Source organism: Pseudochelatococcus sp. G4_1912 (genome assembly GCF_047501465.1).
Classification (GTDB): Bacteria; Pseudomonadota; Alphaproteobacteria; order Rhizobiales; family Beijerinckiaceae; genus Pseudochelatococcus.
In genome coordinates, this window is record NZ_JAZDRL010000001.1 from 482,501 (window position 1) to 597,843 (window position 115,343).

The 115,343-nt window shown below is 53.8% G+C and carries 100 protein-coding genes, 2 tRNA genes, 6 pseudogenes and 1 riboswitch (1 of these 109 cut by a window edge); of the genes and pseudogenes, 62 read left to right on the forward strand and 46 right to left on the reverse strand.

Going from position 1 to position 115,343, the window contains the following annotated elements; genetic code table 11:
- Positions 1–881, forward strand: a pseudogene (locus tag VRZ32_RS02280) (DUF1612 domain-containing protein) (it extends 155 nt beyond the left edge of the window).
- Between the two features lie 79 nt (positions 882–960).
- On the opposite strand, the gene VRZ32_RS02285 reads toward VRZ32_RS02280, so the two are convergent.
- Both VRZ32_RS02285 and VRZ32_RS02290 read right to left on the reverse strand, forming a co-directional pair.
- Positions 961–2,103, reverse strand: a complete 1,143-nt coding sequence (locus VRZ32_RS02285; RefSeq protein WP_414523823.1) for a hypothetical protein — start codon at positions 2,101–2,103, stop codon at positions 961–963.
- Between the two features lie 39 nt (positions 2,104–2,142).
- A complete protein-coding gene (locus tag VRZ32_RS02290; RefSeq protein WP_414523824.1) occupies positions 2,143–3,198 on the reverse strand; it encodes an N-acetyltransferase in 1,056 nt (351 codons plus the stop codon).
- Between the two features lie 356 nt (positions 3,199–3,554).
- On the opposite strand from VRZ32_RS02290, the gene VRZ32_RS02295 reads away from it, so the two are divergent.
- From VRZ32_RS02295 to VRZ32_RS02305, 3 genes are read left to right on the forward strand one after another with little or no spacing between them, the layout of a single operon-like run.
- Entirely contained in the window at positions 3,555–4,346 is a 792-nt protein-coding gene (locus VRZ32_RS02295) for a helix-turn-helix domain-containing protein (RefSeq protein ID WP_412066631.1), read from the forward strand.
- The gene (locus tag VRZ32_RS02300) at positions 4,321–5,859 is read left to right on the forward strand and encodes a GNAT family N-acetyltransferase (protein WP_414523825.1); all 1,539 of its coding nucleotides are present in this window, start codon (positions 4,321–4,323) and stop codon (positions 5,857–5,859) included. Before VRZ32_RS02295 ends, VRZ32_RS02300 begins: the two co-directional genes overlap by 26 nt.
- Complete coding sequence (locus VRZ32_RS02305; RefSeq protein WP_412066633.1) at positions 5,856–6,392, forward strand: ATP-binding protein; 537 nt, start codon at positions 5,856–5,858, stop codon at positions 6,390–6,392. Before VRZ32_RS02300 ends, VRZ32_RS02305 begins: the two co-directional genes overlap by 4 nt.
- Positions 6,393–6,527: 135 nt before the next feature.
- On the opposite strand, the gene VRZ32_RS02310 is transcribed toward VRZ32_RS02305, so the two are convergent.
- Complete coding sequence (locus tag VRZ32_RS02310) at positions 6,528–8,009, reverse strand: LuxR C-terminal-related transcriptional regulator (RefSeq protein ID WP_414523827.1); 1,482 nt, start codon at positions 8,007–8,009, stop codon at positions 6,528–6,530.
- 341 nt (positions 8,010–8,350) lie between these two features.
- On the opposite strand from VRZ32_RS02310, the gene VRZ32_RS02315 reads away from it, so the two are divergent.
- Positions 8,351–10,156: an ATP-dependent nuclease gene (locus VRZ32_RS02315; RefSeq protein WP_412066930.1), complete on the forward strand. Its 1,806-nt coding sequence runs from the start codon at positions 8,351–8,353 to the stop codon at positions 10,154–10,156.
- Positions 10,153–11,916: a UvrD-helicase domain-containing protein gene (locus tag VRZ32_RS02320; protein ID WP_414523829.1), complete on the forward strand. Its 1,764-nt coding sequence runs from the start codon at positions 10,153–10,155 to the stop codon at positions 11,914–11,916. The genes VRZ32_RS02315 and VRZ32_RS02320 overlap by 4 nt, the downstream gene beginning before the upstream one ends.
- Positions 11,917–12,092: 176 nt before the next feature.
- Here the strand turns inward: VRZ32_RS02320 and VRZ32_RS02325 are convergent, their stop codons facing one another.
- Positions 12,093–12,680: a hypothetical protein gene (locus VRZ32_RS02325; RefSeq protein WP_414523831.1), complete on the reverse strand. Its 588-nt coding sequence runs from the start codon at positions 12,678–12,680 to the stop codon at positions 12,093–12,095.
- 294 nt (positions 12,681–12,974) lie between these two features.
- Between VRZ32_RS02325 and VRZ32_RS02330 the strand changes: the two genes are divergently transcribed.
- The 3 genes from VRZ32_RS02330 to VRZ32_RS02340 all read left to right on the forward strand — a co-directional run bounded on the left by VRZ32_RS02330 (position 12,975) and on the right by VRZ32_RS02340 (position 16,209).
- On the forward strand, positions 12,975–14,525 hold the full coding sequence (locus VRZ32_RS02330; RefSeq protein ID WP_414523833.1) for a recombinase family protein: 1,551 nt from the start codon (positions 12,975–12,977) through the stop codon (positions 14,523–14,525).
- Positions 14,526–14,638: 113 nt separating this feature from the next.
- Positions 14,639–15,769 carry a DUF6551 family protein gene (locus VRZ32_RS02335; protein ID WP_414523835.1) on the forward strand — a complete coding sequence of 377 codons (1,131 nt, stop codon included), beginning with the start codon at positions 14,639–14,641 and terminating at the stop codon, positions 15,767–15,769.
- Between the two features lie 155 nt (positions 15,770–15,924).
- Entirely contained in the window at positions 15,925–16,209 is a 285-nt protein-coding gene (locus tag VRZ32_RS02340; RefSeq protein WP_414523836.1) for a DUF1778 domain-containing protein, read from the forward strand.
- Between the two features lie 45 nt (positions 16,210–16,254).
- On the opposite strand, the gene VRZ32_RS02345 is transcribed toward VRZ32_RS02340, so the two are convergent.
- The 5 genes and pseudogenes from VRZ32_RS02345 to VRZ32_RS02365 form a co-directional block, all read right to left on the reverse strand.
- On the reverse strand, positions 16,255–16,446 hold the full coding sequence (locus tag VRZ32_RS02345; RefSeq protein ID WP_414523837.1) for a hypothetical protein: 192 nt from the start codon (positions 16,444–16,446) through the stop codon (positions 16,255–16,257).
- A 13-nt stretch (positions 16,447–16,459) separates the two neighbouring features.
- Positions 16,460–16,915: a hypothetical protein gene (locus VRZ32_RS02350; RefSeq protein ID WP_414525073.1), complete on the reverse strand. Its 456-nt coding sequence runs from the start codon at positions 16,913–16,915 to the stop codon at positions 16,460–16,462.
- Positions 16,916–16,960: 45 nt separating this feature from the next.
- A pseudogene (locus VRZ32_RS02355) lies at positions 16,961–17,029 on the reverse strand (hypothetical protein); the annotation flags it as partial.
- Between the two features lie 166 nt (positions 17,030–17,195).
- On the reverse strand, positions 17,196–17,990 hold the full coding sequence (locus tag VRZ32_RS02360; RefSeq protein WP_414523839.1) for a recombinase family protein: 795 nt from the start codon (positions 17,988–17,990) through the stop codon (positions 17,196–17,198).
- A gap of 11 nt (positions 17,991–18,001) precedes the next feature.
- On the reverse strand, positions 18,002–18,145 hold the full coding sequence (locus VRZ32_RS02365) for a hypothetical protein (RefSeq protein ID WP_414523841.1): 144 nt from the start codon (positions 18,143–18,145) through the stop codon (positions 18,002–18,004).
- 262 nt (positions 18,146–18,407) lie between these two features.
- On the opposite strand from VRZ32_RS02365, the gene VRZ32_RS02370 reads away from it, so the two are divergent.
- Entirely contained in the window at positions 18,408–18,671 is a 264-nt protein-coding gene (locus VRZ32_RS02370) for a DUF6429 family protein (protein WP_414523842.1), read from the forward strand.
- 239 nt (positions 18,672–18,910) lie between these two features.
- Here VRZ32_RS02370 and VRZ32_RS02375 read toward each other — a convergent pair.
- Positions 18,911–19,784 (reverse strand): annotated as a pseudogene (locus VRZ32_RS02375) (IS3 family transposase); the annotation flags it as partial.
- 89 nt (positions 19,785–19,873) lie between these two features.
- Positions 19,874–21,157: an MFS transporter gene (locus VRZ32_RS02380; protein WP_414523844.1), complete on the reverse strand. Its 1,284-nt coding sequence runs from the start codon at positions 21,155–21,157 to the stop codon at positions 19,874–19,876.
- A 160-nt stretch (positions 21,158–21,317) separates the two neighbouring features.
- On the opposite strand from VRZ32_RS02380, the gene VRZ32_RS02385 reads away from it, so the two are divergent.
- Together VRZ32_RS02385 and VRZ32_RS02390 are read left to right on the forward strand one after the other, a co-directional pair.
- Positions 21,318–21,572, forward strand: a complete 255-nt coding sequence (locus VRZ32_RS02385) for a hypothetical protein (RefSeq protein ID WP_414523846.1) — start codon at positions 21,318–21,320, stop codon at positions 21,570–21,572.
- Between the two features lie 80 nt (positions 21,573–21,652).
- Positions 21,653–22,516 (forward strand): annotated as a pseudogene (locus tag VRZ32_RS02390) (IS3 family transposase); the annotation flags it as partial.
- 43 nt (positions 22,517–22,559) lie between these two features.
- Here VRZ32_RS02390 and VRZ32_RS02395 read toward each other — a convergent pair.
- Genes VRZ32_RS02395 through VRZ32_RS02405 form a run of 3 tightly spaced genes read right to left on the reverse strand, consistent with a single transcriptional unit; the run spans position 22,560 to position 23,363 of the window.
- Positions 22,560–22,760 carry a hypothetical protein gene (locus tag VRZ32_RS02395; RefSeq protein WP_414525074.1) on the reverse strand — a complete coding sequence of 67 codons (201 nt, stop codon included), beginning with the start codon at positions 22,758–22,760 and terminating at the stop codon, positions 22,560–22,562.
- Positions 22,742–23,173 (reverse strand): aldo/keto reductase, encoded by a 432-nt coding sequence (locus VRZ32_RS02400; protein ID WP_414523847.1) that lies wholly within the window; start codon positions 23,171–23,173, stop codon positions 22,742–22,744. Before VRZ32_RS02400 ends, VRZ32_RS02395 begins: the two co-directional genes overlap by 19 nt.
- Positions 23,094–23,363, reverse strand: coding sequence for a hypothetical protein (locus tag VRZ32_RS02405; RefSeq protein ID WP_414523848.1), 270 nt, complete (start codon positions 23,361–23,363; stop codon positions 23,094–23,096). Before VRZ32_RS02405 ends, VRZ32_RS02400 begins: the two co-directional genes overlap by 80 nt.
- A 108-nt stretch (positions 23,364–23,471) precedes the next feature.
- Here VRZ32_RS02405 and VRZ32_RS02410 point away from each other — a divergent pair, with 108 nt between their 5' ends.
- Positions 23,472–23,633, forward strand: coding sequence for a hypothetical protein (locus tag VRZ32_RS02410; RefSeq protein ID WP_414523850.1), 162 nt, complete (start codon positions 23,472–23,474; stop codon positions 23,631–23,633).
- A gap of 130 nt (positions 23,634–23,763) precedes the next feature.
- Positions 23,764–24,721: pseudogene (locus VRZ32_RS02415) on the forward strand (IS481 family transposase).
- On the opposite strand, the gene VRZ32_RS02420 reads toward VRZ32_RS02415, so the two are convergent.
- The 3 genes from VRZ32_RS02420 to VRZ32_RS02430 form a co-directional block, all read right to left on the reverse strand.
- Complete coding sequence (locus tag VRZ32_RS02420; protein WP_414523851.1) at positions 24,678–25,916, reverse strand: MFS transporter; 1,239 nt, start codon at positions 25,914–25,916, stop codon at positions 24,678–24,680. The pseudogene VRZ32_RS02415 and the gene VRZ32_RS02420 sit on opposite strands and share 44 nt — an antisense overlap.
- A 123-nt stretch (positions 25,917–26,039) precedes the next feature.
- On the reverse strand, positions 26,040–26,951 hold the full coding sequence (locus VRZ32_RS02425; RefSeq protein WP_414523852.1) for a LysR family transcriptional regulator: 912 nt from the start codon (positions 26,949–26,951) through the stop codon (positions 26,040–26,042).
- Between the two features lie 119 nt (positions 26,952–27,070).
- A complete protein-coding gene (locus VRZ32_RS02430; RefSeq protein WP_414523854.1) occupies positions 27,071–27,208 on the reverse strand; it encodes a hypothetical protein in 138 nt (45 codons plus the stop codon).
- A 41-nt stretch (positions 27,209–27,249) separates the two neighbouring features.
- Here VRZ32_RS02430 and VRZ32_RS02435 point away from each other — a divergent pair, with 41 nt between their 5' ends.
- The 6 genes from VRZ32_RS02435 to VRZ32_RS02460 all read left to right on the forward strand — a co-directional run bounded on the left by VRZ32_RS02435 (position 27,250) and on the right by VRZ32_RS02460 (position 33,441).
- Positions 27,250–28,305: an FUSC family protein gene (locus VRZ32_RS02435; protein WP_414523856.1), complete on the forward strand. Its 1,056-nt coding sequence runs from the start codon at positions 27,250–27,252 to the stop codon at positions 28,303–28,305.
- A 48-nt stretch (positions 28,306–28,353) separates the two neighbouring features.
- A complete protein-coding gene (locus tag VRZ32_RS02440; RefSeq protein ID WP_414523858.1) occupies positions 28,354–29,745 on the forward strand; it encodes an NAD-dependent succinate-semialdehyde dehydrogenase in 1,392 nt (463 codons plus the stop codon).
- 91 nt (positions 29,746–29,836) lie between these two features.
- Complete coding sequence (locus VRZ32_RS02445) at positions 29,837–30,616, forward strand: acetoin reductase (RefSeq protein WP_414523859.1); 780 nt, start codon at positions 29,837–29,839, stop codon at positions 30,614–30,616.
- A 117-nt stretch (positions 30,617–30,733) separates the two neighbouring features.
- Entirely contained in the window at positions 30,734–30,961 is a 228-nt protein-coding gene (locus VRZ32_RS02450; protein ID WP_414523860.1) for a DUF1413 domain-containing protein, read from the forward strand.
- A gap of 50 nt (positions 30,962–31,011) precedes the next feature.
- On the forward strand, positions 31,012–32,739 hold the full coding sequence (gene poxB, locus VRZ32_RS02455; protein WP_414523862.1) for a ubiquinone-dependent pyruvate dehydrogenase: 1,728 nt from the start codon (positions 31,012–31,014) through the stop codon (positions 32,737–32,739).
- Positions 32,740–32,754: 15 nt separating this feature from the next.
- Positions 32,755–33,441 (forward strand): HAD family hydrolase, encoded by a 687-nt coding sequence (locus tag VRZ32_RS02460; RefSeq protein WP_414523864.1) that lies wholly within the window; start codon positions 32,755–32,757, stop codon positions 33,439–33,441.
- A 130-nt stretch (positions 33,442–33,571) separates the two neighbouring features.
- On the opposite strand, the gene VRZ32_RS02465 is transcribed toward VRZ32_RS02460, so the two are convergent.
- The gene (locus tag VRZ32_RS02465) at positions 33,572–34,480 is read right to left on the reverse strand and encodes a LysR substrate-binding domain-containing protein (RefSeq protein ID WP_414523866.1); all 909 of its coding nucleotides are present in this window, start codon (positions 34,478–34,480) and stop codon (positions 33,572–33,574) included.
- A gap of 193 nt (positions 34,481–34,673) precedes the next feature.
- On the opposite strand from VRZ32_RS02465, the gene VRZ32_RS02470 reads away from it, so the two are divergent.
- The 5 genes from VRZ32_RS02470 (at position 34,674) to VRZ32_RS02490 (ending at position 38,751) form a co-directional block, all read left to right on the forward strand.
- On the forward strand, positions 34,674–35,393 hold the full coding sequence (locus VRZ32_RS02470) for an SDR family oxidoreductase (RefSeq protein ID WP_414523867.1): 720 nt from the start codon (positions 34,674–34,676) through the stop codon (positions 35,391–35,393).
- A gap of 38 nt (positions 35,394–35,431) precedes the next feature.
- On the forward strand, positions 35,432–36,673 hold the full coding sequence (locus VRZ32_RS02475; protein ID WP_414523868.1) for an MFS transporter: 1,242 nt from the start codon (positions 35,432–35,434) through the stop codon (positions 36,671–36,673).
- 7 nt (positions 36,674–36,680) lie between these two features.
- The gene (locus tag VRZ32_RS02480; RefSeq protein WP_414523870.1) at positions 36,681–37,256 is read left to right on the forward strand and encodes a hypothetical protein; all 576 of its coding nucleotides are present in this window, start codon (positions 36,681–36,683) and stop codon (positions 37,254–37,256) included.
- A 59-nt stretch (positions 37,257–37,315) separates the two neighbouring features.
- A complete protein-coding gene (locus VRZ32_RS02485; protein WP_414523872.1) occupies positions 37,316–38,116 on the forward strand; it encodes an SDR family NAD(P)-dependent oxidoreductase in 801 nt (266 codons plus the stop codon).
- 80 nt (positions 38,117–38,196) lie between these two features.
- Positions 38,197–38,751, forward strand: a complete 555-nt coding sequence (locus VRZ32_RS02490) for an NADPH-dependent FMN reductase (RefSeq protein ID WP_414523874.1) — start codon at positions 38,197–38,199, stop codon at positions 38,749–38,751.
- On the opposite strand, the gene VRZ32_RS02495 is transcribed toward VRZ32_RS02490, so the two are convergent.
- From VRZ32_RS02495 to VRZ32_RS02505, 3 genes are all read right to left on the reverse strand, one after another.
- Positions 38,717–39,103: a hypothetical protein gene (locus VRZ32_RS02495; protein WP_414523876.1), complete on the reverse strand. Its 387-nt coding sequence runs from the start codon at positions 39,101–39,103 to the stop codon at positions 38,717–38,719. The two genes, VRZ32_RS02490 and VRZ32_RS02495, sit on opposite strands and share 35 nt — an antisense overlap.
- A gap of 288 nt (positions 39,104–39,391) precedes the next feature.
- Complete coding sequence (locus tag VRZ32_RS02500) at positions 39,392–39,655, reverse strand: hypothetical protein (RefSeq protein ID WP_414523877.1); 264 nt, start codon at positions 39,653–39,655, stop codon at positions 39,392–39,394.
- A 627-nt stretch (positions 39,656–40,282) separates the two neighbouring features.
- Positions 40,283–41,935 (reverse strand): hypothetical protein, encoded by a 1,653-nt coding sequence (locus VRZ32_RS02505; protein WP_414523879.1) that lies wholly within the window; start codon positions 41,933–41,935, stop codon positions 40,283–40,285.
- Positions 41,936–42,078: 143 nt separating this feature from the next.
- Here VRZ32_RS02505 and VRZ32_RS02510 point away from each other — a divergent pair, with 143 nt between their 5' ends.
- From VRZ32_RS02510 to VRZ32_RS02540, 7 genes and pseudogenes are all read left to right on the forward strand, one after another.
- Entirely contained in the window at positions 42,079–42,237 is a 159-nt protein-coding gene (locus VRZ32_RS02510; RefSeq protein WP_414523880.1) for a hypothetical protein, read from the forward strand.
- A gap of 985 nt (positions 42,238–43,222) precedes the next feature.
- Positions 43,223–45,175 (forward strand): peptidoglycan-binding protein, encoded by a 1,953-nt coding sequence (locus VRZ32_RS02515; protein ID WP_414523882.1) that lies wholly within the window; start codon positions 43,223–43,225, stop codon positions 45,173–45,175.
- An 8-nt stretch (positions 45,176–45,183) separates the two neighbouring features.
- Complete coding sequence (locus tag VRZ32_RS02520) at positions 45,184–46,308, forward strand: hypothetical protein (RefSeq protein WP_414523884.1); 1,125 nt, start codon at positions 45,184–45,186, stop codon at positions 46,306–46,308.
- A gap of 2 nt (positions 46,309–46,310) precedes the next feature.
- Positions 46,311–47,540 carry a PIN domain-containing protein gene (locus VRZ32_RS02525; protein WP_414523885.1) on the forward strand — a complete coding sequence of 410 codons (1,230 nt, stop codon included), beginning with the start codon at positions 46,311–46,313 and terminating at the stop codon, positions 47,538–47,540.
- Between the two features lie 323 nt (positions 47,541–47,863).
- Positions 47,864–48,512: pseudogene (locus VRZ32_RS02530) on the forward strand (transposase); the annotation flags it as partial.
- A 252-nt stretch (positions 48,513–48,764) separates the two neighbouring features.
- Positions 48,765–48,839 (forward strand) — tRNA-Gly (locus tag VRZ32_RS02535).
- Between the two features lie 469 nt (positions 48,840–49,308).
- Entirely contained in the window at positions 49,309–50,574 is a 1,266-nt protein-coding gene (locus VRZ32_RS02540; protein WP_414523887.1) for a Glu/Leu/Phe/Val family dehydrogenase, read from the forward strand.
- 645 nt (positions 50,575–51,219) lie between these two features.
- Here VRZ32_RS02540 and VRZ32_RS02545 read toward each other — a convergent pair.
- Entirely contained in the window at positions 51,220–51,471 is a 252-nt protein-coding gene (locus VRZ32_RS02545) for a hypothetical protein (protein WP_414523889.1), read from the reverse strand.
- Between the two features lie 232 nt (positions 51,472–51,703).
- Here VRZ32_RS02545 and VRZ32_RS02550 point away from each other — a divergent pair, with 232 nt between their 5' ends.
- Positions 51,704–58,930, forward strand: a complete 7,227-nt coding sequence (locus tag VRZ32_RS02550) for an autotransporter-associated beta strand repeat-containing protein (protein ID WP_414523891.1) — start codon at positions 51,704–51,706, stop codon at positions 58,928–58,930.
- A gap of 425 nt (positions 58,931–59,355) precedes the next feature.
- On the opposite strand, the gene VRZ32_RS02555 is transcribed toward VRZ32_RS02550, so the two are convergent.
- Both VRZ32_RS02555 and VRZ32_RS02560 read right to left on the reverse strand, forming a co-directional pair.
- Complete coding sequence (locus tag VRZ32_RS02555; protein WP_414523892.1) at positions 59,356–59,865, reverse strand: disulfide bond formation protein B; 510 nt, start codon at positions 59,863–59,865, stop codon at positions 59,356–59,358.
- Between the two features lie 40 nt (positions 59,866–59,905).
- Positions 59,906–60,487 carry a YqaA family protein gene (locus VRZ32_RS02560; RefSeq protein ID WP_414523893.1) on the reverse strand — a complete coding sequence of 194 codons (582 nt, stop codon included), beginning with the start codon at positions 60,485–60,487 and terminating at the stop codon, positions 59,906–59,908.
- 283 nt (positions 60,488–60,770) lie between these two features.
- Between VRZ32_RS02560 and VRZ32_RS02565 the strand changes: the two genes are divergently transcribed.
- Positions 60,771–61,439 (forward strand): TetR/AcrR family transcriptional regulator, encoded by a 669-nt coding sequence (locus tag VRZ32_RS02565; RefSeq protein ID WP_414523895.1) that lies wholly within the window; start codon positions 60,771–60,773, stop codon positions 61,437–61,439.
- A gap of 216 nt (positions 61,440–61,655) precedes the next feature.
- On the forward strand, positions 61,656–63,338 hold the full coding sequence (locus tag VRZ32_RS02570) for an electron transfer flavoprotein-ubiquinone oxidoreductase (protein ID WP_414523897.1): 1,683 nt from the start codon (positions 61,656–61,658) through the stop codon (positions 63,336–63,338).
- 79 nt (positions 63,339–63,417) lie between these two features.
- Here the strand turns inward: VRZ32_RS02570 and irrA are convergent, their stop codons facing one another.
- Entirely contained in the window at positions 63,418–63,924 is a 507-nt protein-coding gene (irrA, locus tag VRZ32_RS02575) for an iron response transcriptional regulator IrrA (protein WP_414523898.1), read from the reverse strand.
- Positions 63,925–64,210: 286 nt separating this feature from the next.
- On the opposite strand from irrA, the gene pncA reads away from it, so the two are divergent.
- The 4 genes from pncA (at position 64,211) to VRZ32_RS02595 (ending at position 68,312) form a co-directional block, all read left to right on the forward strand.
- Complete coding sequence (pncA, locus tag VRZ32_RS02580; protein WP_414523900.1) at positions 64,211–64,846, forward strand: bifunctional nicotinamidase/pyrazinamidase; 636 nt, start codon at positions 64,211–64,213, stop codon at positions 64,844–64,846.
- A 338-nt stretch (positions 64,847–65,184) separates the two neighbouring features.
- On the forward strand, positions 65,185–65,712 hold the full coding sequence (locus VRZ32_RS02585; protein ID WP_414523901.1) for a SixA phosphatase family protein: 528 nt from the start codon (positions 65,185–65,187) through the stop codon (positions 65,710–65,712).
- A gap of 111 nt (positions 65,713–65,823) precedes the next feature.
- Positions 65,824–67,233, forward strand: a complete 1,410-nt coding sequence (locus tag VRZ32_RS02590) for a YcjX family protein (RefSeq protein WP_414525012.1) — start codon at positions 65,824–65,826, stop codon at positions 67,231–67,233.
- Positions 67,234–67,259: 26 nt separating this feature from the next.
- Positions 67,260–68,312 carry a YcjF family protein gene (locus VRZ32_RS02595; protein WP_414523903.1) on the forward strand — a complete coding sequence of 351 codons (1,053 nt, stop codon included), beginning with the start codon at positions 67,260–67,262 and terminating at the stop codon, positions 68,310–68,312.
- A gap of 4 nt (positions 68,313–68,316) precedes the next feature.
- Here VRZ32_RS02595 and VRZ32_RS02600 read toward each other — a convergent pair whose 3' ends face one another.
- The 9 genes from VRZ32_RS02600 to rpsA all read right to left on the reverse strand — a co-directional run bounded on the left by VRZ32_RS02600 (position 68,317) and on the right by rpsA (position 77,271).
- Entirely contained in the window at positions 68,317–69,636 is a 1,320-nt protein-coding gene (locus VRZ32_RS02600; protein ID WP_414523904.1) for a bifunctional folylpolyglutamate synthase/dihydrofolate synthase, read from the reverse strand.
- Positions 69,637–69,705: 69 nt separating this feature from the next.
- The gene (gene accD / locus VRZ32_RS02605) at positions 69,706–70,617 is read right to left on the reverse strand and encodes an acetyl-CoA carboxylase, carboxyltransferase subunit beta (protein ID WP_414523905.1); all 912 of its coding nucleotides are present in this window, start codon (positions 70,615–70,617) and stop codon (positions 69,706–69,708) included.
- Between the two features lie 50 nt (positions 70,618–70,667).
- The gene (gene trpA / locus VRZ32_RS02610) at positions 70,668–71,501 is read right to left on the reverse strand and encodes a tryptophan synthase subunit alpha (protein ID WP_414523907.1); all 834 of its coding nucleotides are present in this window, start codon (positions 71,499–71,501) and stop codon (positions 70,668–70,670) included.
- Positions 71,498–72,751 (reverse strand): tryptophan synthase subunit beta, encoded by a 1,254-nt coding sequence (gene trpB, locus VRZ32_RS02615; RefSeq protein ID WP_414523909.1) that lies wholly within the window; start codon positions 72,749–72,751, stop codon positions 71,498–71,500. The genes trpA and trpB overlap by 4 nt, the downstream gene beginning before the upstream one ends.
- Before the next feature lie 51 nt (positions 72,752–72,802).
- On the reverse strand, positions 72,803–73,534 hold the full coding sequence (locus VRZ32_RS02620; RefSeq protein WP_414523911.1) for a phosphoribosylanthranilate isomerase: 732 nt from the start codon (positions 73,532–73,534) through the stop codon (positions 72,803–72,805).
- A complete protein-coding gene (locus VRZ32_RS02625; protein WP_414523913.1) occupies positions 73,524–73,886 on the reverse strand; it encodes a lipopolysaccharide assembly protein LapA domain-containing protein in 363 nt (120 codons plus the stop codon). The genes VRZ32_RS02620 and VRZ32_RS02625 overlap by 11 nt, the downstream gene beginning before the upstream one ends.
- 13 nt (positions 73,887–73,899) lie before the next feature.
- Positions 73,900–74,247, reverse strand: coding sequence for an integration host factor subunit beta (ihfB, locus tag VRZ32_RS02630; protein ID WP_414523915.1), 348 nt, complete (start codon positions 74,245–74,247; stop codon positions 73,900–73,902).
- 56 nt (positions 74,248–74,303) lie between these two features.
- Positions 74,304–75,272, reverse strand: a complete 969-nt coding sequence (gene sppA / locus VRZ32_RS02635; protein WP_414523917.1) for a signal peptide peptidase SppA — start codon at positions 75,270–75,272, stop codon at positions 74,304–74,306.
- 295 nt (positions 75,273–75,567) lie between these two features.
- Positions 75,568–77,271, reverse strand: a complete 1,704-nt coding sequence (gene rpsA / locus VRZ32_RS02640; RefSeq protein WP_414523919.1) for a 30S ribosomal protein S1 — start codon at positions 77,269–77,271, stop codon at positions 75,568–75,570.
- Between rpsA and VRZ32_RS02645 the strand changes: the two genes are divergently transcribed.
- Positions 77,270–77,515 (forward strand): hypothetical protein, encoded by a 246-nt coding sequence (locus VRZ32_RS02645; RefSeq protein WP_414523920.1) that lies wholly within the window; start codon positions 77,270–77,272, stop codon positions 77,513–77,515. The genes rpsA and VRZ32_RS02645 overlap by 2 nt on opposite strands.
- 207 nt (positions 77,516–77,722) lie before the next feature.
- On the opposite strand, the gene VRZ32_RS02650 is transcribed toward VRZ32_RS02645, so the two are convergent.
- The 3 genes from VRZ32_RS02650 to VRZ32_RS02660 form a co-directional block, all read right to left on the reverse strand.
- Positions 77,723–77,799: transfer RNA gene (locus VRZ32_RS02650), tRNA-Met, on the reverse strand.
- Positions 77,800–77,977: 178 nt separating this feature from the next.
- Complete coding sequence (locus VRZ32_RS02655; RefSeq protein WP_414523921.1) at positions 77,978–79,153, reverse strand: PQQ-dependent sugar dehydrogenase; 1,176 nt, start codon at positions 79,151–79,153, stop codon at positions 77,978–77,980.
- 24 nt (positions 79,154–79,177) lie between these two features.
- The gene (locus VRZ32_RS02660; protein ID WP_414523923.1) at positions 79,178–79,393 is read right to left on the reverse strand and encodes a hypothetical protein; all 216 of its coding nucleotides are present in this window, start codon (positions 79,391–79,393) and stop codon (positions 79,178–79,180) included.
- A gap of 310 nt (positions 79,394–79,703) precedes the next feature.
- On the opposite strand from VRZ32_RS02660, the gene VRZ32_RS02665 reads away from it, so the two are divergent.
- Positions 79,704–80,906, forward strand: a complete 1,203-nt coding sequence (locus tag VRZ32_RS02665; protein ID WP_414523925.1) for a pyridoxal phosphate-dependent aminotransferase — start codon at positions 79,704–79,706, stop codon at positions 80,904–80,906.
- A 6-nt stretch (positions 80,907–80,912) separates the two neighbouring features.
- Here VRZ32_RS02665 and VRZ32_RS02670 read toward each other — a convergent pair whose 3' ends face one another.
- Positions 80,913–81,746 (reverse strand): MBL fold metallo-hydrolase, encoded by an 834-nt coding sequence (locus tag VRZ32_RS02670; protein WP_414523926.1) that lies wholly within the window; start codon positions 81,744–81,746, stop codon positions 80,913–80,915.
- A 452-nt stretch (positions 81,747–82,198) separates the two neighbouring features.
- A complete protein-coding gene (locus VRZ32_RS02675) occupies positions 82,199–82,921 on the reverse strand; it encodes a pyrimidine 5'-nucleotidase (protein WP_414523928.1) in 723 nt (240 codons plus the stop codon).
- Between the two features lie 391 nt (positions 82,922–83,312).
- On the opposite strand from VRZ32_RS02675, the gene fabA reads away from it, so the two are divergent.
- From fabA to VRZ32_RS02700, 5 genes are all read left to right on the forward strand, one after another.
- Entirely contained in the window at positions 83,313–83,837 is a 525-nt protein-coding gene (gene fabA, locus VRZ32_RS02680) for a 3-hydroxyacyl-[acyl-carrier-protein] dehydratase FabA (protein WP_414523930.1), read from the forward strand.
- Positions 83,838–84,004: 167 nt separating this feature from the next.
- Positions 84,005–85,228: a beta-ketoacyl-ACP synthase I gene (gene fabB, locus VRZ32_RS02685; protein ID WP_414523932.1), complete on the forward strand. Its 1,224-nt coding sequence runs from the start codon at positions 84,005–84,007 to the stop codon at positions 85,226–85,228.
- 13 nt (positions 85,229–85,241) lie between these two features.
- Positions 85,242–86,075, forward strand: a complete 834-nt coding sequence (fabI, locus tag VRZ32_RS02690; protein WP_414525013.1) for an enoyl-ACP reductase FabI — start codon at positions 85,242–85,244, stop codon at positions 86,073–86,075.
- 291 nt (positions 86,076–86,366) lie between these two features.
- Positions 86,367–87,266, forward strand: coding sequence for a YihY/virulence factor BrkB family protein (locus VRZ32_RS02695; RefSeq protein WP_414523934.1), 900 nt, complete (start codon positions 86,367–86,369; stop codon positions 87,264–87,266).
- Between the two features lie 11 nt (positions 87,267–87,277).
- On the forward strand, positions 87,278–87,736 hold the full coding sequence (locus VRZ32_RS02700; RefSeq protein ID WP_414523936.1) for a GNAT family N-acetyltransferase: 459 nt from the start codon (positions 87,278–87,280) through the stop codon (positions 87,734–87,736).
- A gap of 50 nt (positions 87,737–87,786) precedes the next feature.
- Here VRZ32_RS02700 and ubiG read toward each other — a convergent pair whose 3' ends face one another.
- Positions 87,787–88,560: a bifunctional 2-polyprenyl-6-hydroxyphenol methylase/3-demethylubiquinol 3-O-methyltransferase UbiG gene (gene ubiG, locus VRZ32_RS02705; protein WP_414523938.1), complete on the reverse strand. Its 774-nt coding sequence runs from the start codon at positions 88,558–88,560 to the stop codon at positions 87,787–87,789.
- Positions 88,561–88,760: 200 nt separating this feature from the next.
- Here ubiG and VRZ32_RS02710 point away from each other — a divergent pair, with 200 nt between their 5' ends.
- The 7 genes from VRZ32_RS02710 to VRZ32_RS02740 all read left to right on the forward strand — a co-directional run bounded on the left by VRZ32_RS02710 (position 88,761) and on the right by VRZ32_RS02740 (position 99,381).
- Entirely contained in the window at positions 88,761–90,029 is a 1,269-nt protein-coding gene (locus VRZ32_RS02710; RefSeq protein ID WP_414525014.1) for an aspartate kinase, read from the forward strand.
- Between the two features lie 399 nt (positions 90,030–90,428).
- A complete protein-coding gene (gene ptsP / locus VRZ32_RS02715; RefSeq protein ID WP_414523939.1) occupies positions 90,429–92,696 on the forward strand; it encodes a phosphoenolpyruvate--protein phosphotransferase in 2,268 nt (755 codons plus the stop codon).
- Positions 92,697–92,768: 72 nt separating this feature from the next.
- Complete coding sequence (gene prfA, locus VRZ32_RS02720) at positions 92,769–93,854, forward strand: peptide chain release factor 1 (RefSeq protein WP_414523941.1); 1,086 nt, start codon at positions 92,769–92,771, stop codon at positions 93,852–93,854.
- A 7-nt stretch (positions 93,855–93,861) separates the two neighbouring features.
- Positions 93,862–94,752: a peptide chain release factor N(5)-glutamine methyltransferase gene (gene prmC / locus VRZ32_RS02725; RefSeq protein WP_414523943.1), complete on the forward strand. Its 891-nt coding sequence runs from the start codon at positions 93,862–93,864 to the stop codon at positions 94,750–94,752.
- Between the two features lie 619 nt (positions 94,753–95,371).
- Complete coding sequence (locus tag VRZ32_RS02730; protein WP_414523944.1) at positions 95,372–96,403, forward strand: DUF4167 domain-containing protein; 1,032 nt, start codon at positions 95,372–95,374, stop codon at positions 96,401–96,403.
- 164 nt (positions 96,404–96,567) lie between these two features.
- Positions 96,568–96,760: riboswitch (TPP riboswitch) on the forward strand.
- Positions 96,761–96,835: 75 nt separating this feature from the next.
- Positions 96,836–98,695, forward strand: a complete 1,860-nt coding sequence (thiC, locus tag VRZ32_RS02735; protein WP_414523946.1) for a phosphomethylpyrimidine synthase ThiC — start codon at positions 96,836–96,838, stop codon at positions 98,693–98,695.
- 215 nt (positions 98,696–98,910) lie between these two features.
- Positions 98,911–99,381 carry a type III secretion system chaperone gene (locus VRZ32_RS02740; protein WP_414523947.1) on the forward strand — a complete coding sequence of 157 codons (471 nt, stop codon included), beginning with the start codon at positions 98,911–98,913 and terminating at the stop codon, positions 99,379–99,381.
- Here the strand turns inward: VRZ32_RS02740 and VRZ32_RS02745 are convergent.
- Together VRZ32_RS02745 and VRZ32_RS02750 are read right to left on the reverse strand one after the other, a co-directional pair.
- Positions 99,378–100,124 carry a M48 family metallopeptidase gene (locus VRZ32_RS02745; RefSeq protein ID WP_414525015.1) on the reverse strand — a complete coding sequence of 249 codons (747 nt, stop codon included), beginning with the start codon at positions 100,122–100,124 and terminating at the stop codon, positions 99,378–99,380. The two genes, VRZ32_RS02740 and VRZ32_RS02745, sit on opposite strands and share 4 nt — an antisense overlap.
- Before the next feature lie 94 nt (positions 100,125–100,218).
- Positions 100,219–101,514: a polyhydroxyalkanoate depolymerase gene (locus VRZ32_RS02750; RefSeq protein WP_414523948.1), complete on the reverse strand. Its 1,296-nt coding sequence runs from the start codon at positions 101,512–101,514 to the stop codon at positions 100,219–100,221.
- A gap of 552 nt (positions 101,515–102,066) precedes the next feature.
- Here VRZ32_RS02750 and VRZ32_RS02755 point away from each other — a divergent pair.
- The 3 genes from VRZ32_RS02755 (at position 102,067) to VRZ32_RS02765 (ending at position 106,145) form a co-directional block, all read left to right on the forward strand.
- A complete protein-coding gene (locus VRZ32_RS02755) occupies positions 102,067–103,449 on the forward strand; it encodes an ActS/PrrB/RegB family redox-sensitive histidine kinase (protein ID WP_414523950.1) in 1,383 nt (460 codons plus the stop codon).
- A gap of 39 nt (positions 103,450–103,488) precedes the next feature.
- Complete coding sequence (locus tag VRZ32_RS02760) at positions 103,489–104,067, forward strand: ActR/PrrA/RegA family redox response regulator transcription factor (RefSeq protein WP_414523952.1); 579 nt, start codon at positions 103,489–103,491, stop codon at positions 104,065–104,067.
- 89 nt (positions 104,068–104,156) lie between these two features.
- A complete protein-coding gene (locus tag VRZ32_RS02765; RefSeq protein WP_414523954.1) occupies positions 104,157–106,145 on the forward strand; it encodes an SDR family NAD(P)-dependent oxidoreductase in 1,989 nt (662 codons plus the stop codon).
- Here the strand turns inward: VRZ32_RS02765 and VRZ32_RS02770 are convergent.
- The 3 genes from VRZ32_RS02770 to VRZ32_RS02780 are packed head-to-tail and all read right to left on the reverse strand — an operon-like array spanning position 106,066 to position 109,078.
- Positions 106,066–107,013: an NAD-dependent epimerase/dehydratase family protein gene (locus VRZ32_RS02770; protein ID WP_414523956.1), complete on the reverse strand. Its 948-nt coding sequence runs from the start codon at positions 107,011–107,013 to the stop codon at positions 106,066–106,068. The genes VRZ32_RS02765 and VRZ32_RS02770 overlap by 80 nt on opposite strands.
- An 11-nt stretch (positions 107,014–107,024) precedes the next feature.
- Positions 107,025–108,053 (reverse strand): MraY family glycosyltransferase, encoded by a 1,029-nt coding sequence (locus tag VRZ32_RS02775; RefSeq protein WP_414523958.1) that lies wholly within the window; start codon positions 108,051–108,053, stop codon positions 107,025–107,027.
- Positions 108,026–109,078 carry an NAD-dependent epimerase gene (locus VRZ32_RS02780; RefSeq protein ID WP_414523959.1) on the reverse strand — a complete coding sequence of 351 codons (1,053 nt, stop codon included), beginning with the start codon at positions 109,076–109,078 and terminating at the stop codon, positions 108,026–108,028. Before VRZ32_RS02780 ends, VRZ32_RS02775 begins: the two co-directional genes overlap by 28 nt.
- A gap of 172 nt (positions 109,079–109,250) precedes the next feature.
- On the opposite strand from VRZ32_RS02780, the gene VRZ32_RS02785 reads away from it, so the two are divergent.
- The 3 genes from VRZ32_RS02785 to VRZ32_RS02795 all read left to right on the forward strand — a co-directional run bounded on the left by VRZ32_RS02785 (position 109,251) and on the right by VRZ32_RS02795 (position 110,442).
- Positions 109,251–109,463, forward strand: coding sequence for a CsbD family protein (locus tag VRZ32_RS02785; protein WP_414523961.1), 213 nt, complete (start codon positions 109,251–109,253; stop codon positions 109,461–109,463).
- Positions 109,464–109,612: 149 nt separating this feature from the next.
- Positions 109,613–109,948 (forward strand): DUF883 family protein, encoded by a 336-nt coding sequence (locus tag VRZ32_RS02790; protein WP_414523962.1) that lies wholly within the window; start codon positions 109,613–109,615, stop codon positions 109,946–109,948.
- A complete protein-coding gene (locus VRZ32_RS02795; RefSeq protein ID WP_414523964.1) occupies positions 109,945–110,442 on the forward strand; it encodes a hypothetical protein in 498 nt (165 codons plus the stop codon). Before VRZ32_RS02790 ends, VRZ32_RS02795 begins: the two co-directional genes overlap by 4 nt.
- A 75-nt stretch (positions 110,443–110,517) precedes the next feature.
- Here the strand turns inward: VRZ32_RS02795 and VRZ32_RS02800 are convergent, their stop codons facing one another.
- Positions 110,518–111,345 (reverse strand): response regulator, encoded by an 828-nt coding sequence (locus VRZ32_RS02800; protein ID WP_414523965.1) that lies wholly within the window; start codon positions 111,343–111,345, stop codon positions 110,518–110,520.
- A gap of 481 nt (positions 111,346–111,826) precedes the next feature.
- Here VRZ32_RS02800 and VRZ32_RS02805 point away from each other — a divergent pair, with 481 nt between their 5' ends.
- The 3 genes from VRZ32_RS02805 to VRZ32_RS02815 all read left to right on the forward strand — a co-directional run bounded on the left by VRZ32_RS02805 (position 111,827) and on the right by VRZ32_RS02815 (position 115,284).
- On the forward strand, positions 111,827–112,285 hold the full coding sequence (locus VRZ32_RS02805) for a NepR family anti-sigma factor (RefSeq protein ID WP_414523967.1): 459 nt from the start codon (positions 111,827–111,829) through the stop codon (positions 112,283–112,285).
- 34 nt (positions 112,286–112,319) lie between these two features.
- Positions 112,320–114,209: a histidine kinase dimerization/phosphoacceptor domain -containing protein gene (locus VRZ32_RS02810; RefSeq protein WP_414523969.1), complete on the forward strand. Its 1,890-nt coding sequence runs from the start codon at positions 112,320–112,322 to the stop codon at positions 114,207–114,209.
- 454 nt (positions 114,210–114,663) lie between these two features.
- Positions 114,664–115,284: a sigma-70 family RNA polymerase sigma factor gene (locus tag VRZ32_RS02815; protein ID WP_414523971.1), complete on the forward strand. Its 621-nt coding sequence runs from the start codon at positions 114,664–114,666 to the stop codon at positions 115,282–115,284.
- Positions 115,285–115,343 lie beyond the last annotated feature (59 nt).

Here is a 115,343-nt window from a genome sequence, read left to right on the forward strand (position 1 = left end):
CTGCGCCTCGCTGTGGATCGACGGTGAACTCGTCCACCTCGAAGACCTCGTCCTTCACGACGCGACCCGCCACATCCGCACCCCCACCCACGAACTCACCATCGCCCGCGACGTGTTGCGCACTCGTCGGCGGATCGCCGCGCAGTTACCGGATTGGCCTTTGTCCCCAGAGGGTATCCGAAATCTACGACAGATGGCGGAAATCAATTCCGTCGATGTGGCAGGGACGCTCGGCGGCACCATAAGTCCAGCGTTGAACAGCGCGGACGGGGACGGAGGAGATGATGCGGACAATCTGCCCGGTGTCGACTATGCCGCCATCGATGCGCTGCTGATTCGAGGCGGCGATTGAAGAGGCAAAGCGTCCCGGCCGAGCCGACAGCAACAGGGCGGCCGATAAGAATCCGCTCGTCTACGATCTCGACTGGGACGAGCTTTCCGTGCTTCAGCATGCGCCTTGGCTCGGCCGGCTGTTTGCCGCTTCGATCCTTCGGGAAACCGGCATTTCCACCGGTGCCCATCTCGCGGCCATCAGTCTAGGCCTGAAAACCATTCCTGTCGATCGGCGTCGGCATCGCGATCGCGAAATCCGGCTGCTTGCCATCGCCCACGGCCTGATTGCGGCTGCCGAGATCGGCATGAAGGAGCATGACCGGCTGGCCCTGGCAAAAACGATGTTCGAGCGAAAACTGGAGGGGCGGCGGGCGTCATCAAAGCTGCCGGAACTGGTCGAGCTCGTCATGGCAAAGCCCCTAGTGTGGGCCGGGATGGTGGCAAAGACACTCTAGGTCACGCCACAGGCGGCGCGGCGGATCGTGTTGGAGCTCGGCCTCAGGGAGATGACGGGGAGGGGGATGTTTCGGGCGTGGGCAATAGTCTGAAACTTCGTGTGGCTCATGCCTTTCGATGCATACGGAACCCATTTGATATTTGGTCTGCGAACAGCGCAGGTCGACCCACCTACTTCCTCCCGTGTTTTAATGCCCTAAAAAACGCTCGACGAAGCTGACCAGCTCTAGTTTCAAGCCAGGCCCAAACTCCAGTCCGAGCTACCGCCCACAAAATGGCAAGTCCGCCCAACCAGTACGGCAGTGTTGTATGGGTAGTCCCCCAATAGTTCTTGCCTAGATCATACATTGCGCTCCCGATAGCACCGAGCAAAATGACACCGATCATATAAAAAAGCAGGCCGGGAGTGCTCGCCTGGAAACTTGCGAAGGCCGTGAAATCCTGAATTGGTTCTTCTTTAGAGCCTTCTCGCCAGTGATAAATTATCAGGCGAGAAAGGAGCCGCTCCTCTTCCGCAGCATCTTGGGCAGGAATCTCGCGACCACGAAGGTAAGATGCCCAAAGTTTTGCTTCGAGCCTTCGTACCTTGCGTATGGGAGCATGCTGGGTAACGAGCGCATGACCGAGCTCGCGTATTAGGAAATAATGCACTCGAACGATATTGAACGCGTTGGCGGAAGCCCGCTTCGCGATAGAATATGGGAAGCTGCGCTGTTCGTTGAGCCTTAGCTCGGTCAACTCTAGCCGCTGCGACGAGCTGACGAAAATTTTCTCCTGCCCGATTATTTCCTGGGTGAAAAGCGATTGAGAGTTACCCGTCAGATGGAGGCGTAGGCGAAGATACTGTGGTCCAGACCCGCCCGCCCGGAGGCGCGTGCACATGGCCTCGGTAAATGTTATGGTTGAACCCGTCCCCTTAAGAGCATCTTCAACTGGCTCCAGCGTTAGATCATCGCCGATGTTGACTTTGTGTACCGTGACGAAAGGCTCGCCGTTTTTTGTCGTCTCGTATCGCAGATCGGTTTTGCTACCGACCTCGACCACCATGTTAAAAACCGCGTCCAGCGTTTGGCCATAGGCCATAACGGTACTCAAATCCTGAAACTGGTCGAGCCGCAAGAGCACTGGGAAGTAAATATAGATGCGGTTGACTGACTTGATGTCGGTCAGCCGAAGGCCGATGTCTAGAAAATTCGTCTTTGAGGGATTGTCCCGCCAGAGGTTGAAGTGGATCTCAACGCTAGGCTGCTCAAGGTTTACATTGACCGCCTGACTGGAATTGCCACCACCCTCCGGCTCGTACCATATCGCCAAAGTCCCATTCATTTTGCATCAGACCTTTCAGCGCAGCTATTAGTTCACGATCAGATTCTCATCGACTTCGCCGAGATCCAGAATGCTAGTGAATTGAGCGTCGCTCAGCGCACGCAGATCCCATTTGGGCTGTGCACTTATGCCTACAACATCAAGCAAGGCGGCTCGATTTGGGCGCTTCGAGAACGCGGCGTTGTAAGTGAGTTTGGCGACATAGAGAGGCCTGCCGTCGTTGTAGCGGTCCCTCAGTTGCTGCTCACTGAATACGCTGTGATCCTTCGCAAAGGACACAAATGTATCAGCGTCCTTGAAGTGCTTTCGTGAATAGGTTTCTTCGACCACACATACCGATGTCGCCACCGAACGGAAGTATGCCTTTCCTTGGATGTCAGTCGTGCGGTAGATGACGACCAAATCGCCTCGCTTCATACGATTGAGCGACAGACCGGCGATGTACACTTTGTGGATCGTGTTGGTGTGTGGAACATCGTCTTCGGAAGCCGGGTCCTCTGTCTTGAGGATTGAGTCCGGTAGAAGGTCAGTATGAAATTCAGGTTTGATAGCCAAAAGCCATTTCGATTTGCCAGCGGTTTGCATCAGCGGGTAGTCTTTTACTATGTCATGCGCGAGACTTTCAAATGAGCGAAGTAGGACAAGCTCTTCTCCATTTGGGGTGGATTTCACGCCTTTCTGTTCAAAACCATAGCGTTTGAATAAATTTACAAGGGATACGTGGGTGTCGAAAACTGTGACATATACTTCCGACGCCTTTTCAAAGATTGCATGATCAAAAATTCGCTTGATGATCCTTTCGCCAAGCTTGGTTCCTCTCGCATTGACTTTAAGTGTGCCGACTTTGAGCCGGCGCTTGGCTGGAAGGGGAGGGTGAACGTCCGAAATCTTTCCCGTTTCCACCTTCATATAAAGGAAGCCGCGAATACCTTGCCCTGGATTTCCATCAATAACATAGACAGGTTCAGTTGCTTTCCTAGCGAACCAGTCCGAAAACTCCTTATACTGGGCTTTCAGACTATCGAAGAACTTGTCGTTCAAATCCACGTCCTTGAATTTTGTCGGGCGTAACGTCTGCCCCATGCGCCTTCCCCCGAATCGTATGTAAATATAGGCTAACAATAACTCGAATAGACCACCATCACTGCACAATTTGAAGTGGGGATGAGCGCCTATCGTAAGTCGCTATGCTAAATAATATTCGCGTCAATGCCATAGCTGACTATTACCCAGTGATTCGGAGATGGCATGCCTGGCGGCGCGAAAGTTGGTACTGTCGGCACGACAAAAAACGCATTGGGTGAGGCACGGGCCGCTGAAAATTGCGTCAATCTCGCGTAATTGTAGAATAAATGTCCGGAGCATTGTGAGCAGCCACAATATTCCTTGCGAGGAATGTTTCTTCACGGTAGCAACTCCACAACACGGAGTAGCATGGCATGGGCAGACTAGCAGGAAAAGTTATCGAGGCTTCAGCGGCGACTGAGCCTCGCGATGAGCACGCAGCAGGTGTCGACCTGCGGCGACTTCGACTGCTCTCCGGCCTGACCCAAGCTGAAATGGCGACCCGAATGAATGTTCAACAGGCTGCTATCTCAAAGCTTGAAAAAGGGGGCGAGGTTCACCTATCGACTGTGAAACGCTACGTGGAAGCTCTTGGAGCCTCGCTGCGCGTGGATGCTGTCTTTCCTGCCGACGCTCGCCTAGTTCTTCGGGTACAGGAAGCATTCGATCTTGAGTATGGGAGCGATGATCAGCTCGTTTTCCCACTCATGGCAGATGAGCCGTTTCGCCCGCAACGAGATGTCGTGCTTTCCATTCGCCCGCAATATTCAGCGAAGATCATGGAAGGCCGGAAGACCGTCGAGCTTCGTCGGCGGTTTCCTGTTTCGGCTCCCAGTGGAACTATGGCCTATATTTACTCAACCTCGCCCGTCAGGGCGATGGTGGGAATTGCTGAGATCAAAGATGTGCTGAAACTGCCAGTGCAGCAAATATGGTCCGAGTTTGAGGACACGGCATTTATCCAACGACACGATTTCGATAGCTATTTTCACGGTCTTGAGTTTGGGTTCGCTCTTCTATTTGAAGAAGTAAAGCCATTCTCCAGACCCGTCCCGCTTACCGAACTTCGCGAAAAGTTTGGTTTTGAACCACCACAGTCGTTCCTTTATGCAAGCCGCGATCTGCGAAAGGCCCTGAGAGATGAGGCAACAGTCGTATCTCATTGATACGAACATTCTTATCGGTCTAGAGGACTACCGCGCTGTAGAAGCAGCCTACGCCAAATTCTCGAGCCTCGCCGCAGCCCATAAGATCACGATCTTCGTACACGAGGCTGCTCGCGACGACATAGCCCGCGACAAAAACGCGGAACGCCGTCGGATATCTCTTAGCAAGATCTCAAAGTACCAAGTCCTCGGCAAGCAGCGAGGCCTTGGCCAAGCTGATCTCGAGGCCGAATTCGGCGCTCTGAAACGTCCAAATGACGTAGTGGATGCCACGCTTCTCCATGCCCTGAAGAGCGACGTAGTCGACTTTCTCGTGACGCAGGATAAGGGGCTTCACGAGCGTGCATTCAAACATTCAGCTGAGCTCGGCCGACGTATCCTATTCGTTGGCGACGCAGTCGATCTGCTAACACAGACATACGAGCCTAAACAGGTCCCTATCCGGCATGTTGCCGAGGTTGAAGCCCACACCATCAATCACAAAGACAGCTTCTTCGACAGCCTCCGCGAAGGATATCCGGAATTCGATGATTGGTGGCGTGAGAATTGTGTTCGCGAGCGCCGCCCATGCTGGGTCGTATATGATGACGATGAACTGGCGGGGTTAATCGTTCGGAAAGGTGAGACGGCCACCGACACGGATGCGGTGACGAAAGCCAGCAAAATTCTGAAGGTTTGTACCTTCAAGGTTGCTCCGGACAAACGTGGCGTAAAGCTTGGTGAACTGCTCTTGAAGCAAGTCCTTTGGTATGCACAGCGCAACCGCTACGACCTCGCGTATCTGACCACTTATGAAGATCAAGCGGCACTAATGAACCTCTTGGAATTCTATGGTTTCATCCGCGCTGGCACAAAAGATAATGGCGAGTTCATCTACGAACGCACATTCTCCTCTGCGAAACTACTCGATGATCCCGCTGTCAACGCTTTCGATGCGGCGAGGAAGCACTACCCCCGCTTCCTCGTTACCGAGAAGGTTCGAGGTTTCGGGATCCCGATCCAAGAAGACTATCACGACACCTTATATCCAGATCTTTGGAAACCGAAACAGCCGGATTTCTTTGTCGGCGCCTCTCGGGCGGACCGCCCGACGCGGCCAGGGAACACTATCCGCAAGGTCTATCTATGCCGGGCGCCGTCTAAGCTTGGAGAGGCGGGCTCCCTACTGTTTTTTTATAAAGGGGTATCCAAGGAGAGCCCCTCACAGGCGATGACGACACTAGGAATTTTGGAAAGCGTTACATACGCAAGCTCCACCAGAGAGTTGATGCAGTTAACCGGCGGGCGATCCGTCTACAGTGAGCAACAACTTGATCGGTGGAAGGCGACGGCAGCTAAACCGGTCAAGGTTATCAACTATCTCCTGGCAGCCTATATAGATCCCGCAGTCGGGTTGAATGAATTGCGAGATCTGGGCGTTGTGAACGGAAGCCCACAACAAACGATTTACGAAATTCGGTCAGATGTTCTTGCACGGCTTCTCAATCGGGCTAACTTGGAGTTCGATATATGAACCAGCGCACGATTGCATTCGTTGGCATCTCTGGAGTCGGAAAATCCACCTTTCTTAGATCAGCCGCCAAGAAAATAGCATTTCAGCACCTGACTGCCGGATCGCTCATCTGTAGAGCGCGCAAGTCAGTGCGTGTCCGCGATCTACTTCGCTTGCAAAACTTGGACGAGAACCAGCGGGTCTTGGTTGCAGGCTTTCAGATGGCAAAAGCTTCCACAAGCCAACTGGTCGTGATGGATGGCCATGTAATCGTTGACGGTGCTGATGGTTTGCAGGCAATCAGCAGTAACGTTTTTGCAGCTCTAGGTGCCGATGCTATCGTCCATCTTAAGGCCGAGCCAGTGCAGATCCTGACAAACCGCGAAGGGGAAAAATCTCGTGATCGCCCGAGATTGACACTCAGTCAGCTTGCCGACCATCAGTCCCGTTCTATAGATGCAGCTTCCACCATCGCATTATCTCTGTCTATTCCATTCAAATTGCTCACTTATGAGCAGATTGATGAGTTTTGCTCATTTGCTACCAGTTTATAGATCGCCTAGTTGATATTTCCTTGTCACAGGTTCGTGCCTATGCATCGAAGCGGTCGAGGAAAGTGCTTGACGTGGCAAAGCGGGTCAGCCCCTCACTTCCATTTGTTTAGATTGCCACGCCCGCTAATGCTGAGTTCAGCTAGATGGCTTGCTCTTTCTGCTGATGTTTGAACGTCGGCCATCGGGTGGAGTCGATGGTAGTGTGAAAGGTTCTTGGTTCATTTGATTGATAAGCATGCTGATCGCTAGTTGAATATCAGAAGGTAGATCCTTGAAAAGCTGGATAATCGGCGCCTCTGCGGACGAAAGAAACTCGGCTGCCCGTTGCGCAACAACAGATCGTGGTGCCAGTTCGGATCCTACGGCACCTAACCACACCGTGGTCGCAGCGGTCGCTGCGGCGATGACCATATTGCGGACGGACAGCACACCGCGAGTGGATGCCTTGTAACTCACGGGCCCTTTCCGGCTGCTAGATTCTAACAACCCCCTAACAGCTTCGGCGATGTCTTGCGCGATCAGCTCATTGCGCACTGCAAAATCGGTGGCGTCCTGTGCATGAGTTACAAGGGTGATCTGTGATAGAAATTCGCCGGTTTCGTTATCAATTTCACGAGCGCTGGGAAATCTCCTTACCCAGGGCGCGACTGTTTTAACCAAATCCTCTAGGGGTCGGCGAACCTCAGGCCTCAAACTTTCAGCGAAGCTGAGTTCACCTGAACGTATCTGATTGTCCAATTCCAAAAAGGAGCCAAGCTCAAGGGCCGCGCTGTAGACTTGCCCAATAACCGATGGAATACCCTCGGTGGGGCGATCCAGAAGAGCAATGAACCGTCTATTTGCAGCGGTAATAGCCGACCAACCGTATTGATTATCAAGTGATCTTGCCGATTCGGCAAATGCTTCTAACTTGCGCCGAGATTCTTGATGCAGCTGCTGCGTTATTGGATGTGATGCGGCTGTCTCGTCGCTTTCGTCGCCCTCGAAGTCGATCTCTAGCGTCTCTCGGCCTGGCCTGAAGGTGGTCCCCAGCTTAACTTGAGGAATGCCGCGTACCTTTTCGGCAATCGATACCTTTTCCGCCAATTGCTCTATGTTGGAGGGAGGCCAGTCGGGTAAATCCATTCCCAAGCGAAGCGCGAAATGGGCCAACACTTCCTTAAGCTCAACGAGCGACTTACGACCGAAATTCGGCAAGCGTAACACCTGGTACTCGGTCATCTGCACCAGATCGCCTACAAAGACCCGATCTGTCGAAAGGATAGCAGTTGCCGTGCTCACTGATAACTCAAGCTCATCGATTCGTAGGAACAGGTATTTATTCAGCGGCTCGGCACGACCCTCGGATGCCCGCTCTTGGCTCTCCTCGAAGTCAAACAATAGCTTGGCTGCCACACGACTTGATTTCACGTCCAGTTTTTTGCGAGCCTGGCTGAGATGGTAGTTAACGGTGATGGTGTTGATCTGCAGTTTCTGGCCAATCTCTCGCGCCTTTAGGCCCTGATGGGCCAACCTCAAGACCTCGGTCTGCCTTTTGCTCAGTCCCTTGAAGCTGCTACTCCGCAATGAATGTCCCACCTCTGTCCGTTCTGCGAAAACGAGTCCCCTAATCGGCATGTATAGTGAAACAGGGCAAAACCGTCGAGAATATTTGCAGTTAGGGTTTGGTCACGATGCGATTGCTTTGATTGCCTCCGATTTATTCGACGGTTGTTGGACAGTGCGAGAACGGCGGGGCTCTAAAGGTCGGAGTAAGCACTTGGTTTTACCTCCGTTTATCGACCCTGCGTCTATGGCTTCGCTCTTCGAACTGTGGTCGAAAGACGCTTTTGAGTGGTTAGTCGGAAGATTTCTGCACCATTCTGTGGCAGCACGAGATTGGTCACACACTTGTTTTGGCCATCCACTTAATGCAACCATGAATCGCAGTCTTTGGTCGCGCGACAGCCGGGGGGATGATGCGAGTAGCTCGAATAGTGATCCAGAATTTTCGCACATTCGCGTCACTCGACGTGAATGTCGCGGATGATCTGTGCTGTATCATCGGAGAAAACAATACTGGAAAGACCGCGATCCTCCGTGCAATCCAAATTTGTCTAGACAACATGCTGCCGTCGAGTTTCCGGGCACTTATGCGCGAGGACATCCACTCCGCGATCGATATCGCCCAGCCCAGCCAGGTTCTGATAGGAATTGAACTGGCTGGGTTCGAGGGACGTGTGAATGAAGAAGCGCTAGTTAGTACCTGGAAGACGGCTGCGGACCGCGCGCGTATATTCTACCGCTTCCGTCCGGGGCCAGCTGTCCGGGAGCAGCTTGCAAGTGGCGACATCCTACCCGGGGCGCTGACCCTCGAAGATTATCAGTGGGAAATCCGGGGTGGCGGTGACCCTGCCATCGACCTCACGGAGATTGCCTGGGATGACGACGGGATCGGCGAGTCGGTGCGCTTTGCAGATCTGCAATCTTACCTTCTTGTTCATCTGCCTGCGCTCCGCGATGTCGAGAGCGACCTGCGTAATCCCCGCCAGTCGCCACTCATCCGTCTGATCGAGGCGTTCGAGATTGATGCGGCCGAGCAGGATGCCCTAATCGCCATCCTCGACGAGGCCAACCAGGCGATCGCGAACTCGGCGACTATTGCCGAAATAGCAGGGGCAATTGACGCACGGTTCAAGGATGTCTCTGGCCCCGCGTTTGAGATGGACGCCACTCTCGGCCTCTCCGCTGCGACCTTCCGCGCGATCATACGCAACCTGAAAATCATTCTATCAGACCTTTCACTTACCTCGTTCGAACCTGGCCGCAACGGTCTTGGGATGAACAACATTCTCTACATTGCGATCCTGATGGAATACCTGCAGCGGCGGATCGCGCTTAACCGCTCGGCCGGCCAATTGATACTGATCGAGGAGCCTGAAGCACATCTTCATCCTCAATTGCAGTTCTCGTTGATCGCGGCACTGCGGGCGATCAACGTGCAGACCATCCTGACCAGTCACAGCACCCAGGTGACCTCTCAGGTTCCATTGAGCAGCATTGTATCTCTCACCAAGCGCGAGGACGCGACCATCGCTGCCGGCAATCTCGCGCTCAATGCCGCGCTGACCGCGCCAGAAATTGCCGATCTCGAACGCTATCTTGACGCAACCAAGAGTGCATTGCTTTACGCCCGTAAAGTCATGCTGGTCGAAGGGCCTGCCGAGATGTTCCTGATCCCGGCACTGATTGAGCAGGTGTATGGCGTGAAGCTCGAGCGGCTCGGTATCTCAGTTATTGCGATCCATGGCGTCCATTTTGACGTCTATGCCAAGCTGTTCCGCGCCGGATCACTTGAGAAAAAATGTGCCATCGTGGCCGATGCTGACATGAAGCCCTCCGACGCCGAGGACTTCGATCCAGACATTGGCACTCCAGATCTTGTGGCCCTGGAAAATGAGTTTGTGTCCACGTTCGAGGGCGCCACCACTTTCGAACGAGAACTAGTATCGCTTGGGCGCCTGCCTATGCTTGTCGAGACCGTCCGTGCACTTGGCGCGCCGCAGATCCTCGCACAGATGGAGCAGGGGTTTGCAACGCTTGCGCTCGGAGGACTGAGCCCCGCCGATGAGACCGCACTCCGTATCGAACTTGGCCGTATCACACTCAATACCGCCAAGCGCTTTGGCAAGGCGCGCTTCGCGCAGATAGCCGCGCGCTATGCCCACTTCGCGACTGATTTGCCGGCCTATATCGAGGAGGCGTATGAGTGGCTCACGGAATGATCCGGCTTACATCGGAACAGCGCGAGGCGGTTGAGTATGATGGCAACCTGCTGCTGACAGCGTGCCCAGGAAGCGGCAAGACGCGGGTTATTCTCGCAAAGCTGCTGACGCTGGCCGATAAGGTTGTCGGCACGCCGCAGTTCATCGGCTGCATTACCTACACCAATGCTGCAGTCGATGAGATCGAGACCAGATTACGCACCTACGGCACTCAGGCGATAGCAGAACGCTGTGAAATCTCCACGATCCACGCCTTCTGCCTGCAATTCATTCTTCGCCCCTACAGCTGGCTGTTACCCGAGGTGCCGGCGTCGTTTCAGGTGCTCTCCCGAGAAAACAGTCAGTTTGAGCAGATCGTGACGGCGGTCGAAGACGCATTCGGTCGCATGCCCGCCGGCCAGGTGTTCGAGGACTATGAATCGCTTCGCATCGACGTAAACGGCGACCCCTGCGGACAAGGGATCGAGACAGGTATTGTCACTGCGGAATCCGCCGCGCTCTATTGGGAGCGCGTCCGCGCCCACGGATACCTCGATTTCGCGATGATCCTCTATTATTCATGGAAGGTTCTTGAGCAACATCCGTTCGTCGGACGCGGCATCGCGAGCCGCTTTGCTTGGCTGCTAATCGACGAATTCCAGGACACAACGGACATCCAGATCGCCATCTTCGGAGCACTCCGGGAGTTCCTCCACACGCGCTTCTTTCTCGTCGGTGACCAGAACCAGTCGATTATGAGCTTCGCAGGTGCGCGTCCCGAACTCGCCGAACAGTTTGGAAATCAGATCGGCGCGCACCGAGATACGACTTTGACCGGCAACTTCCGATGCGGACCGGAGATTGTCGGCACTGCATCAACACTGATCCCGACCGTGCCGCGGATGCAGGCGGCGGGCGATGCCGCGCAAATCGCGGCACAAGTGAACTACGTTAATGTCGAAAGGCCGATTGACGCCATCACCGACTATTTTCTGCCCGCCTTACAGAATGCCGGCATCCCGCTCGGCAAGGCCGCAATTCTTGCACCGTGGTGGACACATCTCATTCCCGTTGCCCGTGCCCTCAGAGAATTGGACGTGCCAGTCTTTGGCCCGGGTGCACGGCCCTATCGACGTCGGCGACTGCTTGCCGGGCTTGCCGAGCAACTCGGAGCTTGCGCCGAGGCAGGCAATTACCTCGGACTCCCGGGGGTGGAGCGGGCGCTGTTTCGGCTCATCGGCGACCTCACCGGTAATTCGCGATATGACATGTTCAGTTATGAAGGGCGTCGGTTGGCGCTTGGCCTGATTTATCTCGCTCGTTCGCTTGCTGAAAAGTATCCGGGCGGCGTCGCTTGGCTGCGCGCCATCGCCCGCGAAGCTGGTGACTATCTAAAACAAGAGGAATGGTTGCCTGGCAGCGCCAAACAGCCGCTGATCGATTCCGCCGAGGAAATGCTATCCGACATGAAAGCCAGTAAGGTTGACCTGGCAAATCTGCTAATCTCCGATATGGGCCTGTTTGCCAATCCTGAGCAGGCGCTCAAGCTGATTACGCTGCACAATTCCAAGGGACGCGAATTTGAGGGCGTTGCTCTGATCTGTATGAATCAGGGCAGTATCCCGCATTTTTCGACATCGACGCAGGAGGCGTACGACGAATCTCGGCGATTGTTCTACGTCGGCCTGACCCGTGCTAAGCGCATCTTGCTCGTCGCGTCAGATCAGTCCCACTGGAGAAACAAGCCGACCCCCTTCATCGCGGAGGCTGGTCTTGGGTGATGCTATCCGTCACGCATCTTTCGATTGCCGTTTGCGGTCGGCGATTTCTTAGAAATCGGCAAGCTTTTTCCCGTTGCGGATCTGGGCGGTGAAGAATTCCAGAAACTTCATCTAAACATTGGCGGGAACATTGGCCAGAGCTGTCGGCAGTCTTGCCGAAAACAGGACAAGGTCGCTCATCGAATATCCCGGAAATTCATGATCGTTGCACGCACGTAGTTCGGAACATTCAAGACTCCCTGCCAAGGCCGGCCGTAGGCACGGCCGATCAATATGACGTTTTGCGGGAGAAATGGGAATGCCGCATTTTCAACAGTCTCAGCATCGACCCTGATCTCATCAGCATGAATGATCTTATTGCAGGCCTCCCGCAGCAACAGGTCTTCGGTGACCGTCTCTGTCCGACCTTCCGTGGTCAGCGTCCCACAAATCAACGTAACCGGTACAAAGCTCAGCTCATCTTCATCGCGGCGCGGACCACTCATGTGATCGTCATGCGACCGGTTCATTACCGCTGTTCCAATTAAGAGATGGACAAGCTCATCTTCAACGAACTGATCACGCAAGCCGACGAGAAGATGATAACCATCATCCGGCAACAAAGCGAGGGCGCGGTCACCTATGACGAGGCTGAGCAACCGATAGACATCTTTCAGGACGGTATCGGCGTTAATGACGTAATTGTGTCGACCGATCCAAGCTCGTTGGACGGTAGCATTGCGCTCCACCGGAGCGCCTTCATTTCGAGTCGGTCGGCGGGCCATAGAGTACATTCCTATATGTTAATAAATGACATTATGACATGTAATCAGAGCCTTGGTGTCAATTGATTTGGCGGGTCGAGGGTTCAAATACCATCAATAGCAGTATTTATTTCATAGGCTGCGGATGGTCGATTGGCGGTGTCAGAGCGTGGACGTTGAGGCATCGGCGCCTTTCGCGTGGTGCAGGTAGTACATCTTCCTCCTGCTTTCCTCTGGATAATGTGACGTACAACTTCTCTCTGGCCCTGGTTGCTGGCAAAGGGCGTTCCCCCTTTTGAAATGCCAGGAATGCCAATGCCGGACGTTGCCCTATATGCCCGATACTCCTCCGATCTCCAGAGCTCGCAGTCGATTGACGATCAATTCAACCTTTGCCGTCAGTTCGCAGAACGTCAGGGGTGGAAGGTCGCCGGATACTATCGCGACGATGCCATCTCGGGCGCCAGTATCCGCGGTCGGGAGGGAATTATCCGATTGCTGGATGATGCGCGGGCAGGGCGGTTCGACACCTTGTGTGCCGAGGCACTCGACCGAATTTCTCGTGATCAGGAGGACATGACTCATATTTACAAGGCGCTTCGATTTCGGGGAGTTGTCCTGCATACGGTGGCCGAAGGACTAATCGACGAGATGCATATCGGCCTTAAGGGCACGATGAATGCACTGTTCCTCAGGGATCTGGCCGAGAAGACCAGACGAGGCCAACGCGGACGGATCGAGAAAGGCCGTTCAGGCGGAGGTCTCGCCTACGGCTATGACGTATCCAGTGATGGTGAAGGCGGTGCCGGAGGCCGCTGCATTAACGAGCAGCAGGCGATTGTCATTCGCCAAATCTTTGTAGCCTTTGCTAAGGGAGAGACTCCCAATGCTATTGCTGCTGCGCTGAATCGGGAAACCGTTCAGGGGCCGGGCGGGCATTCTTGGGGTGCCACCACCATTCGTGGGCATCGGGCGAGGGGGACCGGTATTCTCAACAACGCCCTTTATCGCGGAGAGCTTGTCTGGAACCGCCAGCGCTTCATCAAGGATCCAATCACCGGAAAGCGTCAGGTACGCCTAAATCCGGAGACGGAATGGGTCATAAAGGATGTTCCCCATCTGCGGATTATCGACGAAGTCTTATGGCAGGCAGTCAAGGACCGGCAACAGGGGGCAGAACGGCGTCATGGAGGTGTTCGTGACGGTGTCCGGAAATCCAGAGAAGCTCGGGATCTTGGCCTCAAGATGGCTCCCTCGAACCTCTATCGTCTCCTGACCTGTGCGCAATGCGGTGGCGAGTTCTGTAACGTCGGGAGGGATCGTTACGGCTGTGCGGAGCATTACCGGCGAAAGACCTGTGGCAGTGGCAAGACGGTCCAGCGAAGAGTGATGGAAGCAGCGGTCAGAGATATTCTTGCCGAGGCTGCCATGTTGATCACCCACCACGCGGACGCGTTGACCAACGACGAGCAGGTGAACGCCGATGAACAGAGCCGCCAGATACAAAAGGATCGATTGCAGCTTGAGAAGATTGACCGACGACTTCAGGGACTGATGTCCGCCATCGAGGATGGGCTATATACGCCAGCCTTGAAGACGCGCTTCCAGCAGCTCGAGGATCAAGCTGAAAGCCTGCGAGTGAGATTGCAGGTCAGTGGGCGGATACTGGCGCCTGCAAAACGGGAAGCAGGACACAAGTGGAGCGAATTGCGAACTCTGATTGCCAGATTGCAAGCGAGTGACACCGAGTATGATGTCCTGCAGTTCAAGCAAATGGTCGGAACGATCAACGTCATTCCCGGAACAGCTCGCAGCACTTCCAGGTTCTCGCCGGCGTGGCAGCTATTGAATAAAACCATGAAATAATAATAGCTGCCTGCCAATTTTCCCAGCTGCTCGTTCGTTCTCGTTAGTGAAACATACCGCCCATAGCCTGTGGCGTCGTGCGCATAGGGCCGCGACGTTTCAGGAGAACGATAATGACGCAACAGCAATCACTACCGCTGGCCGGAGGCATTCGTACATGGCTCAACGACGGTTCTTCGATGCCGCCCTGGGTTTGCGATCGAATAACGGAAGACAAGTCACCCAACGGATCTTTCCTGATCCCGACACCTCTCGGCACAACTCGCGTTCACGCTGGCCATGTTGTCATCGAACATGATGGCAAGTTGTGGTGCCGCAAACCGGAGGAGGTTCCTGAACTTCTGGCAGGTTTCACTGCCGAAATCGTTCCGGAAATCACGGCTATCGGCCCAGGGAAATCCGCTCAGTTTGGCACGAAAAGTAAAACCGGTTCTAGGGGAAAGCGGGGAAGCGAGCGGAAGATAGCTTTTGGCGCGCCGCGTGGCACCATGCCGAGTATCGAGTGGGTGCATGTAGCCGCACTGACGGTCGACAGTTCTTATCAGCGATCTATCGACAACGACGGATCGCGCCGCCTTATCGCTAGCATCGCCGCAAACTTCGATTGGCGGCTTTGTGCGCCTCTGGTGGTATCGCGGCGGCCTGACGGTTCAAAGGTAATCATCGACGGACAGCATCGCTGGGCTGCAGCGATGCGCCGGGGAGATTTGCCGCAGTTGCCTTGCTGTCTCTTCACCTACGGCAGTCCAGAGGACGAGGCACGTATGTTCATTGTTGCGAACAGGGCGCGTAAGGCGATGAACCGTATGGATGACTTCCACGCGGCTCTTGCTGCCGGCGATGAGGATGCCCTGGATATTCGACGGCTTGTGTCTGAGGCAGGATTGGCTATTGCCCGGAGCACTTCGTCAACCGCATGGAAGCCGGGAGATGTCACTTTTACGTCTTCGATTGCCACGGCGCTTCGCAGATATGGTGATGCAATCGTTTCCGCTGCTCTGACCTGCATGGGTGAAGCATACAAGGATGAACCACTTACATACGGCGCTTCGATTTTCGGTGCGCTTGTGCGTATTTTTGCCAATCCGCCAGAGGGTTTTGATTCTGACGAACTCGTACCAATACTGAGGCGATTCCCTATGGCGGAATTGGGCGAGATGGTCCGGAATCAAAAAGGAGGTGATGCCCGTGCGTTCGCATTGTCCAAAGCTGTCATTAAAGCGTTAAACAGGGCAGATGAGTGACTGTTTGACAATCATCTGCCGCGCTCAATGGGGAGCGCGGCAGACTGCATTTCAGGTGTTCAGGTGATTGTGCTTTCTCGAAATCAAAATGGTAGTCAAGACTTTCTGTCGTGCTGTAAAAAGGTGAACGTCATAATCGCAATCGGGTACATGGCTTGGAAGAGAAAACAGACATTATAACGACACGGCTTTCTGAAGCGGACGCTGCAGTGGTTAAGCGTGCAGCCGACCAATGCGGTCAGTCGCTGACCGAGTTTGTGCATACCTCCATTCTACGATTCGCAGACGACGTGATAAGTGGGCGTTTGATTATGATGACCACGGAGGAGTTTTCGGATTTTTGCTTGGGCTTATCTGAAGCAGCTGCTCCGGTTCCGGAAATGGTCGAACTGATAAATCGGTCAGCGCCTTGGGAACGAGACCGTGCTGCCGATAAGTGATTGGACTTCACTGGTTGCTCGCCCCTTGGTTTGAAGGCGAGATAGCTATGCTCGTGTTGCAAAAAGTTCGCCTTGCGGGATGACGATATCCTTGGAAGCCATTGTTAAATAATCTGAAATTGCGCGATTTAAACCTGCAACCATCTTTACTTGCTTGGAGCGCAAGTAAAGATGAAAGCTCGCCCCCGCAACCACCGATAACGACAAACCCGTAGCAGCCGCTACGGGTTTTGTCATTTTACCAGCCTTTCTAATAGCTTGCCGCTCGGTCCATTCGAGGATCGTCGCCAGATCGCCATGCAGCGCGGCGTAGAGTTCCCCCCGTTCCGGGCCGGGAGGCAGCACAATCTTCTCGATCAGGGCGCGCAAATCCTGCGACACTTCCTTCCGGTTCAGGGCCTTCGTCAGAGCGGCGACCTTCTTCGCTTAGCAGAATGTCCGGCGCGTCGGCAAGCAGGGTCGTCAACTCTCCTTTGCGCGCTTCCAGCCCGGTCATCTTGTCCTTCATCGACGGATGATACATGCCGTCCGCAATGGCCTCGACGATCTGCGCGATCTGCTTCTCGATCTTCACCAGTTCGGCCTTCCAGGAATCGCCGTTCGAGCGACGTTCCCGGTTCAGCCGGTTCGTCTCTTCCGCATAGGCGCGCATGGCGTCCTCGACGATCTCCGGCGCCATCATCAGGTCCTTCAGCCCGGCAAGCACACGCCGCTCCAAATCTTCGCGCGCAATGCCGCGGCTGTTACTGATATGATTCGAGCAGGCGAAGCGGTCAGCGCCGCGGAGCGAGTAGGGACCACCGCAGCAGCCGCAGAACACCAGCCCTGTTCGGATGCCGCGCGCCGTTCAGCTGGTTCTTCTTGTGATGCGCGCGTATGGCTTCGGTGACATTGGCGAACTTCTCGGCAATCTCGCCTTGCCGCTCACGGACGGCCTGCCAGAGTTCGTCGTCGACGATGCGCAGGTCGGGAACGTCCTTGACGATCTATTCCGATTCCGGGTTCAGCCGAGAGACGCACTTTCCCGTCGACGGGTCTTTGAGATAGCGCAGCCGGTTCCAGATCAGGTGGCCGACATAGAGTTCGTTGTTCACGAGGCCCGTGCCGCGCTTCACATGGCCGCGAATGGTAGTGTCGCTCCAGAGCCGACCTTCGGGGCCGGGGACGCCTTCCTCATTCAGCGTGCGGGCAATGGTGCGCGGGCCGATGCCTGCGGCAAACTCGCGGAAGATGCGCCGCACGACATTGGCCTCGGCTGCGTCGATCTCGCGCTCGCCTCGGATCGGATCGCCGCGCGCATCAAGCTGCTTCACGACCTTGTAGCCATAGCAAAGACCGCCGCCGTTCTTGCCTTCCTCGACACGGCCACGGATGCCGCGATGGGTCTTGGCCGCGAGGTCTTTGAGGAACAGCGCGTTCATCGTCTCCTTCAGGCCGACATGAAGCTCGCTGATCTCGCCCTCGGCCAGCGTGACGATGGGAACGCCGACGAACTTGAGGTGCTTGAACAGCGTCGCCACATCGGCCTGGTCGCGCGAGATGCGGTCCAGCGCCTCGGCCAGCACCATGTCGAACTGTCCGGCCTGCGCGTCCTGCAACAGCATCTGGATGCCGGGCTGCAGGATCATGCTCGCGCCGGAGATGCTGGCGTCCTTATAGGTGCCGACTACCTTCCACTTCTCACACTTCGCCTGTTCGCGGCAGATGCGGAACTGATCCTCAATGGACGCTTCGCTCTGGTTGTCGGAGGAATAGCGGGCATAGAGGGCAACGCGGGTCATGGCGGACTCCTTCATGCAACCTTGTCTAAGCGGCTTGACCGGATCAGCACATCGGCCGAAATGCCGAGATTGTCGTGCAGCTGCCGGATCATCTCGATGGACAGGCCGCGCTTGCGGTTCAGCACGTCCGCCACCCGGTTGCGCGGGCCGATCAACCGGGCGAGGGACCGGATGACTGCATCGGCGTGGGCAGGGTCGTTGCAGCCCGTTTCAGACGCGGCCTAAGGTCCAAAGACCTCGATGCTGATCCTGTCGTGTTTGAGTGCCATCGTCTCCAAAAGTCCTTGCCCGGAAGGGGTAGGGACCATCGAGGAACCGTTTGGCAGCAGAAGATAAAGACTCGCATTGTAGCCGTGCGGCACATAGGATACTGTAGAATAAAACAGGGACGGTCCGCAATCGGGAGACTATCACGCCATGGAGGTTGACAGGGAGAAGATCGACGATGTGATTCCCGCGCTGCTTTACCTGACACTCGACCGTGACGGCCGCGCATGGAAGGGTTTCGACTGGAGCGCTATGAACCGGCTGCATGAGAAGGGCTTCATCGGCGATCCGGTCAACAAAGCGAAATCCGTCCGGCTGATCGACGAAGGGATCGTGCGGTCGGAGAGGCTCTTCCGCGAAATGTTCGCGGTTAAACGTGGAGGCGGAGCGCGTCGGCGTGATGTCGGCGAATGATCTTTTGGCAGATGGCCGGGGGTGGCGGCTATTCGGGACGAAGCTGACGGTTGCCATCGGCAAGCTTCCAGCCGAGAAAGGCTAGGCAGGCACACTGGCGAGAGGCAGAAAATGGCAGAGATCCAGATCAGGGCATTCATTGCATCGCTAATCGGATTTGGTCTTCCCCCATGGGGTGATCCGGTTGGAATGTTAGTGCATGCTTGGCCTGCTGGCCACCGCTGGTGTTGAAGCCGGTCCGTCCTGGCTCCCACCGCCGCGATCCACTCCCGTAATGCCTTGGCGATGAACTCCGGGCCGTTGTCAGAACGAATATGCGCCGGGACGCCGCGCAGGATGAACAGGTCGGAAAGCACGTCGATGACATCGACGGCCTTCAGCTTTCTCTCGACCCTGATGGCAATGCATTCGCGGGTGAACTCGTCGATAACGTTGAGCATGCGGATTTTCCTGCCATTGTGTGTGCGATCCTCGACGAAGTCGTAGGACCAGACATGATTGGGGCATTCCGGCCGAAGCCGGACACACGAGCTGTCGTTCAACCACAGCCGACCGCGTTTGGGTTGCCTGTGCGGCACCTTCAGCCCCTCCCGCCGCCAGATGCGTGACCCGCTTGACGTTCACGATCCAGCCAGCCTGGTGCAGCATCGGCAGTGATGCGGCGATAGCCATAGCGGCCATACTGGAAAGCGAGCGCCGTGATGTCGGCGGTCAATTCCGCTTCATCATCCGGGGGCTTGGCGATCTTGCGCTGCATCGAACGATGCTGCCCGAAAACCCGGCAGGCCCGTCTCTCGGGCACGCCCAGTTCCTCGATGACATGATCCACGCAGGCGCGGCGGCGGGCAGGGCTTAGAAGTTTCCCTTGGCGGCCTCCGCCAAAATCATCTTGTCCAGCATGAGATCGGAAACCGCACGCCGGAGCCGGGTATTCTCTGCTTCCAGTTCTTTCAGCCGCTTGACCTGGTCGCCCTTCAAACCGCCGTATTCAGACCGCCACCGGTAGTATGTAACTTCCGTCACGCCTATCGACCGGATCGCCTCCGCCATCGATTTTCCCTGCCATTTCAATATACTTCCTCGGCTCAATAGCCATACTTCAAGAAGGATCACTTTTCAGGGGGAAGACCACGCTTCATGTTCCAGTCCTTAGGGGCCATAGCGAGATTCAATATGGATAATACCTGGAGGCAAGGTCATTTTTACTGAACGCTTGTCTTTGTCTCGGTACCGGTTCCTACTTTTAAGGCGCCTGATTTTGCGCCTTTGATAGGTTTTCCTTTTGGCACCAAGGCTATCATTACACCTAGCGCAACAAGGCCAACAATCAGGCTGCTAAAGAAAATGGCCTGGATCCCGAATTGATGGGAGACAAATCCACCACCTGCGCCGGCAATAAAAGAGCCTACAGCCGCAATCAAATAATAAGTGCCAATAGCTGTTCCGCGCACATCTTCATGTACATAATCTGTCACCAAAGAGACAAACATATTATGCACAATACCCAGTTGAATACCCCAGATGAGCACTCCAACAAAGAAGATGGGCAGTCCGGATGCTGAATACATGCACAAGTCGGAGACCACTAATGCAACCGTTCCAAAAACCATAACAGTCTTGCGGCCATATTTATCAGCCAGAACACCACATGGATAGGATGAGAAGCTATAAGTTAAATTGTAAAGCGTCATGATCAAGGGCGCATAAGTCTTTTCGAGCCCAAAATTATCATAAGAATATAAAACCATAAGGCTTTCGCCGAATCTAGCGGACATGAATATTAAAACAATAACCATTAATGTCCAGTAATTCCTCCCCAACGACATGAAGTCAGCCATACGTATTGGGCGGCGGGATTTTTTTAGCCTGACAATTTTTCCGTCATTGTCGATATGGGTTTTAGGTTCTTTGACATATAAAGCCAATAGGATAAAAGCAATAAAGGCTGGAATTGAGGCGATCCAAAACACCTGTTTGAAATTATCAGCCGTATACCACATAGCCAAAAAGCCAAGGATACTGCCCATAAAAGACCCTGCAGTGCCCAAGGATCTCATCAGACCGAAGCTTGCCGCACGCTGCGTGGCCGGTGCAACGTCACCAACCAAGGCATCTCTCGGTGACGCTTGAATACCATTACCAATTCGCTCAAGAAAGCGAGCCGTAAACACATTGAAGAAATTAGTCGATGTGGCCATTATTGGTTTACTAACAATAGCCATGAAGTATCCGATCAGCATAATTGGCCTACGACGTCGAAAATAGTCGCTAATTACGCCTGAAAATAGCTTCATAATAAAAGATAAAGCTTCCGCACTTCCTTCTAAAAGTCCAATGAGTCTTATATCCACTCCTAAGGAAGTGTTTAGATATAAAGCTGACAAGCTATAAATAACAACAGTTGAGGCGTTAATCAGACACATAACGAGTCCGATTACCCAAACGGTTGTGGGAATGGCTTTTTTAGTTGTTGGTGCGTTTTTCATAGAACTAATTAAAAAAATTCTGGTGCTGACAGGAATTTAAGGGAGAATAACCTAAGTAACAATTGAGAGACATGCTAAACGTATCCGACTTCTGATAAGGCTACGGCAGGGAGTCGCCTTTGCGAAGGCTCATATAACCCAAAGACAAGAGCCGATGCAAATGCAAGGTAATTTTGGCATTGCCTCCCAGTATTTTTCTGCTGACGCCTTTTCTGCGAAGCAATTTAACTTTCTTTTGCATGTATTCAGCATCCAGACCCCCATCTTCTTTGTTGGAGTGCTCACCTGGGGTATTCAACTGGGTATTGCTTATAATATGCTTGTCTCTTTGGTGGCAGATTATGCACATGAAGATGTGTGCGGAACAGCTATTGGCACTTATTATTTGATTGCGGCTGTATGGTTTTCCCCCTGAAAAGTGATCCTTCTTGAAGTATGGCTATTGAGCCGAGGAAGTATATTGAAATGGCAGGGAAAAGAGACAAGGCATAAGAGATCGTCACGAAGCTGCGTCAGGTTGACGTGCTGAATGCGCAGGGAAAATCGATGGCGGAGGTGATCCGGTCGATAGGCGTGACGGAAGTTACATACTACCGGTGGCGGTCTGAATACGGCGGTTTGAAGGGCGACCAGGTCAAGCGGCTGAAAGAACTGGAAGCAGAGAATACCCGGCTCCGGCGTGCGGTTTCCGATCTCATGCTGGACAAGATGATTTTGGCGGAGGCCGCCAAGGGAAACTTCTAAGCCCCGCCCGCCGCCGCGCCTGCGTGGATCATGTCATCGAGGAACTGGGCGTGCCCGAGAGACGGGCCTGCCGGGTTTTCGGGCAGCATCGTTCGATGCAGCGCAAGATCGCCAAGACCCCGGATGATGAAGCGGAATTGACCGCCGACATCACGGCGCTCGCTTTCCAGTATGGCCGCTATGGCTATCGCCGCATCACTGCCGATGCTGCACCAGGCTGGCTGGATCGTGAACGTCAAGCGGGTCGAACGCATCTGGCGGCGGGAGGGGCTGAAGGTGCCGCACAGGCAACCCAAACGCGGTCGGCTGTGGTTGAACGACAGCTCGTGTGTCCGGCTTCGACCGGAATGCCCCAATCATGTCTGGTCCTACGACTTCGTCGAGGATCGCACACACAATGGCAGGAAAATCCGCATGCTCAATGTTATCGACGAGTTCACCCGCGAATGCATTGCCATCAGGGTTGAGAGAAAGCTGAAGGCCGTCGATGTCATCGACGTGCTTTCCGACCTGTTCATCCTGCGCGGCGTCCCGGCGCATATTCGTTCTGACAACGGCCCGGAGTTCATCGCCAAGGCATTACGGGAGTGGATCGCGGCGGTGGGAGCCAGGACGGACCGGCTTCAACACCAGCGGTGGCCAGCAGGCCAAGCATGCACTAATATTCCAACCGGATCACCCCATGGGGGCAGACCATAAGAGAAAAATCGAAGATGGAGGGGTTTTCGATCTGGCGAGCTTCAGAAGCAGCTTTGGGCAGTGGGATGGTGCCAAGCTCGATAAGCCAGTGTATGATCACTTGGCCGATCGTCCGGCCGATCCTGTCAGCAATGGCTTTGATCACTGGATCCTGGAGCATGTGGTTTGCGCGTCCGAGCGGGCTCCAGGATCGGTGACGATGCCATGGGCTTTGTTGAAGGCGCGTTGTTCAGCCTGCGGAAAATAGGGGTGCAGTTCGACCTGGTTGACGCAGAGGGCGACACCCGTCTCGCTCATGAGTTTTTCCAGATGCGCCGGCAGGAAGTTGCAGACACCGATGGAGCGTACGAACCCGCGTCTGCACGCCTCGATCAGTGCGCGCAACGCTTCGACATAAAGGCCTTTGCTGGGATTGGGCCAGTGGACGAGGTAGAGGTCGTAATAGTCAAGCTGCGCCCGATATAGCGATTCTTCGATCGTAGCGAGGGCCTCGTCATGGTGCTGGTGCCGGCCGGGCAGTTTGGAGGTTTGCTCGCGGGGCTCCTGCCTGCCGGATGGCTTCGCCGAGGGCACCTTCGTTCTTGTAGTTGAAGGCGGAATCGAGCAGGCGGTATCCGTTGCAGATCGCGCTCGCCATAGCCGCAACGCCGTCGGAACCGTTGAGCCTGTAGGTGACGAAAACGATCTGTGGCAAGGTGGCGTTGTCATTCAGGACGACGTTGAGAATCTGGATCTTGGACATGATATCGCTTACCTCGATCATCGGGTTTGCTGGATTGCACGGCGATGGTTGATTATGGCTGCCCTTCTGTGCGGGTGCTTACCAGTCATACTCGCGGTCTGGGTCCGCTTTCACTTCTGCTAACGCTTAATGCGCACCGATACGGCCAAGCCAGACGCCGATGCCGAACACGATGGCACCACCAATGGGAACCTGGACGATGGTGTTGAGAAGCTTGCCGCCCATGAAGCGGTAACGGATGAAAGCGATGGCGACGAGCTAGCAGACGACGACCGTATAGGCGGTATTTAGTGCCAGACGGAGATCTGGAATCAGAAACGGAAACGTGTGAAGCATGCCGCCGATTCCGGTCGCGATGCCAGTGATCGCGCCGCACCGCAATGGCCCGCCGCGGCCCGTTACGCTGCAGGAAGGATGCTCTATGGGACAAATTCTACACGGCGGCGCCACAACGATAGAGGCAACCCGTCGAGCGATACAAAATAGTCAAGAGAGCCTGATGGTTTTGGCGAAGCGTTTTGGGATCAATCCGAAGACGGTTGCCAAGTGGAAGAAACGCACCCCGGTTGCCGATCTGCCCACGGACCCGAAAGCGCCAAGATCAACGGTTCTCACGATCGAGGAAGAGGCAATGATTGTCGCCTTCCGCCAGCATACTCTCTTGCTGCTGGATGATTGTCTCTATGCTCTGCAGCCAACGATCCCGCATCTGACGCGGTCATCCTTACACCGCTGTCTGCAGCGCCACGGGATCAGTCAGCTGCCGGAAGTGGCCAGTGACAAGGAGCCGAAGCGGAAATTCAAAACTTACCCCATCGGCTACTTCCACATCGATATTGCTGAAGTCAGAACGGCTGAAGGCAAGCTATACCTTTACGTGGCGAGTGACCGCACATCGAAATTTGCGTTCGTTCAACTTGTTACCAAGACCGGCAGCCTCGGCTTTTCTGGACGCACTGATCAAGGCCGTGCCTTACAAAATCCACACGGTGCTGACCGACAACGGTATCCAGTTTACCTTCCCGCCGCGCTACGCTGATGGCGCGACGGCCCGGTATATGACCCACATGTTCGACATGCGCTGCCAGGAAAACGGCATCGAGCACCGTCTCACAAAGATCAAGCATCCCTGGACCAACGAGCAGGTCGAGCGGATGAATTGTACGATCAAGGAGGCGACCGTCAAACGTTACCATTATGACAGCCACGCCCAACTGACGGCCCATCTCCACGACTTCATCGATGCCTATAATTACGGCTGTCGCCTCAAGACACTTAAGGGCCTTACGCCCTATGAATACATCTGTAAAATCTGGATATCCGAGCCAGAAAAATTCATAATTGATCCAATCCAGAAAATGCCGGAGCTAAACACCTAGATCGCATCTCAAGCCGATAGGCGGCAAGGGCAAGGAGGAGCGCCACGACGGCGAGAGAGGCGCCGATCCAGGGAAGCTGGGCATAGGCTACGCCCGCCGTCAGGCCGAGGCCGCCGATCCATGCGCCCACCGCGTTGCCGAGGTTGAAGGCGCCCTGATTGAGCGTCGAGGCGAGGTTTGGCGCCTGCGCGGCTTCATTGATGACACGCGTCTGCAACGGCGAGATAAGCGCGAAGGAGACGACGCCCCAGGCGAGCAGTGTCGCAGCAGCCGGCGTCGCATTCGCGCTTGTCACAGCGAAGATACACAATACCGGCACCAGCAGGGCGAGGAGACCGATCACCGAGGGTATTAGCTTCCAGTCGGCCAGCCTGCCGCCGAGGAAATTGCCCGCCGTTAGACCAAGGCCAAAAAGGAGCAGCATCAACGTCACGCCGCGCGGCGAGATGTGCGTCACATGCTCCAGGATCGGTGTGATATAGGTGAAGACGCTGAACAGGCTTGCCGAGGACACCACGCTGATCGCCATGGCGAGGATCACCTGCACATGTCCGAGGGAGCGGGCTTCTCGTGCGAGGTCCATCGGTGCGATCGGCAGGCGACGCGGCAGCCAGGCATAGAGTGCGGCAGCAGCAAGGACGCCAATCCCCGCGACGATGAAGAAGGTCTTGCGCCAGCCGAACACCTCGCCGATGGCCGTGCCGAAAGGCACACCGAGAACATTCGCGAGCGTCAGCCCCGCAAACATCATGGCGATCGCCTGAGCCTTGCGCTGCGGAGCGACGATAGCAGCGGCGACAACCGCGCCGAGCCCGAAGAAGGCGCCGTGACAGAGCGCGGTCAATATTCGCGCGCCCATCAGCAGCGCGTAGCTTGGCGCCAAGGCACAGGCGAGATTGCCCAGGATGAAGATTGCCATCAGCGACAGCAAGGCGCGCCGACGGTCGAAGCGCGCTGTCGCGATCGCAAGAAACGGCGATCCGAAGGCAACACTCAGTGCGTAGCCGGTGACCAGAAGCCCGGCTCGTGGTATCGATATGCCGAGATCGGCGGCGACGGAAGGCAACAGACCCATAACCACATATTCGGTGGTCCCGATGCCGAAGGACGCGGTCGCAAGGGATAGTAACGCAAGGCGCCAAGACGATGCATCCGCGGTCCTTTTATGGTGTCTGATTGGTTCGATCGTTGTCATGAGCTTGAACGGAGTCTTTCTTAAAACACCGGACCGCATCCGATCGAATGCTGGACGTCTCGGTGACGTCATTAAGCCTAAGTCTTTCTGGATTATGAGGGAAATGAATTGATTGACTGAAATTCATTCGTTTTTAGAATAGTCGGATAAGCTCTCTTCACCGTGGATCTCACGAACGAGGTCCAACCACGCCTTCGCGGCGCCCGAAAGATATGCGTCGCGACGCCAGGTCATCGCCATCACCCATTCAGCGCCCGGCTCGTCCAGAGAGACGTGGCGGATCGTGGTGTTGCGTCGCTGGGTGGCGATCATACGCGGCAGAAATGTGACGCCAAGGCCTGCGCTGACCAGTTCGATCATGAAATCGATCTGGCTGCTGCGCGCGACGACATTGGCCTCGAAGCCGGCGCAGCGGCTGGCGTCGATGATAACGCGATGCAGGGCAAAACCGCTCTCGAACAGGATGAAAGGCACGTCCTTAAGGTCAATGAGCGAAACCGATCGCCGCGTCGCCAGCGGATGGTTCGAGGGCAGCAGCGCCACCAACGGCTCGCGCCGGACTGTCTGCCAGTCGAATTCTTCCGAGGTCGGCAACAGGGCGCCGGCGAAGTCGATCTCGCCGGCGCGAAGGCTTTCCGCGAGTTGGGTGCTTCCGTACTCGATCAACCTGACCTCGATGCCCGGATAGCGCTGGCGGTAGACCGCGAATAGCGGTGCAAACAGCGTGCTGCTGCCGACGGGCGGCAGGCCAAGTCGCAAAGTGCCGCGTTTGAGCCCCCGGATTTCGTCGAGTTCTGCCAGCAGGTCATCACGATCGGCGAGCAGCTTGACGCCGCGGCGATAGACCGCCTCGCCGGCGGCGGTGAGCACGCTGCGATGACCGATTCGGTCGAGCAGAGGCACGCCAACTTCATCTTCAAGCTGTTTGACTGCCTTGCTGACTGTCGACTGCGTGACGAAGACCGTCTTGGCCGCCTGGGAAAAACCGCCCTGGCGAACCACCTCGACGAAGGCGCATAGCGGTCGGAACTCCATGACCAGTCCTTTTCCGAAGTGAAATTAGTCCATCAATTCATTTCCATCATAATCTGCGACAGTATAACTTGTCGAGAAAGAGGTTTTTGATGTGCGCATCTAAGAATTGCAGGGATCATTTATCGCAAGGAGTTGCTTTGGCCCACGTTCTGGTCGCCTCCGCCCTTGCGCGCGGCGCTTTTTTGGGTGCCCGCGCCCATCTGATCGGCGAAACGGAGGATGCGGTCGCCGGCCTCGCGACTGTGCTCATCGAACACGAAAGGCCTGCCTGATGTTGGCAAGATCGGAATTCCCCAGATTGCTCGGACGATTGCACAAGGCTTGGCGCGACGCTGCCGCTTCTGCGGTTGCCGCCGCGATTGCCTGGATCCTTGCAGTCTGGCTTTTCGGGCATCCTCATCCACTTTTCGCCGCCGTCAGCGCCATCGTCTGTCTCTCGCCGGGCCTGCCGAGCCATGGCAGGCAGGCGGTAGGGCTGATGCTTGGTGTGGCGACCGGTATCGTTGTCGGCGAACTGGCCCTGCTGCCGCCGCAAATCATGCTGGTTCCCGAAGAGCTCTCGCTGCTGCGGCTGACGCTCGCGACTTTCTTCTCTATGCTCGTCGCGGCCTCGTTCGGCCAACCAGCGGTGGTGCCTATCCAGGCCGGTGTTTCCGCGGTTCTCGTGCTCGCGCTTGGTCCTGAAAATGCCGGCTTGACCCGGATGGAGGATGTTGCCATCGGGGTGACTGTCGGTCTCTTTTTCAGCCAGGTGCTGCTGACTCCAGACCCGGTTGGTGAGATCGATACGGCTGCGGACGACTTGCTGCGGCAGCTCGCCAAAGCCTTTAATGAAGCAGCCGATGGCCTGCGGACGAGTGACGTTCGGAAGGCCGAGGTAGCGCTAAGATCGTTCTTGACGGCGCATGATGCGCTGATTGCTCTTGGCGCTGGTATCGACGCAGCGCGCTATGCTGCCCGCTGGTCGCTCAGGGGACGGTTGGCGGCGCGCAGTGTCGCCGACACCGCCGCCCGGTATGACCGGCGCGCCATTCGCCTTTACGCGTCCTCGCTGCTGTTCGCCGAAGCGCTCGCCAATGCTCTTCGCAAGGGCGCAGCACCTGTGCCGGAGGGATTGGCGGAGACTATTTTCGATGCTGCGGCACGATGTGCCGTGCTCGCCGGCACTCAGTCTGCGTCCGCGTCAGCCACGGCGGCGGTCAAGGCTAATCCGCCGACAAATGTCGAATGGCACGACACGCTGCTGCATCTGCGCGCGATTTTCGACGTTATTACCAGCTTGGAAGAGATCGTCCGCTTACGGCCTTCCGAGCCGCAAACGCCCGCCTACGATGAAGGCCGGACACAAAACTGAGCGATAGAACCGGTCGTCAACGTGCGGCCGCTAAAAAGGAGAAAGACGATGGCCTACCAGACGATCAATCCTTACACCGGTGAAACCCTGGCGACGTTCGAGGATGCGACAGACGACGAGGTCAAGGCCGCGATCGCGGCCGCTCACGATGCCTTCCTACGCTGGCGGGAGATGCCGTTCGCCGAGCGCGCCAAAATTCTGCAGAATGCCGCCAATATCCTGCGTCGCGACGTCGATAGCTACGCCAGGCTTCTGACGCTGGAAATGGGTAAGCTCGTCAGTGAGGCGAAGGCTGAGGTCGAGCTCTCGGCCAGGATCTTCGAATATTACGTCCGCAACGCAGAGAGCCTGCTCAAGCCGGAGAAGCTGCCGGTTCTCGATCCGGCGGAAGGCGAGGCGATCCTCGTTCACGAGCCGCTCGGCGTGCTGCTGGCGATCGAGCCGTGGAACTTCCCTTACTACCAGATCGCCCGCATCCTCGCGCCGCAGCTATCTGCCGGTAACACGCTGCTGTTGAAGCATGCATCCAACGTGCCGCAGAGCGCCGCCGCCTTCGAAAAGCTGATGCGGGATGCGGGCCTGCCGGAAGGTGCGTTCCGGAACCTCTATGCTACTCGCTCGCAGATCGAGCTAATCATCAACGACGATCGCGTTCACGGCGTTGCGCTGACCGGTTCCGAGGGCGCCGGCTCGGTTGTCGCGTCACAGGCGGGCAAGGCGCTCAAGAAGTCGACCATGGAACTCGGCGGCGCCGACGCCTTCGTGGTCCTCGCCGACGCTGATCTGGAGAAGACGGCCAAATGGGCTGTGTTCGGCCGCCACTGGAATGGCGGCCAGGTGTGCTGCTCCTCCAAGCGCCTGATCGTCGTCGATCCGGTCTATGACGCCTTCCTCGACCGTTACCGCAAAGGCGTGGCCGGTCTCGTCGCCGGCGACCCCTTCGACCCGAAGACGACGCTCGCCCCCCTGTCGTCGGAAAAGGCAGCGTCCGACATCAAGGAGCAGATCCGTACGGCGGTGGCGCATGGCGCCAAGGCCGAAGAGGTCGGGCCGGCCGTGCCCAATCGGGGCGCCTTCGTCCAGCCGACCATCCTGACGGATATCGGCGAGGACAATCCGGCGCGCTACTGGGAGTTCTTCGGACCTGTCTCGCTATTGTTCCGGGCGAAGGACGAGAACGATGCCGTGCGCATCGCCAATGATTCCCCCTTTGGCCTTGGCGGCTCGGTCTTCACCTCGGATACCGCCCATGGCGCAGAGGTCGCCCGGCGGATCTCGACCGGCATGGTGTTCGTGAACCATCCGACCAAGGTGGAGGCCGACCTGCCGTTCGGCGGCATCCGCCGCTCCGGTTATGGCCGAGAACTGATCGGCCTTGGCCTCAAGGAATTCGTCAATCACAAGCTGATCGACGTCGTCGACATCGATTCACACTTCTGAGCTTCCGACCGGCAGTAGAGGCTTCGCACCGCCGGCAAGATAAGACCACGGCTTGGGATCATGCTATAAAACTCTAAAGGAGACATCTGCCATGTCAGTAAAGGACAAATCCATTCTGATCACCGGCGCCAGCCAGGGCATCGGACGGGGCATCGCTCTGCGGCTGGCTAAGGACGGCGCTAATCTCGCCCTCGTCGATATCAAGGCTGACAATCTCGAAAACGTCCGCAAGGAAATCGAGGTGCTGGGGGTGAAGGCCACGACCTTCATTGCCGATGTCAGCAAGCGCGACGAGGTTTACGCTGCGATCGACCATGCCGAGAAGGAGCTCGGCGGCTTCGACGTGATCGTCAACAATGCCGGTATTGCCCAGGTCAAACCGCTGTCGGAGGTCGAGCCTGAGGATCTCGAGCGCATTTTCCGGGTCAATGTCGACAGCGTGGTCTGGGGCATCCAGGCGGCGGCGAAGAAGTTCCAGACGCGCAAGCAGAAGGGCAAGATCATTAACGCCTCCTCGATCGCAGGGCATGACGGCTTCGCCATGCTCGGGGTCTACTCCGCCACCAAGTTCGCGGTCCGCGCCCTGACCCAGGCAGCCGCCAAGGAATACGCCAGCCATGGCATCACCGTGAATGCCTACTGCCCGGGCATCGTCGGCACCGACATGTGGGTCGAGATCGACGAGCGCTTCTCGGAGATCACCGGCGCACCCAAGGGCGAGACCTACAAGAAATACGTCGATGGCATCGCGCTCGGCCGCGCCCAGACGCCTGCGGATGTTGCGGCGCTTGTCGCCTTCCTCGCCAGCGACGACTCCGACTACATCACCGGTCAGGCGATCCTGACCGATGGCGGCATCGTCTATCGCTGAGGCCGACGGCTGAGCTCTGATGCATGGCATGACGCAGGACGACGTCGGGGTTGCGTTCGCCAGAACGGGCGACTTCGACATCGTGCTGCTGCCGTGCCGGATGAAGGGAGACAGCCTGTGCAAGCAGAACGATTGAAGATCCTGGAAAAGGCAATCGCAGGCCTTGAACCAGGTGAGTTCCATTTTCCTGAGATCTATGGGCCCGGATGGAGCGAGCTCTATGTCGGTGACAAGGTGAAGTTGGGCCGTGACTTCATGAATCTCGTCCGCAAAGGTCGGTTTGCGGGCGTGAGCGATACGGGGACGAAGAAAGTGGGCGGACGCGTCTACCTCAAGCGCGCGTAAGGGGCGAAACGGCCATCGCTCGAAGCACAGCGTAAGAAAGGACAAGGACCATGACTACGAAGACGATCGCGGACTTCCTCGCCGAGACCCTCGCCGGCATTGGCGTCGAGCGCATCTGGGGCGTGACCGGCGACAGCCTGAATGGCCTCAACGACAGCCTCCGCCGTCTCGGCGGCATCCGCTGGATGCACACGCGCCATGAGGAGGTCGCCGCTTTCGCCGCAGGTGGGGAGGCGGCTGTCACCGGAAAGCTCGCCGTCTGTGCCGGCAGTTGTGGCCCCGGCAATCTCCATCTCATCAACGGGCTCTACGACTGCCATCGCAATCACGTCCCCGTACTCGCCATCGCGGCTCATATCCCGTCCTCGGAGGTCGGTCTCAACTATTTCCAGGAGACGCATCCGCAGGAACTCTTCCGCGAGTGCAGCCATTATGTCGAACTGGTCTCCAGCGCCGAGCAGTTTCCCCGCGTGCTTGATACCGCCATCCGCACCGCGATCGGCAAGCGCGGCGTCTCCGTCCTCGTGATTCCCGGCGATGTCGCGCTGAAGCCGATGCCGGCCGGCGCGCGGATCGACCTAAGCGCGGTGAAGCCGCCCGTCATCCGCCCGGCCGATGAGGATATCGACCGGCTGGTCGCTCTGCTCGATTCCTCCGCCGCCGTGACGCTTCTCTGCGGCAGCGGCTGCGCCGGCGCCCATGACGAGGTCGTCGCGCTCGCCGATGCGCTCGGCGCGCCCGTCGTCCATGCGCTGCGCGGCAAGGAACATGTCGAGTGGGACAATCCGTTCGATGTCGGCATGACCGGCCTGATCGGCTTCTCGTCCGGCTACCACGCGATGCTGAACTGCGACACGCTGATCATGCTCGGCACCGACTTTCCCTATCGCAACTTCTATCCCGACAAGGCCAAGGTCGTGCAGGTCGACACGCGCGCCGAGGCGATCGGCCGCCGCGCGCCGGTTGATCTAGGCCTCATCGGGGATGTCCGCGCCACGATTTCCGCGATCCTGCCGCGCCTTGCCAAGCGCACTGACCGGACCTTCCTCGAACGCGCCAGGGCCCATTATGCCGAGGCCCGCGCCGGGCTCGACGACCTGGCGCGGCCGAAAGCCGGCGATCCGCGCATTCACGCGCAGCATCTGAACCGCCTGCTCAGCGAGTTCGCCGATGACGACGCGATCTTCACCGCCGATGTCGGCACGCCGACGGTATGGGCGGCGCGCTATCTGGCGATGAACGGCAAACGCCGCCTCGTCGGCTCGTTCAACCACGGCTCGATGGCCAACGCGATGCCGCAGGCGCTCGGCGCGCAGGCCGCGTTCCCGGGCCGGCAGGTGATCTCGCTTTCCGGCGATGGCGGCTTCTCGATGCTGATGGGCGACGTGCTGTCGCTGCGGCAGCTCAAGCTGCCGGTTAAGCTGGTCGTGCTCAACAACGGGTCGCTCGGCTTCGTCGCCATGGAGATGAAGGCGGCGGGCTATCTCGACACCGGCACGGATCTCGACAATCCGAACTTCGCGGCCATGGCAGAGGCGATCGGCATTCGCGGCATCCGCGTCGAGGATCCGGCGGCGCTCGAAGACAGCGTCAAGGCGGCGCTCGCCCACGACGGACCGGTGCTACTCGACGTCGTCGCCGCCAGGCAGGAACTGGCGATGCCGCCCAAGATCCAGCTCGAACAGGCCAAGGGATTCAGCCTGTTCCTGCTGAAGGCGATCATCAACGGCAGGGGTGACGAGGTCATCGAACTGGCCAGAACCAACCTGAGGCGCTGAGAAGGGGACTGCACCATGAGCCAGACAACGCGTATCGAGCCGGCCTTCCTCTTCGATCTCGACGGCACCCTTGTCGACAGCGTCTATCAGCATGTGCTGGCGTGGAAGGAGGCGCTCGACGCCGAAGGCATCGCGCTTTCAGTCTGGCGCATCCATCGCCGGATCGGGATGAGCGGAGGCCTGTTCACCAACCAATTGCTACGCGAGACGGGCCTGGACATAGACGCCGACCGCGTTGAGAGGTTGCGCCGGCACCACGTCGCTGCCTATCGGCGCCTCGGCGATCGTATCCATCCGCTGCCCGGCGCACGCGAACTGCTCGACTGGCTGACCAATGCCGGTGTTCCCTGGGCGATCGCCACCAGCGGACGAATGGAAACGGCCGCCGTCAACCTCGCCGCGCTAGGCGTCGATCCGGAGCGGACGCCCGTCGTGACCCGCGACCAGGTCAAATATGCCAAGCCCGATCCAGACCTGTTCGTCGCTGCGGCCAACCGCCTCCAAACGCCGATCGAAACAGCGATGGTTATCGGCGACAGCATCTGGGACATGCTGGCGGCGACACGCTGCCGTGCACTCGGCGTAGGCCTTCTCAGCGGTGGGTACGGGCCGGAAGAGCTGCGCGATGCCGGCGCCATTCGTGTCTATGAGGATCCCGCCGATCTTTTGCGGCACATCGATGAGGTTGGCGGTCGGCGGTGAATTCGCAAGCGCAGTCACGTCTATCATGGTCGTGCTTCCGTGTGCGATCCAACGGTCGTGTCAGGATTGTGTGACCGCGATCTCGGTAGAGATAGGATCCTCAGCCAGATTCTGAACAATGCTTGTGATGTCAATCTGCCCCGACGTCACTTCCAAAACGATCCTCCAGATAGTCAACAAGCATCCGGACACGCCTGCTTTGCCAACGGCCGGGGGAAATGACAGCATAAAGGTTGTAGAGATTGTGCTCCGCCAGTTCATATTCCTCAAGTACAGGGATCAGTCGCCCGGTTGCGACGTCTGCGGCGATATCGATGCTGGACTTGAGCACGACACCCGCTCCAGCGATCGCCCAATTGCGCAGCGTCGCACCTTCGTTCGCGGTCCGATCTCCCGAGACACGCACGCCGAATTCCTTGTTTCCCTCCTGGAAATGCCAGATCGACTGGGGTGCATCCGGTCGTGCCAGCACCATGCAGTTGTGTTTGTGCAGGTCATGCGGATGAGATGGTTTTCCCCTCCTTGTCCAATAGTCGGGGGAAGCACAAACCTGGCGGGTCCCACGCATCAGCAGCCTGCTATCGGGTCGCGACTCGCCGAAGGGGCCCATGCGCAAGGCCACATCGAATCCCCCGTCGGTGAGATCGATGACGGAATCGGTCAGGAAAAGCGCGATGCGAATTTCCGGATGATATTTGATGAAGCTGTCAATCACGGGCGCCAGGCTGTTGCGGCCAAAGTCGTTTGTGGCGGTCACGCGGATGTCGCCACGCAATGGTCCCCGATCGGAAAGCGAGTCCATCGCCTCCTGGATCTCCACCAGAATGCGCCGGCAGTCGGCGAGAAAGCGCTCCCCCTCCGGGGTCAGCGAAAGACGGCGTGTGGTTCGTGTCGCCAGCACTACCCCCACCATCTCTTCCAGCCGCTGCAAGCCAAGCGTCGCCACCGAAGGCGCAATGGCCAGGGCGCGCGCGGCAGCGGCCAGACTGCCATGGTCGGCAATCGAGACAAACAGGCGGAAGAGGCTGATCTGGTCCATTATTGTCTCAGAGCGAATGATGCCTTGTCAATTTTTTGAATTATTCATAGTATAACAAATGATAAGTGTCCACCCGCGCGTGATATTCGGGCGTTTAATTGAACTACGCCCCTGGTCGCGAGCGGTTTGGTTCGGAAGAACGCCGATCGTCAACTTGCAGAACCTCTGAAGAACTTGTGTCAGGAGTCTCCTCATGTCTTATTCCTTTTCCCAACGGCGTGTGCTGATCGTGGGTGGCAGTTCCGGTATCGGTGAAGCCGCCGCAAAAGCTTTTGCCGAGGCTGGCGCTCAGGTGGTCATCGCTTCCCGCAGCCAGGATCGACTCGATGCGGCATCCCGCCGGATAGGTGCTGATGTGGAGACTGCTGTGCTCGACACCACGGACGATGCGGCGGTCGAGGCTTATTTTGCCCGCTCCGGCAGCTTCGATCACGTCGTGGTCAGCGCCGCCAAAACTCCCGGAGGATTGGTCAGGAGCCTTCCTCTACCGGACGCCTATAGCGCAATGGATAGCAAGTTCTGGGGAGCGTACCGGGTTGCGCGAGCTGTATCAATCCGCGAGCGCGGCAGCCTGACCTTCATTTCCGGATTTCTCAGCGTCCGGCCCGGCGAATGGGTATTGCAGGGATCGATCAATGCAGCGCTCGAGGCTCTTGCCCGTGGCCTGGCATTGGAGTTGGCGCCGCAAAAGGTGCGTGTCAACGCGGTTTCACCCGGTATGATCGCGACGCCGCTGTGGGGTGGCCTGCCTGATGCGGATCGCGAGGCGATGTACGAACACGCCGCGGCGACGCTGCCAGCTCGTACCATGGGCCGGCCCGAGGACATCGCGAATGCCATTCTGTACCTGGCGTCCACGCCTTACGCGACGGGTTCGACGGTGCTTGTGGATGGTGGTGCCGCGATCGCATGAGTATGTGCGCCATCAAACGCCCTGAGTTCGGGCAAAGAGTGATCGACGTCACGACCAATAGCGGCACGCCTCTGGCGATCTGGGCCCTGGCGTTGGGCACCTTCGGGATCGGCGTCACCGAGTTCGTCATCGCGGGACTGTTGCCGTTGGCGGCAGAGGAGTTTGGCGTTTCCGTCTCAGCCGCCGGGAATCTGGCCACGAGCTATGCGCTGGGCGTGTTCATCGGTGCGCCTGCCGTGGTCATGCTCGGCAACCGCCTTCCGCGCAAGACCCTGATGCTGTTGCTGATGGCGGTGTTCGTGCTCGGCAATCTCCTGACGGCCGCGGCGCCAAGCTTCGGCTGGGCAATCGCGGGCCGCGTGGTAACCTCCCTGACGCATGGCGCGTTCATCGGTGTCGGTGCGATCATTGCGAGCGCCCTGGTAGCGCCGCCGCGCCGCGCCAGCGCCATTGCCTTGATGTTCACGGGGATGACCCTGGCCAACCTTGCCGGCATTCCCGCCGGCACGTGGCTGGGTCACGCGGTTTCATGGCGCGCGACCTTCTGCGCGGTCGCCGCAGTGGGCATACTGACCTTGATCGCTCTCCTGGCGTGGCTGCCGAATGACGGGGCGCGCCGCAACCCGCCTCGGCAGGCGCCCGAGTTGGCGGCGTTCGTGGATAGGGGCGTGCTGCTGGCGATGGCGATCACCGTGCTCGGGCCGGCGGCGTTCTTCACATCGCTGACCTATATCGCGCCGATGATGCGTGAGGTCGCGGGCTTTGATGAAAGCGGTGTGACGTTCACCCTGTTTCTGTTCGGTCTGGGCCTGTTCATCGGGAACCTCGTCGGAGGCCGGCTGGCTGACCGCGCGCTCATGCCGGTGTTGTATGTCACTCTAGCCGGTCAGGCACTGGTGCTGTTTGCCTTCTATTTCCTGGCCGATAGCCGCGCCGCCTCGTCGATCTGCGTATTCCTCATGGCAGCCTTTGGCTTTGCCAGCGTTTCACCGATCCAGAAGCTCGTGATGGACAAGGCCAGCACCGCCGGAGCGCCCAACCTGGCCTCCGCGGTCAATATCGGTATGTTTAATCTCGGGAACGCAATCGGCGCCGCTTTAGGCGGATTGGTGATCGCAAACGGGTTTGGGCTAGCTTCGCCAAATGGCGTCGCAGCACTTCTGTCGACGGCTGCACTGGCAGTTGCGCTCTGGCTCGGTCGAGTGGCCCGTTTACAATCCCGTTCGAGGGGACACAGCGCCGTTTCTATCGGGGCAGACATGCTTTCGGACAAGTATTGAGGTTCGCATGACTATGGCTTCCACACGCTCTCCATTGCTGATGCGGATCGCAGATACGCTCCTAGCTGTCCTTGGCCTGATCCTTGCTGCCGGAGGCGGCTATCTGATCGCGTTGAGAGGGGCATGGTTTTATCTGTTTGCCGGCGTGGCGATAGCAGGCGTCGGAGCGGGATTGTGGCGCGCCCGCGCATGGGCCTTATGGCTGGCGCTAGCGCTGCTGGCTACCAGCGCGGTTTGGGCCTACAGCGAGGTCGGCGGAGAAAGCCGGGCGGCAATAGGGCTCAAATCGTCCGGCGTGTTGGCCCTTGTGATGCTGGTCGCTCTGGTGGGCATCTTTGCCGGTATGTTCCATCCGCGTCCGCTGGTGGTCGCCCTTGATGCCGCAAGCGGCAAGGAGAAGTGGCGTTATGATCTCCAGCCGAGGATTACAGAGAGTACCAGGGGCTGGAAATGCTGCCGTGGCGTCGGTTACGCTGATCTTAACAAACTAGATGTCGCATCGGCTGATCTGTCCGCGCCTGCGGGCGGGGCTGGAGCCGTCCCGGCGGCAGAGTTTCTGACGGCCTGCCGCCGGGCTTGGTAAGTGCGTTCCTGAGGTTCGGAGGCCTCGGGCCCACGCCAACATTGATTGAAGGAGTAACCATGCATATCGATCTTTCCGGAAAGACCGCTCTCATCACGGCTTCCACCGCAGGCATCGGCCTGGCGATTGCGAAAGGCCTGGCGGCAAGTGGCGCGCATGTGATTATCAATGGCCGCAACGACGCGAGCCTTCGACGAGGCATGCAAGCGCTGCGGGATGCCGTTCCCGAGGCTGAGGCCGACGGGGTCACCGCTGACCTAAGTGATGCCGAGGGCGTTGAAGCGCTGATTGACGGGCTAGGTGGCCGCACCGTCGACATCCTCATCAACAATGCAGGCATCTACAACCCGCAGGACTTCTTCGAGACTGACGATGCGACCTGGGAACGGTATTGGCAGGTCAATGTGATGTCAGGCGTGCGGTTGTCGCGCGCCCTGATGCCCGGAATGGTCCAGCGGGGTTGGGGGCGAGTGGTATTCATCTCGTCGGAATCGGCCCGCAATATCCCCGCCGACATGATCCATTACGGCGTCACCAAGACCGCGCAATTGGCGGTGTCGCGCGGTCTTGCCAAGCGCGTCGCTGGCAGCGGGGTCACCGTCAATGCCGTATTACCCGGCCCCACGCTCTCCGACGGCTTCATCGCGATGCTGCAGGATGAGATCACGCGCACCGGCAAGTCATTGGACGAAGCCGGACGCGATTTCGTCATGAGCCATCGGCCGAGCTCTGTCATCCAGCGCCCGGCTACACCCGAGGAAGTCGCCAACCTCGTCGTCTACGTCGCCTCGCCGCAAGCTTCGGCCACCTCGGGGGCTGCTCTGCGCGTTGATGGCGGGGTGATCGACGATATCGTCTGAGCCCGCTCCATACACTCGCATAACCTCACAAAAGCCCCGCATCGGCGTGGTCGATTTGTTCTTTCCAAGGAGTATTTTTCATGCGCAAACTTCGTATCGGCGTGATTGTCGGAAGCGCCAGCCAATCATCCATCAATCGCAAACTGGCCGAGGCACTGGTGAAGCTCGCGTCAGAGCAAGCGGATTTCGACTTCATCGAACTGAGCCCTCTGCCCATCTACAATCGCGACGATGACGCTGCCTACCCGGCCGTGTTCCAGGGGTTCAAGGACCGGGTTCGCGCCCATGACGGCATCCTGTTCGTCACGCCGGAGCACAACCGGTCGGTCCCTGCCTTGTTGAAGAATGCGTTGGATGCCGCCAGCCGTCCCTACGGCAGCAGCGCCTGGTCGGGCATCCCGGCTGCAATCATCGGCACCGCAGCCGGCGGGCCCGCCACTTCCATGGCGCAGCAGCACCTTCACAATATCCTGTCCTATCTGAACATGCCAACCATGGGGCAGCCTGAGGGTTTCATCCGCTGGCATGACGGCCTGATCGATGCCGAGGGGAATGTGGGCCCTGCAAGCCACGATTTCTTGAAAAGCTATATGAACACCTTCATGGCTTGGGTTGAGCGCCTGCGCAAAGCCTGAGCGTCGCGACCGAGCCCGAAAGCACCTCCAAGCACAGAGGTGCGGGCCATGTTTCATCTCTGGTAGGCGACGATCTGCGCTTCCGAAAAGCGGCGTAGATCGTCACCCGGCCGTCGGGATCGCTATGACTGATAGAGGCGGTTTTCAACGTCTTGCCGGTCGCCTTGATCCGTTCAATGGGCGCTTCGGCGTTAGCCTTGAAGAACTGGGCGTCCACAAGCAGGACTTCGCTCGGTCCGGAGACGATCTTCGAGGAGATGGCAAAGACTGCTTTCTCGCCGGGATTGTAGACTGAAATATCGAGCTCTTCCTTGCCAGCCAGCAAGGCGACCGTGGCAGCCAGTATCGTCACCGTCAGGGCGGGTTGAGAGCAGGTGATGGAGATAGCACCTTCTCGTCGGCGGTGACAAGAGCATCCTGCCAGATTAGGCGCCGCCAGCCGCCAGCATCCAGGTCGTTCGCTCGCTGCCGCGCTATCGTCCGACGAACGGGGGGGGCTTTTGAGACTTTCAGGTTGAACTCTGATCCCAGACAACGGGGAATATCAAACGCGGGCACAAACTCGCGGCTAAATATAGCTTAGGGTCAGATCATGCGGTTAAGGGATGCAGGCAACGTCTCACCACTTTCAGCCTTCTTGTCAGTTGCTTGATCGCTCCCGGTTTATTCGACGTTTGCAATTGTACCAATAAGTCAAAGCGCCACGTTCAGTTAGGGTAGCCCCATCTATGAAGGCTTGCACTACAGTTTCTTGGGACTGGTCTTGAAGCTGACGATAGATACACATTGCAGCGTCAATCTTTGTGCTGCCTTGTGCGGTCATTTTGCGCGCCTCAGCAACGGCTTTCTGCACACGCGCAATGTCGGCCTCTTTTTGCTCTCCGGATTGCGAATTTATGGCCATGCATCATTTCCCTTTATTAGCATTGGATGAAAGCATCGATGCTAATTGGTAAGAACTCAACGCAGTGTCTGGCTTGTTATTGCTCTGAGTTGAACCTGAGGTGGTATGAGTAAGTGCAATTTGAGTAGCAATCTAATCCACGGATGATGCAATCTGTCCCATCGGATTTCCGCAAATGTATGCAGGCTTGAATATATATCGATAACAATCATGGAACATTGAACGCTAAACAGCGAGAAAGAAAAAATGTTCTTCTAAGTCCGCTCGCTTCAACGACTTGTATAAATATAAAATAGCAAGCATCAGTTTTTGGGAAGCTGTCGTTCTACCACTGAACTACGCCCGCATTTTAAGCATCATGACGCCCACCATCAGATGAGTAAGCACCTATAGCTGTTGGACGCCTAAATCAGGTAACCCTTTTTTGTCTCTGTGACAATCACCTGCATTCATTAATACCAATTATTTTAGCAACGCATCGAGCAGATATAATGCGCCATCTTTCGGGGTAGCGGCTGCAGATGCGCATATAGACAGCACCATGATTGTGGGCCTGTGCAACACAGACCCGCAATCATGGATGTTTATCAGAATGTCATCTCGCAACTGGATCAAAGAGTATTATTGTCAAGGAAAGAGCTTTTCAGCAATCTTGGCCATTCTTAAAACCGACGCACCCCAATAATCAACATTATCATCAAATATACTGATATTGCCTGTGCGCTCAAAGAGTTCTACCAATGGAGTAAGTTCGCTCCCTGGTAAATAAACTTGTTCTTTGTTTGCATCAGTTAGTTTTTTCTTAAAGCTCATCCTATTTCGTATTCCGTTGAAAATGCTATCATCGAGCTTTTCAAACTCGGTATCGGATAATTTTGTCAAAAGCCGGATATCAAGGCGTTCCTTGTTCTCATCTGTCAAGCTATTCAGTGTTTCTGCCTTGAGGTTCTCTAGTATATTGTCTGGCAAGACAGAGAATACCAAAGCATCGAAGCCCTCAATTCCGGCAGGCAGATGGGTGTTAAGGTAATCATCCTTCAGGTATTTTTCCAGGTGTTCTTTCAGTTGTTCTTCTTTAACAAATGGCAGCTGAAGGAAAAGATCTTTATTGAATTCATTGTTAGCGAATATGAAACCCTGAAGTAATCTGATCTTTACCGCATGAGATTGAACACGCGGGTCATGCAGAAGAAGAACCTTCAAGAGCTTGAGCTGCTGATCCGTGTCCGCGCCCTTCCAGTAATCGTCGATGCGTTTCTCCGTCACGTGCTGTCGCATATCTTCATGCGGGAGAAGAGCCCTGAAGAGCTCGAGCTGCTGATCCGTGTCCGCGCCCTTCCACCATTGGTCGATGCGGTCCTTCGTCACGTGCTTTCGCATATCTTCATGCGGGAGAAGAGCCTCGAGGAGCTCGAGCTGCTTATACGTGTCCACGCCCTTCCAGCATTGGTCGATGCGGTCCTTCGTCACGTGCTTTCGCATATCTTCATGCGGGAGAAGAGCCTCGAGGAGCTCGAGCTGCTTATACGTGTCCACGCCCTTCCAGCATTGGTCGATGCGGTCCTTCGTCACGTGCTTTCGCATATCTTCATGCGGGAGAAGAGCCTCGAGGAGCCAGAACTGCTTATACGTGTACACCCCCTGCCAGAAATTGTCGATGCGGTCCTTTGTCACGTGCTTTCGCATATCTTCATGCGGGAGAAGAGCCTCGAGGAGCTCGAGCTGCTGATCCGTGTCCGCGCCCTTCCAGTAATCGTCGATGAGTTCCTTCATCACGGGCTGTGGCATATCAGCATGCGGGAGAAGAGTCTCGAGGAGCCAGAACTGCTTATACGGGGCCGCCCCCTGCCAGAAATCGTCGATGCGGTCCTTTGTCACGTGCTGTCGCATATCTTCATGCGGGAGAAGAGCCCTGAAGAGCTCGAGCTGCTGATCCGTGTCCGCGCCCTTCCAGTATTGGTCGATGCGGTCCTTCGTCACGTGCTTTCGCGTCTCAGTATGCGAGAGCTGATCCTTAAGGTACACTAACTGTTCTTTCTTGGTTTTGCCTTGCTGGTTTTGCACCTCACGCTTCTCTGACCCGTCATCTCGGACACTGCTGAGCGCGTGAACCTCACGCCCCTCAAGCGGAGTATTCTGAGAATTGTTTGCAGAATCTATGATAGACGTTCCTTGAGAAGAGGAGATGACAAGGGAATCGCCTTGATTAGCCTGATTAGGATTAACCTGACGATCTTGCGTCACATCAGTCAAAGCTCGAGAGCCAAACGCGTCTACCATTCCTGTTTCCTTATAATAAGTAATAAAACATTAATTGAATCGATTATATCCAAATCTAAAAAGATGTCCATAGCGCACCACAATTTGGTCGCAATTAAAGCGCTTTTGGAGCAGATAGAACTTACTTCTGATGCAGCAATATAATGCCACTCGACACGGGCTTTATCGGCCCAGTTCAGGATGGCATTGCTGGTGAACTCACTACCGTTATCGCTCACAATCATCCGGGGTTTGCCGCGCTCGGCCATGAGATGGTCCAGCTCTCGAGCAACACGCGCCCAATAGCAACGTATCGGCAATAAGCGCAAGGTTCTCACACGTGCAATCATAAACGATTGTCAGGATGCGAAAGCGGCGATCATCCATGAACAGGTCGTATATGAAACCCAGTGATCAGCGCTCGTTTATTTGTGCATCCAATGTATCCAAAAAAGCGGTCTCCACTTTTTGGTTTGATGCAATAGGCTTCAGCGGAATTGGTATGAGTGTCCGCGTCCCCATTGCCCTCTTCCTGCCACCTCTTTTGCGCATAGTGAACCATTCCTCGCGGTTCACAGTATGGCTTGAGCAGAACATGCAATCGACGATAGCCAAACCAGCGTTATTCACGCGCAAGTACTATTAGACGTTTGCGTAGATTGCGGTCATGGGGGAGCGTGGACATGCAGCATCAGTCAATGGTTCTACACGCCCGCCGTTCGCTCATTCCATGACTTTCAATGAGATGAGCGGCAGTATTACTGCTCGACTGCGGACGTTACTATTTCCTTTCCAGAAGATCCTTCAAGGCGATACTGTCCAACATTGCACGCACTTCAGCTCGGCGTTTTTATCTTCCAATGCATGCGGTCGATTGGTCTCGCTGGCATCGCTGATGCCATGCTTGAGGCAAAGCTCCGCAACAGTAATGCCTGCTTCGTGCTCCTTCAAAATGCTGATGATCTGTTGTTATGAAAAACGGTTGCGCTTCATGTTCCAGTCCTTAAAGGCCAGAACAAACTTAAATATGGATTAAGACAAATTGGAATAGAGTATAAGATTTGGATATAAAAGTATTGCAAACGCATTACAAAACATTATGATTGATTCAATCACATTTTTCTCTTCAATAAGCATCGCTGCAACAATCGTCTTTTAATTCAATTAATGTTCCCATAGTATTAATTGCTATCTACTTCATATGAAAAAATAAATTATGATTGCAAAATAAAACATAACTTAAGCGATAAAAACAACTTGCCTCATTGCCCGCATTGCGATCACATTATGTAAAAATGGGGTAATATCATGCTAAAAAAACCGATTCTACTGGGATCGCTATTTTGTGTTTCTGCCACCAATACAATGGCTCAGGGACCCGATATATTTGGCGGTATTATCGGCGGAATAATGGCTGCCGCACAAGCTCAAGCAGCGCAAGACGCGTGGGCACGAGAATCCCCAACCCATAGATATTGTCTACAAAAACTCCTCTCACGCGACGGCGTGGATTTTCGGCGGCTGATCCAGGCTGGCGTAGAACCTTCAGCCCGGCAGCTTTCACACTTACATCAGGAATGTGCGAAGCTTAACCCTTCAAACCTCAAATCGGGTATTCGTTGCACAGTCCCAGATTCTTCTGGCAGAGAGGTTCCATCTGTTTGCAATCAACGCTTTGCACGTGCAACAGGTGAATCTACTCCCACTCCTATGGATACTGAAGAGGCGGTCAATTATTACGCACGCGGTGGAAAGGTTATTATTGCTGAAATCGAAAATGATGCTGGCAAGCGCGCCCGGCGAGAAAAAGCCGAAACAGCAAGCTATCTAGCAGGACTGACAGTTTTAAAAACTGAAATTGAGCCTTACCGAAGCTCCCAATCCGAGCATGTGCGAAATTTTACCCAGTCCCTTGTAAAACGCATCTCAGCCGCATCATCAGCCCCTACTATCTCAAGAGATACTTATGAACGTATCCGGCAGGATATTACGCAGCTCAAATATTTTGAAAGCGCAGAGCTTATGCGTCTTGCAGCTCTTGAAAAGCTTGCATCATTCAAGGCAGAAATAGAAAAGCGGCCAATAGATAACAACTTCACTGATGAACTGGATATTTTAAAGAAAGAATATCTTTCTCTAACCAATCAACCCGCTATGAAACCTGATGCAAATACTGCTGTTAAAACTGGCACTATCTTGCAAGGCCCTACTTTTGATTGCAAAAAAGCATCAACAGCATTTGAAAAAACGGTTTGTTCCAGCCCCGAGTTGCGCCAGCTCGATATTGAAATATTCCAGCCATATTATATCCTCCGCTACGCTTACCCTGCCGAGCGTGAATCATTGCGGCAGGAAGCGATTGATCATGCAAAGAACCTTGTTCAATCATGCAATCTAGGCAGTTCAAAGCAACTTGCTGAAAAACAACAAAAAGCAGCAATAAACTGCTTGTCTTCCCTATATCGCACACAACGCGATACCTGGCGCGAACGCATAATGCGTGAGTTGCCGCAGGACGTCTATGATGAAGTCTCCCGCTCTCCCGCTGAGCATATCCGCCTACAGGAGATGCTGCAAAGAGCAGGCTATATAGACACAAATGAAACCATTGACGGTATATATGGAATTAATACAAGAAACGCGATTCTTTCTCTCCAAGCATCAGCTGATTTACCACAATCTGGCTATATGACACGGGAAACAGAGAAAGCATTATTGCAAAAACATGCCGGAAAAGAACAGCCTGTAAAATTCACGGAGAAAGACAGCACGATCATTAGAAAAATTGCTGATCCTCATAGTCGCTATACTGCCCTTGAAGCACGGATAGATGAATTTAATCAAGGCAAAAATCGCAAAGAATTAGCGCTGGCTCGCATCGATGATGCGAGGAGGTTCTTGCATGATATTGAGGGAATGACATTGTCTCCTGACATGCAGGCCAAGGTTGCAAAGCTTTCCGAGATCGTAGACGCAGTGCAACCCGATGATGATGGATCAAATCTTGTTCAGGCGACTGAAGCCATATCAGCCCTCAGGACAGATATTGAAAATGTAACAATAGTCACCAAGGCGACCACAGATAAAAACAAATTCCTCATCGATGGCGAACTTGATGACATTATTTTATTATACAACTCATCGGCTTCTGCACCTTCTGTTGTTAAGAACCTGCGGGGGATATTGTTTTTGAAGGCTCCAAGGCCAAAGCATGCAAAATCGGCAAGGATCAATTTAAACGTGAGCAACTTAAAGCTCTAAATGTGCACATGGAAAAGTGGAAACAGGAATTCCAAGAATCAACTCCAGGCTGCAACATTGCATCCTCTAATAGCTATGATCTGCTTATATTCAAGCGCGGGGAGCTGTTAAAAGAAAAGCCATCCAATGTGGCGAGTTTACTTTCTGCTGTAGAAAATGACCACTTCAGTCAGATGCTGCTCTTGCTCGCCTCTGAAGTGCGCAACCTGACACAGCAAGAAGCCATCAGATCTGCCGAAATTGAAGGCTATATCCAGAAGGAAATAAAAGGGTTTGGCGCTGTTTCAATCAACGCTGAATCCGCAATGGTCTGTATGACTGTCCCTGAGCCGTCAATTCACAAAGCCCTTTTGAAAAAACATTCGGGTTTACTTGAAGAGGCTCTTTCATCCCCTCCCTCATTCATTCCAACAACGGCTGAGGGCGCATTTATTTCGGCGCAACGTGGCCAATGCTGTGCAATTTATGGTTCTTCGGCGGATTTGAAGCTCATTATTGATGGCATGAAACGTGAAAAGATAAACAATAAATTCTTGCCAATCTGGTTTTCACCCGAAGATGTGCTTTTGTCAGGAAAAAGCATTGAACAGCAAAACACCTTATTGGCCCAGCAAGAAACCGATCAACGCAGACGCTTAGAAGACGAACAAAAGTTAGCGCTTGAAAAAGAGAAGTCAGACGGAACTGCCCGCCGGTCAAAGGAGGGCAGTTTACGTAAACAATATGGTGTTATGGCGAGGGCCTTTGAAGGAAAATTATCCGAAGAAATAAATAATTTTCTCAATCTGAAAGAAGATCGCGCAGGCCGGAAATACCCTAGTTTAGCCAGTTGGTATGGTTGGCATCTCAGCAATAAATGGGAATTAGTCAGCGTAAATACAGTTTTGCTCGATTATGGAACATCAGAATATAAAGGGCGAACCCTGGAAACAGCTTTCGCAACATCTGAAATCAGGCTGAGAAACCGCATCTTGGGTGAATATAAAGATAGCTGCTATATTACTGGGTTTGTTGCAGATCCAGAATTTCAGATGGAGCGTGAGCCGTTTGAAGTTACATGTAAGGACTCGGAAAGCGCTCTCCTTGCATATAAACGGGGAGCGCGCTTCATAAGCCGCTGGAACGTGGAATAAAGGTGAACCTGCTCGGATCATTAGTTTACCAATTTAAAATAGGTTTGGATTTGATTGTGAAATACGATGCCCTTACCATTGATACTCAGGTGATCTACTCCAATGACCTAGAGTTGGACACAGGGTTAGTGGGTCAGCTGAGTCAATTCAAGGACGGTTTGGTCAAGTTCCTACTGTCAGAAATCACAGTGCGCGAGCTACACAAGCCTCTAAATGATAAAGCAAAGTCTACGCTTGATGCGCTGAATAAAGCGATTAAATCTGGCCAATCAAACCGCCAATTTACCGAGCAACAGATCCTTGACTTGGAGGGCACCAGAGATGCGATGGTAAAGCCTTATAAACATGCGGCGAGTCAACTATCTGAATTTGCCGCTAGGACCGGCGCGGAAATGATTGCGGCAGACACCGTCGATGTGAAATCCCTGTTAGATCGATATTTCAAAAACGAAGCACCATTTGCCAGCAAGAGTAAGAAAAATGAGTTTCCGGATGCCATCGCGCTACTTACCTTGGAATGTTGGGCCATCCAAAAACAAAAAAGGATTCTAGCAATCAGCAATGATGGAGACTGGAAATCCTTTGCTGATCAAAGCGAGTACATCGATGTTGTTGAAGATCTTGGAAAAGCTCTCTCGATACTGAACGAATTGGCGGAGGAAACTATTCCTTTAGCCCAGAATGTGTTGGCTTTGCTCAGCGCCCCTGATCCTGACCCTGACCTAACGGGACGCATACAGTCACTATTGGAAAGTGCAGTGGAGGCGGAGTCCCCTTATATCGAGTTTGATGGGCCGATGCCAGGAGAAGACGAAGGTGCATGTTTATCTTTGGTTGACTTCGAAATTACTGGATTAGATGACCATAGCACGAAAATTGATATTGTTCGTGTTGGCACGCAAGGTTTTGCCTTTCGTGTCCCCGTCCACATCACTGCAAACGTCCATGTGGAAATCAGCTTTTCAATTAGAGATTCGATCGACAAGGATTACGTCCCTATGGGTTCGACATCGGTCGAGCAGGAGACCGAGTTCGACGCCTTCTTGCTGCTTGAGATTAGCCACTTCTTAAATGACGAAGAGGATGATACGTCAATTATCTATAATATCGACAACGTTGAACTCTTGAATTCCCCGAGTTCTATTGATTTGGGCTACATCGATTATTCCCTAGCAGAGCCTGATTATGATTTTGAAATAGAGCACATGCTTGAGGATCATGAGAGGCGTTAAAGGGCGACGAGGTTCAGGCAGGCTGTGCGCCCTGGCATTGACGAATGACTGCTCTTACAGGATTGCCTTGACCTCGACGTCGTACTGCCGTCAATCTGCTTTCCGCCCAATATGTCAGTCGCTTTGTCATAGCGTTCGCTTCTGACGCGCACCACAAAGCAGTCTTCCCCCTTTAATGTTAGGGCAGAGCCACCGCCGGTTTCCTGTATTTGCACGCTACACTCCTACTACTACGATAAAAACGTTTTGAGCCATTGATGATGACCTTTCCCCTTTGGCTTAACTCCTATTGAAGTTCGTTCTGGTTATTGAAGGACCAGAATATGAAGCGCAACCGTTTTTCAGAAGAGCAGATCATCAGTATTTTGAAAGAGCACGAAGCAGGCATTTCTGTTGCCAAGCTTTGCCGCAAGCATGGCGTCAGTGATGCTAAGCGACTGCGGACATTAGAAGATAAGAACGCCGAGCTGAAGCAAATGCTTGCCGATGTGATATTGGACAATGTCACCGTGTAGGATCTGCTGGAAAAGAAATGATAATGACCATAGCCAAGGTAAAGCTGCCACTCGTCTCATTGAATGTCAGGGAATAAGCGAACGGCGGGCGTGTAAAGCCATTGACTGCTGCCGCATGACCATTCGCTACAAGTCCACACGCCCCATGACCGCAATCTGCGCAACGTCTAATCGCACTTGCCCATGAGTGCTTCTGATTTTACTAGCGGCGATTGAACGTTCTGCGCAAACGCGAAGGTCATAACGTGAACCATAAGAAGCTCTTTCGCCTGTATCGCGAGGAACGGCTCATCGTGCACAAAAGGGGCGGCAGGAAGAGAGCAATCGGAACGCGAGCGCCCGTCCTGGTTCCACTGAAGCCTAACACAAGCGCAGGTCACTGGATTTGCCTCGGATCAGTTCACGCCTGGTCACCGTTTTCCGCATTCTGACCACCGTCGATGATTGTCCTGATGAATTGGAGGCAGGGCTACAAGGATAATCGGCAACACTCGCACCGACAAACATCCAACGAAATCGCTTCACCCAAGACGGTCGTTAACGCTGGGTAAAATGGAAAGCCCCTACCAATGACCGCAATCCCGGAGACATTCAACGCATTATAAACGCCAAAAACGGGATCAGTGTTGGATAATACCTGGGCACAAGGTTAGCGGGGCGTTTTTTATTATTGCTGTTTTGGTTTGGTTTGATAAATAAATAGGGTATTGCGGGCGTAGTTCAGTGGTAGAACGACAGCTTCCCAAGCTGTATGTCGTGGGTTCGATTCCCATCGCCCGCTCCAGTTTTATCCAATACGTCAATGTACCAAATGGGGTGCAGCAAGCGGTGAAATTGGAACGAATGGGCTGAAAAAGGGTATTCAGTAGCTTTGGGCGCAAGCAGCCTTCGCATAGATATTATGGCTCGCTCCTCACTATCAGGAAACGTATTCAACGCCCCCTTTGCCACAGTGAATCTTCGGGTCCGAAAACTACCCCGCTATAATAGGTTCGAGGTGTGATTTATCACATTCCCTCTCTGAAATTCTGTCTCATTTCATATTACTGCCATGCAAAACGTTCATAACAGCAGCCTAGTTGGCGCAATTATCTGTCTCTGATTTATAAGAATAAGCATTAATTATAATAATTTCGATATAATAAAGATTTTTTATGCCCTTCGTTTTTATGCAAAATTGATCAGCTCTTGCCTACGCAATAATCTGATGTTTATGGTTCAAGCATCACACTATGCATAGTTTAGGAGTCATGATGCCTCATCACAGCCTTCTCGATCTCGCCTTAGTTCGTCTTGATGAAGCCGCCGGTTACTTGGAAGTTGATCCGGATGTGATTGAGAAACTGCAATATCCGCGTGAGACAACCAAGGTTCGGTTGATGATCCGCATGGATGATGGCTCACGGAAATCTTTTCTCGCATGGCGTTGCCGTTATGATGATACGCGCGGCCCTACAAAGGGTGGTATCCGGTTCCACCCTGACTCCAACGAGGATGAGGTGGAAACGCTTGCATTCTGGATGATGTTCAAATGTGCGGTTATGAACTTACCTTATGGCGGGGGTAAGGGAGCTGTATGTGTTGATCCGCGTAAGCTTTCCAAGGCTGAGCTTGAACGTCTATCTCGAGCTTATATTCAAGCTTTCGCTCGCATTGTGGGGCCAGACCGCGATATTCCAGCGCCTGATGTTTATACAAATGCAATGATCATGGGCTGGATGGCCGATGAATATTCACAAATAGTTGGACAAGCCTCTCCGGCCGTTATTACAGGTAAGCCTATTGCTCTTGGCGGTTCGGTTGGTCGTAATGATGCAACAGCGCGTGGTGGCTATTATCTAGTGAAGGATCTGGCCAGCGTGCTTGGTCTTGAAGGAAAAATGCGCGTTGCCATACAGGGTTTTGGTAATGCTGGTCAATTTATTGCATCATTACTTGCGGCTGATAGCCACCAGATTGTCGCAGTTTCAGATTCAACAGGTGCGGTATATGCACCGGAGGGGCTTGATATAAACCTGCTGTTGCAAACAAAAGCTGATGGGTTGCCTGTTAGTAGTACCGCTGGTCGACATGGCCACCAGTTGATCAATGCTGATGACCTTGTCACTATCGACGCAGACCTCCTTGTTCCAGCAGCATTGGAAAGCATGATCCATGAGGGGAATGCATCCCATATTAAAGCAAAGGTTATTCTTGAATTAGCAAACGGCCCAATTACACCTGAGGCAGATAAAATACTTGCAGAAAAAAACATCACAGTATTGCCAGATATTCTGGCTAATGCAGGAGGTGTGACTGTATCGTATTTTGAATGGGTGCAAAATAAACAGGGCTATGCTTGGACGCTAGATGAGGTGCATGAACGGCTACGTACAATCATGGTTCGTGAAGGTCGTGCGATATTTAATATTACTCAGGAGAAGCATGTAACCTGGCGAACAGCGGCCTACATACACGCTCTCGCCCGCCTTGCATCTGCTATTGAAGCACATGGAACACAATCGTTCTTTACAAGCTAAATTATAAGCATTTCACAATGCAAAAAGAACGCTTTTAACGCATTGAAGCAGGGTCATCAAAGATGGCCCTCCGCGTTGCGAATAGATATCTTTGGCGCTCATCATGCACTAACTCCATTCCCCATCGGTAGCCAACTCGTGATGGAAACGCAAACCCAGCAGATTGCCACTCTGCTCGCGCTGTTGAAGATATCCAGATTTGCATCGATAGCTCCTCCTGACAGTGCGAAACCATCAGCTATAAAGCCTGCGCACTGAATGATCTTCCTTCTATTTCCGATAACATCGCCAGACCTCAAAGTTCTTGCACTACCCCCCGGCTGGTTCATTGCAATCAGCACGCCATAGCACGCGAAGCTGTCGGTAGGGGATCGCAGTAGCCGGCGATTGCCTCGTTTATATTTGGCGCGCTGATCGAAACAGGAGGCTTCGGTGTTGATAGCTTCTGGAGAGAGGGCTGTTGTAGTGCTTGACCTCCTTGCGCGGAGCCTCGGAGATTATATGCATGGAATATTTCGTCGCCGAATAAATCGCGTCGATGGCGATGCGCAAATGTCCCGCGACCAATAACACATTGATGGATTGGACGTTTTTCTGCTTCTTGAAATACGACAGTGCCGCCGCAACTCCAAAGAACGTCCTTGTTTACGTCGATGTATTGGCTTTACTCATCGAACCGGACACTTCGAGAGCGAGCATCATAAAACGCACGTTGGTTATTACGTCGATACGATCCCGTCTGGCATGGGCATCCTTGACGAAGGATTCATGCTCGCGGTGGGGGGTGTCAACCTGGAAAGCCGAGGTGTTATCGGCGCCCGATTCAATGACCACGGCATAAAGATGAGCCTTATGCCGCAAGTTAATGAGGATGCCCCGTAATTTATTCAACAGCATAAATACGATGCTGCCAGTATGAAAAATATACCCGTTTATCTCTAAGTGCTTCATTTCTTCTATGGATTTGAGATGGTTCGTTTGAATATTATATGAATTTGTTGTGCAAAGCTGCTACAACGGCTTGAAGATGGTTAATGTTTTGATAAATGTTGTTGGTTAAAGAGTTTGCACTGATCGTCCCCGTTTTCCAAAGCGGGCTTTATATACTTTGCGAGACTGGAAGAGCGATATGACCGTTTCAAAACCATCACGGATTGCGCGCTATGTGTTGCTGACGGGCGTGTCGCTGTTGTCGCTGTCTTGTATCGTGAGGCCATCTGCTGTTCTGGCGCAGGTTGTCATTGATGGAGCCGATGAAACGGTTATCGGTACCGGTGGGGGCACCAAGGCGTCTCCGTGGGCGGTTGGCGGCGCTCTGACTGTTGGCAATACGAGTACAGGCAGTCTGTCGATCACGGATGGCGGCAAGGTCACAAATACAGATGGCCGGATTGGCTCCGCTGCCGGCTCAGATGGTACAGTGACGGTTTCTGGTTCTGGCTCCAGCTGGGTCAATTCCGGCGTGCTGTATGTTGGCAATTCTGGGAAGGGCATTCTGTCGATCACGAATGGCGGTAAGGTTACCAATGCAGGGGGCGCCATTGGCACCGTTGCCGGCTCCGAGGGTACAGTGACGGTTTCTGGTTCTGGCTCCAGCTGGGAGGGTTCCGGCGCTCTGACTGTTGGCAGTTCTGGCACTGGTAGTCTGTCGATCACGGATGGTGGTAAGGTTACAAATACATGGGGCTATATTGGCTCCGCTGCCGGCTCCGAGGGTACAGTGACGGTTGCTGGTTCTGGTTCCAGCTGGGAGAATTCTAGCGACCTGTATGTTGGCTATTCGGGTAAGGGCAGCCTGTCGATCACGGATGGCGGCAAGGTCACAAATACACAGGGCTACATTGGCTCCGGTTCTGGCTCCGAGGGTACAGTGACGGTTGATGGGTCTGGTTCCAGCTGGGAGAATTCTGGCCAGCTGTATGTTGGCTATTCTGGGAAGGGCAGTCTGTCGATCACAGATGGCGGTAAGGTCACAAATACAGCGGGCATTATTGGCTCTCAGACTGGCTCCGACGGTACAGCGACTGTTGCCGGGTCTGGCTCCGTCTGGGTCAATTCCAGCTATCTGCGTATTGGCAATTCTGGGAAGGGCAGTCTGTCGATCACGGATGGCGGTACGGTTACAAATACAATCGGCACCATTGGCTCCGCTACTGGGTCCGACGGTACAGTGACGGTTTCTGGTTCTGGCTCCAGCTGGGTGAGTTCTGGCCAGCTGACTGTTGGCCTTTCTGGCAAGGGCAGTCTGTCGATCACAGATGGCGGTAAGGTCACAAATACAGTGGGTGTCATTGGCTCCGGTTCTGGCTCCGAGGGTACAGTGACGGTTGCTGGTTTTGGCTCCAGCTGGGTCAATTCCGGCAACCTGTATGTTGGCAATTCTGGTAAAGGCAGTCTGTCGATCACAGATGGCGGTAAGGTTACAAATATAACAGGCTACATTGGCTACGCTGCCGGCTCCGACGGTACAGTGACGGTTGATGGTTCTGGCTCCAGCTGGGAGAATTCTGGCCAGCTGTATGTTGGCTTTTCTGGCAAGGGCAGTCTGTCGATCACAGATGGCGGTAAGGTCACAAATACAGTGGGTGTCATTGGCTTCGGTTCTGGCTCCGAGGGTACAGTGACAGTTGATGGGGTTGGCTCCAGCTGGGAGAGTTCTGGCCAGCTGATTGTTGGCAATTCTGGTAAAGGCAGTCTGTCGATTGCTGGTGGCGGTAAGGTTACAAATACAGGGGGTATCATTGGCACTGCTCCTGGCTCCGACGGTATAGTGACGGTTTCTGGGGCTGGTTCCAGTTGGGAGAATTCTGGCACGCTGTATGTCGGCAATTCCGGCACTGGCCTTGGCCTTCTGTCGATCATGGATGGTGGTCTTGTGCGGGCTTCTTCGGTGACGATTGCCTTGGGTGCCAGCTCAACCGGTACGCTCAATATTGGTGGTGCTGTGTTTGGTCCTGCCGGTGTTGCGGGTGTGCTTGATACGGCCAGTGTTGCGTTTGGTGCTGGCACAGGTGCGCTTGTTTTCAACCATTCCGGTGCGACCACGTTCGGTGCTGCGATTTCGGGGGCTTCTCCTGGGTCCGTTATTCGCCATCTGTCCGGCACGACCAATCTGACAGGAAAGGGCGCGGGCTTTACGGGCGAGGTTCTTGTTTCTGGCGGTGAGCTGCGTGTCAACGCTGGCGGAACGCTGGGAAGTGGCAATGGCGTCCTCGGTGATGAGGATGGCTCGAATGGTACGGTTGTTGTTGATGGTGCCGGCTCAAAATGGACCCTTTCAGATGGCCTTTCAGTCGGCAAGAACGGCAGCGGTACGCTCGCGATCACGAATGGCGGTGAGGTTAGCGTCACGAATGATGTCCAGGTTGCTGTCGCAGGCCTTGTTTCCGGGGCCATCAATGTTGAAGGCGCAGGATCGAAGCTGGTTGCTTCCAGCAATATCACGGTGGGTGATAACGGCACTGGCAGTTTGTCGATCACGGATGGCGGTAAGGTCACCAATGCAGGGGGCACCATTGCCTACCTTACTGGCTCAGAAGGTACCGTGACGGTTTCTGGTGCTGGTTCCAGTTGGGAAAATTCCGGCACATTGTCTGTTGGCACTTTTGGCAAGGGCAGCCTATCGATCACGGCTGGCGGTAAGGTCACAAATACAACGGGTACTATTGGCAACATTGCTGGCGCAGACGGTACCGTGACGGTTTCTGGTGCTGGTTCCAGCTGGGTGAGTTCCGGCGGGTTGACGGTTGGCGGGGATGATAGCAAGGGCAGCCTGTCGATCACGAATGGCGGTGAAGTCTCAAATACATGGGGCGCTATTGGCGATTATATTGACGCAGAAGGTACAGTAACGGTTGATGGAGCGGGCTCCAGTTGGGCCAATTCCGACGACCTGACTGTCGGCGGATATGGCAAGGGCAGTCTGTCGATTACGAATGGCGGTAAGGTTACCAATGCAGGGGGCACTCTTGGCTTCCGAGCTGGCTCAGAAGGTATAGTGACGATTGCTGGTTCTGGCTCCAGTTGGGAGAGTTCCAGCAGTGTTACGGTTGGTGATAGTGGGGGTGGTACGCTTCGGCTTACGGCTGGTGGTTTTGCCAGCGTTGTGGGCAATGTTTCTCTTGCGTCTGAAGTTGGTTCGAGCGGCAAGCTCATTATTGGCGATGAGCTTGATGGCAGCAAGGGGGCAGGTACGTTCTCTGCCGGGGTGCTGAACTTTGGTCTTGGTGATGCAGAGCTCATCTTTAACCACTCTGCGCTGGATTCTTCGCCGGCGATTTTTACGGCGTCGATGTCCGGCGGGATGGGGACGGCGACGCTCAAGCAGCTCTCGGGCACCACGCTGCTGAAGGGTGATAGCTCCGGGTTTGAAGGTGATATCGAGATTTCTGGCGGCAAGCTGCTTGTCGGGAATGCCAGCACCGATAAGCTCGCTGGCAATATCTATGTTGATAGCAATGGCACGCTGGGCGGTTCGGGCGAGGTTGTCGGCAATGTCAGAGTTGATGGCACGCTTTCTGCCGGTAACAGCCCGGGCACACTCACCATCGATGGCAATCTCGAACTGATGGGCAGCTCGACCTCTGTGTTTGAGCTGAATGCGCCCGGTATCGTGGGTGGTGCCCAGAACGACCTTGTGAGGGTGACAGGCAACCTGACCCTCGGCGGCGATCTGAATGTAACGGTGGGGTCCGGCGGCTATTATCGGCTGTTTGAATACGGCAATCTCGAAGGCGGCTCCTTCGGCGGCAAAAGCATTACAGGCACAGGCGGGTTTGTCGTCGATGATTCTGAACTGCAGATGGGCATCCCCAACCAGATCAATCTGGTTGTGCTGGGGGCTGGCCAGAACCTGCAGTTCTGGGATGGCGAGGATATCTTCGGGAATGGCATTGTTGATGGCGGCTCGGCCTTATGGCAAACCGGCACCACCAACTGGACCGGCCAGCCGGGCCAGGCCGAGATCAATGGCAGCTGGATGGGTGCTGGTACTGTAGCCGTTTTCGCTGGCATGGCAGGCACCGTTACGGTTGATGGCGAACAATCGTTCGATACGCTGCAGTTCAATGTCGATGGTTATGTTGTGACCGGTGACCAGCTTGCGATTGCGCCCGCATCAGGTTCTGCCGGCAGTATCAATGTTGGCAGCGGCATTACGGCGCTGGTTGAATCCGCGCTCAAAAATGGCTCTGGCACCAATGTACTGCGCAAGGTGGGTGGCGGTACGCTGGAGCTTGCCGGGGTCAACACCTATTCCGGCGGCACGGTTGTGGAGGCGGGTGTTCTGCGTCCGCTTGCCGGCAGCACGCTTGGCGCGCCTTTCAGCGATATCACGGTTGAGGGCGGCGAGCTGCAAATCGGCGCTGGTGTTGCGGTTGCCAATTCTCAGGCTGTTGTGGGGCAGGGTGTTGGTGCCAACGGGCTTGTGAGCGTGTCTGGTGCAGGCGCGGCGTTGCTTCTCAACACGATCACGATCGGCCAGAACGGGGCTGGTGCGGTGACGGTGGCGAATGACGGCGTTGTGTCGGTCCCCAGTGGTGGCGTCCTCATGGCGGTTGGTGCCGGCTCTTCCGGCACGCTCAATATTGGCGCCGATGCAGCCAGCGCGGCTGCAGCTGCGGGCCAGCTTGATGCCGGCACGATTGCTTTTGGTGACGGTGCGGGCAGCCTGGTGTTCAATTATACAGGTGCGAATACGTTTAACACCGCGCTTTCTGGTGGCACGTCTCTTTCGGGCATCAAGCACCTTGCCGGCACCACGACGTTGACGGCGAACAGCGCCAGCTTCGGCGGCACCTCAACGCTTTCCGGCGGTTCGATGATTGTGAATGGCCAGCTTGGCGGGGTGCTGAATGTTGGCACGGGCGGCACGTTGGCGGGGCAGGGCGCTGTTGCCACGGCCCAGGTGGCGGGCAATCTGCTTGGCAGCATCGGCAGCACGTTTGGTATCGATACGCTGACGCTTGCCTCCACGGCCTCTGTCGGTTTGACGGTGCCCACTGGCTCTTCGGCCACGTCAGCGCCTGCTTTCAAGGGCACCACGGCGGTGCTTGGCGGCGCGATCACGGATGTTGCCTTGCCAACCGGCTTCTCTGTGGGCGATCAGGATGCATCTTTCTACGTGTTCTCGTACACCAACCGCTCAGGTGAGATCGTTGTGGCGGATAGCGTGAAGGCGGCCTATGCGGGGTCTGATTTTACGTTTGGTCCGGTTGAATACGGTTATCTGGTGCTCAAGTCCAAATCGCAGCAGCCAGGCGGAACGGAGCATGTGTTCAACTATGACACGAACCCCAATCCGCGCCTGTGGAGCGGTGTCTCGCACACCTTTGTGGATGGCACGCCGTGGATCCACGACAAGGCGACGTTTGAGGGCACGGCCACGGGCCGCCCTGCCATCCCGGTTGAAGGTCGCATTCTGCTGGGCGGCCTGACCGTTACTGGTCCGGGCTATGTCTTCAACGATTACGGCAATCCTGTTGCGCCGGCGGTGTTCTCGCTTGCGCCGCTTGATGGGTCGGACAGCATCACGTTCAGGGTGGCTTCCGCTGCTTCTGCGGATGTGGCCATTCCCCTGGCTGGCAGCAACTTCCGGAAGACGGGTGACGGTAGCCTGACGTTGTCAGCGCAGAGCAACGAATACAAGGGCACGGGCACGCTCACTGAGGGCACGCTGAACATCACGGGCGACTTCTCCCAGGCTACGTTTGTTGCCGATGGCGGTTTGCTGCGCGTCAACGGCCAGGCGGGTGCGGTGACGGTGAATGCCAACGGTGTGCTTGAAGGGCAGGCCAATGCGTTGCCGGCGAATAAGGTGAACATCGCATCGCTGACGGTGAATGGCGGCACGTTCAAGCCGGGGAATGAGAATTCGCCGGGGACGATCCGGCTTGGCTCCTATGTTCAGAACGGTGGTACGATTGCGTTTGAGCCTGGGGATCTGATTGCTGTATCAGCGGGTTTTGGCGGCACGCATGATGGCCGTGCGATCTTTTCGCGCGCCAGTGACGGGGCACCGGTCACGCTGTCTCTGATGGATGGGCGCGGCTACACCTTCGGCAATCGGTATGTTTTTGTGACGGCGGACAACGGCGTGAGTTTTGCAACGCCTGATGCGGTACAGGTGCTTGAAGTTGGCCGCAGCCGGTTGTTCTCGCAGTTCAAGGCCGAGGCGGTTGGCAACGTGGGCCAGTTCTATCTTGAGCGCACCCGCTCGTTTACGGATGTTGCGTGGACGGTTAACCAGTTTGCGGTTGGGCGTGCGCTTGATGCGACGGGGGTTGATGGGCACAGTGCTGTCAGCCGGTTGTATAATGCGATTGCTTCTGCCTCGAACGATCAGGCCTTTGATGTGCGTCTGGCGTTTGATCAGGTCTCGGGTCAGATCCATGCAGCAACGCAGGGTGTGCTGATTGATGAAAGCCGTCATCTGCGGGATGCGCTCAACACGCGCACCCGTGTTTCGCTGGATGGCAAGGGTTCTGTTGCGCAGGCGGATCGCCGTCTGTCCGGCTCTGGTGCGGATATCGGGCTTTGGGGCCAGGGTTATGGCAGCTGGGGCAATGCGGGCCAGTTGGGGCAGGGGTCGCGTCTTGATCTGTCGACTGCCGGTTTTGTGCTTGGTGGTGATGGTGCGGTTGGCGACAACTGGCGGCTTGGTTTTGCGGGCGGCTACGGCACGAGCGAGATCAGGAACAATGCTCTTCTGAGCCAGTCTGATGTCGACAACTACCACGCTGCGATTTACGGCGGCGGACGTTTTGGTGCGCTTGGTGTGCAGTTTGGGGTTGGGCATACGTGGCATAGCATTGATGTATCGCGTCAGTTGAATGTTGCGTCGCTTGGGCTGCGTGATGGTCAATATTCGCAATATGACGCGCGGACATTGCAGGTTTATGGGGAGGCGAGCTACACGTTTGGTGTGCAGTCCGTCACGGCTGAGCCGTTTGTCAACCTTGCGTATGTTGCGTATCGAGGGGACGGGATTGAAGAGCGTGACCTTGGTTTAGGCACGGGGCTTTATGGGCATACGTCGGATGCGAATACGGGTTTTTCGACGGCTGGTGTGCGTTTATCGCATGATTATTCTGTTGGTAGCGTGGAGGGCCGGGTGCACGGCACGGTTGGCTGGCGCTATGCCTTTGGAGACATCAGGCCGCGTGCTGCGTTCGTGTCGGCGCAGACAGGTGCTTTCTCGATTATCGGAACGCCGCTAGCGCAGAATGCGCTGGTTCTTGGGTTGGGTGGCGACATCGGGATCGGCACGACAACGCGCCTTGGGGTTTCCTACAGCGGGCAAATAGCCAAAAACGCCCAGGACCACGGCGTCAAGGGATATATGACCGTCAACTTCTAGGGCGGTCCGGTTTATGCTGGAGCAGCTTGCGTGCAATGTGATGATCAAACAAACGCAAGCTGCCAAAAAAACAAAAAGACAAACCGCACAAAAATACCGGCTGAAGGCGTAAGGATAAAGGGGAGATAATATACGTATAGAGCTGAGGCCGACCAAAGCGATAGCCGCGTTATTAAGAAAAAACCGTACTGGCGCATCATTAGGCTATGGAAGGCACAACATGCTCTCCAATCAGCTGGCTAAACCCATAATTGTTTCGCTAGGGTAGCCGAGGAAATACTCTGGTTGATAACGGCGTTCAGCATGAGTTATATAGGATTCGTGTAAGACGTGTTATGGAACCATTGGATTGAATTCTGTTATGACGTTGGACTGACTACCGCTTCTTTCTCTTTCTTTTCCAAGAAAGAAATCGCAGGCAGCCTTTAACGGTGGCGTAGTGCGCCCACTGCAGCGATGCCAGCGAGAGCTAGAGACACCAGTACATTCCATCCAGCCAGTGATAATCCGCCCAGACGCCATGCAGCTTCATCGCAGCGCGTAACCTGTACTGTCTGGAGACGTTGCAGAAAAGCGTCAGCGTCGTTAACGATGGAGAGCGTGCCGCTGCAACTTTCCAATCCGCTCCAGAACTTCCACTCAACACCAGCATGGAAAGCAGCCACGCCGGCACCAACCAGGAACCCCAGTGCGAGCATACCAAGCAGCACGCGTGCTACTGCGGCTGATGCCGAGGCAGGCCGTGCACAGTAAGCTGCGACTACACTAACCGGAATGGCCGCATAAAACGGCCATCGTTGGATCAAGCACAGCGGACATGGTGGCAGATGCATCACGAACTGGAAGTAAAACGCTCCCGCAATAGCTAAAGTCGAAATGACAAGCACAACAATGGCTGCGTTAAAGGCAGCTGCATTTCCACGCAATGATAGCATATCTGCTCCCGGGATAATCATGGCCAGTAAAGTGCAAGCGTTAGAAAACAAACCGTACCGCAGCAAAGCCCGCCACGACGAAAACGGTCAGCACGCCTAAAACGACTCCGAAATGCTCCTCGACAATCCGGCGGATCGGATTGCCATAACGGTGCAATAAACCAGCCAGGATATAGAACCGCGCTCCGCGTGTGATAAGTGATAAAACCGTGAACCATAGCACGTCATAGCCAGCAAACCCTGAGGTAATGGTCACTAGCTTGTACGGGATTGGGGTGATGCCTTTGATCAGAATGATCCACTCGCCATACTTGGCATATGCTGCGCGGAAGGCTTCTACATTATCGCCATAGCCATAGGCAGCGATTAACCATTGGCCAAGCGAGTCGTATAATAGGGCGCCAATTGCATATCCTAGAAGCCCCCCAACAACAGAAGACACGGTGCACACACCTGCATAGAACAGTGCTTTGTTAGGGCGTGCCAGCGCCATAGGTAGCAGGAGCACATCTGGTGGTATCGGGAAAAATGAGCTCTCCGCAAAAGAGACGGCTGCCAATGCCCACACGGCATAAGGACTGGCAGAAAGGGAGATAACCCAGTCATATAAACGGCGAAACATAGGGATCCAATCGGCTATACGTGTACAACTCAAACAACGAACGCACTCGATGATGGGCAATGGGTATTGTTTGCGGCCTTCGAGATCAAGATGAAACAAGCACGGAAATTGCTTTTTATGTGCCAACATGTTGAGACAGCGCTTATCTGATCCGTTTGCAATAGACTAATTTGACGCATCGTCCCACAAAGCGATATCCATTGAGAGCGCTATCTCCTCACATTCGGAGGTATTGCTCAGATGATTCCAGCTGGCAAATAAACGTTCCGCGGAGAATAAGAGCGTGGCGGGAGAGGAAGGCGAGACAGTGACCGGAGAGAAAGCCAAAACAGAGGCCCTCCCCCACAGCCCAAAACCGGCACGCACAGGGCGTCGCTTGCCAAATGGTACACCGCGGGATCGTTATCACGATATTATTCAGGCTGCCGCGATCTTGTTTGCTGAGCGCGGTTATCTCGCTACATCTATGCGTGATATCGCAGAACGGGTCGGGCTGCTGGGCGGTTCGCTTTATCACCACATCCGCTCAAAGGAAGAGCTGTTTGTAGCGGTACATGATTTTGCGCTCCAGCATGCTGCGGAGCAGATCGCTGATGCTACTCAAGGAATTGAAGAGCCATGGGCGCGGCTTGAGGCAGCATGTGTGCGCCAGCTTGAAATCCAGCTTGATCCTGACATTGTTGAAGTACCATTCCTGACCGATTTTCGGAATATTCCACCAGAAATGCTGGAAAAGCTTATCGCTCGTAGAGATGTCTTTGAGCGCGCTTATATCGAGCTGGTTGAGGCCCTGCCACTACCCCCGCAGATTGATAGGTCTATCTACCGGGTTCTGTTGCTCAGCCTGATAAACTCTGTGAGTTCGTGGTATCGGCCAGGCCGTATGACGCCAACTGAAATCGGTCATCAAATCATCGGTGTTTTCCGTCATGAGGTACAATCCGGTACGTAATATATCCGATATTTTTTAAAGAGCCTTTGAGAAGCTTGTACACAGGCGTTGATTCCAGATTAGAATCCATTCAACTTCAAGCCAACAAGCCTGCAAAGGGCTTGACGGTGCTCAGGGCTTCTGGTTGACCTAATAACTTGCCAAACATTTGTTTGGTTGCGGGAATATCCAGGCCCGCCAATGAGCGCTCGCAAGAGTTTGGGGAGAGATAAAAAGATGACCGATATGGCAGACGGCCGCGAATCCATGGATTTCGACGTTGTGATTGTGGGCGCAGGACCAGCAGGTCTGGCAGCTGCTATTCACATTAAACAGCTGGCTGCCGAAAATGGCTCTGAAGTTTCTGTGGTTGTCGTCGAAAAGGGGTCTGAGGTCGGTGCGCACATTCTATCAGGTGCTGTGATTGATCCTTCTGGTCTTGATGAGTTGCTGCCTGGATGGCGCGAAGCGGAAGATTGTCCGCTGACCACACAAGTGAAAAGTGATCATTTTTACCTGCTTGGCCCCGCTGGCGGCATCCGCTTGCCTAACTTCCTGATGCCGCCGTTAATGCATAATGACGGCAACTTTATTGGTTCTCTTGGCAATGTAACGCGCTTTTTGGCTACACGTGCGGAAGAGCTTGGCGTAGAAATCTATCCCGGCTTTGCTGCTACTGAAGTTCTCTATAATGAAAGCGGCGCTGTGATCGGTATTGCCACTGGCGATATGGGCATTGGTCGGAATGGAGAGCCGCGGGCTGATTTTACGCGTGGTATGGAGCTTCGCGGCAAATACACATTCTTTGCGGAAGGCGCGCGCGGCAGCCTGACCAAGCAGCTTGTTGCCCGCTTTGGGCTCGATAAGGATCGCTCACCACAGAAATACGGAATTGGTCTCAAGGAACTGTGGCAGATTGATCCGGCCAAGTTCAAGCCCGGTCTCGTGCAACACAGCTTTGGATGGCCACTGAATAGTGGCACGGGTGGCGGATCGTTCCTCTACCATTTTGAGGACAACATGGTTGCTGTGGGTTTTGTGGTGCACCTGGACTACAAGAACCCTACCCTGTCGCCCTTTGACGAGTTCCAGCGCTTTAAAACGCATCCGATGATCCGGGATACTTTTGCGGGCGGCAAACGCCTTTCATATGGTGCGCGAGCCATTACGGAAGGTGGTTGGCAGTCGGTTCCTCAGCTTGCTTTCAACGGTGGTGCATTGCTTGGTTGTGCTGCGGGTTTTGTTAATGTTCCGCGCATTAAGGGCAGCCACAATGCCATTGCTTCAGGCATGTTGGCAGCTCGCTCAGTCATCTCTGCTCTTGAAGCGGGGCGTGCACACGATACCTTGCAAGATTATGAGGATGGCTGGCGCACGTCGAGCATTGGGCAGGATCTTAAGCCTGTTCGCAACGTCAAACCGCTATGGTCACGTTTTGGCACCTTTATCGGCGTGGCGCTCGGTGGCGTTGATATGTGGATCAATTCGCTTATTGGCCTGTCGCCTTTTGGCACGCTGCGGCACCGGAAGCGTGATTGCGATTCACTTGCTCGCATCGACCAGGTGAAAATCCTCACTTATCCTAAGCCTGACGGTGTGTTGACGTTTGATAAGCTCTCATCTGTATTCATCTCAAATACGGCTCATGAGGAAGACCAACCTGCGCACCTCAAGTTAACGGATCCATCGATTCCGATTGAGCGCAACTTGCCACTTTATGGTGAGCCTGCACGGCTTTACTGCCCTGCTGGTGTTTATGAAGTGGTCTACAGCAACGAAGAAACCCACGCTGATCCACGCTTTGTCATCAATGCGCAAAACTGCGTGCATTGTAAAACATGCGATATCAAGGACCCATCCCAGAACATTACCTGGGTGCCGCCGGAAGGTGGTGGCGGACCAAATTATCCGAACATGTAATAAAAAAGCGCGCCTTGCTTAAAGGCGCGCTTTTTACTTTATAATTGAATGGGATTTGATAGTTATCCCAAAGCAGATACTAAGCTTTACGGCGTAGTCGCACGATGACTTCGACACGTGCAACTTCCATGCCCTCGGGCACTTCTGGCAGCTGCGCGACGGTTAGGCCCGATGCAGGAATATCCATCAGATCGTCATCACCTTCGATGAAGAAGTGATGGTGGTCTGACATATTCGTGTCGAAATAGGTCTTTGAACCATCAACAGCAAGCTCGCGAAGCAATCCTGCTTCAGTGAACTGATGTAGTGTGTTGTAGACAGTTGCCAGAGATACCGGCACACGGGCGCGAGTGGCTTCCTCATACAACATTTCTGCAGTAACGTGGCGATCACCCTTGGCAAAAAGCAACCAGCCCAGGGAAATGCGTTGACGTGTGGGACGCAGGCCAACACGGCGCAGCTCCTCACGCAACTGGTGCACGGGGCATCCTTTGTGTAAGCCCTGTGGTACGCGGTCAACCGTAATGGCTCCGGGCACTGGCGCATTTTGCTCTGCCGCAAGCGATACGTTCGTCTTCACTTGCATATTCATCACTTCAGTCATTGCTTAACCAATCGACCCCGCAAATTCATGTTAAGTTATAATAAGAATGGATTGCATTTGTCGCAAGCGCGTCGTTGATATCCCGCCATGATCATGGTTGCGAACCGCGCATGGCTGTAGCTTGATTATGACACAGTCACCCTTTACCTGCATCATTCCTTACTCCGGCACATGAAACAATCATAATTGGCATTAAATGCAAAAACGCTCATTATCATGCTTCTCCAGATTTGTATAAACCCATAGCGTTTCCCTAGGAATTCAATGCATGGCTCATAAGCCAGATACCTTGCTACTCGTCATCGATGTCCAGAATGACTTTATAACTGGCGGTAGCCTTGCCGTGGATGACAGCAAAGTCATCATCCCTATTATTAATCGCGTTGCGCGACAATTTACCCATGTTGCGCTGACTCAGGATTGGCATCCTGCGGGCCATGCATCTTTTGCATCATCCCATCCTGGTATGAAAAATTTTGATACAAAGATGATGTCATACGGGCCGCAAACGCTCTGGCCGGATCACTGTGTGCAGGACACTCACGGTGCCGCGTTCCATGCGGATCTTGATATTCCACACGCTCAAATGGTTGTCCGCAAGGGCTATCAACCGTTGATCGATAGTTATTCTGCCTTCTTTGCCGCAGATCGTGTGACAGCGACTGGCCTTGCTGATTATTTACGAGATCGTGGGGTGCACCGCCTTGTCTTTGCCGGCCTTGCTACCGATTTCTGTGTAGCGTGGAGTGCGCTTGATGCTCGTAAGTTGGGATTTGAAGTTCTGGTGCTGGAAGATGCTTGCCGCGGCATTAATCTAAATGGTTCTGTTGATGCTGCCTGGCATGACATGATTGCTGCTGGTGTCACACGTACGACATCATCAGCAATCGGTGTTGCAGAGTGATACTATCGCTCCATTATTGTGGGAGCTGTGTATGACAATCGAAAGATTAACCAAATCGTCATTTCATGCCGAAATATTATTATAGTTCAAGCTATTCAACTAAAGCAGTTTGCATTCAATCTGGTTCACCAAATTGAATGCAGGTTGCGGTGAAATACAGGAATCAGAACGGCCGGCGCTCTATATATACGACAGGCGCTGCAAGAGGATAAAGCGATGATCAGGAGCAACAGGATTGCCCCTGGTTTTGAATGAGCATCAGGTCTGCCCCGAATTTGGTGTATCCTTTTTGGGTTGATGCTATCGCCGATTCATCACTCTGGATGGGTTTTTACATCATGTCTCGACGTCTTATTCTTCTCCGTCACGCTAAATCGGATTGGCCCGATGGTATTGCCGATCACGAGCGCCCTCTGGGGCGACGGGGCCTTGCAGATTCTCCGCGCATAGGTGCTTATATTGAATCCCACGGCCTTATTCCCGATTTTGCTGTGGTTTCGACAGCGCGGCGCACGCGGGAGACGTGGGATCTGGTTGAGCAGGAATTCAGCCGTTCTGTGCCAGCCCGTTTTGATCGGCGTATCTATGAAGCCAAGCCTGGAGCCCTGCTCTACCTGATCCGCGAAACGGAGCCGTCTGTCGGTAGTTTGATGCTGGTGGGCCATAATCCGGGTTTTGAGGATGTTGCGCGTTTTCTGATTGGCAGCGGAAATATAGAGGCGCGTCAGCTATTATCAGAAAAATATCCAACTGGCGGTCTCGCCGTTATCGATTTTGCTATAAACAATTGGCGCGATATCGAGGCGCATTCTGGCAAGCTGGATCGATTTATCACACCGCGTAACCTGTCCGATGATGATGATTGACGGTGACAGATGCATGCTAAGTGCATAATCTGGCACCTGTTCTGCCACCATGTAACAGGCTAGGTTCCGCACGCCGTGATATCATCGTCATTCGACACCACACGCGATCTTCTGCGCAATCTCGGTGCCTATGCCGCCAACGCCATTTCGCCGCGCGTACGGCTTGGGGTGACCGGGTTATCGCGTTCAGGCAAAACCGTGTTTACAACGGCACTGGTGCATCATCTGATTGGGGTGACGCCCCTTCCTGTGTTTCGCGCTTCTGCTGAAGGACGTATTCGTCGCGCAATTCTGGACGACCAGCCAGATGATGCTGTGCCGCGTTTTCCGTTTGAGGAGCATCTTGCTACACTGGGAGAGCCGCATCGGCGATGGCCTGAATCCACAACACGGATCGCTGAATTGCGTGTTGCGATTGATTATGAACGCCGTGCGGGCTGGCGCTCTGGGCCTGCGCATCTTGCGGTCGATATCGTTGATTACCCTGGCGAATGGCTGATTGATCTGGCATTGCTCGATAAGGATTTCGCTTCATGGTCTCGCGACACGCTGGCAGCAAGTAGGGCCAATGGTCGTGCGGTAATCGCTGCACCATGGCACGCAGCACTGGCCGAGCATGATCCGAAAAAGCCCGCTTCCGAGATGGATATCGGCCGGTTGAGCGATTTGTTCAAGGTTTATCTCACGGCTTTACGTGAGGGGCCAGAGCGAGTGGCAACAACGCCACCTGGTCGTTTTCTGATGCCGGGTGATCTGGCGGGCTCGCCCGCCCTCACCTTCTCACCATTGGACCTGCCACCGGGGGCTGAGCCAGCACCCAAAAGTTTGCATGCGCAGATGGAGAGGCGCTTCGATGCCTACCGCACGCATGTTGTACGTCCCTTCTTTCGCGATCATTTTTCCCAGCTGGATCGGCAAATTGTGCTTGTCGATGTGCTGTCAGCTCTGGATTCAGGGCCGCTTGCGCTTGCTGAGTTAGAGGATGCGCTTGATCGTGTGCTGCTAGCCTTTCGCGCCGGCAGCAATACGCTTATTAGCAGTCTGTTTGCGCCCAGAATTGATAAAGTGCTTTTCGCAGCCACAAAGGCAGATCATCTGCACCGCTCTGACCATGCGCGGCTTGAGGCGATTTTGCGCCTTCTGGTTGATCGTTCCTTGCGGCGCACGCGGGGTGCTGGTGCACGGGTAGAAACCATGGCGCTTGCTTCCATACGTGCAACGCGTGAAGCAAGTGTGCGCTCGGGGCGTGAAACCTTGCCGGCTATCGTGGGAACTCCAGAAGCGGGTGAATGCATCGGCGATGAGCTTTTCGATGGTATGACAGAAGCAGCTATCTTCCCCGGTGAATTACCCGAAGATCCGCACGCCGTTTTCTCGGGTGCCATCGCTCCGGGAGCCTTACGTTTTCCACGTTTTCGCCCTCCGCTACGGATGCCCGATGCAGCTGGGAGATTACCGCCATTGCCACACATCCGCCTTGACCGTGCATTGGAATTCCTCATCGGCGATAGACTGATATAACGCTTTTAAGCAAGATCGATTGTACAATGACGAATACCTCCGATCCCAAAACGCCTCGCGCCTTCCGTCTTGATCCCACTGCCGACACTCCGGCGTCTCATGAGGGTGTGGCACGTGAAACGCATTTGCCGCACGGCGTTGTTGTGGTTGAAGAGATTGAGGCCGCACCGGAGGAGCAGCAAGCCGTTATCAAAAAACGCCCATGGCGCGCGCCTTGGCTTGGCATATTAATGTCCACCCTAGGTGGCTTGATAACGCTTTGGATCGTGCTCGGCATTGAGCAAATGGTACGTCATTTATTAACAACGATCCCGGCATTAGGCTGGATTGCCTTGACACTGGCGCTGACTGCGCTGTTAGCCTTCATCGCCATCATTATCCGTGAGTTGCGTGGAGTGTTTCGCGAGCGGCGAATAGAGGCGTTGCAACGTAAAGCAGCCATTGCACGTGAAAACGATGACGAAAAGGCGGCGATTGCAATAGTAGGTGATCTCGTCGCACTTTATTCAACCCGCCCCGAAATGGCACGTGCACGTACAAATCTGGCTGCACTGGGTGAGGATGCTATCATCGATGCCACAGATCGCCTTACCATTGCGGAGCAAGAGCTTCTGGCACCGCTTGACCGCAACGCGCGCCGCATCGTGGCAAATGGGGCCAAGCAGGTATCGATGGTCACAGCCGTTAGCCCGCGTGCGATTGTTGATCTTGCCTTTGTTCTCTATGCATGTGCCCGCATGGTACGCCAGATAGCGGCACTCTATGGCGGAAGACCCGGTTTGTTTGGGTTTCTACGGCTTTCAGGGAATGTGTTGTCACACCTGGCGGTGACAGGCGGTATTGCTGTGGGAGATGGAATTATCCAGCAGGTAATGGGGTTAGGCCTTGCTGCGCGTGTTTCTGCAAAGCTCGGCGAGGGTGTGCTGAATGGCTTACTCACAGCCCGCGTTGGTCTTGCTGCGATTGAGGTTTGTCGACCACTGCCATTTGTTGCCGTAGAGCCACCCCGTTTTTCGGATGTTGCCTCGGGACTCTTCGATCGGGATAAGCCACCCGCAGATACCCCGCCAAACGAATAACGTTTTATTGCGGAGGGGTGCCATTTGCCGACAGCACGTCACCCGCAAGATAGAGCGAGCCGGTGATCAGAACACGCGGTGGGCGCTCCCATACTGTGTTGTTGAGTGAAGCCAATGCAGCTTCCACACTGCTGAAATGTGACGCCTGAAAACCTGTTTGACGCGCAATCTCCGCCACCTCTTCTGAAGGGCGCGCAGCAACCTGCGATGAAACTGGCACCGCCAGAATCTCTTTTGCCAAACCACGGAATGGCTGGAGGAATCCTTCAGAATCTTTCGTACCTAGCGAACCGCATATTATCACAAGCGGTGCAGGATTTTTCTCTTCGATTTCCGCCATTGCGGCGGCCAGTGCGCGGCCACCATCGGGATTGTGCCCACCATCGAGCCATAGGTCTGCGCCCTCGGGCAACAGCGTAATCAGGCGTCCACGTGCCAGCCTTTGCAAGCGTGCGGGCCAATCCACTTTTAGCATGCCCGCCTCAAAAGCAGCTGTTGGCAAATTGCTGAAGCCGGCAGCACGCAACGCCGCAATGGCCGTGCCCGCATTTACATGCTGATGCCGCCCTTGCAATTTAGGCATTGGTAAATCTAAAAGCCCGCGCTCATCCTGATACACAAGCCGGCCGTTTTCCTCATGGATTGAAAAATCCTGACCGCCAATAATTGCCCGCGCGCCACGGCGATCAGCCTCCGCTTCCAGAATAGCGGTGGTTTCCTCAGCTTGCGGTGCGATAACCGCAGGGGCTCCACGCTTGAAAATCCCGGCCTTCTCTTTGGCGATTTGCGCAACTGTATCGCCAAGAAAACCTGCATGATCCATTGAAACAGGCGTTACCACACAGGCAGCAGGATCGTTGACAACATTCGTTGTGTCCAAACGCCCCCCCATGCCCACTTCAAGTAAGAGTATATCGGCAGGATGCTCGCAGAAAAGTAATAGTGCAGCAGCCGTCGTCATTTCGAAAAACGTAATGGGTGCGCCAGCATTCACTTTTTCACAACGCTGAAACGCTTCAACCAGCGCTTTTTCGCTTACAAACTGTCCACCACCTGGCTGGCCAATGCGGATGCGTTCATGAAATTTTACAAGATGCGGCGACGTATAAACGTGCACCACAAGACCTGCAGCCTCCAGAATTGCGCGCATAAACGCAATCGTGGAGCCCTTGCCGTTGGTGCCCGCCACGTGGATCACCGGCGGCAATCGTTGCTCAGGATGTCCAAGCTGCTCTAGCAGGCGTTTGATCCGATCCAGTGATAGATCAATGGCTTTCGGGTGGAGCGCCAAAAAACGCGCCAGCAAGGCCTCGGAGGATTCCATACATACGCCTCCAGCATTGCCTTCATCATGGAGAAAGGCAATGCAAGCAATCAGTTCTAACGATCAGGGTTACGCCGGGTGGCTTTCAGCGACATGCTCTTCATCAGCTTGTACTGGCGGTAGCGTTGCAGGCTTGGGCTGACGTGTCAGGAACCGGCAAATACGCGCAACGGTAGCCTTCATCTCATGACGATGCACGACCATGTCAACCATGCCGTGATCGTAGAGATATTCAGCCCGCTGGAAGCCTTCTGGCAGTTTTTCGCGGATCGTCTGTTCAATAACGCGCGGCCCTGCGAAGCCGATCAGTGCGCCGGGTTCTGCAATCTGCACATCACCAAGCATAGCATAAGAAGCCGTAACGCCGCCCGTCGTTGGGTTTGTAAGAACGACGATGTAAGGCAGCTTTGCTTCACGCAGACGATCAATCAGGATTGTGGTGCGCGGCATTTGCATCAGCGATAGAATGCCTTCCTGCATGCGCGCGCCACCCGATGCCGTGAAAATCACGAAAGGCGTGTTGCGTGCAATTGCCGTCTCAGCACCCTTAATGAATGCCTCGCCTGCTGCCATACCGAGCGAGCCGCCGATAAAGTTGATATCCTGCACGGCAATCGTGATCGGCGTTCCCTCAACAGTGCCAACGCCTACCTTGATCGCATCCTGCAGATTGGTCTTGGAGCGTGCATCGCGCATGCGATCTGTATAACGCTTTTCATCGCGAAATTTCAGTGGATCGACAGATGCCTCAGGCAGTGGCACATCTTCCCACACGCCATCATCGAACGTGATCTTAAGCCGCTGCACTGCACCAAGGCGCATGTGATAGTTCGAGCCCGGAATAACATTCTGGTTGGCCTCGACATCCCTATGGAACACCATTTGCCCTGTTTCGGGGCATTTGATCCATAGGTTCTCAGGCACTTCGCGCCGGAACAGCGTTTTAATTTTTGGCCGAACGACGTCGGAAATCCAGTTCATCGAACACACTCTCTCAAGAACAATCAGGCAGTGCTAACGCATAACCCCGTTCATGTACCTTTTTTAGCGACAGACCTTATGCCGTCTGCCAGTTCCTTAACCAGTGCCGCAATGGCGGGCACCGTTTGTTTGGTAGCCTGCCCATCAGCATCCAGCGATTGACGCAATGTCTCAACAATCGCCGAGCCCACTACTACACCATCGGCGCCCCGCGCAATGGCCGCCGCATGTTCGCCTGTACGAACACCAAATCCAACCACCACTGGTAAATCAGTGTGGCGCTTGATGCGCGCAACAGATCCTGCAACCGCATCAAAATCAGGTACCGCCGTACCCGTCACCCCGGTAATGGAGACGTAATAGACGAAACCGCTCGTGTTGGCGAGTACCGTTGGTAATCGCTTATCATCTGTGGTTGGTGTCGCAAGGCGAATAAATGCCAATCCCGCTTTAAGCGAAGGCAGGCATAGCTCCGAATCTTCTTCGGGTGGCAAATCAACGACAATAAAACCATCAACACCTGCTGCTTTAGCATCAACCAGAAACCGGTCAACGCCATAGATATAGATTGGGTTATAATACCCCATCAAAATAACAGGTGTATCAGCATTATCCTTTCGGAAGGCGCGTACTAGTTCCAGCGTCCGCGCCAGAGTTTGCCCGCTCTTCAGTGCGCGCTGTGCTGCCAGCTGAATCGCGGGGCCATCGGCCATTGGATCTGTAAAAGGCATGCCGATTTCGATAATATCAGCACCTGCCTCAGGCAAAGCCTTAAGGGCTGCAAGTGAGGTATTGAAGTCTGGATCACCCGCGGTAATAAAGGTGACGAGCGCAGCGCGCCCTTCCTGACGAAGCACTGAAAAGCGGTGATCAATACGGCTCATGCGCCTGCCTCTTCATCAACCGATGCGGCAAGCCGCTCGGCGACCATATCGATATCCTTATCACCACGCCCGGAAAGGTTGACCACCATTACATGATCACGCGGCTTTTGCGCAGCTAAATCAACAGCGCGTGCTAATGCGTGCGACGATTCCAGCGCTGGAATAATACCTTCCAGCAACGACAGCTGCTGAAATGCTGCAAGTGCTTCATCATCGGTTGCTGATAAGTATGTCACCCGACCAGTTTCATGCAGCCAAGAGTGCTCTGGCCCAATCCCCGGATAATCAAGGCCAGCCGAAATTGAGTGCGCCTCATCGATCTGACCATCCTCATCCATCAAAAGATAGGTGCGGTTACCATGCAGAACCCCAGATCTACCGCCAGCGATAGATGCTGCATGCGCGCCGGAGTTCAGGCCATGTCCGGCCGCCTCGACACCGTAAATCTCAACCGAAGGATCATCGAGGAAAGGGTGGAACAGACCCATGGCATTAGAGCCACCACCAATACAAGCAACAAGCGAATCGGGTAACCGCCCCTCCTGCACTTGCGATTGCTCACGGACCTCCCGGCCAATCACTGACTGGAAATCGCGCACCATCGCTGGATAGGGATGCGGCCCTGCCACTGTGCCTATGCAATAAAACGTATCAGCGACATTCGTTACCCAGTCGCGCAATGCTTCATTCATAGCATCCTTAAGGGTGCGCGCGCCTGACTGAACGGGGCGCACTTCCGCACCCAGCATTTCCATGCGAAAAACGTTCGGCTTCTGTCGCGCGACATCCACCGCACCCATATAAACCACACATTTTAATCCAAAGCGCGCACATAAAGTTGCGGTCGCAACACCATGCTGGCCAGCGCCGGTTTCCGCGATAATCCGGGTTTTCCCCATGCGCCGCGCCAGCAGAATCTGGCCCAGTACGTTATTGACCTTGTGCGATCCAGTGTGGTTCAGCTCTTCACGCTTGAGATAAATTTTGGCACCCTGCCCCGCAGGTGCATTAGCGCGCACGGCTTCCGTCAGCCGTTCAGCATAATAAAGCGGGCTTGGCCGACCGATGTAATGTGTTTGATGTGCTGAAATCTCGGCAGCAAAGGCCGGGTCTGCCTTGGCTAGCTCATAGGCCTCTTCAAGTGACAGGATCAGCGGCATCAGTGTTTCGGCTACGAAGCGGCCGCCGAAGATACCAAAATGGCCGTGTTCGTCAGGCCCCGATGTATAGGAATTCGGCTTATTGCTCACGCTGTCACATCCTCGGAAGATTTTCGGCGGGTTCAAATACCGGACATACTGTTATTGCCGGTTCATGTCCAATGCTTCCCGCGCTGCGCGCACGAATGCGTGGATGCGTTCAGCGTCCTTGACACCAGGTGCCGATTCAACCCCCGATGAAACATCAACCCCGTCAGGGCGCACCAGCCGGATTGCCTCACCAATGTTCTGCGCATTCAGCCCGCCTGAAAGCATGAAGGGCAATCCAAAACGTTTTTCCGCAATCAGCTGATGATCAAAGGGAATTCCGTTTCCCCCCGGAAGCAGCGCTCCTGCGTGTGGTTTGGCATCAAGGAGAAGGCGATCTGCCACGATTTTGTAACGTATCGCTTCTTCGATATCAGCACTATCGCGAATGCCGATAGCTTTCATAACAGCAACATCATATTGCCCACGCACAAACGCAACGTGCGCTGGCGTTTCATGACCGTGCATCTGCATCCAGTCCGGTGATATGCTGTTAAAGATTGCTTTTAATTCAACCTCGGTAGCATCAACAGATAAAGCAACGATTTCGACTTTTGGAGCGATACGGCGGGCAAATGCAACCAGCTCAGCCGCTTGATGGTAGCCAACATGACGCGGACTTTTGGAAAAGAAAACAAAGCCCAGCATATCAGCGCCAGCAGTAACCGCCGCTTCTACGGCTTGCATCGTATTCAAGCCGCATATCTTTATAGGAAATGATTTAGCGTTTGGCTTTTTAGCACTTAAAGCGTTTACAGCATGAGGCTTGTGGGGATCAATAGGCATTTGTGCGCACGGGCAGAAGAGCGCCGTTACCTGCAGATCCGTGCGTAGCATAGCTCGCAGCCGAACGTTGGCGCGCTTGATCGACTTGAAGTCGTTCAAGCTCATGCGTTTGCCGCCGAAGAGCGCGACGATAACGCCCTTGCGACCACCATACAACAAAGCCACCAAGCAAAACGCCAAGCGCAACCGCCCCCAGGATAATCACGAATAAAGGGGAGGATATCGCAATTAAAGGTGCAGAGCCGGAAAACGGATCAAGCGACATCACCACCGGCGACCGATTGGCAACCGATAGTAAAATGATCACTAATGCCAAAGGCATTATAACCAAGGCCTTGATCAACGTTTTCACCTTGTACGCCCTATCACTTCTTGGCTGTACGCCGCCCAGATTTTGGTGCCTCATCGCCATCATCATCATCGAGTGCATCGCGGCCATCGTTCAGGCGCATGCGCATCTCTTTACCGGTCTTGAAGACCGGAATCATCTTGGCATCGACATCAACCGTTTCACCCGTGCGGGGATTGCGGCCTACACGTGCATCTCGCTTCTTTACTGAAAACGCACCAAAGCCGCGCAACTCCACGCGGTCGCCACGCGTCAGTGCACGCGTTATCTCTTCCAGAATGGCATTGACGATGTTCTCAACGTCACGCTGGTAGAGATGGGGATTTTGCTCCGCAATCCGCAGAACCAGTTCGGATTTGATCATTAATCCCACTCTTCTTGGTTTAAATGGTCAACGCAGGATATATCTTTGAAAAGAGGCTATTTTTCGACGTGAGGTTGCCAGAGAGCGAGCAAGCCGTCAAGATGTTGTGTGCCAAGACCGACATTCAAGCGGCCAAAAAATGTAGCTAGCTCCTCAAAACCTGCCACATCAGCCATCCATGCAGCTCCGCTCAAGAAGTTAAACGCTTGATCTCGCGACCGACGTTTCCACTCACGAACTGGCAAGCCGGTTGCAATGCCACGTTCCGATGTCAGCCAGGTCATTGCTTCGCGCTCGCCGCCCAACTGGTCAACAAGCTTCAGCTCAACGCCTTGCCGCCCTGTGAATACACGCCCATCAGCAACGCGGGCAAGACTTGCATCATCATAGCCGCGGCGTTCACGCACAAGGCGCTTGAACCAGTCAAAGCTGTCTTTCACCAGACTTTCAAGCGCAGCACGTGCTTCCGGCGAGGTTGGCGAAAAACCATTCGGAGCCGCCTTCAAAGGGCTCGATTTAACTTCTTCAACACTCACCCCAACAGTGCCTAGAAGGCCACTGATATTCGGGTACTGAAATAGTACACCGATCGAGCCAACCAGCGATGTCTCGCGCGCTATAATCCGATCTGCGCCGAGTGCCGCAATATACCCGCCTGAGGCCGCTAGCGTATCAACTACAGCCACTACAGGCTTTGCATCGGACAATCGACGGAGTGCATCAAACAGCGCTTCCGATCCAGCCGTTGTGCCGCCAGGGCTATCAATGCGCACCACAACAGCTTGCACCGAATTATTGCGGCGAACGTCATTGATGAGGTCAATAGTGCGCTGATCACCGGTAATCAGGCCATCAAGAACCACTCTCGCCACATGAGGGCGAGATGTTGGCACTTTGCCATTAGTGACCATCAACCCGCCAATGATCAGCAGGGAGAAAGCCGCTATAAAAGCGAGAACGCGCCAGAAGCTCAAGCGCCCACGCAAACGACGTCGATCAGCAATAAGGTCTGCTTCGTAGCTCATCTTTATCCCGGAATAAACAGGCCGATCATTTCGACCCCGCATTCTGATGCAGACTAGAGCATATCGTGCACGAATGGAAACCTTATTTTTGATAAGTGATTGATATGACCAGTCTTCACATCGTCTGTATCTGCTGGGTAAAAACCACTTATCTGATTGCCTAAACAATAACGGCCCACGCAGATCACCGCGTAGGCCGTTATTCAAGCTCATAAAAGGCACATCTGAATGATGTCGCTTGGATTCGGCCTCCATTGATTAAGACAACAGAGGCCAATTTTCCTTAGCGTAAGCCTTACTTTTTCTCAGTTGCCTTCTTGAGGGCAGCGCCGAGAATGTCGCCAAGCGAAGCGCCCGAGTCAGCTGAACCGAACTGAGCAATTGCTTCCTTCTCTTCTGCCTTCTCAAGCGCCTTGATCGACAGCTGGATGCGGCGTGCCTTACGGTCGAACTGAACCACGCGGGCATCAACCTTCTCGCCGGGCGAGAAGCGCTCTGGACGCTGCTCGTTACGGTCACCAGCAAGTTCAGCGCGACGGATGAAGGACGTCATGTCGGTGTCAACAATCTTCACTTCGATACCGGAATCCTTAACTTCCAGCACTTCGGTGGTGACGGTTGAGCCCTTCTTGAGGTCGGAAGCGTCTGCGAAGGGGTCGCCTTCAAGCTGCTTGATACCAAGCGAGATGCGTTCCTTCTCGACATCAACGTCGAGAACAACAGCGCGCACGGTGTCGCCCTTCTTGAACTCTTCGATGACCTGCTCGCCTGGACGGTTCCAGTCGAGGTCGGTGAGGTGCACCATGCCATCGACATCGCCATCAAGGCCGATGAACAGACCGAATTCGGTCTTGTTCTTAACTTCGCCCTCAACCTCGGTGCCGATTGGGTTCTTCTCAGAGAAGCTTTCCCATGGGTTCTGCAGGGTCTGCTTGAGACCGAGCGAGATGCGGCGCTTGACTGGATCAACCTCAAGGATCTGCACTTCCACTTCCTGCGAGGTGGAAACGATCTTGCCAGGGTGCACGTTCTTCTTGGTCCACGACATTTCAGAAACGTGGATCAGACCTTCGATGCCTGGCTCCAGCTCAACAAACGCACCGTAATCGGTGATGTTCGTGACGCGACCGGAGAAGCGGCTTTCGACAGGGTAACGCTCAGCGATGCCTTCCCATGGGTCAGCAAGCAGCTGCTTGATACCAAGCGAGATGCGGTGTGTTTCGTGGTTGATCTTGACGATCTTGACCTTGACCGGCTGACCAATAGTGACCACGTCGGTTGGGTGGTTAACGCGGCGCCATGCCATGTCGGTGACGTGCAGCAAGCCATCGATGCCGCCCAGATCAACGAACGCACCATATTCGGTGATGTTCTTGACCACGCCCTCGATTACCTGACCTTCTTCAAGGTTGGCAACGAGTTCTGAACGAGCCTCTGCGCGGGTCTCTTCAAGAACCGTACGACGCGAAACGACGATGTTGCCACGACGGCGATCCATCTTCAGAATCTGGAACGGCTGTGGGACGTTCAGCAGTGGCGTTACATCACGCACAGGGCGGATATCAACCTGCGAACGCGGAAGGAACGCGACAGCACCGTCGAGATCGACCGTGTAACCGCCCTTGACCTGATTGAAGATCACGCCATTGACCTTCTCGCCGCTTTCAAACGCTCTTTCGAGCTTGACCCAGCTTTCTTCACGACGAGCCTTGTCGCGCGAGATAACAGCTTCACCGAGTGCGTTCTCGACGCGCTCCAGGTAAACCTCAACCTCATCACCCACGTTCAGGGACGCCTCACGGCCAGGACCAACGAATTCCTTCAACGGAATGCGGCCTTCGGTCTTCAGACCGATATCGATGACAGCAACGTCTTTCTCAATCGCAACGACAAGACCTCTGATGACGGACCCTTCCTGGGACTCGTGACCACCAAAGGACTCTTCAAGCATAGCCGCGAAATCGTCGCGTGAAGGTGAATGATTAACGGATAGAGACATGAAAACTCCTGACCAGCGACACCGACGGCTCGAAAAACGGGCCGTCCCCTACCTGTCGGCGTCGTACGGTCTGGCAAACCGTACGATCTTCCACTGCAAGCAGTGGGTCGGCGCCTCTTGGCCGACAGCAAGGAACGATTCCGGTAGCATGCTGGAGAACCGATATTCTGCGATTGGCTATACAGCCTTCGCGGAAACACCAAAAGGGCACGATCAACGCACCCTCGTCATCACCCTCAGGTAATGCTTCCCGGACCGCTCACCCATACACTCCTGTCAGCCCGTATACAAGCCCTCTAACATCCAATCACAGCTAAAAAGCCGAATCGGCTCCCCCGAGGTCGAGAGGCATTTTACATGATATGTTTGTGTTTAAGGGGGGCGCTTATGAGCCATCTGCGTAAAAGGCAGTAATAAGATTCTTTTTAAGATAATGGAGTATAAGGAAAAATGGTAGCAGTGGGCAGATTTGAACTGCCGACCTCCGGGTTATGAATCCGGCGCTCTCACCAACTGAGCTACACTGCCACACCCATTGAAATGGGCTTAACCAGCAATCGGATCCACTCGGCGGAACCTGGATGCGGTTTCGATAATGCGGATATAGAGTCCCGTAAGAGCATCTGTCAAGGCGCTTGTAGGTAGGTAATGGTATGTTTTGCCCAAAGATTTTTCAGCGCTGTGTTTGGCAAAACAATCTTGGCATTCAGGATGCAGGTTTTAGCCTCAGAACCCGTCCCTTGCTGTTGTCCGTCAACAGATAAAGGTAACCATCGGGGCCGGTGCGGACGTCGCGAATGCGTTCTCCCAGTTTGGTAAGCATGCGCTCTTCATGGGTTATGGCTTCATCAGAGACTTCCAGGCGCACCAGGGCGCGCTCTGCCAATCCTCCGACAAAAAGGCTGTTGCGCCATGGAGCGATCTTACCATCATGATGAAATGCTAAACCGGAAGGCGCTATGGACGGCACCCAATAATACACTGGTTGTTCCAAACCTTCACGGGCTGTGCCAATGCCAATCGGCGCGCCTGAATAATCAACACCATAGGTGATGATTGGCCAGCCGTAATTCAGCCCTTTCCTGGCGATGTTGATTTCGTCTCCACCACGTGCACCATGCTCGGATATCCACAGCTCGCCCGTAACCGGATGCAGAGATGCTCCTTGAGCATTGCGATGTCCGAGAGACCAGATCTCTGGAAGTGCATTGTCCTGACCCACAAAGGGGTTATCAATGGGGATTGTGCCATCTGTATTGATCCGCAGCACTTTCCCAAGATGACTATTAAGATCCTGCGCCTTATCACGCGTAGAAAAACGATCGCCCATGGTGATGAATAGAATGTCATCTTCAGCGGGCACGATTCGCACGCCAAAATTGGCAGTGCCGGTCGCTATATCTTTTTGCCGAAATATAGGCTCGACATTCTCCAGCGCGTTCGCTTTTTCATTAAATTTTGCCCGTGCTATGGCAATTCCAGTGCCATCTTCGCGTGGCTCAACATAGGAAAAATAGACTAGCTTGTTACTGGAATAATTGCGGTCGATAGCAACATCTAATAACCCGCCCTGCCCCCGTGCTACGACAGTCGGAATACCTGATACAGGCTTGGAAAGGGTGCCTTTGGCATCTATGTGTCGCAATCTCCCCGGGCGTTCGGTCACGAGGAAGGTGCCATCAGGTAAAAATGCAATTCCCCAGGGGTTTTCCAAACCACTTGAGATTGTCTCGATGAGAATTTCTGCTTTTTCCGTGCGCTCAACAACATCATTAGTCGTTTGCGCATGAGACACACTCACGGCCACTAATGCAGAGCCTGCGAGAAAAACCCCAGTAAACGCTCCTAAGAGCGCCTTTACAGGCACCTTGCTCAATTTCATGGAGGAGCCTTTGTAAAATGATGATCAGGATGCTTGTGCAATGACCGCTGTTGTTGGCACTGTCTGTGCCGTCTGCGAGGTCTCAAAAAATGCTGTTGCTGATACAACTGCAGTTGCAGCAATGAGCATCACCGCTAAAAATGCTGATATCTTGAATTGACGTCCGGCTTCAATAGGAGCAAATACAATCGCACGCTGATGATGAAAATCCGTCATACGAATAGGATCGGTTTTAATCATGTCCGTCTCCTGTCATTCATGCGTGATGATTAAATAACGCACACGCGCCACAATAATTTCCACGCACCTTGCCAGAAACTTTTATCCGGCGCCTGCAAATGTTAACGAAAAGGTTAACGATTGGTTCCCCGTGCAGCAGAAAACGCGTTACGAATATTGATGGGTAAAATGCCCGAATGTAACTCTCCATGCCGTTTCTTGCTTGCCAGCCGATGCATGCCGGACTACCTTGCCGCGCTTTTAAAATTCAGCGATTTGAAAGCGGGCGTCGCTTGCCCTTTCCCATTTGCTTATTAAGGAGCTACCGATCATGGCTTTTCTCGCCGATGCTCTGTCTCGCATCAAGCCGTCCGCTACCATCGTGCTGACGCAGAAAGCCCGCGATCTTAAAGCTCAGGGGCGAGATGTAATTTCGCTTTCTGTTGGCGAGCCGGATTTTGATACGCCTGAGAATATCAAGAACGCTGCGATTGAGGCCATTCGCCGCGGAGAAACAAAATATACGCCAGTTTCAGGCATTCCACAGCTGCGCGAGGCCATCGTCCGTAAATTCAAGCGTGAGAATGAGCTCGATTACAAGCCCTCGCAGATTATTGTCGGCACGGGTGGCAAGCATGTTATCTACAATGCCCTTCTTGCCACGCTTAATCCCGGCGACGAGGTCATTATCCCATCACCTTACTGGGTGAGCTATCCCGAGATTGTTGCACTGTGCGGTGGCACGCCCATCACTGTTGATACGCGCATGGATAAGGGGTTCAAGCTGCAGGCGGAAGATCTTGAGCGTGCTATCACGCCCAAGACCAAGTGGGTGCTATTGAACTCGCCCTCAAATCCTTCCGGTGCTGCATACTCATGGGATGAGATGAAGGCTGTTACGGATGTTCTTATGCGTCATCCCCATGTCTGGCTGTTGACGGATGATATGTATGAGCATCTTGTTTACGGCGACTTCAAGTTCGTCACGCCCGCGCAGGTCGAGCCCTCGCTTTATGATCGTACGCTAACGATGAACGGTGTCTCCAAGGCATATGCAATGACTGGCTGGCGCATTGGTTACGCGGGTGGGCCAGATGTGTTGATCAAGGCCATGGATATGGTGCAGGGCCAACAAACTTCAGGCACCTCCTCGATCTCGCAGTGGGCCGCAGTTGAAGCGCTGGACGGCCCACAAGGGCATCTTGATGTATTTAAAAAGGCTTTTCAGGAACGGCGTGATCTTATTGTCTCAATGCTTAACCAGACATCTGGTCTTTCATGCCCTACGCCTGAAGGGGCATTCTATGTCTATCCATCTCTTGCGCCATTGATCGGTAAAACCGCGCCTTCTGGCAAGGTGCTTGAGACAGATGAGGACTTCGTGCTCGAACTGTTGGCGACGGAAGGCGTTGCGACGGTCCATGGCTCGTCGTTTGGTTCCGGACCCAATTTCCGGGTGAGTTACGCTACTTCTAATGCAAATCTGGAAGAGGCTGGCCTGCGTATTCAGCGCTTCGTTAACAGTCTGCGTTGATGCCGGTTACGAATGTTTCCCGTTAGTGATGGCGGGAAACGACACCGTTAGCCCATCGCGAGCGACGAATGATCCTGGGTGTATGGTGCGTAAATGCGCATCATACGCTTCCAGATGCGCGTCGTCATGTCTGGGATGCAGATGAAATGCTGCCATTGCCTTGGCATGTCCAGCTTTGCATAAAGCCAGACCTGCCTCGCATGTCGAATGCCCCCATCCCTTACATTGAGGGTATTCGTTTGCAGCGTACATAGCGTCGAAAATCACAAGATCAGCATCAGCAATAAAAGCGGTAAGATCAGCCGGTGGCCAGCTTGGTCCGTGCTCAACATCGCTGACATAACATACACGTCGTCCACCAAAATCAAATCGATAAGCACTCGCGCCACCGGGGTGGAAGAGCGGGCATGTGGCAACTGTCAGTCCATCATTAAACGTCAGCGTGTCGCCTGCGTTAAAACCAACGTGCTCGAAACGGGCGGGAAGTTCATCAAGCCGCACGGGAAATAATGGTGGCGAAAACAGGCGATCGAGCGCCTCATGACCATCCGCCCCATTCAGATTACCAACATGAATGCGAATTGTGTTCTCCTTCCCAAGAGATGGAAGGAAGAATGGCAATCCAATGACGTGATCTAGATGTAAATGGCTGAGGAGCAGATCGATTTGCATGTTCTTCTGCTTACCGAAGGCAGCATTTACAAGGTGCGCCCCTAATGGTGCAATCCCTGATCCGGCATCAATAATAAACAGTCGATCACCGCAGCGTATTTCAACGCAGCATGTATGACCGCCATAAATATTGTACTGAGGGCCAGATACCGGCAGAGATCCACGCACCCCCCAGAACCGAACTGATAAGGCATCGGTTGGGAGAGTGGCTGATGTAGAATCAGCTAAAGAGGAGGGTTTGAATGCGCACATAATATAAAAGTGTATCTTATTCTCAGCGATCATCAGTGCGATAGTGCACATTATAACCAGTAAAATCTGACATCTAACCGAATATCATCGGTTGATATGAGCACTGAATTTATCTGAGTAATGGAGATATAGAATCTGAGTAATGGAGATATAGAAATTTGCTCGGCAGTCAGGGAATGGGAGGGGGCACCGCGAACGGTCCATTCACCAGACTGCCGAGCCAGACACCGGCACGTAAACGCACAGGTGACAGATCACCAGAACTTCGACCCGGCGCCCATGAAACGCCATATCTTTCGCTCTGGACCTGAAAACGTTCCTATCATCCTTCCATGCGACGATCCGTGCGCTTGCGCACGTCATAAACGTCAGAATCTGCCATTAATAGCGAAGTTCAAGAAGGCAGCGAGGTCACGGGTTTGATGCCTGATATGCACCTCGGTGGAAGCAGCTTGTTCATGTGCTTCGCGAAACGGATCGGGTGTGTCAGGCAGTACCAGTACAGTTTGCATGCCTAGCTGATATGGTACGTTCAGATTGGCCGAGAGATCCTCAAACATGGCTGCATGCGACGGGTCAACGTCATGTTGGGACAGAAATCGTGCATACGTTTGAGCTTCAGGTTTAGGTATGAACTCTGCGTCGACGATGTCAAATGTATCTTCAAACAACATCTCGATGCCGAGTCGCGCCACGACAGCACCCGCGTGTCCACGTGAGCCATTAGTCAGAATAAATTTACGTCCCGGCAAACTGGCAACGGCCTGTGCAAGGCGTGTATCTGCAGCGAGCGCCGAGTAGTCAATATCGTGTGCGAATGCGAGAAACTCATGGGGATCAATACCATATTCCTGCATTAAGCCGCGCAAGGTTGTGCCATAGCGGTGATAATAATATTTCTGCAATGCGCGCGCGGACAAAGCATCAAGGCCCAGAAGCTGGCAAACATAAAGTGTTATGCGATCATCAACCTGAGGCCAAAGCCCAGCCTTATGTGTATAAAGTGTGTTATCCAGATCAAATATCCACGTATTAACATGTGAAAATTCATCCATTACATGAATTTGTGCATCGTTTATCTCTCCTGCCATTGCCAGCTCTCAACCTTTCTGTGCTCTTTAACCAAAACGTACCACAGGCTATACAATTATTCAGAATGAACAAGATATTCGCCGACGTGAAAAGCTGAGCCGATCCAAGGCGAATGGATGCATCAAGATTGGATGTCGCCTTGCAAAATCAACCCAATGGAACAACATAAACTCGTGCTCAGCACTTTAAGGTCTGCATTCATTATGTTAGGAAACGCCCGCTAAAGATGCATGATGGATCGGGAATCGATTCACTTGTGCAGCTTAAAGGGTTATAAGAACCTGAATTAACAATGCATTTTGCAAAGTCGTCATCCGACGCATCGCTGCTATAGCTTTAGCAGGCGCGCCGTAAACGATGACGAAAAGATGAAAGGGACGGCCGGGGGTCATGGAGCGCCAGTCGAGTTTTGATTATGAACAGCTGCTTGCTTGTGGGCGGGGTGAACTGTTCGGTGCCGGCAACGCGCAGCTGCCCCTGCCGCCGATGCTGATGTTTGATCGCATAACTTCGATCACCGAAGATGGTGGCGAGTATGGTAAAGGCTCCATCCGGGCCGAACTCGATGTGCGGCCGGATCTGTGGTTCTTTTCATGCCACTTCAAGGGTGACCCCGTTATGCCTGGTTGCCTTGGGGTTGATGCGATGTGGCAACTCGTCGGCTTCTATCTGGGCTGGCTGGGTTCTCCCGGGCGCGGCCGGGCGCTAGGTGTCGGCGAAGTAAAATTTGCAGATCAGGTGTTGCCGAATATCAAGAAAGTTGTATACGGCATTGATTTCAAGCGCGTTTTCCGCTCAAAACTGGTTCTCGGCATTGCCGATGGCTGGGTTGAAGCAGACGGTAAGCGCATTTATACTGCCAAGGATCTGCGGGTCGGTCTGTTCACGACGGACGCTGAAACACCAGCCACATAAGGCGAAATATTGGGTGTGTATTCCACGTCTTCGCCAATTTCGCTTCGTTAAATGAAGCAGAGATTAGCGGAGATGGCTGGACTTATTAATCTATAACAGCCATATGCAGCGGAAAGCTCGATGAATCGGGCCTTCAACTGAAGATTTTGCAAAAAGGGAATTTCGCGATGAGACGTGTCGTGGTGACCGGGATGGGAATTGTGTCGTCCATCGGCAATAACGCGCAGGAAGTGCTGACTTCATTGCGAGAGGCGCGTTCCGGTATTGTCTTTGCGCAAGATTATGCGGATCTCGGATTCCGTAGCCGCGTGCATGGTGAGCCAACCATCAAGCCGGAAGACCATGTTGATAGGCGTGCTATGCGCTTCCATGGTGGTGGTACAGGCTGGAATCATATTGCCATGGATCAGGCTATCGCCGATTCGGGGCTTGAAGAGTCGGACATTAGCAACGAGCGTACCGGTATCATCATGGGTTCAGGTGGCCCATCCGCGCGTACGCTGGTTGAAGCCGCTGATACGACCCGCACCAAGGGACCAAAGCGTGTGGGGCCGTTCGCTGTGCCAAAGGCTATGTCATCAACGGCTTCTGCAACGCTCGCAACCTGGTTTAAGATCAAGGGCGTGAATTATTCAATTTCGTCCGCATGCTCGACATCCAGCCATTGCGTCGGCAATGCTTATGAGTTGATCCAGTTCGGTAAGCAGGACGTTATGTTTGCTGGTGGCTGTGAAGAGCTCCACTGGACAATGTCCGTGCTGTTTGATGCGATGGGCGCGATGTCCTCCAAGTACAACGATACACCTGCAAACGCTTCACGCGCATATGACGCTAACCGCGATGGTTTCGTGATTGCTGGTGGTGCTGGTGTTCTCGTGCTTGAAGAGCTCGAGCACGCCAAGGCGCGTGGCGCGAAAATTTATGCTGAAATTGTTGGTTACGGCGCAACGTCGGACGGTTACGACATGGTTGCTCCATCAGGCGAAGGTGCTGAACGCTGCATGCGTCAGGCACTGGCAACGGTCGATGTACCGGTTGATTACATCAACCCCCACGCAACTTCGACGCCTGCAGGTGATGGACCGGAAATTGATGCTATTCGTCGTGTTTTCGGCGCTGGCGATGCCTGCCCTCCAATCTCAGCAACGAAGTCGCTTACAGGTCACTCGCTGGGTGCCGCAGGCGTGCAGGAAGCAATCTATTCGCTGCTGATGCTCAACAACAACTTCATCTGCAAGAGCGCCAACATTGAGGAGCTCGATCCCGCATTTGCCGATATGCCAATCATCCGTGAGCGCGTCGACAATGCTTCTCTCAATTGCGTGATGTCAAATTCCTTCGGCTTTGGCGGCACCAACGCCACGCTTATTTTCAAGCGCCTCGAAGCCTAAGGAGACGCACGTGATAAAAGGTCTGATGCAAGGAAAACGCGGCCTCATCATGGGGGTGGCTAACGATCATTCCATTGCCTGGGGGATTGCTAAAACGCTTTACGAGCATGGCGCCGAACTGGCATTTACGTATCAGGGGGATGCGCTTCGCAAGCGTGTGGCCCCTCTTGCGGCAAGTGTTGGCTCAGACGTTATACTGCCATGCGATGTCGAGGACCTCGATTCAGTTGATGCTGTGTTCGCGGCGCTCAAGGAACAATGGGGCAGCATCGACTTTCTCGTGCATGCAGTTGCTTTCTCCGACAAAAGCGAGCTTAAGGGGCGTTATGCCGACACCTCGCGCGACAACTTCGGTCGCACAATGCTGATTTCGTGCTTTTCCTTCACTGAAGTGGCGAAGCGTGCTGCAGCGATCATGCCCAATGGTGGTTCTATCGTAACGCTTACTTACGGTGGATCGACGCGGGTAATGCCGAACTACAATGTCATGGGCGTCGCCAAGGCTGCGCTTGAAGCAAGTGTTCGTTATCTCGCCAATGATTTTGGCCCGGATGCCATCCGTATCAATGCTATCTCGGCCGGCCCGGTACGCACACTGGCAGGCGCTGGTATTGCAGATGCACGACTGATGTTCTCGTATCAGAAGGCTAATGCTCCCTTAAGACGCACTGTTACAACCGAAGAAATCGGTGGCGCCGCAGCTTATCTGCTGTCGGATCTTTCAACAGGTGTGACAGGCGAAATTCATTATGTCGACTCGGGATATAATATCATCTCGATGCCACGTACTGATGCTCTTAAAATTCAGGATGAAGTAGAGGCGGCGGTTGAGGCTGCTGCCAGGTAAATTTTAGCGCGCGGTGTAATGTTGAATATTGCATCGCGCACTTAATTTCAGTGTGATTACCTTTGTTAATGTCAGGTTGATTATTGGATGGCGTAGCGAGGCTAACCTCAATCAATATCAGCTCTACATTCTATAATTAATATTGGGCGGCAATTCACTGTAAGCCCGCACTAAATTTCATTTTCCGTTGATAGGCTCTCGACATCCCATTCCTTTACAATCGACTGTGCTAGTTTCACGTTGAAAGAATGCGGTTAACCTCGCCCCAATGATGGGGGTCCAGGAGAGCGAATGAGACATGTGAACTGGTTAGTGCAATTGATCTGGCTATCATTGCGCCGCTTTGATGCTCACGACGGTTGGGCAATTGCCAGTCATATTGCGCTTTCTGCGCTTATGTCGCTTTTCCCGTTTGTCATTCTTATTGCAGCCCTCGCCTCAACCTTTCAGGCGGAGGGGCTTGCAGATGGGGTCACTGACCTCATGCTGGAGACCTGGCCTAAAGAGGTCGCTATCCCCATTGGACAGGAAATTCATCAGGTGCTGACCGTTCAGCGCGGAGATCTCCTGACGGTAGGCGCACTACTCGCGCTATACTTCTCATCAAACGGCGTTGAAGCGCTGAGAATTGGCCTTAACCGTGCATACGAAGTGAAAGAGACACGTTCATGGTGGATCACACGCCTTGAGGCCTTTGGCTATGTTATCGGCGGCGCTGTGGTGCTAATTGTATTTGCCTTCCTCGTCGTTCTGGGGCCCCTATTATGGCAAACAATGGTCGAGTGGGCGCCAGCACTTGAACCATTAAAGGGCATCGTAGTCGCCGTTCGTTTTTCGGTTGCTACGCTTGTGATTGTTGTTGCTCTGATAGTTGGACACCTATGGTTACCCAGTGAGCGCGCCCATGCCCGTAAAAATCGAATTGTAGGGCGGCGCACACTTCTATCTGTGTTTCCAGGCATATTGATGACGCTTGCGCTCTGGTTGATAGCTGGTACCGCTTTTGGGTTATATCTTGAGAGCTTTTCCCGTAATTATGTTTCAACCTATGCGGGATTGGCATCCGGTATGATTGTACTGGTATTTTTATACATGCTTGCAGCAATTTTCATTTACGGTGCAGAGCTTAATGCCGCTATCCTCATGTTGCGCGCGAAGAAGGTGAACGCACTATCTTTATCTTCACGTTAAGGCAGTTTGGTATGCTATCGGAGATTTTGATCCGCAAGGCAGTTGATAATGATGCTGAAGCGGTAAGCCAGGTGATTTTGGCAGCCTTACACGAGAGTAACGCAAAAGATTACACGCATGATATCATTGAGCGTGTGGAGAAGAACTTTACCCCGACTGCCTTATTGGTGCTTTTTAGAAAGCGCAGGGTTTTTGTGGCGGTTTTGAATGACAAGATTGTTGGTACGGCCAGTCTGGATGGGCGCACTGTACGGTCGGTGTTTGTTATGCCCGACATGCAGGGCTTTGGCATTGGCAAACAACTTATAGAAGAGATAGTCGCATCCGCGCGCTCTGAGGGGATAAGCATTTTGGTCGTCCCCTCGTCTGTAACCGCGGAATCTTTTTACTCCAGACTTGGATTCAAGGCTGTCCAAGATAGCTACTACGGCGATGAACGCACTATCATCATGGAGCGCGCCATAACTTAATGGCGCGGATAAATTTGAGCGAGGACCGAGAGAGCTTTAAAAGGTCTCCATCACACACGGCTAGCCGCGAGCATATAATTTACCGCCAAATCCGATGACTGGCGCCATTGATCTCGCAGTGGATTATAAACAACCCCTCTCCGCTCCGTTACAGCCAGACCATGACGGGTGATTGCACTGGCAAGCTCATCGGGGGTTACAAACTTGTGCCAGTCATGCGTACCACGGGGCAACCAACGCAGAATATATTCAGCTCCCACGATGGCCAGAGCAAATGATTTTGCTGTGCGGTTAAGCGTAGCCATGACCAATAAACCGCCAGGCCGAACAACTGCGCACGTGGCTGCCACAAAGGCATCAACATCTGCCACGTGCTCAACCACTTCCATAGCAAGCACGATATCGAACCGCTCACCATGCGCTGCAACGTCTTCCACCATTTGCGAGCGATAATCGATGGAAAGACCCTGCTGTTGAGCATGGGAGCGCGCTACCGCGAGGTTTTTTTCCGCTGGATCAAGCCCTGTTACTGACGCCCCTAACCGCGCCAGTGGCTCAGACAGAACTCCACCGCCACATCCGATATCGAGTATGTTTAGCCCTGCAAGCGGAGCATCAGATCGGATATCGCGCGCAAAATGATTCGCCGCTAAATCGCGGATAAATTCAACACGTACGGGGTTGAAGCGATGCAAGGGCCGCATAGGCCCATGCGGATCCCACCATGTTTCAGCCAGCCGATCAAAGCGGGCCACCTCTTCAGGATCGACCGTTCCACGCGCTGTATGCGGTTCGGCTCTTTCATTCTGTTGAGCGCCAGTCATCACGTCCTCGTACTTTGGCTTAACTGTGGTTTTATATTTTGAGTTATTCCAATATAACAACATGCGGGCTAGAACCATTGACATGGGAAGCCTTGCTCGGCATCTATACACGCCTTTCATGCCGTTTTCAGCGGTTGAATGCCAATTTCTTAATGGCCGCACTTGCGGCGTTGCCTACGGAAAGCGAACCTGAACCGATCATGGCCCGTCTGGTGTTGAAGTTCGGCGGTACGTCCGTCGCCACAATCGAACGCATCCGCAACGTGGCTCAGCATGTGAAGCGTGAGGTGGATGCTGGTCATCAAGTCGCGGTGGTTGTTTCCGCTATGGCGGGTAAAACCAACGAACTGGTGGAATGGTGTCGCGAAGCCTCGCCTATGCATGATGCGCGCGAATATGATGCCATCGTTGCCTCTGGAGAGCAGGTTACTGCTGGCCTTCTGGCGATTACGCTACAGTCAATGGGGCTTGATGCACGTTCGTGGCTTGGCTGGCAAATCCCGGTTTTGACCGATGGTGCCCATGGCTCAGCGCGCATCACCGGCATTGATGGCGCGCCGCTAATTGAGGCCTTTGAAAATCAGAACCAGATTGCTGTTATTGCTGGTTTTCAAGGGATCCATCAGTCAACTGGCCGCATTACCACGCTAGGTCGTGGTGGCTCAGATACCAGCGCGGTGGCGATTGCTGCAGCAGTTCACGCAGATCGCTGCGATATTTATACAGACGTAGATGGTGTCTATACGACTGATCCACGCGTTGTGCCGCATGCCAGCAGGCTTGACCGCGTGTCGTTTGAAGAGATGCTGGAAATGGCGTCGCTCGGCGCAAAGGTTCTGCAGGTACGTTCGGTCGAACTTGCAATGATTCATAAAGTGCGCACCTTTGTGCGCTCAAGCTTCGACGATCCGGCAGCGCCAACGCCCGGCACCCTGATTTGCGATGAGGAGGATATCTTGGAACAACAGGTTGTGACCGGCATTGCCTTCTCGCGTGATGAAGCGCAAATCACGCTGCGTCGCGTGGCCGATCATCCCGGCATCGCCGCTTCGATCTTCGGCCCACTTGCTGACGCTAACATCAACGTCGACATGATCATTCAGGTTGTGTCGGATGATACGACAACTACCGACATCACTTTCACGGTGCCGGCATCAAGTTATGAGCGGGCGCGTAAAATCATTGAAGAGCAGCGCGAAACGATCCAGTACGCAACGTTACAGGGGGCAACCGATGTCGTGAAAATTTCGGCTATCGGTATCGGTATGCGTAGCCATGCGGGTGTGGCGGCGCGAGGCTTCCGGGCGCTTGCGGATAAAGGCATCAACATTCGTGCAATCACAACGTCCGAGATCAAGTTCTCAGTGTTGATTGATGCTGAGTACACTGAACTTGCGGTTCGTACGCTGCATTCTCTCTACGGCCTCGATAAGAAAGCTGATGTCGTGGCGGAGAAGGCAGCTGAGTAAGCTGCCCTGGCCTTCCCGGGCCGCTAGTAGTTTTGTTGTCCATGATATCCATGTTTCTGCTGAATCATGGATATCAATTTCACGTGCTGTCATCGTATTTTCATGTCATGATATCATTCCTATGCTGAGATATTTATGCTGCGATGCAACAATAGATAAAGCAGCGTAGAAAATAGCTTAAGTGCATGCAGTCGTTTATAGGGCAAAACCACGTTCATGCGTTTGATGTTCCAGGATAAGGGGCTAATATTGCCCAACTCTTTTTATCTGGACACTTGCAGATATGCATGAACCTTGGTTATACCCCAATTAAGGCATGTCGGGGGTCTTCGTGATGACTCGCAGATCGAGACCGATACAGCAAAGCTCGAATTTAACGGGCGGGATGGGAATGGGCTGATGCGGGGAGCGTTAGGGAGCCCACGATTGCTTTTACGTCGTCTCCGGGAAGTGATGGCGGAACCAGTCAGCGCGCAAGAGCGACTGGATAAAGTAGTCGTTGTCATCGCATCCAATATGGTTGCGGAAGTATGCTCCTGCTATGTGCTTCGCGTTGATGGTACGTTGGAGCTTTATGCTACCGAAGGTCTGAATCCTGAAGCTGTTCATTTAACCACTATGCGCCTTGGCGAGGGTATCGTTGGTACCATCGCGCGTGATGCGGCACCGCTCGCTCTAACGGATGCGCAGCTACACCCTGCCTATTCCTACAAGCCTGAGACTGGTGAAGAAGTTTACCACAGCTTTCTTGGTGTGCCGATCCTGCGAGCGGGCAATACATTAGGTGTGCTCGTCGTTCAAAACCGTGCCCACCGCAGCTACACAGAAGAAGAGATCGAAGCGCTGCAGACCACCGCTATGGTGCTCGCTGAAATGATCGCTTCTGGTGAATTACAGGCATTGGCAAAACCTGGTGCAGACATTGCCGTGCGCCGTTCCTTGCACTTACACGGTGTTTCGCTTGCTGACGGTGTCGGGCTTGGGCATGCTGTGATGCATGAGCCGCGCGTGGTGGTTAAGGACCTCATTGCTGACGATCCGCTGGTGGAGCTGGAACGGATTGACAAGGGCATAGCGACCGTCCGCGAGACTATTGATCGGTTGGTTGAGCGAGGCGATGTGGCGCATAATGGCGAGCACCGAGACGTGCTGGAAACAGTCCGTATGTTTGCCAATGATCAGGGCTGGATCAGGCGTGTTCGTGAGGTTGTCCATACGGGTCTTACTGCGGAAGCTGCTGTAGAGCGTGTGCAGTCGGATCTGCGGGCGCGGATGCTGCGTCAGACGGACCCTTATCTGCGTGATCGTCTGCATGATCTGGATGAGCTCTCGGATCGGCTATTGCATGCTCTAGCCGGAGAGCATTTTGGTGCTTCACGCGAGGAGTTACCGGAAAATGCTGTACTGATTGCACGTTCCATGGGGCCTGCTGCGCTGCTGGATTATGATCGTTCGCGCTTGCGCGGTCTTGTGCTTGAAGAAGGGGGCCCTGCAAGTCATATAGCGATTGTGGCACGTGCATTGGGGATTCCGACTGTAAGCGAGATTGCAGGCATTACGGGCCTGGTCGAGTCTGGAGATGCTATCATTGTGGATGGGGCAGCTGGCGATGTTCAGGTGCGCCCTCAGCCGGATGTCCAGGCTGCATATGCCGAAAAGGCGCGGTTACGCGCGAAGCGGCAGGAGCAATACCGCGCGCTGCGTGAATTGCCTGCAATCACTCTTGATGGCACTCCCATTTCGCTTAACCTCAATGCAGGCTTGCTGGTTGATCTGCCGCATGTATCGGAAACGAAAGCGGATGGGATAGGCCTTTTCCGTACCGAGCTGCAGTTCATGATTGCCGAACGGATGCCCTCCACGAGTGAGCAGGAAACCCTCTACCGACAAGTGCTTGATGAACTGAATGATGCGCCAATCACCTTCCGCACACTGGATATCGGCGGTGATAAAGTGTTGCCGTATATGCAGGCGGTGGAAGAGGAAAATCCGGCTCTTGGTTGGCGCGCTATCCGCATCGGTCTTGATCGGCCCGGGCTGCTTCGGGCTCAGGTGCGGGCGCTTCTTAAGGCAGGCGGTGGACGCGCGCTGAAAGTTATGTTCCCGATGGTTGCGACCGTCGAAGAGTTTGTGCGCGCCAAAGCCATTGTTGCGCGTGAACTGGCTTATCTACGCAAACATGGCCATGTGGAGCCGACCTCGCTCGCAGTGGGTGTGATGGTTGAGGTCCCCTCCCTCATTTTCCAAATTGATGAGTTGGTGAAGGTTGCTGACTTTTTATCCATTGGCTCCAATGACTTAATGCAGTTTCTTTATGCAGCAGATCGAGAGAATCGACAGGTATCTGAACGCTTTGATCCGCTTAGCGCCCCTTTGCTGCGAGCATTAAAAGTGGTGCACGATAGCGCTACAGCTGCCAACACGCCAGTTACGCTTTGCGGTGAAATTGGTGGCAAGCCGCTAGAGGCCATGGCGTTAATCGGCATTGGTTTCCGGTCGTTTTCGATGTCACCTGCTTCTATAGGTCCGGTTAAGGCCATGCTGCTGTCACTTGATGTCCAGGCAATCACCGCAGAGATAGAGCATTTACTGGTCACGGCCGGTGAGCGAGGCACGTTACGACAGGCCTTGGCAAGCTTTGCTTCTGCACGAGGTATTCCTGTATAATGGTGTTTGCAAAGTTTTCAGCTTCTCGCGCTTAATGGCCGAGCTCCTTGCCTTCTCATTTTCGTAAGTTTCATGTCCGATATCAGCACACCTCCAGTCGCTCGTTTAGCCGCGATTATTGACCGCCATGCCGTCCTTACAGCAACGCTTGCTGCGGGCGCGGATTCCGATACCTTTGTAGCGTTATCGCGTGAACTGTCGGACCTCGATCCAGTGGTTGATGCAATCCGCACCTATCAGGCAGCGGAATCTAACCTTGCAGACATCGAAGCACTGATTGATGATCCGCAGCTAGACCGCGAAATGCGCGCATTTGCGGCTGATGAGCGTCCAGCTGCTGTCGAACAGTTAGGTGAAGCAGCGCGTGCGCTCACCATTATGTTGTTGCCCAAGGATGCCGCAGACGAAAAGAGCGCTATTCTGGAAATCCGTGCCGGCACTGGTGGTGATGAGGCATCGCTGTTTGCGGGCGATTTGCTGCGCATGTACACGCGTTATGCTGCCATACGTGGATGGTCGGTTGAGGTGCTATCTGAAAGTCCTGGCACGGCGGGTGGCTTTAAGGAAGTTATCGCCGAGGTTAAGGGACGGGGCGTATTTGCGCGGCTGAAGTTTGAGTCTGGTACACACCGGGTGCAGCGCGTGCCAGAAACAGAGACATCAGGCCGTATCCATACTTCAGCAGCCACTGTCGCCGTATTACCGGAAGCAGAAGACGTTGATATCAACATTGATGAAACTGATCTGCGGATTGAAACCATGCGTGCAGGTGGCGCTGGCGGGCAGCATGTAAACAAGACTGAATCGGCCATCCGCATAACGCATATCCCCACGAACACAGTTGTAATGGTGCAAGAAGAGCGCTCCCAGCATCGTAACCGCGCTAAAGCCATGGCGATGCTGCGCGCCAAGCTCTATGATGCAGAGCGCAATCGCACAGATGCTGCGCGCGCGCAGGATCGTAAATTGCAAGTAGGATCAGGAGACCGTTCAGAGCGGATACGCACTTACAATTTTCCGCAAGGGCGGGTGACAGATCACCGCATAAACCTCACGCTCTATAAACTTGATGAGGTTATGATGGGAACCGCCCTCGACCAATTACTTGATGCGCTTATAGCCGAGCATCAGGCCGAGCTTTTGGCCGCGCAGGCTTGAGTAAAAGATGATATTGTCGCCTGTGTCCTCACCCACTTCGCGCAGTCAAGCCTTACGAGAGCTGACAGCGCAATTTCGTAATGCGGGTATTGATACGGCATCGCTGGATGCGCGTTTTTTGCTGATGGAAGCAGCTCATCTGACCGCAACCGATCTTTATGCATGGCCTGATGCGCTTATAGAGCCATCAGATCTCGTGCGGCTGTCAGAGATGGCGCAACGTCGGCTTAATCGTGAGCCTGTTGCGCGTATTTTGGGGCAATGGGAATTTTGGGGTCTGCCCTTTAAGCTCTCGGCGGCTACATTAGTACCGCGACCTGAGACTGAACTAATTATCGAAGCCGCCATAGCTGCCCATAACCGAATCATGACCACGCGCGCGACGTGGCCTTTTCGTTTTGTAGACATCGGAACCGGCACAGGATGTATCGCAATAGCGGTGGCCTCTGAATTGCCGCAGGCAGAGGGTATCGCAATCGATCTCTCACCTGATGCCGCTAGAATGGCGCAGTACAATGCCTTACAAAATAATGTTAATGAGCGATTATCCGTTATCAATGGTTCATGGATAACCATGTTAGGAAATAGCACTGTAGATTTAATCCTGTCTAACCCACCTTATATCGAAACACTTGATATTGCAGGGCTGGCGACCGATGTGAAAGATCACGATCCGCATCTGGCCCTTGATGGTGGCGCAGATGGACTTGATCCCTATCGTGCAATTTTCGCTGATGCCCGGCGTGTTCTGCGTCCAGGTGGTTCTGTAATTGTGGAGTTTGGACAGGGGCAAGCGCCGATGGTTAGCGCAATCGCACAAAAAGAGGGATTATTGGTTGCTCCGCCAATTTTTGATCTTTCTGGTATAGAGCGCGTCATTGTTGCCACATTTGTGTGAAAGATTAAGATGCTCCAATAAGCAATCGCAGAAATAACTTGGCGTGACAGTGGGAAGACGCTAATGTCAAACCATGAATCAGGCTCTGCTGTCGACTGTGGGATTTAAAGTGCGTTTTCGCCTTTAGATATTGGGCAGATTTATTCACCTTTGTGAATCGAACGCATCTGCTAAACAGATGATTCCAGTAGATCTGGATGTTGTATGATCCTTCGGTTAACGACCTTTGTTTACCGTCTCACATGCTGGTTTTCAGCATGAGGTTATTGAGGGTTTGCCAACCTTTGCTTTTCGCTGTCGATCTCGTGGCGGATTACTTGATTGAGATGAATGCGATTTTCGTATGCAGCTCAGCTTTAAGCGGTGGAACATTTTTATCGCGTGCCGAAACTCGGTGTCGAGGAAAGAACAACGCTAATCATTAACCCGATTCTTCATCGACCAATATCGACGAAGAATCATTTTAACCATCCTTATAGCTGTCAGTTATGAGGTGAAAGCACCGGTCTGCGGTTTGGGGCATTAGCTGCCCTTCCCGAGCGAACCGGATGACAACGGGTACGATCCGTACCGCTTGGGGATGAGGTCCCCGCACAATATGGCTCCCAAAGAGATGTCGATGAGACCAGGTCAAAACAGGCGCATGCGCAACCGCACCCGGAAACCACCAAATCCGCTGACAAAGACATTTGAGTCCAATGGACCGGATGTGAAGGTCCGCGGTACAGCGCAGCATATTGCCGAGAAGTACGCACAGCTTTCACGCGATGCCCATGCTTCTGGCGATCCTGTTGCGGCGGAAAACTACCTCCAGCATGCGGAACATTACCTGCGCATCATTCTTGCAGCGCAGGCACAGTTTCCGCAAAGCACCGGCTTCCCACGTTCGTTTGACGATGATCAGGACGATGCCGGGGAAGATGGCGGACTTGATTACAGTGTGCAAAATTATGGCGCACCTCAACCTGAAGCACGCTTCCCTGCCTCTGACGACGATGGACAGCAGCCTGCTATGCAGCCCCGCGAACGCTATCCACGCAATAATGAGCGATATGAGCGCTCTGATCGGCAGGATCGGTTTGAACGCCCCGAAAGGCAAGACCGTTCTGAGCGTCAGGAACGTTTTGAACGTCCTGAAAGGCAGGATCGTCCCGAGCGTTTTGAGCGTCCAGAGCGCCAAGATCGTCAGGAACGCTTTGAACGTCCTGAAAGGCAGGATCGACCAGAACGTCAGGATCGTCGTGAGCGCTTTCGCCGTCGTCGCGATGAAATTGGCAGCTTTGGCCAGCATACTTCTTCAGATGATACCGGTGCAAACCGTCAACCGGCCTTGCCCGCATTTTTGACAACGCCCATCCGCATGCCATCAAGTGATGAGCAGCCAGCACGTCCGCTCACGCATGATCTGGATACAGGCAAGGTCGAGGCTCCACGCCAGGTTGAGCCCGTAGCGGTCAGCGCGCCAGATGCGAGTGATCTGGACAAACCCGCTCCACGGGCACGCCGTCGGCGCATCGTTGCTGACGACACAACTGGTCAAGCAGCTGCTGAAACGTCTGTCGAGACAACAGCTGGAGCAACGACAGTCCGTAAGCCTCGCACAACACGCGTTCGCCGCAAGAGTGTTGATGACGTGCCAGTTGGCGAGTGAAAGTTGCATCGGGGGATCTAATCTAAATTATTCAGATCCCCTTTTAACTATATGATATAATGCATTTATCCCTTCATATGCATGCGCTTCTGCGTGAAAGTATAGTGTTTAATGGCCAATTCACGGTTGGTGATTGACAAAACCACCAATCGGGCCGACATTGCCCCTATTCCGAGGGGGGCCCCGTGAGGGGGCTGAGATTCCGTTATGATCTCCCTGCCGCAGTGGCATCGAATTTCAAAGCGTGTTCCGTTTTGCTGTTTGGTTTGATGCTTTAATTTGGCAGAGGCGAGCGCCACGGTGACCCTTGAACCTGATCCGGGTTATACCGGCGGAGGGACGGGACAATGTTGGCGCTAATGCCTTATCTGCACTCAGCAACTTGTCAGCCGCTTCACGCCCGGATTCTCACTTTCCGGGAGGAGCATTGCTATGACAACCACATCCGATTCAACGCCCAAAATACGCGCTAAAACGACAGCCGCACCTGCTGCCGTTACGACAGGCCCCATTTTAGGATCGCGCAAGATTTATGCTAGTCCAGAGGGACGGCCTGATATCAATGTTCCCTTCAGGGAAATCGCGCTTGACCCCGCCTGCGGTGAAGAACCAGTGCGCGTGCAAGACACATCGGGGGCCTATACCGATACAGATGCTGTCATTAATCTGGAGCAAGGTCTGGCACCGATCCGTGCTTCTTGGCTTGCTAGCCGCGGCTTCGATAGAGTAGAGGCGCGTGCTGTCAAGCCTGAAGACAATGGCTTCTCAGGCGATGTCGCGCCCGAACGTCTTGTACCGGCCTGCCCTGCTGAACGCCCCGTACTCGCAGGGCGCGATGGCCAGTTGGTGACACAATATGAATTCGCTCGCGCGGGCATCATCACTGACGAGATGATTTACGTCGCCCATCGCGAAAACCTTGGTCGTCAAGCTATGGCGGAAGGCGCTGAAAAGCGTCGCGCTGATGGTGAGGATTTTGGAGCGGCTATTCCAACTTTCATTACACCGGAGTTTGTGCGTGAAGAAATCGCGCGTGGCCGTGCCATCATTCCCGCGAACATCAATCATCCAGAGCTTGAACCAACGATCATTGGCCGCAACTTCCTTGTGAAGGTCAACGCCAATATCGGCAATTCCGCAGTTACGTCCTCGGCAGCTGAAGAAGTCGAAAAGCTGGTTTGGGCCACACGCTGGGGTGCCGATACGGTGATGGACCTCTCAACGGGCCGCAATATCCATAATATCCGCGGCTGGATCATGCGTAACTCGCCGGTTCCGATTGGTACGGTGCCAATCTATCAGGCTCTTGAGAAGGTCGATGGCGAACCGGAAAAGCTCACTTGGGAAATTTTCCGCGATACGCTGATCGAACAGGCTGAGCAGGGCGTTGATTATTTCACGATCCATGCTGGCGTGCGCCTTGCGTACGTGCCGCTGACAGCAACACGCGTGACAGGTATCGTTTCACGCGGTGGTTCAATCATGGCGCGTTGGTGCCTGTCGCATCACCGCGAAAGCTTCCTCTACGAGCATTTTGGTGAAATCTGCGACATCATGCGCAAGTATGACGTATCGTTCTCGCTGGGCGATGGCCTACGTCCGGGATCGATTGCTGACGCTAATGATGCGGCCCAGTTTGCCGAGCTTGATACACTTGGTGAGCTAACGAAAATTGCCTGGGAAAAGGGCTGTCAGGTGATGATCGAAGGCCCCGGCCATGTGCCGATGCACAAGATCAAAGCCAACATGGACAAGCAGCTTGAAACCTGCGGTGAAGCCCCCTTCTATACGCTTGGGCCGTTGACGACTGATATCGCACCTGGATACGATCACATCACTTCGGCTATTGGCGCAGCAATGATTGGCTGGTTTGGCACCGCAATGCTCTGCTACGTGACACCGAAAGAGCATCTGGGTCTTCCAAACCGTGACGACGTCAAGACCGGCGTTATTACGTATCGCATTGCTGCCCACGCCGCTGATCTCGCCAAGGGACATCCAGCCGCCAAGTTGCGCGATGATGCACTGTCTCGGGCCCGGTTTGATTTCCGCTGGAATGATCAGTTCAACTTGTCGCTGGACCCCGACACTGCACGCGCTTTCCACGATGAAACCATGCCGAAGGAAGCCCATAAGGTGGCACATTTCTGCTCAATGTGTGGGCCGAAATTCTGCTCAATGCGCATCACCCAGGATCTTCGCATAGAGGCCGAGCGTCTCTCAGGGCTGACTGAAAAGGCACAAGAGTTTAAAGAAAGCGGTGCGCAGCTTTACGTGCCGGCAGCGGAGTAAACCGCACTGGCGGCAAGCCCCCGGAAGTGATCACCATAGGTGGCACCGTAAAATGGCAACGCGTAACTGCGTTGCTTACGGTGCCATTTTCTTTCATGAAGCTGTGATTCATTGGTGATAGAAGCGCATCTTTGACAATGAAAAGAGTTTTGAAGCGCACTTAACAATTCGGTATGCTATTAATAACGCTTATATAAACCATTTTGTGAAACAGTATGGCGACTGACGAGCATCCATATCAATTGCATTCCGAAGCGATGCTTGCAAATGCGGTACCGCCTGCAGCATTGAATCTTATTAAAGCTTTCGGTCTTCACGTTAATTTGCCCGAATTATCTTTCAACGATCAAGATGCATGCCTGGTTAGCTTTGGGGAGCGGATCGTCACGATCACGGTTGATTGTAAAGGCAGTGCTTTGGTGCTGCGGTGCGCAGTGATCCATACACCTGAAGATGCTGATGAGCAGTTTCTTGCACGCTTGCTGGTTGGAAATTTCAGCACTGCCACTGCACGCACGGGTGCATTAGCGATTGACGCTAAGAGCGGAGAAATCATTCTTATGGCACGTCTTTCTCTGATGGGCCTGTCACCAGAAGACTTGCAACATGCCATCGAGAGAATTGCGAATGGCGCTGCATTCTGGCAGCAAGACATTGCGCAAATGCCTCCTCTTGAAACTCTTTAGCCATAACGATGGAGGCTGCTGCCATGCCGCTTGAGCCATGCTTCGGCCTGAGGGGTTGCTGGGCATAATTGATGGGTTAAGCGCCAGAATCTGTCGGAATGATTCATTTCACGTAAATGCGCTACCTCATGGGCTGCCAGGTAATCAAGAACCATTGGCGGTGCAAGAATAAGGCGCCATGAAAAGTTCAATCGTCCTTGAGATGAGCATGAACCCCAGCGGCTCTTTGTATCCCGCAGTGTAATGCTGCGTGCAGGCACTCCAAGCGTTGCGGTATGTCGTGCCACAGCCTCCGACAAATCGCGCCGTGCTTCGGCCTGAAGGAAATCTCGGATGCGGCGCGACAGATGGGGTGGTTCCCCTGTTACCGCAATGATAGGTTCTCCATCTGCGTTTATATGGGCTGTCACACGCCCCCGAACGCCACTCCAGTGAACAATGCGATGCGGCACACCTCGCAGGGGTATCATCGCGTTCGCTTCAAATATAACCAGCCCAGGTAAGCGCTGCATGCGCTGTGAGATCCAGCCACCATGTGCATCAATAAAGCGCTGGGCTGCTTTCACCTCGCCGCGCTCAGGCATGGTCAAAATGACTTCGCCCGTGGCCATCGATACTCGTAAGGTAAAGCGCTTTACACCTGCGCGCGGTCTCACGCGCACACGAAAGCTCTCGCTGCCAAAAACGACGTCGAGATACTCTGGAATGGGCTTGAGAGATCTACGAAACAAGGCAAGAGGCATGGGTATGGCCTGCATCATGGCGACATGCAATCACGTACCGATTCATGTCATGCTGTCAACCAAAAGGCAGTCATACCCTAAAAATCAAATTGCTCTATGACGCATGCGAAAGTTTGCTTCGCGCTCGTGCGGCATAGGGCGGTTGAGCCTTGTTCTCATGATGGACTTCTACGCGATCAATAAAGGCGCAGATCCGCGGCGCAATATCTGTAACAAACCGTTTGCCATTGAAGACGCCATAATGACCTACGCTCATTTGCAGGTGATGATCACGCAGTGCATCGGGTATGAGCGGGCATAATCTGTGAGCGGCATTCGTCTGGCCAACGCCAGAGATATCATCCCGCTCACCCTCAACCGTCATCAAGGCTGTGCGCGAAATTGCTGACAGATCAACCTTCATACCACGATGCAGCAGCTCACCTTTTGGAAGCGAATGCTTGACGAAAACCTCATCCACCGTCTGCAAATAAAAGTCCGCTGTGAGGTCCATTACAGCCAGATATTCATCGTAGAAGGTGCGATGCTTTTCAGCAGAGTCCCCGTCCCCCGTCACAAGATGTTTGAACATATCATGATGGGCAATCAGATGCCGGTCGAGGTTCATGGCCATGAAGCCCGATAGCTGGAGGAAACCCGGATAGACCTCACGCATGTGCCCCGGCCGTGTAAATGGCACCTTGGTGATACAGTTGCGCTTGAACCACGCAATGCCACGCTCTTGCGCAAGCTTGTTGACCTCGGTCGGACTTTCCCGTGTATCGATAGGCCCCCCCATCAGCGTCATAGAACGTGGTACTGATGGGTCTTCCATCGCTTCCATGCACGCGACCGCAGCAATAACCGGGACGGCTGGCTGACATACACCAATCACGTGTGTATCAGGCCCAAGGTGGCGCAGCATGGCGATGACATAATCGATATAGTCGTCGAGGTCGAACCTTCCCGCCGACATAGGAACCATCGAGGCATCATGCCAATCGGTGATGTAGACATCATGCGTTGTCAGAAATGCCTCAACAGTGCCGCGCAACAAGGTGGCGTAGTGGCCAGACATCGGCGCGACAATGAGCAATTTCGGTTGTTTATGCCGCAGCCCCTGCCGCTCAAAGCGGATCAGTTGGCAGAAAGGTGCTTCCCAAACGATGCTCTCACGTATTGAAACGCGTTTGCCTTCGATTTCGACGTTGCCGAAGCCGAATTCAGGCTTTGCATAACGGCGCGTCGTGCGCTCAAATAGCTCACAAGCCGCTGAAATTGTCCGCCCATAGGCGGTGTAGCTAAGCGGGTTGGCGGGGATACTGAACGCATAATGGGTGGCGCTGGATACTGTGCGCACAGGGTGGGTAAAGGCGTGGGCTGCCTCATACCAGTAGTAGGCGAGATTCATTTGCTCCCGGCCTCCATGTTAAGCGCGCTCAACGTATAATGTGCGAGCTCGCAACTTTTCTGATCAACTCTGCACTTTTGCAAAGCCACGTTCGGTTCCGTGCCATTTTTAAGTACCAAGCCATCCAAGATAGCCGTGGAAGTACGCTCTTAATTGCTGCCAGCTTGGCGCTGACTTATCGTCATCTACAACAATCAGATATGCGCAAAACGCTTACCAAACCGACGCCCACCCCTTCTTGAACGTTGCTCATATCGTAATTGTTTTAAGCAAAAAATACAAACCAAGTCATATAAATGGTGTCATATTTCTGCCATGCAATAAGTTACGCGCGCAACTATTAACAGATATTTAATGAATTTGCCGCGATCGCGAAACGTGGAATGCTGCGCATGCTTTGAAAAATGGAAAAATCTGTCACGCGATGGAACAAAAATGCCTTTTCTGATTCGCAGATTTTGACTTGGTAGTATGGATGTCTTGAGAGCATGGCTTGCAAAAAATGCAGGAGCCGCTCATCACGGCCGTAGGAAGTATGACAGGAGATATTCTATGGCAGACCGCCAACACGGTGATATCGGGCATAATGCCCATCGCTTGCGTGTCGATACGCTGGTGCGGCTGCGCTGGCTTGCGGTGATTGGGCAGAGCGTTACGGTTGCGGGAGTGCATTTTGGCCTTGAATTTCCCCTACCCTTCGGCGCCTGCTTCCTCGTTATCGCATGCTCGGCACTGCTCAATATCGGGTTGCGAATACGTTATCCGGTTAGTGTGCGGCTTGATGCGGGGTTGGCGTCTCTCATTCTTGGTTATGATATCTTGCAGCTGTCGTTGCTGCTGTTCCTCACTGGTGGCTTGCAGAACCCGTTTGCTATTCTGGTGCTGGCTCCCGTCATGATTTCAGCTACGGCGCTCACACCATGGCGTACCTTACTGCTAGGTGTATTTGCGTTGCTTTTGACGACGGCGCTGGCTTTTGTACATTTCCCACTGCCCTGGTTTCCGGGGGAAAGCCTTGTGCTGCCCCTGCCCTACATTATCGGCATATGGGTTGCTATTCAGCTTGGCCTTGGTTTTACGGGTGTTTATGCATGGCGAGTGGCTGATGAAGCACGCCAACTTGCTCATGCCCTTTCCGCCACAGAGCTCGTACTAGAGCGCGAACAGCATCTCTCGCAACTGGATGGCCTTGCGGCAGCGGCAGCGCACGAGCTTGGCACACCGCTTGCCACCATCGCGCTCGTTGTGCGTGAACTTGATCGGACGGCTGGTCCTGATCATCCAATGGCAGAAGATCTGACATTATTGCGCGAACAAGTTGGTCGTTGCCGCGACATTCTGGCAAAGCTCACCTCTCTCAGCACTGATGATGCGGGCCCCCTTGGTCGATTGAGCCTGATGCATCTGATCGAAGAGATCGCCGGGCCACAACGTGGGTTTGAAGTGCCAATCACCATTACACGTGATGGCGAGGGACCAGAGCCTTTTATTGCTCGCAATCCCGGGCTGATTTACGGCCTGGGCAATATCATTGATAACGCTGTTGATTATGCTCGTAGTAATGTCCAGATAGAAGCACGCTGGACAGCGGACAAGGTTTCTCTCACTATTCGGGATGATGGACCGGGTTTCGCGTCAGATGTTTTGCTGCGTCTTGGCGAACCTTATGTCACCACAAGAGGTGCAGAGAGGCGTGGAATCGTGCGCCGAAGCCGTGATGATAATGCTGAAGGGCATGGACTCGGCGTTTTCATTGCCAAAACGCTGATTGAACGCTCAGGCGCAGATATAGTATGGACTAATGTGCCATCCCCCGAACGTGGTGCTCTTGTTAAGGTGACATGGCCGCGCCATGCTTTTGAACATTCAGCAAAACCCAACCTGCGCGCAACGGGCGCAGGTGAAACGCTTTCAGATGACGAACATTTAAGCTAAAGCATCAGGAACGCGGAACAAACCAAAAGGAGGAGCGCGATGACGGGTCACAATAATCCGACAGACGGCGCACCCACAACTGAACAACTGGCAGGCGATCAAAGTCTTATTATCATTGATGATGATCATGCCTTCCTCACGCGCCTTGCCCGCGCGATGCAGCAGCGTGGCTATGAAGTGCGCACTGCTGATAGTGTGGCACAAGGCATTGCTTTGATTGAAGAACGCGCGCCCGCTTATGCCGTAATTGATATGCGCCTTGGTGACGGAAATGGGCTGGATGCAATCACGCGGCTCAATGAAATCCGCCCTGATGCACGCGGTATTATTCTGACAGGCTATGGCAACATCGCAACCGCCGTCACGGCTGTGAAGCTTGGTGCCTTTGATTACCTGGCAAAGCCTGCTGATGCTGATGAGATACATGCCGCATTGATGTCGCGTCCAGATGAACGCGCGGCTGTGCCTGAGCATCCAATGTCAGCTGATCGCGTACGGTGGGAGCATATCCAGCGCATTTATGAGTCGTGTAGCCGCAACGTTTCAGAGACAGCTCGCCGCCTGAATATGCATCGGCGGACGTTGCAACGTATATTGGCAAAACGCGCACCGCGCTAAGAGAAACGTGATCGGAAAGGCTTCCCTGTGAATCCAGCCCCTTGTGGGACATTGACAATTGTCGCCTCGCGGCGGATACCCGGCTGGTCATGACCAAAACGCACACCAGTACTATGTCCGGCCTGAAGAAGCTGCTTATCGTCGCCCATGACCTTGTCATGACCGGCCTTGCGGTAACGCTTGCCTTCGTTATGCGCTTTGAGGGCGCACAGCTCGATACACGGCTTGAGGCCTTACCCGTTATTCTGCCAGGTTTTGTTGCCTACGCGGGCATTGTGTACTGGGTTTTTGCGCTTTACAAATCGCGGTGGCGTTTTGCATCGCTGCCTGATTTGGCCAACATTTTACGCTCAGTCACCGTGCTTGCGTTGTCGCTGATGGTGGCGGACTATGTGCTGGCTTCCAGTACGTTTTATGGATTTTTCTTCTTCGGGAAGATCACAATCATCCTCTACTGGATGCTGCAGCTCTTCCTTTTGGGCGGTCCTCGTTTAGCCTATCGCTATCTAAAGTATGCTCAATCTCGTCAGTCACTTGCGCGTGAAGGCGCTGTGCCAGCGCTCATTCTGGGGCGCGCGTCAGATGCTGAAATGCTGCTGCGAGCGATTGAATCCGGCGCTCTTAAGAAAATTCAGGCTAAAGGTATTCTGACACCGCGCACGTCCGATCTTGGACAGTCGATTCGCGGTGTGCCGGTTGTGGGGCTGTTTTCGGATCTTGAGCAAGCAGTCGCTGAATTTGGCGAACGCGGCTACAATATCCGCCGCCTTGTGCTTGCCCCCAGCGCTTTGGGGCAAGAGGCGGAAAGCGAGCATATCCTCGCGCGCGCCCGCAAACTTGGTCTACCGCTATCGCGGCTACAGGGCCTCGATGTTGGTAAAGGTGAGCTGACAGGCGGTATCGCTTCACTCGCGCCCGTTGAAATTGAAGATCTGTTGCTGCGCCCAACTGTCGAGATCGACCATGATCGACTGGCACGCTTTATTCGCGGCAAGCGCGTTGCCGTGACGGGCGGCGGTGGCTCTATCGGCAGTGAGATCTGCATGAGAGCTGCGGCTTTCGGCGCTTCTGACATCATGGTAATCGAAAATTCAGAGCCAGCTCTGCATCAGATTACCGAAGAATTACATGCGCTTGACAATGGCCCCGCCGTGCATGGTGCAATTGCTGATGTGCGAGACCGTGCGCGCCTTCATCGCGTGCTGGCCGCTTACAAACCGTATGTAGTTTTCCACGCTGCTGCACTCAAGCACGTTCCCTATCTGGAGCAGGATTGGGCTGAGGGTGTGCGCACGAACGTATTTGGATCGGTGAACGCTGCAGATGCATCGCTTGCGGCAGGTGCCCGTGCATTTGTCATGATCTCCACAGACAAGGCCATTGAGCCGGTGTCTATGCTTGGCGCAACCAAGCGCTTCGCAGAAATGTACTCCCAGACGCTGGATTTCGAGACAGTCGGCCTACCAGATGCTCAGCGTTTAATTGCTGTGCGCTTTGGCAATGTGCTTGGCTCAAATGGCTCAGTTGTGCCCAAATTCAAGGCGCAGATTGCTCGTGGTGGCCCTGTTACAGTGACGCACAAAGACATGGTGCGCTACTTTATGACTGTTCGGGAAGCGTGCAATCTTGTTCTGACAGCAGCCTCCCACGCTGACGATGATATGCGTGCGCCTGAAGCATCAGACAAGCCATCGGTGTACGTGCTGAAAATGGGGCAACCTGTACGCATTCACGATATGGCAGAGCGTATGATCCGCCTGGCCGGTTTTGAGCCTAACGTGGATATTGATATTAACGTTACGGGTGTTCGCCCCGGTGAGCGGTTGCACGAAATTCTTTTCGCACACGACGAGACCATTACCGAGACAGGCATTGACGGCGTAATGGCAGCCAAGGCTATTTTTGCCAGCCGCACGCAGTTGAACACGTGGCTATCGCAGCTTGAGGACGCAGTTGTTCGGTATGACAGGGCCGCAGCTGAAGCGGTACTGGATGCAGCTATTCCCGATTTTGCCCGCCGGCAACCAGCAGTGCCCCCAAACGTCGAAGCCCCTCCTGAGACGAGACGCTCGGCTTAAACCCTGCTTCATGTAACCGCACGCATTTAACAACAAGCGGACTATTAAGTCGCTCTAGCATATCGGCACGTCCGATTGGCGAAAGCGCTGCCCGTAGCAAGGGAAGCGGAAGCGAGATCAAACCTGCACGTTGCCCCAGCCCCTCGCGCAATGCAGTGACCATTTCAGCTACGTTAACCGGATTAGGGTCGGCCACAATAAATGGCCCTGACAATGGCTTACCCGAGGTATTGTTGTTGGCCAACAGGTATTGCACAGCCTCTGCCACAAGTTCCACTGACACCAGCGAGCGGCGTGCCTGCAACGCACCAAATGGGAGCAGAATCGGTAAGCGAGCAAGGCGGATCAAACCGCCCATATTACCCCGCACCGTTTCACCATAGACGAGAACAGGGCGAACCGATGCTGCGAATAGATCGTCTATCTCAGCTAATCCCCGCTCTGCTGCCAATTTGGAGCGGCCGTAATCATCTGTTGGATGTGGTTCGTCGCTTTCAGTCAGAACCGATGAGGAGGACGGCCCTGTTTGGGCACGTATGGATGACATAAAGATAAACCGGCCAACCCGTCCTCGTGCTGCATGCGCAAGATGAAGGGTCGCAGCGTGATTAACCTGCTTATAGCGCTCGGTCGCGATGCCCGGGCCTGCGTGAGCAATACCTGCAGCATGGATGACTGCATCAACACCCGCTAACGCTTGCCGCCAGTCAGGGCTGCCGCCAATATCTCCAATGAAAGCACGCTCTACATTTGGTGCAAGCGGCTTATCATCACGCACGGCCGCGCGAACAATGTGGCCCTGCCCCACCAAGGCTGCCGTTAGATGGCGACCAATAAAGCCGGTAGCGCCAGTCAGCAAAATGCGCATGGTGGCTTCCTTTAATTTTTTACACGAGAAAAGCAGCGCAGCACGATAGCAACAAGCACAGCGCCAATCGCAACATATGCGGTTTGCCAGAGAGCGTTATCAACGGCAAGGCTCAACGCTGCCAGTAAAGCCAAGGCAATGTTGAGTGCGGCAACCAGCTTCACGACTCCAAGCACAGTCCAGCCATTATCTGTTGCGCGTTGATAGAAATGACTGCGATGCGCTTGCCATACTTTTTCATGACGCGCCAGACGCCTGAAAAGCGTCAGCGTTGCATCGGCTAAATAGTAGAGTGGCAGCAAAAGGGCCGCAGCCAGGCCACCTTCGCCAGCAAGCCGATAAAGCAAAAAGCCTACAATCAGGCCAATCGGTAAAGAACCGACATCCCCTAAAAACAATCGCGCTACCGGACGGTTAAATGGCGCAAAACCAAGCAACCCACCTAACAGGGCTGCGGCAATCAAACCGCTTGTGGGATCAAGCCAGCCGATGACAGCAAACAACGCCAATGCCGCCGAGAGAGGCGCCATTTCAGCAACTGTCATCCAGTCAAGCCCATCCATGAAGTTGACGAGGTTAACGAACCATATTCCAGCCAGGCAAATCAGCAGCCATTCAACAAGTGGCGGCAGAAGTGGGAACATTGGCCCTACGCCCGCAGAGGAGACCACTGTTGCAACAGCAATAGCTTGAAACAAAAGCCGCAGCGCTGGTGGTAGCGGTCTAATATCGTCGATAGCGCCGACTAAACCCAGTCCTATCATGCTGATTGTCAAGACAGTGAAGCGCAGCATATCTGCTGAAAGGCCACTAAAACTAAGCCCTGCGCCAGCGCACACTAAAGCAGCAAGCACAACAGCAATGCCGCCGCCTTGAGGTGTCGGAATTGTATGGCTGGAGCGCGCATTAGGTCGCGCTAACGCATAGCGTTGCAGCAAAGGCTTCAACGCTACAATCAAGGCGGCAGATACAGCAGTAGCCGCCAGTAAAACAATTAAAATTGCAAACACGTTCACGCCTCGTGATAACCGCGATACCATGCCACGAAGCGACGAATACCTTCATCCAGCGATGTGGCTGGTGAGAAACCCGTGGCGCTCGCAAGATCTGTAATATCTGCCGCTGTTTCGAGCACATCGCCCGGGGGCAGTGGTACTTCCTTGCGAAGAGCGGCGCGGCCAACTTCCTTCTCAATTAACCCAATCAAATGATTCAACTCTTCTGGCCGGTTGTTGCCTATGTTGTAGACGCGATGAGGGGCAGAAGATGTTGCAGGATCAGGGCTAAGGGCATCCCATGTGAGGTTTGGCGTTGCGGGATGGTCCAACACCTGCATAACGCCTTCAACCACGTCATCAATATACGTAAAGTCGCGCCATACGCGCCCGCTGTTTGCAACAGTGATCGGAGTGCCGCGGGCTATCGCATCAGTGAAAATGTATACGGCCATATCAGGCCGGCCCCATGGGCCATAGACGGTAAAGAACCGCAGCCCAGTTGCCGGCAGGCCATAGAGATGCGCGTAGGAGTGGGCCATCAACTCGTTGGTCTTTTTGGTAGCTGCATAAAGACTGACAGGATGATCGACATTATCATGCTCACTAAACGGTACCTTACGGTTTGCCCCGTAGACGGAACTAGATGATGCATAAACAAGATGGTCGATTTTGCCGTGACGGCATGCTTCGAGCACATTGAGAAAAGCGACGACATTAGTCGCAATATAAGGTTGCGGCTCGATCATCGACTGACGAACGCCTGGCTGCGCAGCCAGATGTACGACACGCTTTGGGCCGACTTCCGCAAATACCTCAGCTGTGGCGTGCGCATCCGACAGATCAATTCGTCTGAAGGTAAAGCCTGGGTGGGCCATAAGCAGCGCCAACCGCGCCTCTTTCAAAGCCGGGTCGTAATAAGGTGTGAGGTTATCAATGCCAACAACCATCTCTCCTCTTTCGAGCAGACGGCTTGCAACATGAAATCCCACAAACCCCGCAACACCAGTTACGAGAACAGGTGGGGTGGTTTGTGGCAGGGGCGTTTGCACAGAAGAAGCATTCGACAAGATGATATCCGCTCAGGTCTCGGTAAGGCATTCGGACAATAAAGCAAATTTCTGCGAATGGGAGCCTCAAAGAACGTTTTCACACGGCCATCTGTCCGTGATTCAAGCTTTGCAGGGAACATTTTGACCAAACGGGCGTTTTCCAGTCACCTCATCAAAAAGGAGATACGTCATGGGGACTACACAAAACACGTGGGATCAGGTTCAGGGCAACTGGAAGCAGCTTACCGGAAAAGTAAAAGAAAAGTGGGGTAAGCTGACTGATGATGACATGAAGGTGATTGAGGGCAAGCGTGACCAACTCTCCGGAAAACTACAGGAACGTTATGGCTATGCAAAAGAGCAGGCTGAACGTGAAATCGACGAATGGACCTCGCGTCAGTAAGGTTAATTGCATTAAGGCTTCTTTAACCCTGCAAATCAGCTTTCTAAATAGCAAGGGTTAAGCCACGATGCGCGTTGGAAACGCAAATCAACGTTAGCCCTTATAGCGGCTGGCGTTGATTTTATAATAAATTTTGTGAGGACCTGAATATGGCTGATAAGACCGAGAACGCCCTCAATAATGAAATTGAAACCCTGCGTCAGGATATCAAGGGGCTGACAGATTCTGTGGCAGACCTCGTGCGTCGACAGACGGAAAATGCTCGCGCAAACGTCAAGGGCTTGACCGACAATGTCGCTAGCGCTGTTTCCTCTACGGCTCATACTGTAAGCGAGGCAGGACAGCGGTTGGCCTCGGATGCGCAGGAAAGCATGCGTACGGCCACCTCCAAAGTCGAAAGCTGCATTGAAGATCATCCCATGCAATCAGTCTTGATTGCGGCTGGGATAGGATTTGTTCTCGGTTTGATGAGCCGTAGAGGATGATTGCTCTTCTACGCACCCTGCTTGGTGCACAGGTATTCGCAACCCAAATCACACGCGTAAAGGAGGAGGCACGCCGTACTTGCGCGCGCGTGCTTACTCTTTTAATCGCAACGCTTTTGGCGGTAGTTGCTGTTGGGTTCTTTACCGCAGCAGGCTATATATCGCTTGTGCGGATGTATGGTCCAGTCACAGCTTTGTTAATCGTTGGCGGTGCCTATTTGGCATTTGCTGTGATTGTATGGGGTATCAACGCCCTCGCCTCACGTTCAAGCAGCGAGGAACAGCTGAAAACCCCTGCGGTCAGCACACCAGATCTGGCTGTTGTAACGCAAAATATGATGCAAAGCGTTGGCGAAGCAGTGCGTCAAATTAATCCTGAAGAAATTGCCGCTAAAAGCGGCCGCACGCTCATGCGCAATGTAGGACCACTACCCTTGGCGGGAATCGCCATTGTTGCCGGATATATCCTTGCCCGCCGTATCGATAAAGGATAGCGCCCGACAATGCGTGCACGGATCAAGGGCCATTGGCATTCTATCAGATATAGAACGCCAATGGCTCTTATCTTTTTAGCCAGCCGCAACCAGTGAGGTTGGACGCTGCGCCTGAAAGCCAAAAAATAATGCCTGACTGATAACTGCCCGTACAGCATCAACGCTGAAAGGTTTTGTAATCAAAAATGTTGGCTCAGGACGCTCGCCTGTCAGCAATCGCTCAGGATAAGCGGTAATGAAAATGACAGGTACTTCGAACTGAGCTAAAATATCGTTTACAGCATCAAGCCCCGAACTGCCGTCAGCCAGTTGAATATCGGCCAGCACCAAGCCTGGCCTATGGTTTTTAACGCTTTCAAGAGCTTCTGCATGAGTGCGGGCCAAGCCAACCACCCTATGCCCCAAGCCTTCAACCAGCGCTTCGATATCCATGGCGATGATCGGCTCATCCTCTATAATAAGAACATCTGATGCAATCTGATCTGATATTTCATGGCCTGCACGCACAATAAGGGCTGCAACGTCACTTTGCGATAAATCAAGTATCTGACCTATCTCGTCCCGTGTAAGGCCTTCAATAACTTCCAGCAGAAAAGCCGCACGGGGCTGCATATCGAGTGAAGAGAGGTTGCGCTGCACGTTCCGTTCCGCCATGCCAAGCAACCCTCCCTCATGGGAGGTATTTTCAGCCACATTGGTCGGTACGCGCCGCCATATATCAAATAAAACCTTATATAAGGCAACGCGGGGAGGCATATTGGGTTTCAGTAGATCAGGATTGGCCACAATAGCTTCAAGTGCTGCAACAGCATACGCATCGCCAGATTGCTGACTTCCCGTCAACGCACGCGCCAAACGACGCAGATAAGGCAAATGCGGTGCAACAAGTTGGGAAAGTGACATTGATACAACCCCTTCAAACCTGAAATGTGATCAGTTTCCGCGTCAGTACAACATTACTCATTGTATGACGATTAAATGAGGACAACGCTTCTATACGCATCGTATCCACGATGATAACTTCTTAGCTCCTTGAAACAAATGATATTTTCTACGATAATAATGCCAAGAGGGCAAACCATGTCTTACGCTTAACCTTCTATCAGGGAAAAAGTTCCATATTTTATGGAACCGCATCACCATTCATACGTTGTGGAAATAAGTTCACACTGAAATTGATTAACGGGTGTGGTAGTTCATGTTATGGCGAACCAAAAGGGCGATTTCTAAATCCCAGGCATAGCGTTCTTAACAATCGGGATGCCTCGAAATAGAAAATCTCTCTATAATTCGCTGAGATATGAGCAACAACGCTACTGATGTGAATGAAATTTGCCTTCCGGAGACACAGGCGCAATCCGGAGATTTTAGGCTGGAGGCCGCTATGAAGGATACCGGACGTTCTGGAGACCGGCAGCGGTTGGGAAGTGAGTCCCAAGTAGATGAGGATTCAAACAGAGAAGGTGCGCCTGCTTTAGAAATTACACATCCCAAAAGCGATGAAAAATCTGGAAGTGCTGTGAAACAAGATGGCGCTGCAGAGCGTGCCCCTGATAAATCATCGGAAACTGCGGCGCCAGAAGCTGTTGCTCATAAAAGCTCCGCTTCTCGGCCAGATAAATCCTTAGCAAGGTCAGCTACCAGCATGACAACAGATGAACAACAGCTTACACGCAACGAGCCCAAACCAACAACTGCTGCTGACTTGCCCCTTGCTACGGGCCTGCAAAGCCGCATCGGAGCCCAGTTGCAATCTCTCTATAATGACCTGCTAACGGAAGAGACACCGGATCGCTTCCTGAAATTGCTGGAAGAGCTCGATCGGAAATCACCGCCGCGTTGACTGCCATGCGCAGGCACGATCAATGAGGTTGGGGATGGATGAAGCGTTAATAGTAGACAAGAGACAACGTCCTGCACGCTCAGTGATACTTCACTCAGCTGCGCAGGAGGCTGTTGACTCTGAACCAGAAACGAATAGCCGGGGGCTGCGCAGTCAGATCATCATTGCCTTAGGCATGGTGCTTATTCCGGCAGCGTTGGCTGCATGTTTCTGGGCCTTTGTGCAGAACCAACGACTTTATGATATTAAAATCAGCACGGCTGAAAGAGCTGCTGATCGTGTTGCCGGGGAAATTAGTTCGCTGCTGCGAGATAATACCATCACTGCTGCAACGCAATTCTCCCCTAATGATAAAACAATCTCAGATCCATCCCATTGCAAAAACCAAATGACTAATTTTTTGCGGGAGCGGCGGGAATATAGTTTTTCCGCTCTTTTCGTGAATCAAGCCATGGTTTGCTTTGCTGACACTACAGGTCTGTTCAATAACGATGAAGCTGCGATTGCCGAGATTGCTAAAATTCGCGATCAGCTGCGCAAGCAACAATCATATGGCATTAATCCAGCAGTCGTGCGCTCGGAAGATGGTCACCATCTTTTGCTCGGCACCAAGGTAATATCGAACGAAGCCGCAGCTAAACCTTCCGAGGTATTTCTCGTCTCCGCCTTGCGCACGTCTGTATTATCCTACAACCTTATTGCATCGCGTTTGGGCATTGATCGTGGCACCGCGGTTATTACTGCACAAGGCGATGTTATTGTGCAGTCAACATCATCGTCCCTCACTGACAACTGGTTTCCTGCGCATGCCACAGCAATTACCGATGCGTTATCGCGTGAAATTCCTATTACAAGCTTGGCAACGCTATCTCAATCTGGAGAACCATTTCATTATTTTATAGCTCCAACGGTCAACCCCGATCTGTTTGTGCTGACAGGGTATCCTGATGCCTCGTTGTTTGCTTTAGAGCGATCCATTCTGTGGAGTTCATTGCTGCCCCCTCTCCTCATGCTTATCGTGGCGGGAATTGGAGCGCTTTGGGCAACAGAGAGACTTGTTGTGCGTTGGATCCGATATTTGCAACGCGTAACCCGTCTATACGGCAGCGGCCGTCTTTCTGTGCGTGCAGTACACATTCGCGATGCACCACGCGAGATTGCTGAACTTGGCGATGCCTTTAATGATATGGCGACCAACATTGCCGAGCAAACCTATCAGCGCGAAAGAGCCGCCCAGGAAAAGGAAACGGTTCTGCGGGAGCTGCATCATCGCGTAAAGAATAACTTTCAAGTAATTGTAAGTCTCCTCAGTCTACATAAGCGCGCTGAGGAAACCAGCCATAGCAACAAGGTGGAGGCACAAACAGATATCAATGGTCTGCGTTTTATCGAAGACCATGTTCAAGCAATGTCGGTTGCCTATCGTGTTGGTTATAGTTCGGGCGATCTGGGCGAGGCGCCACTGGCAGAGTTGATGCATGATGTAATAGACAGTCTCATTCGCACGTCACATGTATCTGAGAATGATGTCCTTGAAGTGCCACCGGCCGCTGGATATTTTGTCGACCTTGATCGTGCTATTGGCATTGCGCTTTATATTGCTGCAGTACTTCCAGCCTATCTTGATACAATTCGCCGTGCTCCACCGAATATGCTCCGTCCCAAGGTGCTCGTTAGTGCAAAGGTTACCGCTGCTGCAGGAGAGGACAATTCAGAAGCGCAAACAAAGACCCCAATCGGATATCTGCAGTTGACGTTTGCAACGCTCCCCCTGCAATCTGTAACACCTTCAGCTCTTCAGGAGCGGCTTGCACGCGCATATGTTCGTCAGCTCAACGCAAAAACGGTTCTGAGTGAAGAAACAGGAGAAAATACGATTATTATTCCATTAGAAAATACCACTGGAGCGTTTTTCCGTCTTTAAACATGCATTTCGTTGCGGTTAATAAATATATTTAACAACAAATATCTGCAAGAAACGTATCCTATTCGATCTTCCATTTTAGTTCATGATGGCTTCAACTCATGCAGGATACAGAACGATGTTATTTCTAATAACACCTCATTGTATGGAGGATTATTATTATCTGGCTGCATGAAGTTACGATCAGTCTGAACCAAAAAGGGAACTTTTTTCTGTCTTATGCGTTTAAAGCCTGACTCTAACGGCTAAGCATAAGGCTATATGGCTAAAAGCACCTCAAACACCCGGTGCTCATAAGAAGTGTCACGGTGACATTCAGCTGCCCAGCCATAGCATTGCAGCTGAAATAATAGCCTCAGACACCCCGTTCTACCGTGCGCATAACGTTAGCACATGGTAGAAATAACGAACGGCAAAAACTCCGACGCTATGCGCCCGGGAGGGGGAAATAAAAATGCCGCAGATAGAACTGGCCAAAGAAAACGATGTATCACCCGCGAAGGCAGATGTTAATGCGCCTAGCGAACGTGTCAGACAGGACCTCGTTAAGGCCATTCCCAGTTTGCGTGCATTTGCAATCTCGCTATGCGGAAATGCAGACCGCGCTGATGATCTGGTACAAGAGACGCTTATTCGCGCGTGGGCTAAACTGACATCGTTTACCGAAGGCACCAATATGGTGGCTTGGCTTTATACCATTTTGCGAAATGTCTTTTATTCAGAATACCGTAAACGTCGGCGGGAGGTGGAGGATGTTGATGGGCGCATCGCTTCACAACAAGCACAGCCCCCTTCCCAGCTTGGCCACATGAACATGCAGGATTTTCGCGGTGCTCTCATGAAGCTGCCTGATGATCAGCGCGAAGCACTGGTCCTGGTTGGCGGCGCAGGACTTTCCTATGAGGAAGCAGCCGAGATGTGCGGCTGCGCGCTTGGCACTATCAAAAGTCGCGTAAATAGGGCCAGACGCAGATTGGCTCAACTATTGGCGATTGATCACGCCAATGACATCGGCCCGGATCCTGAGTGGCAAGGGGTAATGGAGCACACAGCGAGCACGGGTGGAAGTCGCTAAGATCTTACAGCCGAGCAAAAGGTTCATTATTAGAGTAAATTCCAGGCTTTTAATGCAAT

Coding starts and splice junctions, on each gene's coding strand:
- VRZ32_RS02595 (WP_414523903.1), top strand. CDS start 67,260: ATGACGAATACCTCCGATCCCAAAACGCCTCGCGCCTTCCGTCTTGAT.
- ptsP (WP_414523939.1), top strand. CDS start 90,429: ATGCGGGGAGCGTTAGGGAGCCCACGATTGCTTTTACGTCGTCTCCGG.
- ihfB (WP_414523915.1), bottom strand. CDS start 74,247: ATGATCAAATCCGAACTGGTTCTGCGGATTGCGGAGCAAAATCCCCAT.
- VRZ32_RS02305 (WP_412066633.1), top strand. CDS start 5,856: ATGAACCAGCGCACGATTGCATTCGTTGGCATCTCTGGAGTCGGAAAA.
- VRZ32_RS02645 (WP_414523920.1), top strand. CDS start 77,270: ATGAAAACTCCTGACCAGCGACACCGACGGCTCGAAAAACGGGCCGTC.
- VRZ32_RS02570 (WP_414523897.1), top strand. CDS start 61,656: ATGACCGATATGGCAGACGGCCGCGAATCCATGGATTTCGACGTTGTG.
- VRZ32_RS02500 (WP_414523877.1), bottom strand. CDS start 39,655: ATGGCCATAAATTCGCAATCCGGAGAGCAAAAAGAGGCCGACATTGCG.
- VRZ32_RS02695 (WP_414523934.1), top strand. CDS start 86,367: ATGAGACATGTGAACTGGTTAGTGCAATTGATCTGGCTATCATTGCGC.
- VRZ32_RS02380 (WP_414523844.1), bottom strand. CDS start 21,157: ATGAAAAACGCACCAACAACTAAAAAAGCCATTCCCACAACCGTTTGG.
- VRZ32_RS02465 (WP_414523866.1), bottom strand. CDS start 34,480: ATGGACCAGATCAGCCTCTTCCGCCTGTTTGTCTCGATTGCCGACCAT.
- VRZ32_RS02300 (WP_414523825.1), top strand. CDS start 4,321: ATGAGGCAACAGTCGTATCTCATTGATACGAACATTCTTATCGGTCTA.
- VRZ32_RS02810 (WP_414523969.1), top strand. CDS start 112,320: ATGGATGAAGCGTTAATAGTAGACAAGAGACAACGTCCTGCACGCTCA.
- VRZ32_RS02345 (WP_414523837.1), bottom strand. CDS start 16,446: ATGACAAAACCCGTAGCGGCTGCTACGGGTTTGTCGTTATCGGTGGTT.
- VRZ32_RS02440 (WP_414523858.1), top strand. CDS start 28,354: ATGGCCTACCAGACGATCAATCCTTACACCGGTGAAACCCTGGCGACG.
- VRZ32_RS02785 (WP_414523961.1), top strand. CDS start 109,251: ATGGGGACTACACAAAACACGTGGGATCAGGTTCAGGGCAACTGGAAG.
- trpA (WP_414523907.1), bottom strand. CDS start 71,501: ATGAGCCGTATTGATCACCGCTTTTCAGTGCTTCGTCAGGAAGGGCGC.
- VRZ32_RS02560 (WP_414523893.1), bottom strand. CDS start 60,487: ATGTTTCGCCGTTTATATGACTGGGTTATCTCCCTTTCTGCCAGTCCT.
- VRZ32_RS02485 (WP_414523872.1), top strand. CDS start 37,316: ATGCATATCGATCTTTCCGGAAAGACCGCTCTCATCACGGCTTCCACC.
- VRZ32_RS02555 (WP_414523892.1), bottom strand. CDS start 59,865: ATGCTATCATTGCGTGGAAATGCAGCTGCCTTTAACGCAGCCATTGTT.
- VRZ32_RS02655 (WP_414523921.1), bottom strand. CDS start 79,153: ATGAAATTGAGCAAGGTGCCTGTAAAGGCGCTCTTAGGAGCGTTTACT.
- VRZ32_RS02505 (WP_414523879.1), bottom strand. CDS start 41,935: ATGGTAGACGCGTTTGGCTCTCGAGCTTTGACTGATGTGACGCAAGAT.
- VRZ32_RS02385 (WP_414523846.1), top strand. CDS start 21,318: ATGCAAGGTAATTTTGGCATTGCCTCCCAGTATTTTTCTGCTGACGCC.
- VRZ32_RS02290 (WP_414523824.1), bottom strand. CDS start 3,198: ATGGGGCAGACGTTACGCCCGACAAAATTCAAGGACGTGGATTTGAAC.
- VRZ32_RS02320 (WP_414523829.1), top strand. CDS start 10,153: ATGATCCGGCTTACATCGGAACAGCGCGAGGCGGTTGAGTATGATGGC.
- poxB (WP_414523862.1), top strand. CDS start 31,012: ATGACTACGAAGACGATCGCGGACTTCCTCGCCGAGACCCTCGCCGGC.
- VRZ32_RS02470 (WP_414523867.1), top strand. CDS start 34,674: ATGTCTTATTCCTTTTCCCAACGGCGTGTGCTGATCGTGGGTGGCAGT.
- VRZ32_RS02310 (WP_414523827.1), bottom strand. CDS start 8,009: ATGCCGATTAGGGGACTCGTTTTCGCAGAACGGACAGAGGTGGGACAT.
- VRZ32_RS02775 (WP_414523958.1), bottom strand. CDS start 108,053: ATGGTATCGCGGTTATCACGAGGCGTGAACGTGTTTGCAATTTTAATT.
- VRZ32_RS02730 (WP_414523944.1), top strand. CDS start 95,372: ATGAGACCAGGTCAAAACAGGCGCATGCGCAACCGCACCCGGAAACCA.
- accD (WP_414523905.1), bottom strand. CDS start 70,617: ATGAACTGGATTTCCGACGTCGTTCGGCCAAAAATTAAAACGCTGTTC.
- VRZ32_RS02510 (WP_414523880.1), top strand. CDS start 42,079: ATGCCACTCGACACGGGCTTTATCGGCCCAGTTCAGGATGGCATTGCT.
- VRZ32_RS02750 (WP_414523948.1), bottom strand. CDS start 101,514: ATGAATCTCGCCTACTACTGGTATGAGGCAGCCCACGCCTTTACCCAC.
- VRZ32_RS02360 (WP_414523839.1), bottom strand. CDS start 17,990: ATGACCCGCGTTGCCCTCTATGCCCGCTATTCCTCCGACAACCAGAGC.
- VRZ32_RS02335 (WP_414523835.1), top strand. CDS start 14,639: ATGACGCAACAGCAATCACTACCGCTGGCCGGAGGCATTCGTACATGG.
- VRZ32_RS02620 (WP_414523911.1), bottom strand. CDS start 73,534: ATGCCTATTGATCCCCACAAGCCTCATGCTGTAAACGCTTTAAGTGCT.
- VRZ32_RS02445 (WP_414523859.1), top strand. CDS start 29,837: ATGTCAGTAAAGGACAAATCCATTCTGATCACCGGCGCCAGCCAGGGC.
- VRZ32_RS02740 (WP_414523947.1), top strand. CDS start 98,911: ATGGCGACTGACGAGCATCCATATCAATTGCATTCCGAAGCGATGCTT.
- VRZ32_RS02370 (WP_414523842.1), top strand. CDS start 18,408: ATGGAGGTTGACAGGGAGAAGATCGACGATGTGATTCCCGCGCTGCTT.
- VRZ32_RS02410 (WP_414523850.1), top strand. CDS start 23,472: ATGCGCACCGATACGGCCAAGCCAGACGCCGATGCCGAACACGATGGC.
- VRZ32_RS02790 (WP_414523962.1), top strand. CDS start 109,613: ATGGCTGATAAGACCGAGAACGCCCTCAATAATGAAATTGAAACCCTG.
- sppA (WP_414523917.1), bottom strand. CDS start 75,272: ATGAGCTACGAAGCAGACCTTATTGCTGATCGACGTCGTTTGCGTGGG.
- VRZ32_RS02600 (WP_414523904.1), bottom strand. CDS start 69,636: ATGGAATCCTCCGAGGCCTTGCTGGCGCGTTTTTTGGCGCTCCACCCG.
- VRZ32_RS02540 (WP_414523887.1), top strand. CDS start 49,309: ATGCCTCATCACAGCCTTCTCGATCTCGCCTTAGTTCGTCTTGATGAA.
- VRZ32_RS02550 (WP_414523891.1), top strand. CDS start 51,704: ATGACCGTTTCAAAACCATCACGGATTGCGCGCTATGTGTTGCTGACG.
- VRZ32_RS02660 (WP_414523923.1), bottom strand. CDS start 79,393: ATGATTAAAACCGATCCTATTCGTATGACGGATTTTCATCATCAGCGT.
- VRZ32_RS02755 (WP_414523950.1), top strand. CDS start 102,067: ATGGCAGACCGCCAACACGGTGATATCGGGCATAATGCCCATCGCTTG.
- VRZ32_RS02325 (WP_414523831.1), bottom strand. CDS start 12,680: ATGGCCCGCCGACCGACTCGAAATGAAGGCGCTCCGGTGGAGCGCAAT.
- rpsA (WP_414523919.1), bottom strand. CDS start 77,271: ATGTCTCTATCCGTTAATCATTCACCTTCACGCGACGATTTCGCGGCT.
- prmC (WP_414523943.1), top strand. CDS start 93,862: ATGATATTGTCGCCTGTGTCCTCACCCACTTCGCGCAGTCAAGCCTTA.
- VRZ32_RS02675 (WP_414523928.1), bottom strand. CDS start 82,921: ATGGCAGGAGAGATAAACGATGCACAAATTCATGTAATGGATGAATTT.
- VRZ32_RS02745 (WP_414525015.1), bottom strand. CDS start 100,124: ATGCCTCTTGCCTTGTTTCGTAGATCTCTCAAGCCCATTCCAGAGTAT.
- pncA (WP_414523900.1), top strand. CDS start 64,211: ATGGCTCATAAGCCAGATACCTTGCTACTCGTCATCGATGTCCAGAAT.
- VRZ32_RS02315 (WP_412066930.1), top strand. CDS start 8,351: ATGCGAGTAGCTCGAATAGTGATCCAGAATTTTCGCACATTCGCGTCA.
- VRZ32_RS02800 (WP_414523965.1), bottom strand. CDS start 111,345: ATGTCACTTTCCCAACTTGTTGCACCGCATTTGCCTTATCTGCGTCGT.
- VRZ32_RS02760 (WP_414523952.1), top strand. CDS start 103,489: ATGACGGGTCACAATAATCCGACAGACGGCGCACCCACAACTGAACAA.
- VRZ32_RS02700 (WP_414523936.1), top strand. CDS start 87,278: ATGCTATCGGAGATTTTGATCCGCAAGGCAGTTGATAATGATGCTGAA.
- VRZ32_RS02295 (WP_412066631.1), top strand. CDS start 3,555: ATGGGCAGACTAGCAGGAAAAGTTATCGAGGCTTCAGCGGCGACTGAG.
- VRZ32_RS02765 (WP_414523954.1), top strand. CDS start 104,157: ATGACCAAAACGCACACCAGTACTATGTCCGGCCTGAAGAAGCTGCTT.
- VRZ32_RS02710 (WP_414525014.1), top strand. CDS start 88,761: ATGGCCCGTCTGGTGTTGAAGTTCGGCGGTACGTCCGTCGCCACAATC.
- fabA (WP_414523930.1), top strand. CDS start 83,313: ATGGAGCGCCAGTCGAGTTTTGATTATGAACAGCTGCTTGCTTGTGGG.
- VRZ32_RS02425 (WP_414523852.1), bottom strand. CDS start 26,951: ATGGAGTTCCGACCGCTATGCGCCTTCGTCGAGGTGGTTCGCCAGGGC.
- VRZ32_RS02805 (WP_414523967.1), top strand. CDS start 111,827: ATGAAGGATACCGGACGTTCTGGAGACCGGCAGCGGTTGGGAAGTGAG.
- VRZ32_RS02490 (WP_414523874.1), top strand. CDS start 38,197: ATGCGCAAACTTCGTATCGGCGTGATTGTCGGAAGCGCCAGCCAATCA.
- VRZ32_RS02460 (WP_414523864.1), top strand. CDS start 32,755: ATGAGCCAGACAACGCGTATCGAGCCGGCCTTCCTCTTCGATCTCGAC.
- thiC (WP_414523946.1), top strand. CDS start 96,836: ATGACAACCACATCCGATTCAACGCCCAAAATACGCGCTAAAACGACA.
- VRZ32_RS02330 (WP_414523833.1), top strand. CDS start 12,975: ATGCCGGACGTTGCCCTATATGCCCGATACTCCTCCGATCTCCAGAGC.
- VRZ32_RS02405 (WP_414523848.1), bottom strand. CDS start 23,363: ATGATCGAGGTAAGCGATATCATGTCCAAGATCCAGATTCTCAACGTC.
- VRZ32_RS02395 (WP_414525074.1), bottom strand. CDS start 22,760: ATGCTCCAGGATCCAGTGATCAAAGCCATTGCTGACAGGATCGGCCGG.
- VRZ32_RS02545 (WP_414523889.1), bottom strand. CDS start 51,471: ATGCTGTTGAATAAATTACGGGGCATCCTCATTAACTTGCGGCATAAG.
- VRZ32_RS02795 (WP_414523964.1), top strand. CDS start 109,945: ATGATTGCTCTTCTACGCACCCTGCTTGGTGCACAGGTATTCGCAACC.
- VRZ32_RS02815 (WP_414523971.1), top strand. CDS start 114,664: ATGCCGCAGATAGAACTGGCCAAAGAAAACGATGTATCACCCGCGAAG.
- VRZ32_RS02480 (WP_414523870.1), top strand. CDS start 36,681: ATGACTATGGCTTCCACACGCTCTCCATTGCTGATGCGGATCGCAGAT.
- prfA (WP_414523941.1), top strand. CDS start 92,769: ATGTCCGATATCAGCACACCTCCAGTCGCTCGTTTAGCCGCGATTATT.
- VRZ32_RS02585 (WP_414523901.1), top strand. CDS start 65,185: ATGTCTCGACGTCTTATTCTTCTCCGTCACGCTAAATCGGATTGGCCC.
- VRZ32_RS02770 (WP_414523956.1), bottom strand. CDS start 107,013: ATGCGCATTTTGCTGACTGGCGCTACCGGCTTTATTGGTCGCCATCTA.
- VRZ32_RS02420 (WP_414523851.1), bottom strand. CDS start 25,916: ATGACAACGATCGAACCAATCAGACACCATAAAAGGACCGCGGATGCA.
- fabB (WP_414523932.1), top strand. CDS start 84,005: ATGAGACGTGTCGTGGTGACCGGGATGGGAATTGTGTCGTCCATCGGC.
- VRZ32_RS02520 (WP_414523884.1), top strand. CDS start 45,184: ATGGAAAAGTGGAAACAGGAATTCCAAGAATCAACTCCAGGCTGCAAC.
- VRZ32_RS02665 (WP_414523925.1), top strand. CDS start 79,704: ATGGCTTTTCTCGCCGATGCTCTGTCTCGCATCAAGCCGTCCGCTACC.
- ubiG (WP_414523938.1), bottom strand. CDS start 88,560: ATGACTGGCGCTCAACAGAATGAAAGAGCCGAACCGCATACAGCGCGT.
- irrA (WP_414523898.1), bottom strand. CDS start 63,924: ATGCAAGTGAAGACGAACGTATCGCTTGCGGCAGAGCAAAATGCGCCA.
- VRZ32_RS02515 (WP_414523882.1), top strand. CDS start 43,223: ATGCTAAAAAAACCGATTCTACTGGGATCGCTATTTTGTGTTTCTGCC.